This is a genomic window from Sorangiineae bacterium MSr11367, assembly GCA_037157805.1.
Lineage (GTDB): Bacteria > Myxococcota_A > Polyangia > Polyangiales > Polyangiaceae > Pendulispora > Pendulispora rubella.
Genome location: CP089983.1, coordinates 6397861 through 6513203, shown reverse-complemented (window position 1 = coordinate 6513203; position 115343 = coordinate 6397861). Strand labels below are relative to the sequence as shown.

Genomic DNA, 115343 nt, shown 5'->3' with positions numbered 1-115343 from the left:
GCGAAGATACCTCTCCGGCGCGTGCAAGATCCCGCTTCGCCACAGGGCGGTTCCCAGGCAGAACGCCATCCATACGGCGGGTGACCAGCGCAGCGAGCCCGTGCGCCATTGAATGAGCAATTCGCGGCAACGCTGCGCGTTCACCTCCGACCACGTACCACCGCCGTAGACGCGGAGGGCGTGCGCGACATCGTCGGGGCCCAACGACGGCGGCTGCGGATAAATAGGGAGGCAAAAGACGATCGCCATGAGAAACGCGACGGCGAGGAGAACACGCGGCGAGCACCGGAGGAAGGGCAGTATCGTCAATCCGATCAGGGCATAGAGGGTGAGGATGTCGCCACTCCATAGGAAGAAGCCATGCAACACTCCGATGACCAATAGGACGAGCTGCTTCTGAGCCAAGAACCGATACGCTGACGCGCCCGAGGCCAGGACGCGCTCGGACGAGATGGCCATGCCAAGGCCGAACACCATGGAAAACGTGAGCGTGATGGTGCCGCCCTGAAAGGCCGTGGCCATGATCGCATCGACCAAGTCATCGATGCGGCCGCTGCCAGGCACGTGGTACGAAGCGCGCCGCGGAACACGAAAGATTTCGACCAAATTGCTCAGCAGAACGCCGCAGAGGGCCATCCCACGCAGAACGTCGATGTCGTCGATCCGCTGGCGGTCCGTGACGGGGCCCGCCTTTGCCTCCGACTCACTCGATGCGGCACGGGGCCATCGTTCCTTGGTCATGTGAAGTTCTCGGCTCCACGCGAACTTCACGAATGTGTCCCATATCGACATAGGTCGCCCAGCATATATGGGCTACCACGTGAGGAGCCATTTTTGCGATTGCGCTACATGCGCCAGGCCAATTCGTGTCCTAAAAAGGTTTTCCAGTTGTCCCGCTGGTCTGGGCCAAGGCCCAACGCGGCAAGTTGCGTGCGGTAGGCTCGAACGGCGCGCTCCTTTCTGGCACGTAGGTCTCCGTCGAGCGTCACGACGGAGGGCGTGAGGAGCGCAGGGTCGAGTCCCCGCCTCGTGAGCTCACCATTCAGCCAGGCATCGGGGGCGAGGAACCGTGGTGCAGCGGTCCGGATAGCCCAGGATGGCCACCCATACCGCACGGCGTACGGAAGATCCGCATAGAACACCACCTCTCCATCGCCACCTGCGTGCGCCGCGAGTACGGCATCCCGCGTGGCGACATGATCCGGATGCCCCCCGATGGCGGCGGGCACCCAAATTTCGCGCGCGCTCGCGACGAAAGGACGCAAGCGGTCACACAAATCGCCGATATCGCGCTCGCGATGCTCTTTTTCCGGCAGATCGAGGTACACGGCGCAACAACTCAGGAGTGTCATCGCCTCCCGATCCTCGGCCAACCGTTCCCGATGCCGCTCGGCCGAAGAATGCGCTCGCGTGAGTCGCTCCCACGCCATCATCTCGACCCGCGGTGGCGGCGCGCCGGCGAACACGTTCACCACCTGCGCGGACCCGCGCATCAATCGCGTGGCGGCGGACAACACGGCGTCGTCGAGATGCGGAGAAAAGACGATGGCCATCTTACGAGAGTGCCCTTTTCGCAGCCATGGACGGGCGCAGCGCCGCCCGCTCCCACCGTGCGAACAGCACCGTGCCCGCGACCAACACGAGACCCGCGGAGACGAACATCGCAGAATAGCCCGTCGCCCGAACCATGAAGCCGAACAGCGGACTTCCCACCAATGTGCCGGCATCGAAGAACGACGTGAACACGGCAAGTGCCGAACCACGTTGATCGCTTTTGGCGCGTCCGACGACCAACCCAATGAAAATGGGAAACGCATAACCTTGCCCGATTCCGTAGAGCAATCCCGATAGCGCGACGCCCCATGTGCTGGAGGTGCTCGCGAGCACGAGGAAGCCGAGCGCGATGCACCCTAGTGCAGGATACAGTACCCGCTTGGGACCGACGCGTTCGGGCACTTTTCCGAACGCCATTCGCACGGCGATGTTGCCTGCGCTGTACACCGAAAAGAAAAGCCCCACCGATCCGGCCCCCGTGCTCTGGACGTACGTCTTCAAAAACGTCGAATACGTTGCCACCATCGATGCCAGCAGCACCCCGGCGAACCACAGGGGCAGCATGTCTCGTTGGAGCACGGCCACGGTGAATTGGCCTTTCGTGTCCACACGGGCCTGGTGCGCCACACGCAGCGGTATGGAAAGGGCGAATCCGAGGCTCGATGCGACGGCGGCGGCGATGAAGAGCACCTGATAATCGCCGCCACGCAGCAACACATCACCGAGTATGCCGCCGAGACCGATGGATAGAGTGCCCGATATCCCGAAAATGCCGAGCCCCTCGATGCGTCGCGACGCCGGTACAATCTCGGCCGTATGGGCATACAAGGCGGTGAAGAGGGAGGCCATCGATGCACCTTGAACGGCGCGCAAGAAGCATATCCACGGAACCGGTGTCGCGCTCCGCGCGAGCGCCACGTAGCCGCAGCAGCCGAGTGCCGCCAACGCACCCGATGCCAGAATGACCGAGCGCGGCCCCGTCCGATCGATCTCTCGCCCGACGAGGGGCTTGACCACGATGCCCGCGACGGCACCGATTCCGAAGATCAGACCGATCTCGAACTCGGTGGCACCGCGGTCGCGCAACAATCCCGGTAAATGCAAAAAGGAATTGAACGAAATTCCGTGCATCAGATGTGCAATCCAAGCAAACACGAATGCACGCGTTCGAAGGGTTTCCGCCGAGCTCACGCGACTCACGTCCTTCGCATGCGAATGGTACGAACGAACGCGGGATCCAACTCCGCGCGCGCACCGCGACGGGGAACACGCGTTGCGGTGGCCGGGACCATCATCCAGGGCTGCTCGTTGCCCAGGAGGGGCGAGTACACGGGCACGAACCCTTGATCGAGCAGCGCAATCGCGAACTCCGTTGATACGTAGCCACGCGGATCGATGGCCCCGGTTCCGTGCCAAGGGAGCAGCGTCGAGCCACCCAGGGACGAATATCCGCAGCAATGCAGCCTGGGGACGGCGGCCAGCCGAACGCGCGGTGTCACGGGCTCGCCGTATTCCGGCATCGTCCGATTGACGCGAACGGCGGCCATGTACCGCACGGTGTGTCGCCATGCCGTGAGCAACAACGTCCCGCGGCCGGCGCGCACGTCGTCCGAAGCATCGGGATCGTCGGGGTGGTACACGTTCGCGTAAAGCGCTTTGGACCAGGCGACCAGCTGCATACCGGACGGAGGCGGTGGCATCGGAATCGAGTGAATCAGTGAACGAAAAAGCTCGTCGAACGAAAGCGTCGATGTGCCGCTATGGCGTGCGGCCGCCGCACGAAGTGCCCCCAACGGATCCCGTTCGATGGCGAGTCCATCCAACACCTCGCGCAGGCGCTCTTCCTCCTCACGGATCCGTTCTTCCCGCCGTGCGCGCGTGCCCGGTGCAAGCCGCTGTTCGGCGAATTCGTCGATGTCACGAAACGTCATGCCATCCATACCGACGACGTCGCGGTAGTCGCGAAGCTTCTGGTGGTACCTATTCGTGACGTCCGCGGGATGCGGACGGAAATGTCCGGAATCCATGAGCACGGTCAACTCGACCCCGGGCTCGTAAACCCTTCGAAGGGTCCCCACCAATTCGCGCAGACGAACCAGCGCGGCCATCTCCGCGAAATCAGGGAGCGGGCCGAATGCCTTGAGTCCACTGTCGCCATGCTTGATGGGAAATCCCAGCATGACCACGCGCAACGGTGCGCGGGCCGCGACGTAGGGGCCGACGTCGAGCGCGGCGGTCTCCAAGGGGTAATGGGAGCGCCGTCCTTTGAAGAACTGTCCGCGCGTGAGGACCTGATGAAGGGCGAACACGTCGCGCTCCGTTTGGTCCGCACCGGGCACCGAGGCGCGGGCGCGGGACAGGGCCGCTCGAGCGGCTCGCTCGGAATCTTCCTCCGCCCGTGCGACCAGGTGTCCGATGATGCCGCGCGATTGTTCCGTCGTCAGACACACCGCGTGCTCTGCGGCCCACGGCGGCGCGTACAGCTCCGCAATCGCGAGTTTGCCAATCGACTGCGCGGCCAGCGGCGCCGGCACCTCTCCGCGTGCTGGCACCTGAACGCGCGGCCGCATTTCGAACGTTGCGACCGTCGGCACCGAGGTGCCCGTGGATTCGCCGGCAAACCCAGGGATCCGGACGGCCACACCCATCGCCGTCGGATAGGTGTGCGCCAACGCGGTTCGGTTGTCGGCCAGGTCGTCGAAGATGGCGACGACGTCCAGCGGCGGAAGGCATCGCATGTTCTCGACTTTGAGGTCGGCCACGGGGCGAACGCGATCATCGGGCATGGTGAGCAGCGGGGTCGATGGGAGACCGGCACGGGTGAGCACGTACTCGGTGTGGCATCGCACGCGATGGCGACGACCGGAGTTGAAGACGACTTCGCCTCCGGCGTGAAGAATGTCCCGCACGAAACGTGCGAGCCCCGGCGTGACGCGATCGGTCCGTAAATTCTCCCAAGGTCGGTGATACGCACGCTCGAACCGCACACGCAATTCCGCCCAATCGACGCCGGGGTACGCCTCGTCGAGGCCATGGGCCGCCACGAAGTGACGCCACCCGAGCTCGTGATGCACGGGCAGCACCGTCAACCCCTCGGGCTCCAGCAGCGCGCGAATGCCATGCGGCGCACCGGGTTGCGGCCCACCGACCTGCCGCACGGCTGCCAGCGTCCGGTCGCGCGGCATGAACCCGCAGAGGTCGACATCGATCACCACGGCGGGCGGCAGACGGGTAGGGTCGGCGACCCGTTCACGCGCACGCGTCTCGACCCGCCGCAAAACCTCGCGCAAGATCGCTTCCTGCTCGATGGGCGGTGCATGCACGAGCTCGTTGGGCAAGGCTCGGGCGATCTCGGGGGGCACGAACCGCAACTCCTCGGCCACGGCCGCGAACACGGCACCTTCGACGTTGTCCGCCGGGCTGGAGGGGCTCTGCGCATGACGAAACGCCGCGACCAACTTGGCCAGACAGTCTCGCAACGTGTGCAAGGTCTCGGCGGTCTCGTGCGGGGTGGCCGGTGCGCGCGCATCGAAGTCTCGAAGCACGATTCTTCCCGTCGCGCGGAAGTCGGCCGACAACTCGAAGGCGACGCGTGTCTCGTCGTGATGCCGCAGAAGCGCGACATGATGGCGCTCCAAGGCAATGCGCACCGACTTGACCAAAGGTCGCACGAAGTACGCGACGAAATGCGCCAGCGCATCCCCTCGATGAGCAACGTGTCGCGCGAACACGCGCGCGCGCAGTCCACCGTCCGCCGCCAGCGCACTCAGCGAAACGCTCCGTGTGCCCTCCGGGTGGAACGGATGCCATGGATACACTTGCCATTCGCTGGGATGTGATATTGCACAATGCAAGCGCAGCAACGGGTCACGCGCGATGAGCGCGTCGATGGATGCCCCTCGCTCGCCGTCACCCCGCGCGACACGGCGTGACGTGGCCCGCGCGCCAGTTTGGCGCTCCTGGTCTTTTCGTAGGTCCATCGCTGTTTACGTCATCTACGAAATGTGACCAGAGCGAATTTGAGGAGTTTTGCTCGATGATCCGTGATGGGATTTTCGTAGATGACTGGGCGCGATGCTTCGCAGGCGTGGCGTGTTCCTCGATCATCGGTGACGAAAGGTGCGTTTCGTGAAATCTTCGGATCGTCATGTGTTGGCGGCTGCCGCGGCGGATAGTCTCGTCATTGCGTCGGACCCCGATGCCGAGATATCGAATCGGACGTATTGGAAACGCGGACGCCCATGGATCGATGCGGTCGTGGCCTCCGTCGCCCAGGCCCCCGACGAAACGATCCGCACCCTGGGGGCAAGTCTGCAGGCCGATCCGCAGGATGCAGGCCGTTATTTCGAGCTTCGCACGGCGCTGGCCGAGCGTGCCGAGCCGATATCGACGGAGGCCATCTTCGAGGCGGCCTGGGAGGCCGCATGCCATTCGCGATTGGGGTTTCACGTGGGTCCTCGTTACGAAAGGACGAGCGCGCCCGTCGGCGTTCACGACGTGAGCGCACATCCACCGGGCCCACGAGGTTCCGTGGATGGGCCGATCGATGTGCTCGTCATCGTGCCTTTCCAAGGGCGCGAGGCTAGGGAAGCCCGCTTGCGGAATCTCGTGAGCTGCCTGCTCGCATTGCGCGATCAATCCTTTCCGCGCGAGCGCTACGCGGTCGCCTTGGTGGAGTCCGACGAGGTGCCGCGTGTGAGGTCGGTCGCGGCTCCCTTCGTCGATCACTATGCATTTGCATTCAAAGAGGGCATCTTCAACAAGTCGTGGGCTGCAAACGTCGGGGCGGTCCACTCACCCGGAAATGCGCCGCTACTTTGTTTTCTCGATGCCGACATGCTCGTCGATCGCGACTACATCGCACGAAACGCGGCGCGATTCCAGCGCCCGGGTACGGGGGCGCACGTAACCTACCGCGATGTCTTGTGCCTCGATCCAGCGTCGTCGTCCGCGGCAATTCGTCAGCGCATCCACCGCCGGGCTCCCGCCGCGGACACGAGCTCGTTACGCGGATTCCTTGGACGGCGCCCGCGTGGAGGCTCGTTTTGGATCCGTCGACCCATCTTCGAGCGAATCGGTGGCTTCGACGAGCGCTACCAAGGTTGGGGTGGCGAAGACGTCGACTTCTTCTTCCGCGTGGAACTCGCGACGCCGCTGGACAGCTACGACGACACCCTCCTGCACTTGCACCATCCGCCCGGACCGATCCCGCGCCACGACGGCAAGAAGGTCAATGCGCGCATTCCCTGGCTGAGTTGGCAACCCGAAGAGCCCATTGGGCGACTGGACCGATTCGCAAAGAGCGATGCTCCGTAGGGGGCCTTTTCGGATACGAACCAAGCGCTCAACGGCGCAGTGTGCGTTTGTCGAGGAGGCCGAAGTTCCAATGACGGGACGCGTCGGGGTGGCCGTAGTACACCGTCACCGGGTTACGGTCGCGCAATTGCGCGAAGTCCGAGTTGGCGAGGATGAACGTGATGCGATGCATGTCGTCGTCCGGCCGGTAACTTCGGTCGAACGTGCGGTCTCCTATTCGAAGCGTGGGAAACTCGTCGCCGATGGGAAAGCTCTCATCGCTCCGTAGCTCGATTTCGACCGCTTCCTTCCCATCGTCCCCCGGTGCCGTCGATCGCTTGCCCAGAATGTGGGCAATGGCATTGCCTCCGGTGGAATCGGCGCGGGCGATGGCGTCTTGGGCGCCGTCGAGATTCGAATCGGTCGCGCCGTCCACGTCGGCGTCGTTTTGCACATCGAGCTGCGGGACCGTGCGGAGAGAAAGGGTTTCGCTCGAAACGCTGCGGCTTGCAACCGCGACGGGGGCCGATCGTGCGAACCCGCGGGTCGACAAGCGGATGTTTGCGACGTAGATCGCACCTTGCCTGGTCCCGTTGAAGACGAGACGCGCGCCTCGAACTTTGGTCAGGTCGACGCCGAAGTCGCCCAGCGGAATACGGACCGATCGAAGAATGGAGTGATACACGGTGCGCACATTTCCGGAGGCGTCTCGGTACTTGCCGCCGGCGGGGCCGGTCAGCTTGTCGAGGTACTTGCTGAGCGGCACGCCGGTCCCGCGCCGTCCATCGGCCTGCACGAGCTCGATGGTGAAGTCGGTCACGTCGCTCGCATTGAGCGCGCTGCGCTGGCGCGAAACCCGAAGATCGAGCGTCACGTAACGACTGATGTCGTCACCTTGGCCCGCAGCCGACCAATTCGTCTGGAAATAGGTGTTCTCGGATGCGGCCGTCCAGGAGATGCGGCCGGCACGCAAGCTGGGGTCGTGCTCGGGGACGGAGCCGTAAGTGAGGACGACCCCGCTCTTGTCGTTCGCAACCCCCTCGCTGCTGAGTCCTTCGGCTTCGTTGAAGTCCTCGCGAATGCTGGTGACGTCGGCATTGGGCGAGTCCGTGTATCCGCGTTCCACGCGCGTGATATCGGAGACGACCTTGGGAAGAGCGTAAAGCGGATTGAAGAGCTGGCCGTAAATCGGATTCGCGCCGGCTCCGAGATGGGCCCGAAAGAAAGCCACGATGCTCGCCACCCCGGTGGTCCGCTGCGCGGGCGAGCCATTCCCCTGTTGCGAGAGCGCCGTATGGCCGACGCACCCGGCGGAGTCGTTCCTCTGCCATTCCGTATTGTAGAAATTGTGATTGGCACCAAATACGGTAAAAACGGCTTTCGGCGAGGGCGGCGACTCTATTTGCTTGCTCATCATGCGATCGAACGGCCGAATTCCGGAGAGAGGGCTCACGTCTCCGTCGCACATTGGGAGAAGTACCGCCCACGCGGTTCCTTCGGCGTTGAGCGTGCGGCTGGTCGTCTGACCATCGACGGGGGCCAGCTCGAAGATTCCCCGAAAGGTGACGGGATCGGCGATTTTCGATGGCCATTGGCCGCGCGGTTCACGATACAGGTCGTACGCGGCACGCACGCCTTCGCCGCCTCGTGAGTGGCCGACGAGGCCCACCTGGGCGAAATCGAGCTTACCCCGCAAATCGACACCGAGCGCCGCCTGCGAGCCGCCGTTCGTATTCCACTCGCTCAGGAGCTGCAGGTGCCTCAAGATGAGCCGCCCGCGCGCGAGATTCAGATGCTTGTCCGCGTTGGGCCCCGTGTCCGGGCCATCGTCGAACCCGGCGATGCCGCGGTTCGCGTTGATGGAGACGACGACATACCCCAACGATGCAAGCTGCTTGGCGACGTACTCGTATCCGCGGTGACTCGGTGCCACGACGTAACCGGCCGGGCATGTGCCCGAACTGGCGTAATCGTTGCGGTCATCGATGCGAGGATTCTGCCCCGTGCCGCACGAAGAGTGGTTGCCGTGGAGGAAAATCACCACCGGATGTGGCGTATCGCCCATATCCACGGGGCGATAGACTTGCGCCCAGAGCTCCGTTTTTCGCCGCGTTATTTCGGAATCGATACTCGCGGCAAATCGATATTCGCCTTCGGTCGTCCGATGCGTCCCCATCGTGGTAGGGTCCGGCGTTTCTGCGGGCGTGCGGCTCCTCCGCGCATCGACGGACGTCGGCCCGAGTGCCTCCGTTTCCCGCGCCCGAGAGCTTGCTTCGCCCTCGGGTGGATCGGACGGCGCCCCAGCGCTGCACCCTGCCGTGGCCATGACGGACGCTGCGGCCAGATAGGTGGCCGATTGGAGCGCCGTGCGCAAAGCCTTTGATCGAAAAACGTGCCCGAGACCATTCATCATAAGTGTGCCCTCGCAGGGGAGACGCCGGTCGAAAGCGAAAGGCGCACGAAAAATTTCGAAAGCGAACGAAACTTCTGGTCTGGGCCCACCCTCTACAGGGGTCGGCCGCGAAGGCACTCCACGACGAACTCGCGGAAGGCGGTCACCTTGCGGGGAAGGTGGCGCGCGCTCGGACACAGGCACCAGAGTTGTCCTTGCGGCACGGTCCACTGTGGGAGCGCATAGACCAACTCTCCGGCGGTCACATCCGGTCCCGCGACGAAGGTGGGAAGCAATCCGATGCCCGCACCTTGCCGGAGGACTTCGCGCATGAAGAACATGTCATCGCACCGGATCGGGCCGCGGCCGTCGACCGTGGCGGTGCCGCTTGGCCCGACGAGTTTCAACCGCTCGGCGTCACGGAAGGTGACCCACGCATGCTTGGCGAGGTCGTCGGGCGATCGTGGCTTTCCTTTGCGCGCGAAGTAGCCCGGAGATGCAAATAGTTGCAGATTGACCGGCCCGATCTTCTGCGCGGTCAGCGTCGAGTCCTTGAGCGGCCGGCGCGCGATGCGGAACGCGATGTCGACCCCTTCGGCAACCAAGTCGACGACCGCATTGGTGAGCCGGAGATCGATCTCCAGGCCGACGTGCAGCGCCGAGAAGCGGGCCACGATCGCGGCGAGTACCGTGGAGCCGAAGTCGATCGGAGCGGTGATGCGGAGTCGTCCCGACACCGATTCTTGGAGCTCGGGAAGGTCCAAGACCGATCGCTGAAGCGATGCGAGCGGCGCCGAGGCCCGCTCCAGCAGCGCTGCACCTGCCGTCGTCAGTGACACCTGTCGGGTGGTCCGATGGAAGAGCCGAACGTTCATCGCGCCTTCGAGTGCCGCAATGCCGCGGCTAACGGACGACTTCCGGACGTTCAACTTCACGGCGGCGCGGGAGAAGCTCGATGCCTCCGCGACGGCTACGAAGAGCGGGAGGAGGTTGAAATCGATTGTTCCCATTTTGGGGACACAGTAACGCCGTTCGGACATCTAGTGCATTTCGCGCAACGATGCACAATGCCGTCGGAAGCGCTGACCATGGCCGCGCATTGCCCGCTCAGCGCCCGCGCCATCCCCGCTGTTTCATCGACAAGAACAAGGAAACTTCACATGAAGAACGTCAAGGCAAGTGCACGTGTTGCGTCCATCCTGCTGACGGTTGGCACCGCGGCCTGCGCCACGACCGCACCCGCGGGTTCAGCACCGGCCACCTCGGGCGAAGCGAGCGAGGCGCTCGAGGCCAAGCAGCTCGCCCTCTTCGACGATCTCGACTTCAACGTCTACACGAACCAAAAGTGGGGAGAGCTCGGTCGCACGCATTCGAAAGACATCGTGGTGCATTGGCCCGACGGACACACGACGACGGGCATCGAGAAACACATCGAGGACTTGAAAGGCATGTTCGTCTGGGCCCCGGACACGCGCATTCAAGAGCACCCGGTCAAGATCGCGAAGAAGGATTGGACGGCCGTGATCGGCGTGATGGAAGGCACGTTCACGAAGCCCATGCCGATCGGTGACGGCAAAATGATTCCGCCGACGGGCAAGGCGTTCAAGATTCAGATGGTGACCGTCGGGCATTGGTGGCCGGACGGTCTCATGCACGAGGAGTATCTCTTCTGGGACAATCAGGAGTTCATGAAGGAGATCGGGCTGGGCAAATAACGCCGAGACGAGGCGTTCGAGCGCACTACAGCGTCTTTTCGTCGGTCTTCTTCTCGATGGACGCGCACTGCACCGCGCGCACCTCTTCGATGCTGCGCTCGAGACGCTCTTCGGACTGCACACCGGTGAGGCGCGAGACCTCGCTGCCCGAAGCGTCGACATTCACGTACGTGGGAAGCAGCGAGATGTCGTACGTCGCGGCGAGCGCTTCGCCTGCGTCATCGTCGATATTGACGCGGGTGACGTCCGCCTCTCCGTGACACGCCTTGATCGCTTCCGCGAGTCGCGGCTTCATCCGCTCGCACGCCGGACACGCCGTGCTGGAAAACGCGATCATCCTCGGACGGCCCTCGAGCCGAGCGGCGGCCTTTGCCGCGTTGGGTCGATGTGTGTCACACGCTTCCGTATTGCGATCGCAGGACGTTGTGCCCTCGACGGCAACCGGCGTCGCCGACGCGGCCGACGCGACTGCCGCCAAAACGACAGGCTTTTCACGCCGAAGAACAATGGTTGCGCTCGCAAGGACCCCGATCAAGGCAGCGGCTCCGGCCGCTTTCGTAAGATAGTGCATCCGTCCGCAGGATCTTAGACGTTCTCAGGTGCGCGCGCCACTCGGCTCAGGTGCTAAAATTTTGCCCCTTTTCTTTTTCGCGCCTCGTCTAATCTCGATGGCCGGGGGCGGGAGCTGCGATGACCGATCCGAGGCAGTCGCATCGACCGTTGTTGCGTTGTCGTGATGTGCGTGTGCGCTTCGGCGGGATCATGGCGCTCGATGGTGTGGGCTTCGATGTGCCCGAAGGCCAGATCGTCGGCATCATCGGGCCGAATGGCGCGGGCAAGACGACGTTGTTCAATTGTATTAGTCGCCTCTATCCCGTTCACGGCGGGGACATCTTGCTGGACGGTGTCTCGCTGCTTTCGCAACCGCAGCACCGAATCGCCGGCCTCGGAATCGCGCGAACCTTCCAGAACGTGGCGCTCTTCGACACGCTGAGCGTTGCGGAGAACATCGCGCTCGGGGCGCATCGCCGGCTCGGGCGCGGCTTCCTCGCCGATGCCCTTCGGTTTCCATCGGCCGTGCGCGCCCAACGCGCGCTCGCGGCCGAGGCGGCGCGATGGCTCGATATGCTGGGCCTCGAGAATGTGGCCCATCGCCGGGTGAGCGATCTGCCATTCGGTACGCGAAAGCGCGTCGAGCTGGCGCGTGCGCTGGCATGCAAGCCGCGATTGCTCATGCTGGACGAGCCCGTGGCGGGCCTCAATCATGCCGAGGTCGAGGAGCTGACGGCGCTCGTCCGTTCGCTCAAGGAACGGCTCGGACTGACCGTGCTGCTGGTCGAGCATCACATGCACGTCGTCATGAGCCTCTCCGATATCGTCGTGGCGCTCGACTTCGGGCGACGCATCGCCGCCGGGACGCCGGAGCAGGTGCAGCGCGATCCCGAGGTCATTCGCGCGTACCTCGGGGATCAGCGCAGCGGTCCGCCGCGCGACCTTGAACGGAAGGCGGCGTCATGAGCCTCCTCGCGGTGCGCGGCTTGAATGCCGGCTACGGACAAGGCCGCGTGCTCCACGGCATCGACCTCGAGGTCTCCTTGGGTGGCGTCACCGCGGTGCTTGGCGCGAACGGGGCGGGGAAGACCACGTTGCTCCGCGCCTTGTGCGGCATGATCGCACGCGACGGCGAGATCCGTTTCGAGGGGGCGCGCATCGATCGCATGCGCGCCGAGGACATCGCGCGCCTCGGCATGGCCCACGTGCCCGAAGGTCGGGGGACGTTCACGAGCCTCACCACGGAGGAGAATCTCCGCCTTGGCGGCTACACCCGCCGCGACAAGGCGGAGGTGGGGCGCGATCTGGAACGCGTGTACCGCTATTTCCCGCGCCTCCAGGAGCGACGCACGCAGCAAGCGGGCACGCTCTCGGGCGGCGAGCAGCAGATGCTCGCACTCGGGCGCGCGCTCATGCTGCGCCCGAAGCTCATGCTCCTCGACGAGCCCTCCTTCGGCCTGGCGCCGCGGATCGTGCAGGAGATGTACGGCATTCTGCGGCAGATCAACGGCGAGGAACGGGTGAGCGTCCTCGTCGTGGAGCAAAATGCCGCCCTCGCGCTCGACTTCGCCGATCATGTTTGCCTCTTCGAGACCGGGCGCGTCGTGATGACGGGCCCGCCCGACACGCTGCACGGCGACGAATCGCTTCGCCGCGCCTACTTGGGATATTGAACATGGAAGCGCTCTTGCACCAAGTTCTGGGGGGCCTGGCCAATGGCGGCATTTACGCCAGCCTCGCGCTCGCCCTGGTCATGATTTACCAGGCGACCCACCTGGTGAACTTTGCACAGGGCGAAATGGCGATGTGCTCGACGTACCTCGCCTCCGCGATGATTCAAGCAGGATTGCCCTACTGGGTCGCCTTCATCGCCACGGTCGCGTTGTCGTTCGTCATGGGAGCGCTCATCCAGCGCGTCATTTTGCGCCGGGCCGAGCGGGCGCCGGTACTCTCGGTGGTGATCATCTTCATTGGGCTGTTGCTGACCCTCAACAGCCTCGCGGGTTGGGTTTTTACCTACACGATTCGAACGTTCCCAAGCCCCTTTCCGGCGGAGCCCCTCTTCGGCAATCCGTACATCGGCACGCACGATGTCGGCGCCATCGGCACGACCTTGGTCGTGCTTCTGCTCCTCTACGGATTCTTTCGCTTTACGTCCCTCGGCCTCGCGCTGCGGGCGGTGGCCGAGAATCCCGAATCGAGTCGGCTGGTGGGCATTCGCGTCGGCTCGATGCTCGCCCTCGGGTGGGGGCTCGCGGCCGGGATTGGCGCGGTGGCGGGGATGATGATTGCCCCCGTCGTGTTTCTCGACCCCAACATGATGTCCGGCGTCATGCTTTATGCCTTTGCCGCCGCATTGCTGGGGGGCATCGACAATCCGACGGGCGCGGTGTTCGGCGGATTTGCGGTCGGCGTTCTGGAAAATGTCATTGGCAGTTACGTCGTTGGAACGGAGCTCAAACTAACGGTCGCCCTCGTTCTGATCCTCGGAGTTCTGGTCGTCCGCCCCACCGGCCTATTCGGCAAAACCTTGGTGACGAGGGTCTAATGAGCCGCCGACACATTCGGGGATTCATCCTATTCGTGCTCGCGGTCGTTCTTCCCTTCGTGTTGAGCGATTACCGGGTCTTTCAGGTCACCCTCGTGATGGTCTCGGCGATCGCGCTCCTCGGTCTCAACCTGCTCACCGGGTACAGCGGTCAAATCTCGCTCGGCCATGGCGCATTCTATGGAATCGGCGCCTACACGACGGCCATTCTCATCCACAAGCTCGGCATGCCCTACGGGCTCGCCATCCCGTGCGCGGCCGGCGTTTGCGCGATCCTCGGTTTTCTCTTCGGCTTGCCCGCCCTGCGCCTCGAGGGCGTATACCTTGCCCTAGCGACATTTGCCCTTGGGGTCGTGCTCCCGCAGATTCTCAAATACCGAGGAATCGAGCATTGGACTGGCGGTGTACAAGGGATCACCCTGGTCAAACCGGAAGCCCCCTTCGGCCTCCCGCTCGCGGCCGATCAGTGGCTGTATTTCCTGTGCCTCGCCGTGGCGACCGGCGCGTTCGCGTGCGCGCGAAACCTCGTGCGCGGGCCCACCGGGCGCGCCATCATCGCCATCCGCGATCGCCAAGTCGCCGCGTCCGCGGCGGGCATCGACGCGTCGATGTACAAGTCGATCACCTTTGGGATCAGCGCCATGTATGCCGGCATTGCCGGAGCGCTGGCCGCGCTCACCGTGCAGTTCGTGGGGCCGGACAGCTTCTCCATCTTTCTATCCATCGGCTTGTTGGTCGGAATCGTCGTCGGGGGAATCGCCACCATTTCCGGCGCCATCTACGGCGCGCTGTTCATTCAATTCGTGCCGAACATGGCCGATGAAGTCTCGAAGGCGGCGCCGTGGGCCATTTACGGCATCGTCCTCATCGGCTGTGCGCTCGTCATGCCCCGCGGCATCGCCGGCCTGATCGAACGCCTCACTGCGCGCGCGTTTCAATTCTCACGTCCCCATCGGGCCATACCACCTCAGGAGGAACCGTGAAACAATCTACGGCATTTGGAATCGTCGCAGCGACCTCCTTCCTCGCGCTTACCTGCCTTGCCTGTAAGAAGGGGGGCGAAGAACGCTCGGAAACGAAGGCCGCGGTTCGGAGCGAGGCCGAGATCAAGATCGGCCAGACGATGCCCTACAGCGGGCCCGCCTCCTCGTATGGAACCGTCGGCAAGCTGCAGGCCGCGTACTTCAAAAAGCTCAACGCCAAAGGCGGCGTGGGCGGTCACAAAATCAACTTCATCACGGTCGATGACGGCTACAGCCCTCCCAAGACCGTCGAGCAGACACGCAAGCTGGTCGAGCAAGAGCAGGTCCTTCTCGTCTTTCAGCCACTGGGTACGGCCCCGAATGCCGCCATTCAGGATTACCTGCAGACGAAGAAAGTGCCCCAATTGTTCGTGGCCACCGGCGCCACCCGGTGGGGCGACCCCGAGCATCATCCGTGGACCATGGGGTTCAATCCCAGTTATCAGCTCGAAGGCAGCACGATCGCGAAGCACCTGATGTCCGCGCAATCGGGCTCGAAAATCGCCGTCCTCTACCAGAACGACGACTACGGGAAGGACTACCTCAAGGGCCTGAAAGCTGGGCTGGCCGACAAAGCGAAGATGATCGTTGCTGAGGCAACGTACGAAGTCTCCGACGCGACGGTCGACTCGCAGATCGCAACCCTCAAGGGCTCCGGCGCCGACACGTTCGTGAACATCACCACGCCCAAATTCGGGGCCCAAGCCATACGCAAGGCGTACGACATCGGATGGAAGCCTACGCATTATCTGAGCAACGTCTCCGCGTCGGTCGGTACCGTTCTCACGCCCGCGGGCTTGGACAAATCGGTCGGTCTCGTCACCGTCGCGTATTACAAAGACCCGACGGACAAGCAGTGGAACGACGATCCGGCCATGAAGGAATTCATCACCTTCATGAAAGAGGATTATCCCGAGGGAAGTTTGTCCGACAGCTTCCACATCTATGCCTACATTGCCGCGCAGACCATGGTGCAGGTGCTTACGCAGTGTGGCGCCGATCTGAGTCGCGAGAACATTATGAAGCAGGCTGCCAATCTGGACTTCGCGCCAGGTTTGCTCTTGCCCGGAATCCGCATCAAGACGAGCCCGACGGATTTCTTTCCCGTGGAACAGCTACGCCTCGTGCGGTTCGACGGCAAAGATTGGGTCCTCTTCGGGGACGTGCTCAGCGCCAACTGAGCTTCTCGCGTATCGTCCGTTAGGCGGGCTTGGTTGCTCGCTTTCACAAAAAAACAGACCGACGATTCTTCTGACGGAAACGCCGACGGTGCGCCAAACACCGTCAAGGGCCAAACTGGCCTGGCCACCGTACGGAGGATCGAATGAATCGCCCAGCGTCATGGATCTTGGGTCTCGTGCTCGTACCCTTTGCCGCCTGCACTGCATCGCAAGATCCCGGCGTTTCGGGCCGCTCCGACACGACGACCGCCGACGCGACGACCGCCGACGCGACGACCGGGGATGCCGCGAGCCCCGACGCCGGCGGTCCCGATGCCACGAACCCTGACGGGGGCGAGCCCCCGGCCCAGGGCGAGATCGCGATGGACGCGCCCGTCCCCCGTGCCCAGATCAACCTGGGCCGGGTGGTCGCGACGAACGACGGGGAGCAGGCCATGTTCGTGGCGAGTCGGCGGGCCATCCGTGTGCGGCCCGATGGAACCGTCGTCGACACCGTCCCGATCCGGCTCCCCGGCGGAGAGGCCGTTGCCTACGACGGTGCAAAGTTCGTCGTGGCCTGGGGCTACTTCGGTGGCGTCCCATCGGACAGCGAAGTACGCGTGGCGCGCTTGACCCGCGAAGGGATCGTCTTGGACCCCGAGGGGATCCGCGTTGCGCCGGCGAGCGGGGCCGTCACGAGCATGGTCGCGGGCCGAGATGGTGAGCGAGCCCTCGTGGGGTGGGTGGGACCCTCGTCGGGCCCCGGGGGATGGAGCTTCAAATCGGTCCCGGTGTTCGATGATGGAACGTCGGGGCCGGTCACCGATTATGGAGGCGGGTCCCCGCCGCAATTCAATATCGAAACTTCGAATCCGGCATTGGCAGCTGGAAGTGCCACTTGCCAATTCAATGGCGTATCGAATGGCGGCCAGCTTATCAACGGAATTAGCGACTGCGGCTTTCCACTCGGACCCATCAATGGCTCGCCGAGCGATGCGAAACGACCCGCCATGGCCGAAAACGGCTCGTTCCTCTCGTGGCTCAGGGCGTCGGACAATACGGTTCACGCGGGTGGACTCGCCTTGGCAGGGAAGGGAACCTCCCTCGCCGTCGGATTCGATGGAAGCGTGTACCACGTGGTATGGGCTACGGATTCCTCGCCGAAGGTGCTGGTAGAGCAACGTCTGACACCGAACAAAACGCTGATCGACCCGACGCCGATTCCTATAGCATCTGGCATCTACGATGGATTCGCGGTGACCTGCCCGGGGACGACCTGCATGGTCGGATTTGCCGACGAGAATGGCGTCGCCGCCGCGCGGCTGGCCTCCGGCGACACCGGCGTCGGTCCTCGCATACCGCTGTATTCGGCGCCGAACAACGAAACGATGCCGCGTGCGGCGGCCGGTCCCAATGGCGGGCATATCGTGGTTTGGCAAGACGACCGACTCCCGGATTATCCGCTCTATGCGGTGCGCGTGGGGGCGAATGGTCGCGTGCTCGATGCGAACGCGATCCACGTGGCGGACAAGGTCGAAGCGTTCAACGTTTCGGCCACGAGTACGCAGTATGTCATTGCCGTGCCGCCCCCGCGGTACGTACCAAACGATCCGCTCCGCATCATTCGCATCGATGCGGCCACGGGTACGGTTCTCGATACTCCGCCGGCGCCGTCACAGGGGTCGTCGAACGATGTCCCCGGAGTGGCCTGCGGCCCCAGCGAGTGCCTCGTGACCTGGGCCGGTTGGGCACACGACACCGACGGCGGCCCGGACCAGCCCGTGATCCTCGGACGGCGCATCGATGCGCAGGGCAGCCCCGTGGGTCCTTCGTCCTTCGTCGTTGGCGCGGGCTTCAGCCATTCGACCATTGCGCGCAATGACGCGGGCATCTACCTCGTGGGGTGGCGAAAGTCCGCCGCCCGCGTCGATGGCGCAACGGGAAGCGTGCTCGATCCCGTGCCGCTCTCCTTCACCTTCGACGACGGGGAGGTGAACGCGAGCGCATCGAACGGTACCGACTTTCTCGTGACCTTCAACGCCGGAAAGCGTGCTGCTCGCGTCACCGCCGACGGGCGCGTCCTGGACCCGACGGGTTTTCCCGTGCAGAACACCCCCGCCTTTTCGAGTTTGTCCACGCTCACGGGCGATGCCTATTTCATGACGTGGGAAGAATCCCGGGACGGCACCTGCGGCATTTACGGTGCGATCATCGGCACGGACGGAAGTATCACGCCGCCGAACGGAGCGGCCTACGCCACCGAGGCATGCCAGCCGGTTCCTTTGGGGGCTTCCCGGCCGTGGCCCACGCGACCTTCGCTGGCAAGTCATCGCGATGGGAAGGCTTTTCTCGCCTTCCAGCGGCGTGACGGAAGCGATCGCGTTCGCGCCCTTTCACTCGCGCCCGGGAGAAAAGCGGATGTCGAGTGAACGTAGATAGGTGTGGAGCCCGGCGTCTTGAATGGGAATCAAATGCGCCGGCTGCGCCGATTCGTTGTAGTGGGCGTGCCAGGCGCCCGGCGGGGTGACGAAGGCCATGCCAGGCTTCCAATCCACGCGGGTGGGCCGGACGATGCGGTGTCGAGCATCGAGCTCCCGGCCCACGAGCGAGTAGCAACCCGGCTCGCACGCGGCGATGAAGTCGAGCGCGATCGATTGATGGCGATGCGGCTTCTGCTCCGAATGGGCCGGGAGGATGCCGAACATGGCCCACATCACATGGCTGACGGTGCGCGTCTGGGGGAAGCGGGCGTTGCCCAGGAGTACGCTGATGCGATTGCGCTTCGACGCGAGAGGCTCGGTCGCGACCTTGTGGAGCTCTGCGCGGGCGCGGGCTGCTGGATAACGCGTCGGCGCAAAGCGCGGACCGATCGGGGTGACGCCGAGGTAGGAAAGGAGCGGTGCGTCGTTCACGTAATAGAGAGACACCGTCTCCTTCGCGATCACCGTCACGTCGGCGTTGCCTGGCATGGCGATGAAGTCTCCCTCGCCGAAGGCCATACGCACGTCGCCTTGATGCATCTCCCCGCGGCCGCCGATCACGTAGAAGACTCGAGATGTCATCGTCCCGTCGAGACGAAGCCTCTCGCCGGTGAGAACACGGACGAAATGTGCGCACAGGCTCGGCCCCGTTGCCGGGTAGTCGGTGCCGAGCTCACGGGAGAGATCCAGTGTCACGATGCGCGTCGGTCCGTCGGCATACGACGAAGCGGGGAACTCGTGGTAGGGCACCCTGCGGATGAGACCGATGCCCACCGGATTGGCCGACGATGTGTATTCGAAGTATTGCGAATCGGCTTCGTCCGAGTCGACGCGGACGAAGGGCACGTTGGCTTGCGGCATGGCAGACATGACGACTCCTCTGGAGTAGAGCGGGTAGAGCGGATAGAGCGGTTGGAGCGGCCCGGACCGAGCATCCGGCTTCCGAAGGTCAAGTTGGTGCCGGTCGGTGGGGAGAAGTAGTCCGCGGCTTCGAAAGCAGTTTTGCGCGTTGGGGGGTACTCTCCGCGCATGGATCATTTCGGGGCCGCCCGCGCGTTCGTCCGCGCTGCGGAGCTAAAGAGCTTCAGCAAAGCTGCTCGAGATCTGGGGGTGAAGGTGTCGACGGTCTCGCGTCAGATCGCTGAGCTGGAGCGTGACATGCGCATCGCGCTCTTCAATCGCTCCACGCGCGGGCTCGTCCTCACCGAAGGCGGCAAGACATTTCTTGCCCATGCTCGGCTGGCCCTGTCTGCGATGGACGAGGCCCGCGCGGTCACCATGGCGCTCAATCAGACGCCGAAGGGCTTGTTGCGCGTGACGTTACCGCCGGCCTTCGCCCGAGGTCACGTGCTGCCGCACCTGCCTGCTTTCTTGCAGCGCTACCCCGAGATTGACCTCGAGGCCGTGGTTTCGGAGGAGCGGCTCAATATGATCGAGGCGGGCATCGACCTCGCCATTCGCATCGGCGAACCGAAAGACTCGGGCCTCATGGGCCGGCGTCTTGCCCCCCATCGTGTCCACGCGTACGCTCACCGCGACTATCTGGAACGCGAAGGCTCGCCGGCGCATCCCGACGAACTCGCCAAGCACGTCGGCCTCCTTCGAACCGGCTCGGCGCAGCCCACGTGGCGCTTTCGCAAGGGTCGTCGGACGATCACACTGGAGCCCAGCGGGCGCATTCGCACCAACGACCTGCAGAGTCTCTTCGAGCTGGCCTTGGCCGGCGCCGGCGTTGCCCTGCTGCCAGATTGGTTGGCCGACGCGCATGCCGAAGGGCAGGGCCTTCGCCGCATCCTTACGGACTGGGTCGCCGTCGACGGCGAGAACGACGCGGAAATCTGGGCCGTGTATCCGCCGAAGAAGACCGTTTCGTCCAAGGTCCGTGCGTTCGTCGACTTCTACACCGAGCGAATCGCCCGCGTCGTGTCCTGATCCCTCACTGCCTTGACAGACGATGACGGTCTGGCATCCTCGCGGCTTCTAGCATGTCGTCGTCGCTTTATGACGATTCAATCGCGCGTCGGGCACTGCAGCGGATCGGAATGAATCTCTGCGGGCGCTATCGCATCACGCGATTGCTCGGCATCGGGGGAATGGCCGCCGTGTATGCAGGCATCCACCGAAACGGCCACGCGGTCGCCATCAAAGTGCTCCACGAACGGCTCTCGACGGATCCCGAGCTCGAGCGGCTGTTCCGGCGCGAAGCGCATCTTGCGAACAAGATACAGCACCCCGGCATCGTCCCCGTCATCGACGACGACGTCGCGGAAGATGGTTGCATTTTCCTGGTCATGCCGCTTCTCACGGGCGAGACGCTTCGCGCGCGCGCCGAACGAACGGGCAGCAAGCTTCCGGCGGAAGAAGTGGCGCTGGTGGCGCACCAGGTGCTGAACATCTTGAGCGCGGCCCACGATGCGAAGATCGTTCACCGAGACATCAAGCCGGAGAATCTTTATGTCACGCAAACGGGTGACCTTCGCGTTCTCGATTTCGGCATCGCTCGTTTTTTCGAGACCAACGAGATGGCCTCGGTCACACGCTCCGGGCGCGCCGTGGGAACGCCGGCCTTCATGGCGCCCGAGCAGGCGTTGGGGCGCATTCGCGAGATCGATGGCCGGACGGATCTTTGGTCTCTCGGGGCAACGATGTTCAAGCTCCTTTCGGGAAAGTACGTCCATCAGGCCGAGTCCGGCAGCGAATTGCTCATTTGGGCGGCGACGAAGAAGGCGCCTCGTCTCCAAGACATCGACTCATCGATTCCGGGCGCCATCTGTGACGTGATCGATCGGGCCCTCGAGTTCGATCGAGCAGACCGGTGGCCAGATGCCGAGGGCATGAATCAAGCATTGGCACAGGCATGCGCGTCGGTATTCCAGATGGATCCCTCGAAGCTGGCGCGCATGGTGCCGGAACTTCCGCCATCCGAGGGCATTGGCGCGGCCACCACGCTCCGTCCCCTGAACCGGGATATGCTATCGGCGGCGCATCCATCCGGGCGCTCGTCACCTCGTGAGGCATCGTTCACGGCGGCGCGTACCGAGGAGGCGGAGCGGCCAACGCGCTCTCGCGCGAGGTGGTTGGCGCTCGGCGCCGCGGTGCTCGCCCTCGTGGTCGGCGTCCTGGGCGCGGACCGGCTCCGCCAATCGGCGACGCTGAAAAGGCGAGCCGACGAGCAGTCGGCGCAGCTTTCCGCGCATCTCGCCGCATCACGGAACGCGTGGCTCGATGGCAATTTCGAGAAGGCGCGGCAGGAGGCCAAAGAGGCGCTGCGCATCGACGACTCGTCGGGAGGCGCGCACCTCGCCATGGCGCGTACGAGCCTGCTCTGGCCGCGTCACGCGGATCGCGCGCAGTTCATCGCTGCACAGGAGACACGGCGTGGACTGACCGCCGAGCAGCGAAGCTATTTGGAAGCTCTCGCACCCGGGATGGCGCTCCCTGCCGACTTCGCCCTGTCGATCACCCGGCTCGAGGCGCTTCATCGACGCGAGCCGGAAAATCGCGAGGTGATGATTGCCCTCGCGCAAAATCTCATTCGCACGCAACGATTCGATGAAGTATTCGCCCTTTTGCAACCGCTCGCGGACCTTCCGGATGCGGACGGCGTGGTCTTCGCATTTCTGGGCATCGCACGGAGCATGCACGACGATGTCGAGGTATCGCGCCAGACGTTTCAACGATGCCTGGCCAATTTTCCCGCGGCGTCGGTCTGCGCGTCGTTTCTCGCGGACCTCGAGAGCCTCGAGGGCAACTGCGCGGTCGCCGAGCGTGTCGCACGTCAAGACGTCGAGATGAACCCGACGTACGCCGACGCGCGCTACCAGCTTGCCGATGCCCTCGATGGTCTGGGCGCAGACCGCGCCGAGGTTCGTGCGCTCATGGCGGAACGCGCCCGATTGAAGAATGAAGGCGTCGATGATCCGAACAAGCTTTGGGAGGACCTTCGTTTTGCGCTGTACGAAGGCCACCTCCGCGAAGCGCTGGACATCGATGCCAAGCTGGCCGGCAAGATTTCGCAGATCCGTGACGAATACGGTGAGGACAGCGGCTCGGCGTATTTCGTCATGAGCATCATGCTGAGGGCGGAGCTCGGGCTGCTTCCCGAGGCGCGCGAGGCTCTGGCCAATTATGCGCAGGAGAGGCACGGCATGCAGCACAGCGCGTACTTCGGCGACGACCTTTTGTACGTCGCCGCGCACGCGACGACGATGGGGGTCATACCGTGGGCCGAATGGACGCAAATGCGCGATGCGCACCTCGCCAAAGGCGCCGATCGGGACACCCTGTTGGATGGCCGTCAACGAATCTGGAGCGAATATTTTGCGATACCGGTCTACGAGGCGGAGGGCGCGAAAGAGGCCTATCGCGCATTGCCGGGCTATATGCCATTCATCCATCGCAGTGAGCGATGGCCCGATCACGATCGAGCCATCGGGAACGTATTTCGACTGTCGGGGCACCCGAAGGAAGCGATTCCCTACTACGAGCGAGCCACCGCGAGCTGCACCTGGCTCGCGGAGCCCATCCCCCACGTTCACGCGCTGCTCGAGTTTGGCGATTTGCTGGCGAGCATGGGCGATCGCAAACGCGCCTGTGTGATGTACGAAAAAGTGCTCGAGCGCTGGCCACTCCATACCGGGAGCCGCTCCTCGGCGCTCGCCGATCGAGGCAAAATGGCGGTATGCGGAGCCGAGTCGCGGCGATGAATCGTCCCTGGAACGTCCTGAAACGCCTCGCGCGCTCCGCGGGGGCGGGCGCGTTCGCGACGTTGGCGGACCTCGGGGTGCTTGCGTTGTTGACGAGCGGCGTGGGACTCGGGCCGCGCGCGGCGAGCATTCCGGCCTTTACGGTCGGCGCCATCGTCATGTATTTCGGTCAGAAATATTTTGCATTCGGCGAGCGGGGGAAGGTGCGCCGGGCGCAGGCCATGCTCTTCGCCGTGGTGCAGCTCGTGGGCCTCGCCCTGAACGCGGCCCTGTTCGAAGGCGTGATGCGATTCATCCCGGGCACGCGACCTTTCTACCTGCCGGTGCGCCTCGTGACGACGAACCTCGTGTGGCTCGCGTACAGCTTCCCCGTCTGGCACCTCGTTTTTCGCGAGCGTCCCCGATGAGCGGCATTCACTGGAGCGTAATCTGCCCCTCGGCAAAGACGGATGGGGATATGGTCTCTCCCATCAGGTAGTATTCCCGGGTCGAGGCGCCCGCTCGGGCTCGCAGGGTTCCGAATGGTAGCTTCGGTAGACGGGCCCCGTGTACACCTTGGCGGAAAACAGGTGACCATCGTAGGTCGTCCGGTAATACGCCTCGGGACGGTCGAATCGTTGCCAGAAACCCCGCGGGCCGCAGCCAGCAAGGACCAGTCAACAGGTCAATACGAATAACCAGCGGTTTAGGGACCTCGTGGGTCGTCTTCGAAGAACTGCCATCTCGGCCCTTAAGACGGGGGCCGCCCGGCCTTGCGTTCTTTCTTCGGGGTAGGAAGTCGATTTATCCGTCCAAGGCAATGCCGCGGGGGAGACTGAGTTGGCCATCCAGCAAGCGCAGGATGCTTTCCAAGGTGGCGGCCGAGATTTTCAATCGTTCGGTCAAGGTGCGCCGCAAGTGCTTGCGCACCAGCGAGGCCGCCTTCATCAGGGTACGGCTCACCGTCGAGGGATCGAGGCGATGAAGCCGTGCGATTTGGTCCAGCGTCAATCCATCGAAGTAGTACTGGCGCAGGTAGAGCACGTACCGCCCGGAGAGCGAGCGCATCGCATCCGCCAGCGCCAGTTCGAATTCCGCACGATAGATCCGCTTGAAATGCAGCAGCTCGGGGTTGTCGATGAGCGTTCCCAGCTGCCGTAGGAGATCGCGATCGGGGGTGGCGGGGGCGCACGCCCGTTCGCAGTCAATCCGCAGGCGGACGGCCACCACCTTGAGCCAATGTCGAAATTCACCCCGGCCGCTGTAATTGGAAATCTTGGGACCCGTGCCCGCCGTCCCCACGAACAAGCGCTCGCGGAGCCGCTGTTTGAATTCGTCGTCGTCCATCGCCTGCCGGCGCGTGCGAATGGCGGCCGTGACCGCAGCGAGATGCGAGTCCATGGCCTCGAAGGCCATGGGAACTCGGGCTACACAGGCGCAACAGAGGTAAAGATCTTCAATCCAACCATGCGAAAGCGCTTCCTCGAGATGCGATGGCTCCGAAATGCGCTCGGTGAGATACCGCGCAAAAACGTCTTTCGGTACGCGCCATTCCGGGCTGGCTCGGGTTGCCGTTTCGATGGCACGATGAACGAGGTCGGGATAAGAGTGGGGAAAGGATGAATCGGGTGGCATCGTAGTGCGCTCGACATGAATCGCGCGTGATGGACTGTCCTGGAGAACAATCGGTACTCGATTATATAGGAGGAGCGCTTTCACCAGCACAAGCCTCTCGTTTCGTAGGGCACCTTGCGCATTGTGAAACTTGCCGCCTCACGGTGTCGGAGCTGGCGGGCGAAGCGGGGCACACGCCAGGTCGAGCGAGCGAACCCCTTGCCAGCGACCATCTGCCTCTCCGTCTTGGCGAGCGCGTGGGGCGATTCGTCATTCGTGAGCTCCTCGGCTCGGGCGGGATGGGCATCGTGTATTTGGCCTACGATCCCGAGTTGCATCGCCAGGTCGCGATCAAGGTGCTGCGAAACGCGGCACATCAGCGCATCGTTCGCGAGGCGCAGGCCATGGCGCGCCTTTCGCACCCGAATGTGGTCGCGGTCTACGACGTGGGCAAGTGGGAGGGGCAGGTGTTCATCGCCATGGAGCACGTGGACGGCAGCACCCTCCGAGAATGGCTGCTGAGCGGTGAACGCGCGTGGGCGGAGGTTGCGCGCGTCTACCTCGAGGCGGGCCGAGGCCTTTTCGCCGCGCACACCGCGCGACTGGTCCATCGTGATTTCAAGCCGGACAATGTCCTCATCGACCGCCAGGGGCGCGCACGCGTGACCGATTTCGGGCTCGTTCGCGCGCTCACCACGGAGGACGAGGGCGTTGCGGTTGGACATTCCATCGCCGACTCGGCAAGCACGGTGTCGGTGACGGGCACGCTGTTTGGCACGCCCGGGTACATCGCGCCAGAGGTTCTCGCGGGCCACTCGGCGGACGCACGCGCCGACCAATACAGCTTCAGTGTGTCCCTCGACGAAGCCTGCCGTGGACGCCAAGTGTCAGCCCGGCTTCGCCGTGCCATCGAAAGAGGCCTGTCCCCGGATCCCAGCGAGCGATACCCGTCGCTCGAGGGAATCCTTGACCTGCTGGCGCGGGAAAGCAAACCCCCGCTCGCTCGAAGAGCGCGCCTCGGGCTTGCCGCGCTGGCCATGGCCGCATTGGCTTCGTGCGCGATGGTGCTCGTGCGCGCTCGTGCGCATCCGCCGGTTTGCGCCGAAGACCCGGGCCTCGCGGCAAGTGTGTGGAGCGACACCGAACGCGAGGCGGTGCGCGGTTCCCTCCTCGCAACGGGGATGTCCTATGCGGACCGGACGTCGAGCCGCACGGTCGCGGGCATCGATCGATATGTCGGCGCGTGGGCGGCAGCACGAAAGCAAACCTGTGAAGCAACATGGGTGCACGGAACGCAGTCCGGCGAGCTCTTGGACCGCCGAATGCAATGCCTCGACCGCGCGATGGGCGGAGTCGGCTCGCTCGTCCGTGTTCTTGCGCGGGCCGATGGCACCGTGACCGAGATGGCCCAAAGCGCGGTCGAGAACCTGCCTTCGTTGGACGCTTGCTCCGCGCAGAGGGTCTTGCTCGCCGCGCACGCCGGCGACGCAACTCGAACCGACCTGCAAGCCTTCGCCGCACGTCTGTCCGAAGCCCGCGCGCTGCAGCTCGTCGGGAAATTCGCCGAGGGTGCCGAGCTTCTTGGCCCGGTGCTCCCGGAGATCCGGCGCGCCGGTTCTCCTTTGCTCGAAGCGGAGTCGCTGCTGCTCTTCGGGCATCTCCAGTTCGAGGCGGGCAAACCACGCGAGGCCGAGCCGACCTTGGACGCGGCGATTCGCGTCGCCGAAGCGGCCGCACTCGACGAAATCAAAGCGCGCATCTTGGCGATCCAGGTGGACCTGGTCGGCTTCGAGCTCGGACGCTACCAAGAAGGCGAGCGCCTCGGCGGGATTGCGACCGCGGTTCTCGAGCGCATCGGCGGTGATGACGCGGTGGAGGCCAATCTATGGACGAGCCTGGGCAAGGTTGCATTCCAACAAGGTAAATACGAGGATGCGCGCGCCTTGCACGCGAAGGCGCTTGCGACCCGTGAGCGCAAATTCGGCCCCGAGCACATGGACGTGGCCGTGTCGCTGCAAGCCATGGCCATTGCCTTGGGGTCACTCGGGCGGGCAGGGGAAGAGATCCCGCTCTACGAGCGCGCACTCGCCATTCGCGAGAACGTCTTCGGTCCCGAGCATCCTGCCGTTGCTGAAACGCTCAACACGCTCGCCATCCATCGCGAGGACCGAGGCGACTACGAGCAGGCCGTCACGCTGTACCAGCGCGCGCTCACGATTCGCTTGCGCGCGCACGGACCCGAGCACACGCGGGTTGCGTACATCTTGAACAATCTGGGGAGCGTGTACCGCTTGCTTCATCGCTATCGAGACGCGGAAGCATCGCTGAATCGAGCGAGGGCTATTTTCGAGAAGGTGTTCGGGCGCGACGACCCCAAGATGAGCGAGCTCCTGATCGAGATCGCCCGCATCATGACTGAGGAGGGACGCTACGATGAGTCGCAGCGCACGCTCGAGAACGCCTTTTCGATTCACCAAAAGAGCGGCGCCGTCGACCATCCCACGGAGGCCCGTTTGCAGATGACGCTCGGAGAGCTCCTCTTCGCGCAATCACGGTACGAGCGTGCGGCCACCGCCTACCAACGTGCGTTGGCGATCGGAGAAAAGCGATTCCCAGATTCGTTCCTGTTCGCCGACATTGCGACGGATCTGGCCGAGGCGCGCATCCGGCTGGGACGTACCTTGCAGGTGGTCGAGCTGCTCGAGCGCGCGGTGCGAAACTACGAAGCGACGCATGCGGATCCGCGCAAGCTCTCACGCGCGCGGGAGCTGCTAGGACGCGCTCGGAGGTAGCTTCGCAACGTCAAATGAATATCGACGACGCTCTTGCGTCTTCCGGAGCCAACGAAATGGACGTATGGCTCGGAGGGCTCTCGATGAAAACGAACCACGCTTGCCGTTCCTTGGTGCTGTCGATCTCCGTATTCGCGGGCTGCTCTTCCGGTGGGGGCGAACCGCGCCAAACCGGAGCGCTCCCTCTGCAAAACGCCGATCCCATGGAACTCGCCCTTCTTGCAGGGGCCATCGGGGGCCACGGCACCGCCGATGGCGTCGGTGAGGCGACTCGGTTTCATGATCCCATGGGGATCGCGGTCGATTCGCAGGGGAACGCTTACGTCGCCGATGAATTCAACAACGCCATCCGGAAGATCGTCCTCGCCACGGGCGAAGTTTCTACCCTCGCCGGCTCGTCCCGCGACGATCCCGGTTCCGCCGACGGCACCGGAACGGATGCGCGCTTCTTTCGCCCTCATGGCGTCGTCGCGGATGGCGCCGGACATCTGTACGTCGCGGACAGCTTCAATGACACCATTCGCAAAATCGATCTCGCCACCGGCGAGGTCTCGACCTTTGCGGGCACGGCGCGGGAATCCGGTTCCACCGACGGAATCGGCGCCGCGGCGCGCTTCGACCTCCCCGAGGGACTCGCGCTCGACAGCGCCGGACATCTGTTCGTCTCCGACTACCTTGGAGAGACCATCCGCCAGATCGTCCTTGCCACCGGCGAGGTCTCGACCGTCGCAGGTTCTCCAAGAGCCGAGGGATCGACCGACGGCGTTGGCGTCGCCGCGCGCTTTCGTAGCCCGACAGGGCTCGCGGCGGACGACACCGGCAGCGTTTACGTCGTGGATGGGGGCAATAGTACGATCCGGAAAATCGTCGTCGCCACCCGCCAGGTCTCGACGTTCGCCGGTTCCGCGAGGCAAACCGGTTCGACCGACGGCGCCGGCAAAGCGGCACGTTTCTCCTACCCAAGGGGGATCGTACGGGATGCTGCCGGCGACCTTTACGTGGCCGACAGTTGGAACTACCAAGTGCGCAAGATCTCCGTGGCCACGGCCAAGGTATCGACCGTCGCGGGGCTAGGGACCTCGGATGTCGTCGACGGCATCGGGCGACACGCCAAATTTGGAGAGCCTTATGGCATCGCCGCGGATGGCTCGGGCAATCTCTACGTGACGGAAAAGAGCTATCACGTGGTGCGCAAGGTCGCGCTCGCGAATTCGCAGGTGACCACATTCGCGGGCGTTCCCAAACACGAGGATACGGTCGATGGAGTCGGACCCGCCGCGCGCTTCATGGATCACGAAGGCATGGCCGCCGACGGCAACGGCAACGTTTTCATCGCCGACCGATTCGGCAAGGTGATCCGGAAAATGGTCTTGGCGACGGGTGAGGTCACCGCCATTGCGGGCTTTCCGGGCCGCTCCGGTTCCTCCGACGGCATCGGAGAGAACGCTCTTTTCAATTTTCCGGAAGGGATCACCAGCGACGGCGACGGCCATCTGTACGTGACCGACGCGTGGAACAACACCATCCGCAGGATCGATATCGCCACCCGTGAGGTGGTGACCATCGCCGGCACGGCCGGTGGTGGCGGCTCCACGGACGGCGTCGGCCCGCAGGCACGCTTCTTCTCGCCGCAAGGCATCACCTGCGATCGCGCAGGGCATCTCTACGTGGCCGACTGGTTCAATGGAACGATCCGAGCCATTGACCTTGCAACCCGCAACGTCACCACACTCGCAGGCACGGCCTCGCAATACGGTAGCGAAGATGGCATTGGCCCCACGGCGCGATTTAGCTGGCCCTACGGAATTGCCTCCGACTTTGCAGGCCACCTTTATGTCAGCGATTACGACCTGCATACCATCCGCAAGATCGATGTCGCCACAGCGCAGGTATCGACCTTTGCGGGATCGCCCGGCGAGCACACACACGCCGATGGCGTGGGAGCGGCTGCCCGCTTCGATCGACCGGCGGAGCTCACCATCGACACCAGCGGACGCCTGATCGTCGCGGACGAAGGGAACAGCGCAATTCGTAGCATCGATGCCGCCACCGCCGAAGTTTCGACGGTGGCAGGTACCCGAGGATTGCGCCGCGTTTCGCTGGGGCAACTCCCCACGACGCTCAACTACCCGCGCGCCGTGGTCGCGCTCGACGATGGGCAGCTCCTCGTCACCGACGAGAATGCCATCCTGACCTTGCGCAAGGTTCCGCAATGACGTCTGCCGTCGTGCGCCTTAGCGCGATGGCGGATCGAGCGGCGTACACGAGGGCCGGATGGGCCAGAGGTCGCCGCCCGGCGGGGCGGGTACCTTGGAGAGTGCCGCTTTGGCCTTCGTGTCGTTCGCTTGCTCGGCGGCGGCGTGCAGAATGTCGACCGCGATGAATTGTTGAAAGCCGTTGATCTGCTGGTACGGCCATGCGCTGGCGCCTTTTTCGGCGGCGGGGATGAGAAAGTCCACCGCCTTGAGCAGATTGGCACCGTTGGGGGCCGTGTAGTGCCACAAATCGACGCCCACGTGCGTTCCGATTTCGGCGAGGCGGCCCAGTGCGGTCAGGTTGAAGTTGGCATAGTGCCACGACATCGTCCGCGAGAGCTCCTCGGGTTGGCTCCCATCCGACTTGATTTGGGCGGCAATCCGCTTCGACTTCGCAGCCTCCACGATGCTCTTGGCGTTGCTGGTTTGCCCGACGTAGAGCGCGATGGCCGCGTTTTGCATGTCGATGAAGCTACCGTGGTTGTTCTTGGCGCCCAATTCGGCCTTGGCCTGGGGGCTGGTTTGCATCCATTTGAGGAACTTCGTGAACCAGTCCTTCATGCCGGAGCGATCCGCCGCCGTCCAACCCGGCGCGCCCGAATCGAGGATCGCGAGTGCGTCCACCAGGTGGGTGATGTTCTGCGACGTATCGATGATGCCCGTGCCGCGGACGTCCGTTCGACAGGGGATTAGCTGAGCATAGGGGAGACTCGGGTTCATACGGGTCGCGGGGTCGAGAAACCACGTGCGCACATCGAGCACTGCACGCGCCGCGTAGTTGGCATTTCCGGTGTAAAACCACGCTAGGGACAAATCGGTGATCGCGTCCCATGCCACCATGCGCTCGTAGTGGTCGGTGATTGCATCGGCTTCCGGGTTGCGCTGCCCGTCGCGCGACACGTAAGGGCACCCTTTCGGGTTGTCCGGCGTCGGCGTTTTCGATGCCCACCAATAGGGCCCCTGACTCAGGTAATCGTGTTTGTCTCCGCTCGGCGGCACTTCGTTCTTGTCGGTCACCGCCCAAGGCCCGGCGGTCAACGCGTCGTCGGCGCGATGCAGCAAGGCCGTGAGTGCCGCGCGCTGTGCGGCCGTGCCTCCGCCATTGGCGAGTGCTTGCCGTGTCGCCACCAACTGCGCACCGTCGAAGACCACCGTGCTGGGCGTCGCAGCGGCGAGGGCCTCGTGCCGTTCTTCGATATCGGCAGGCGCACCGTCGCTGCCGTCACCACTGCACCCCGCCACCACACTAATGCCCACGATCATCATCGCAAATCGAACTGACATGTCGCACCCCTTACCTCGAGCAAGGTACAGTTGGTTTTGAGCCCGAATCATCGGTTGAATTTCAACCCAGGTAGGTCGTGTGTTCGTTTCTCGTAGCGTGTTTGGTTAACTTCGCCCATGCTGAATGAAGAATTCATCCGATGTATTGTGGGCGGAGGACAAGCATGCGAGGGATCACTCGAAGGCCGATCGCGTTGTTCATGGGCGCAGCATTCATTCACTCGTCCAGCCTCGCGGGGTGCGATTCTTCTGAATTTGACACCGGTGTCAACACTGCAGATTTGGACGCTGCCGATTCGGACGTCCCCGAAGGCGTGGCCGCCGTCCGGTCGATCTACGTGTCGCCGTCGGGCGATGACGCAAACCCTGGCACGGAGAGCCGCCCGGTCAAAGGCCTTACCCGCGCGCGCGACTTGGTCCGCGCGCGGAATGCGAGCATGTCTGCAGATATCGCCGTCGTTTTGATGGACGGCGTCCATCGGTTGAGCGAGCCGCTCCGCCTCGAGGCGAAGGACTCCGGCAACCATGGCCACAAGGTAATCTACCGCGCTGCGTCAGGCGCGCACCCGGTGATCAGCGGTGGAGCACGAGTCACCGGTTGGAAGAAGATCGATGCAGGGAAGAACCTGTGGTCCGCGCCCGCGCCCGCGGGACTCGACAACACCCGCCAGCTCTACGTCGATGGAGTGCGCGCGCACAGGACGCATGCCCGCCCGCCGGTCGCCTTGACCATCACCGACACGGGGTACACCGCGAGCTCTGACGCGATGGCGCATTGGCGCAACCCCACGGACATCGAATTCGTCTGGACCGGCGGCGACTCCCTTTGGTCCGAGCGCAATTCGTCCAACCCGGGGCCGTGGACCGAGCCACGCTGTCCTGTGGCGAGCATCTCCGGCACGGCCATCACCATGGCCCAACCCTGTTGGGACAACGATACGAAGCGGGTGACCTTTCCGCCGGATCAATACAAAGGACGCACCGTCAACCTCGTGGGCGGTGGCAACGTGGCAACCAAACCCGAATACATCGAAAATGCGTACGAGCTGCTCGGCCCAGCCGGCGAGTGGTACTTCGATCGCACGGCGCGAACGATCTTCTACGTTCCGCGCCCCGGCGAAGACCTGACGGCGGCCGACGTCGAGGCGCCCGTCCTCGAAGTGTTGGTCGCAGGGAAGGGGACTGCCGAGCGGCCCATTCACGACATCGTCTTCTCGGGGCTTCAGTTCTCCTATGCCACGTGGCTCTTCCCCAGCTCGCCCGAAGGCTTTTCCGAGGTGCAGGCGAACTACACGGTCACGGGCCAACGAGGTTATGCAACGCAGGCACTCTGCGATCTGGTGACGCCGAGGGGCACCTGCCCGTACGCGGCGTGGACCAAAATCCCGGCGAACGTGCAATTTGCTTTCGGCTCGAAGATTCAATTCCTCGACGACGCCTTCGTGCACCTCGGTGCAGCCGGGCTCGATCTCGGTACCGGTTCCCAAGGAAACGTGGTTCAAGGCTCGGTGTTCACGGACATTTCCGGCAACGCCCTCGAAGTGGGCGGGGTGGAACTCCTCGCGCCCGAGCCCGGTGAGCTGACCAAGGACAATCGGATCGTCAACAATCATATTTATGACGTGCCCGTCGAGTTTCACGGCGGCATTGCCATCATCAACGGCTATTCGCAAAATCAGCTCATCGAGCACAATCAGATCGATCATACCGCGTATGCGGCCATATCCATGGGTTGGGGCGGCTGGCCCGACAAGATTCAAATGGCTGCGACGCCCAATCCGTCGAAGAACAACCGCGTGGCCAACAACCTCATTTTCAACCATATGCAGCTCTTGGCCGACGGCGGGGCCATTTACACGCAGGGGATCACGGGCACCTCGCTCGACGACGGCGAAAAGGTGACCGGAAACGTGACCTACGATCCGTGGGGTTCAGGCCACATGATCTACACGGACAACGGGGCCACGTTCGTGTCCCTCGTGGGCAACGTGATGTTCAAGCCGAATTTCGACAACTGGGGCTCTCGGCACAAAGACTATCGGCCGGGTTCGGACCCGAAGAACAACGATCCCACGTTGGTGGCCGACAATTATTGGCAACAGGGCGATGCCGACTCCTCTTCGCTGGGGGTCATGGTGCGCGGCAACAAACTCTTTACGTCGTTCGATCAGGTGCCGGCGGCGATTCGCGACAACGCCGGCTTGGAGCCCGCGTTCGAAGGGATCCTCGCGAAGCACTTCTTCGACGGCCCGCCGCCGGCGCCGGAGCCGCCGCAGCGCGTGGCGGCGTTCGGAGGCAATGGCTTCGCGTATGTGTCATGGAACCCGCCCGTTTTCGAAGGCGCCTCCAAGGTGACGTCGTACACGGTTCGTGCTTCCAGCGGGCAAAGCCTCGCGGTTTCGCCCGACGAGTTTGCGGCGACCGGTTACGTCAAGCTCTCCGGACTGACCAACGGCGTGGCCACGACATTTCAGGTCTCGGCCACCAACGCGGCGGGCAGTAGTACGGAGTCACTGCCTTCGCTGCCGGTGACCCCATCGACGGCGAGCGTGCGAACGCCCGACGCGCCGCAATCGGTCTCGGTGAAGGCGGGCAAGGGCATGGCGAGCGTGCATTTTCAGGCACCCACCGTTTTGGTCAACAACAAGCCCGCGGGAAGCGACGGGGGCAGTCCGGTGGTGTCTTATACGATTACCGCATCGCCGGGCGGCAAGAAGCTCGTGGTCACCGGGCGCAATGTGCTGGTGCTGAACAACCACACCACGTTCGCCGTGATGGACGGGCTCGCGAGCGGTACGTACACCTTTACGATCACCGCTGACAACGTGGCCGGTTCGGGAACCCCCACAACGTCGGCCCCTGTGACGGTGAATTGAGCCGTTTCTAGTTGGCGAGCTTTGCTTGTCGTCACTGATTCGATGCGGGAATAGAATCGAATAGGAACGTTCGGGCCAACGCCACGACGTCATCGGCTTTCTCGAAGAAGATGCCGTGCCCACTCTCGACGGATGCGTAGCGGCTTCCGTCGATGGACTCTCGCAGTGCACGGCTCTGGTATTCCGGTACCAGGTAGTCGTCCGTCCCCTGGATGATCAACGTCGGTGCAACGATCTTCTTCGCTTCGTCGCGAATATCGACGCGCAAGCCAAGCTCAATCCGGCGCAGCGTGTTGGGCGGCGTTTTCTGCATCAATGCGCGCGCGATGTTCTCGTGCCCAAGGGCCGTGAGGAACTCGGGCCGAAGAGCCATGGCCATGCCAAATCGATTGCCCAATTCGGAGTCGAGCCCCTCGAGGCGCGCCCATGTACCGAACATCAATTGATGGCGAGGGTCTCCGCTGTACGCCCACCCAGCGACCAAAACCAGACGACGAACGAGCGCCGGGTGGCGCGCGGCCGTGGCGGCGGCCACGACGGCACCCAAGGAATCTCCGAGCAGATCCACGGGGCCGTCCGACGCATGGCGAATGGCACCCGCGACCTGATCGACCAGCAAATCCAGCGTCAAATCGCCTTCCGGGATCGTCGATGCACCGGCGCCCGCGTAATCCAGAGCCACGACCGTGCGCGCGTCCGAGAAGCGCGGAACGATGTGGGCGAAGTTCGATGTTCCATCGAGGCTCGTCCCGTGAACGAGAACGAGGCCAGGGCCTTTTCCTACTTTCGTATAACTGACCGTGGTGCCCGAAATCGTAATTGCCGTCATGTCACATCTCCCTGGATCGAGGAGATGCTACACACGATCGCCCTACTACGATGCACGCAAGGATAAAGAATTCCGCTGTGACATGATGAAGTACGATCTCCGCAGCCCTTTCATGAGGGACACGGTGACGTGCACGCCATCGCTCAGTGAGTGGATGAACAAAGAGCCCTGCCCAGGCGGCGAGCGGGCCGCATCGTGCGCCAGCGTTGCATCTGCGAGGTAGCCGACCTCGTGCATTGTGACGGTCACGTAGCCTCAATAAGGCGTACGGCCGATGCAAACGCAGGGCGAGGACGTTGCGTAAGCAACGGGCCGTGTTGCAGGTTGCAACGTTGGCGACCTGGAATCGCGAGGTTTTCCGAAGCTCGAGGGTGGCGCGGAAGTTGAACAAGAGAGGCTCACGTTCGAGCAACCGCGAGACGAGGAGAAAACCATGGCGGTGAGTGTCAGTTATCCCGGAGTGTACGTTCAGGAGATTTCGAGCGGCGTTCGCACGATCACCGGTGTGGCAACCTCGATTGCCGCTTTCGCTGGCTGGGCGCCCACCGGGCCGAATGTTGCGACGCTGGTCACCAGCTGGAACGACTTCGTCGAGCAATTCGGAGGACTCGATTCACGTTCGTACTTGGGGTACGCGGTGAGTCACTTCTTTAGCAATGGTGGCCAACTCGCGTACATCGTGCGGCTCGTCTCCACCGTCGCCGCCGACGCGGGGCAGGTAGGGGATCTCCAACTCGAGGTCGGTGAAACAAACGGCGAAAAGCGCTTCATCGAGCTGCGAACCAGGCGTGAGGGTACTTGGTCGAGTGAATACGGTGCAGCGCTCACGGTGACGGACGATCGATTTCAAATCGTCGTGTCACAGAAAGGGGCCAAGAAGGACGAGCTGGTTCCCGTCGAGTCGTTCGTGGGGCTATCGACGAAGCAAGACGACGAGCGCTACGTCCTGAATGTGCTGAACGCTCAATCGAAGCTCCTTCAGATGGATGAACCCGATCCGAAGAAAGACCCGCTGCCCGTGCCGACGAAGCCCGTGGCGTTTACGCCGTTTGCACACGGGCGGGACGCCAAGGTTCTCGACCCCGATCCCAACGGTGCCGACAAGGGAAAGGCCTTCGTCGACGCATTGAACGCCAATCGTACGCAAGGTGGCGGAGGCTTGGTTTTGCTCGACGACGTCGACCTTTTCAACCTGCTGTCCGTTCCTGGTCTTCAGGACACGGCGGCGATTCAGCTGCTCAGCGCTTATTGCCATCAACGGCGTGCCCTGCTCCTCGTCGATGCCAAGAAGGCCGCGACCATCACGACCGTCCCCACCGACGCGGGGGACCTTCACACGAGCGACAGCTCGTACGCGGCACTCTACTTCCCATGGATTACCGCACCCGATCCCGCTGCCGACAATCGCCTGCGGGCCTTCCCGCCGTCGGGCTTCGTCGCAGGGATCTACGCGCGAACGGACGCCGGTCGCGGTGTTTGGAAGGCCCCGGCTGGAACGGAGGCAACGCTGGTCGGTGCATCGCGCGTCACGACGACCATGACCGATGTCGAGAATGGTCTTTTGAATCCCAAGGGCGTCAACTGCATCCGCGACTTTTCGGGTTATGGCACGGTGGTCTGGGGCGCGCGCACGCTGGATGGAAACGACGAAATCGGCTCGGAGTGGAAATACGTTCCCGTCCGCCGGACGGCGCTCTTCATCGAAGAGACGCTGTACCGTGCGCTGAAATGGGTCGTGTTCGAGCCGAATGACGAACCGCTGTGGGCGCAGATACGGCTCAACGTGGGCGCGTTCATGAACGATCTGTTCCGTCAGGGCGCTTTCCAAGGCACGACGCCCAAGGACGCGTACTTCGTCAAATGCGACAAAGAGACGACGACCCAGAGTGATATCAACAAGGGAATCGTCAACGTGGTCGTCGGGTTTGCACCGCTGAAACCCGCCGAATTCGTCATCGTGCGAATCCAGCAAATCGCCGGTCCGATCGCGACGGCGTAGGAGACGAAGAATGGCCCAGTTCAGTGTGAATGCGCAACGTTTCGATCCGTACAAGAACTTCAAATTTCGGATCAAATGGGACGGCCACTACGTTGCCGGAGTGAGCAAGGTGAGCGCGTTGAAGCGCACCACCGAGGTCGTGAAGCACCGCGAAGGCGGCGACCCGAGCAGCAGCCGGAAATCACCCGGGCGCACGGAGTACGACGCGATCACGCTCGAGCGTGGGGTGACCCACGATCCCGACTTCGAGCAGTGGGCGAACAAGGTTTGGGCGCTTCGCGCCGGAGACGGAAACGAAGTGTCGCTCAAGGATTTTCGCAAGGATCTGATCCTCGAGGTTTACAACGAGGCGGGGCAGCTGGCGATCTCGTATCAGATCTTCCGCTGCTGGGTGTCGGAGTTCCAAGCGATACCGGATCTGGACGCGAACGCGAATGCCGTCGCCATTCAGCACATCAAACTGGAGCACGAGGGGTGGAGCCGTGACCCGAGCGTCCGCGAACCCACGGAAAAGGCGATCACGCCGTAGTGCGATGAATCGAAGATAGTCAGAGCGCGGGCGATGGAAAGTCCGACGTGAGTAAAAAAACGAGGAGAAGAACATGCCGGTGCAGCCGACTTATCCGGGAGTGTACATCGAAGAGATCTCGAGTGGGGTGCGTACGATCACCGGCGTCTCCACATCCATTGCTGCATTCATCGGGTGGGCACCCAAGGGGCCAACCGATCGCGCGGTCTTGGTAACGAGTTTTGCCGAATACGTGGCCGCGTTCGATGGGCTCCACGCGGATTCGTATTTGGGATACGCGGTTCAAAGCTTCTTCGTGAACGGAGGGCAGCAGGCGTACATCGTGCGGCTCGTCTCCTCCGGTACGGCGAAGAAGGGGGAGGTCGCCCTGCCGGGCGAGGAGGGGAAATCACTTTCGCTCGAAGCACGATCCGAGGGAGAGTGGTCGAAGCAGTACGGCGTGACGAGCAAGAAGACCGCGAGCAGCCGGTTTCAGCTTGCCGTGCACGTCAAGCCGAAGGACGGCAAGCCCGTCACCAGGGTCGAGGTTTTCGACAATCTGTCCCTCGATAAGAACGATCCCCGCTACGTGGTCTCGGTTTTGGAAGGCCAATCGGAGTTCGTTCGGGTGAAGGCGACGTCGACGCCGGCGATACCCAACGATAAGGAAGAGCCGGCGTTTCTCGCGGGCGGAGCCGATGGCGACGTTCTCTCTCCCGATGGGGCGACATCGGGCGCGTTCATGACAGCGCTCAACGTCCGCCGCGAAGATGGCAAAGGCGGTCTGGCACTGCTCGACGCCGTGGACCTGTTCAATCTCTTGTGTGTGCCCGGTCTCAGCGCACAAGAGGGGACAGCACCGCTGGAAGCGTATTGCGTCGTGAGGCGCGCATTCTTGATTGTCGACGCCGGAAAGGACGCCTCGAGGACCGACATTGGGGGCCAGGTCGAGGCCTTCGGTAAGGTCAATAACCACGCGGCCGTGTACTTCCCATGGATCAGTGCGCCCGATCCTCTGGGTACGGTACCTAAGGACTTGCCACCGTCCGGATTCGTGGCGGGGATTTTCGCGCGGACGGATGGCAGCCGCGGGGTGTGGAAGGCGCCGGCTGGAACGGAGGCGTCGCTGGTCGGTGCGCTGGGCGTGAAGTCGAAGCTCACGGACTTCCAAAACGGCCTTCTCAACCCCAAAGCCGTAAACTGCATTCGGAACTTTCCCGTCTACGGTACGGTGCTCTGGGGAGCGCGCACGGTGGGGGGAGCCGACAATAGCGGCGATTCCGACTGGAAGTACGTTCCCGTTCGGCGCACGGCGCTCTTCATCGAGGAGACGTTGTTTCGAGCGCTGAAATGGGTGGTCTTCGAGCCCAACGACGAGCCGCTGTGGGCGCAAATTCGGCTCAACGTCGGGGCGTTCATGCACGATCTCTTTCGACAGGGGGCCTTCCAAGGATCTTCGCCGCAGGAAGCGTACTTCGTCAAATGCGACAAGGAAACGACGACCCAGAGCGACATCAACAAAGGGATCGTCAACGTGGTCGTGGGCTTCGCCGCGCTGAAGCCCGCGGAGTTCGTGGTCGTCACGATTCAGCAGCTCGCTGGACAAATCGCGACATAGGGAGAGGACGAAAATGGCTCAGTTCAGCGTGAATGCACAACGGTTCGACCCGTACAAGAACTTCAAATTCCGAATCAAGTGGGATGGCCGCTTCGTGGCCGGCATCAGCAAGGTCAGCGCGTTGAAGCGCACGACCGAGGTGGTGAAGCATCGCGAGGGCGGCGACCCGAGCACGACGCGTAAATCGGCAGGTCGCACGGAGTACGAAGCCATCACGCTCGAGCGTGGGGTGACGCACGATCCGGACTTCGAGCAGTGGGCGAACAAGGTTTGGGCGCTTCGGGCCGGTGACGGGAACGAAGTGTCGCTCAAAGATTTTCGCAAGGATTTGATCCTCGAAGTCTACAACGAGGCTGGGCAGCTCGCGATCGCGTATCAAATCTTCCGCTGCTGGGTCTCGGAGTACCAGGCCGTTCCCGACTTGGACGCGAATGCCAATGCGGTAGCGATTCAGCACATCAAACTGGAGAACGAAGGCTGGATTCGCGATCCGAGCGTTCGTGAGCCCACGGAAAAAGCGATTACGCCCTAAACCATCATGAGAGCGCTGTCGAGCAACGACGTGTTACGAATATGGGAGGCGGCGGAGGGGCGCGGTCACGTCGAACGCGGCCTCGTCATGCTGCGTGAAGCGCGTCCCGATCTGGCGGAAGACGCGTGCTGCGATCTGACGATAGGCCAGCGGGACGCCCACTTGCTCGATTTGCACATGACGACGTTCGGGCGCCCTTTCAGCTGCGTGGCCATCTGCCCCGAGTGCTCCGAACGCCTCGAGGTGGAGTTCACGGCCGACGACGTGCATGCAAGCGCATCGGGGGGCGCGGACCGTGACGGCGCGAATTCCAACGAAGGTGTCGTGAGGTGGGAGGACTACGAAGTGGCGTTCCGTGTTCCAACGAGTCGCGATCTTCTTCATGCACGCACCAGGCGGAGCGTGCCCGAGGCGCGGGGAGTCCTTCTTTCGCGATGCGTTTCTGCGGCGCGAGCCGGGGTTGCCTGCGATCCGGCAACCCTGCCCGAGGAGTTGACCACGCGGGTCGCTGACCGCATGCGCGTGGCGGATCCGCAAGCCGATGTTCGGGTGGAGCTCTCGTGCCCCGATTGCTCGCACGCGTGGACCGCTGACTTCGACGTGGTGTCGTACCTATGGACGGAGATACGGGCCACCGCGTCTCGCTTGATTCGCGAAGTTCACGAGCTCGCGAGCCGCTATGGATGGAGCGAGGACGCGATCCTCGCGCTGAGCCACGTGCGCCGGCAGATGTATCTCGATTGGGGGGGCGCATGAGCGACTTCCTGTCGCGTGTGGCCGCACGTGCCCTCGGTGCTGCGCCGGGCCTCGCGCCGCGTGCGCCGTCGATGTTCGAGGGGCCCGGGGTGTTTTCCACGGAGGCCCCAGCCCCGGGGCCGTCGATGCCGGAGCTCGAGGTCGCGTGGGAGGTCGAGCCGGGTCGATTGCCGCGTGAAACGGAGACGAGGCCCTTTTCTGCGCGACATCCGGACGCACCCATGCCTGGGCAAGTGGACCTGCCCGCGCCGACGGAGTACGAGGCGGCGCCCGTGGACCGGACGGCGTCGATGGCCGCACGGCCGCGGCTCGCGGTGCAGCCGAATACTGCATTTTCACTGCGCGAGCCGGCAGCGTTGCGCAGAGACAGGACGCCGCTCATGGGGCACGAGCCCGTGGAATCGTATGTCCATGCTGCCGCAGCGCTTCCGGAGCGGGACGCCGAGCAGGCTATCTCGAGCAGCGCACCGCGCTCTGTCGAGCGAGGCACCCCATTGGGCCCGTCGGACCGCGAACGTACGCGTTCCACCGCGGTGGCGGCGCGTGTTCAGCGAGAGACGGTGGCGGCGGCGCCGCGTGTTTCGACGCGAGCGGCCCACGCCGCGGCGGTGCACGCGGAATCCGCGCGTGACGCGGCCGGTGCCGGAGCGCGCAACCCCGGTTCGACATCGAAAAGCGCGAGTGCGTTCGCGACGCGCGGAGTGGACGTCGAACCGACGGTGAACATCTCCATCGGACGCATCGAGGTTCGAGCGACCACGCCGGCTGCGGCCCCGGCGCCACGGGCCAATGGCACTCACGTCATGCCGCTCGAGATGTACCTTCGCCAGCGCAGTCCGAGGAGGGAGCCATGAGCGACGCACAAGCCATCTACGCGGTGACCGCGACGCTGAAGCGCATGCTCGAGAAGGACGAGGAACTCAAGGAGCTGCTCGGCAGTCAGGTCGTCACCGTGCGACCACCGGACAAAGCACGCGACAGCGAGCCTACGAAAAACCAGATCAACCTGTTCCTCTACGGTGTGACCTTCAACGCGGCGTATCGAAACATGGATATGCCCGACCGCGGACGCTCGGGTGAGGCGGCGACGCCGCCGCTCGCCCTCGATCTGCACTACTTGTTGACGGCCTACGGCGAGGAAGACGATCGCGGCGAGCCAAAGAGTCACGCCATGCTCTCGCGCGCGATGCTGGTCTTTCACGAGACTCCCGTACTCGCGCGCGAAGCGATTCAAAATAATTCCGACAGCAACCTGAATCGCCAAATCGAACGAGTCCGCATTACGCCTCAGACGCTGACCATCGAAGACCTTTATAAATTGTGGACGACGTTTCAAGCGCCGTATCGTGTATCGACCGCCTACCAAGTGTCGGTCGTACTCATCGAGGGCGAGGCCACCGGCCGCAGGCCTCTCCCGGTATTGCGGCGCGGGAAGCTCGATCGCGGCTGGCCGGCCACCGCCGCGGCGCCGCCGGTCCTCTCCGGTGTCCGCTTGCCGCTGGGGCAGCCCGGGGCTCGATTGCGTGACCGCGTTTTCCTGCTCGGAACGGCGCTCGAGGGCGTGAATCGCGAGGTCCGCTTCACGCATGGACGCTTCGGTGAGCGGCCGACGCTGAAGGTCGGCGCGGACGCGACGGCGACGACGCTTCCCGTCACCCTCGACGAGACACCCGGACCGTGGTGGACGGGAATCTATTCGGTCTCGGTGCGGTATCCGCCTCCGATCGAGAACGACATTGCGCGCACGACCAACGAGGTTGCGCTCGTGGTTATCCCGACGGTCACCAACATTGCGAAGGTGACCGGCCCGAATGGCCCGGCGCTGCGCGTCGAGTGCAGTCCGCCCATCGCGCCGAACCAGCGCGCCATTGTCTTGCTGGATGACCACGAGTTTCCCGCCACCGGATCGAACTCGGTGCAAAATCGCGTCCAGATCGATCTCGGTGAGCTCGCAGCTGGCACGTACGTGGTTCGCCTGCGCGTGGACGGCGTGGACTCGAGCCCGGTCGACATCGACGCCGTCACTGGCCTACCCGAGTTTTCCCCCAAGCAAACGGTGACCCTACCATGACGCCGTCCCATCCTCCGCCGGCGGGACCCGCTGCCAATCGCCTCGGATCGGGGATGGAATGGGTCCGTCTGCGTCTCGAACGGGCCGTTTCCGGGGCCACCGAGGAGAGCGAGCAGGCCCTTGCGGACGCCGAGGCCGCGATGATCGCGAGCGCGTGGGGCTCGCCGTCGCGGCTCGAGGTGCTCATCGAGCGCTTCGCCCTGTCGAAGTTCGAATACGAAGTACTGCTCCTCTGCCTGGCCATGGAAATCGATACGAGCGTGGCCCCACTATGTGCCCGTGCGCAGCAGGATCCGCGAAAGGCGTATCCGACGTTCGCCCTCGCCATGTCGTTGTTCGACGAGCCGACGTGGGACGCCCTGTCGCCCGAGCGCCCGCTTCGACTCTGGCACTTGATCGAACTCGATGCGATCGACACGCTGAGCTTGACCGCGCGGGCACTCCGCATCGACGAGCGCGTGCTGAGCTTCGTCAAAGGCGTTCACCACGTCGACGCGCGCTGGATGCCGCTGCTCGAACCGCTCGAGGGCGCCCGCGATCTCGCGCTGCCGCCATCGCATCGAGCGATCGCGGACGCGGTCGTGCGTCGCATCGGTGCCGGCTCACGGGAGACGGGATTCCCCGCCGTGCAGCTCGTCGGGCGCGACGCGCAGAGCGTGCAGCTCATTGCCGCCCACGTGGAAGACGCGCTCGGGTTCCGTCCGTATCGACTGCATGCCGACTTGCTTCCCAGCGGCACGAACGAGCTCGACTTGCTCGTCCGACTTTGGCGCCGCGAGGCGATGCTCGGTCCGGTCGCACTCTACGTCGATGCGCACAACGTCGGCGAGTCCAGTGCTTCCACACTCGAGCGCTTCATCGCGCGCGTGCCAGGCGTCGTGCTCGTGGGGACACGGGAGCCACGAGCGACGGGAGACCGCAGCTCCGCGATCTTCGAGGTGAGCAAGCCGACCGCGGCCGAGCGCTCCGCGATTTGGCTCGAGCACCTTGGCCCCGAAGCCGAGGACCTCGCCGGGCGCCTGTCGGGCCAATTCGAGCTCGACACAGTGGCCATCCAGGGCCTCGCCGCCACCGTCTCACGGGATCCCGACGGCGCGCTCGACGGCGCCGGCCTTTGGCATGCGTGCGTCGATGCAACTGCGCCACGGGTCGAAGGGCTCGCGCGTCGGATCACCCCGCATGCCCAATGGGACGATCTCGTTCTGCCCGAGAAAGAGCTCTCGCAGCTTCGCGAGATGGCGGCGCAGGTCGAGCACCGCACGACCGTCTACGACACGTGGGGGTTCGGCGCTCGGTCCCAGCGCGGTCTGGCGCTCACCGCGCTGTTCTCGGGCGAGAGCGGCACGGGCAAGACCTTCGCGGCAGAGGTGCTGGCCTCCGAGCTGAAGCTGCAGCTTCTCTTCATCGATTTGAGTGCGGTCGTCAGCAAGTACATCGGTGAGACGGAAAAGAACTTGCGCCGCGTATTCGATGGAGCGGAGGACAGCGGTGCGATTCTGTTCTTCGACGAGGCCGACGCCTGCTTCGGCAAACGCAGCGACGTCAAAGATAGCCACGACCGCTATGCGAATCTCGAGGTGAGTTACCTGCTGCAGCGCATGGAGGCCTATCGCGGGCTCGCCATTCTAGCGACCAACATGAAAAGCGCCCTCGACCCGGCGTTCATGCGGCGTTTGCGCTTCTCCGTCCGATTCGCCTTTCCCGGCGAGCGGGAACGGCGCGCGATCTGGCGTCGTGCGTTTCCCGCGGAAGCGCCGCTCGGCCGGCTCGACTACGAGCGCCTCGCCAAGTTCGCGCTCACCGGCGGCTCGATCCGCAACGTATCGATGAACGCCGCATTCGCGGCGGCACAGGCCCGCACTGTGATCACCATGCCGGCCGTGCTCGGGGCCATTCGCTCCGAGCTGCAGAAGCTCGAACGACGCTCGAACGAATCCGAATTTCGTTGGCAGGAGAGCGAATTGGACGACGAGAGCGACAGGATAACCGAGGACGCGGTCGCGCAATGAAATTGAACTTGCATATTGAACACATCGTACTGGACGGCGTGGAGCTCTCCCCCGCGGAGACGCGCCGGATGGCGCACGCGCTGGAGCGCGAGCTACTCTCCAGAATGAACGGCGAGGCGGCGCGCGGCGAGGCGAGTCCGCCGTGGAGTGGCGCCGCAGTCGCCTCGCTCGCGGCCGCACCCATCACCGTGGATCCTGGGGCAGGCGGCACGCGGATCGGCCGCGAGCTCGCGCGTTCCGTGCACCGCGGTCTAGGACCCGTGCTCCCTGAAGCGGCGAGCGTCGCGCCGAGAGGTGGTGATCGCTCGTGAGCGCATTTCCCGGTTCGCCGCGACTGCTCAAAGGTGGCCTCGTTTTGGTCGACCCCGACAACGGAACGGTGCAGAAGACCATCGTTCTGCAGTACAACCCCGACACGCTGACCCGCTCGTTGCAGGTGCAGGGCGTGGGCGAAAATGCCGACCGCAGCGAGGCGTTGCGTTTGCGCGCGCCGCCAGTGGAGACCATCAAGCTGGAGGCCGAGATTGACGCGGCCGACCAGCTGGAGGTCGACGACAACTTGGTCAAACTCTACGGCATTGCTCCAATCCTGTCGGCGCTCGAGACGACGATTTATCCTACCGTGACGCAGATCAAGAGCAATCATGCGGACGCGGAAAAGGGCACGTTGGAAATCGCGCCCATGGAGACGGCGCTCATGCTCTTCGTGTGGAGCCGGCAGCGCACGGTGCCGGTGCGGATCACCGAGCTGTCGGTGACGGAAGAAGCCTTCGACCCTGCTCTCAACCCGCTGCGCGCGAAGGTAAATCTCGGTTTGCGTGTGCTCACCGTTTACGACCTGGGATTCACCACCAGCGGGAACATCTATCTCGCCTATCAGCAAAACAAAGAAGACCTCGCCATCAAAGCGACCGCGGGGGCCAGCCCGTCGTCCCTTGGCTTCACGAGGACCCCCCAATGAGCGTCGATACGTTGTCCCCGACCAGCCGCTACTTCACCGCTGGCACCGCGGAGCTCACGCTGCCCGATGGGACCAAGGTCATCTACTTGGCACGGCGGCTGATCGCGCCGCCCGAAAGCTTCGCCTTTCTGCGCGAGCACACCGTACGTGAAGGCGAGCGGCTCGATCACATTGCGGCCGAGCATCTCGGCGATCCCGAGCAATTCTGGCGAATCTGCGACGCCAACGCGGCCTTGAACCCGGACGACCTTTTGCGCATTGGCGGCATCATTCGGATTACATTGCCCGAAGGGCTTCCGGGGCCTCGCCGTGCTTAAGGGCCTTTACCTCACGCTCATGGTGGGACCCTCCATCCCAGCTCCCGTGCCGGAGCCGGTGACGGACGCGCTCAGGTCCGTCAAGGTGACGTCGAGCACGGAGTCCCGAAGTGGTTTCGAGCTGAGCTTCGGTGTGACCAATCGATCGCCGCTCATGACCACGTTTCTTCTCGCCGGCGGTGTGCTTCCAGCGAATTTGCGCGTCGTCCTCATTGCGACGATCAACGGCACGCCCGAGGTGCTGGTCGATGGGGTCGTGACGAAGACGCGCATTTCCTCGGGGAGCGGCGGGTCGACATCGACGTTCACGGTGACCGGCGAAGATTTGACCGCGCTGATGGACTTCGTCGACACGAGCGGTATCCCGTACCCGGCCATGCCGCCGGAGGCGCGGGTGGAGCTCATTCTCGCGAAGTATGCGCTCTTCGGGGTGGTCCCTCGGGTCATTCCGAGCCTCAATGGGGTGCCGCCGAATCCGCTCGACATCATTCCACGCCATCAAGGGAGCGACCATTGGTACATCTCCAAATTGGCGAGCGATGCCGGATACGTCTTTTACCTCGAGCCCGGACCCCCACTGACGAGCATTGCCTACTGGGGACCGGAGATCCGGGCCGGTGTGCCCCAGCCGGCGCTCAACGTGGATATGGACGCGGAGACCAACGTCGAGTCGTTGAATTTCGATTTTCAGAACGACGCAAGGGTATTGCCGATCGTCATGATTCAAGATCCCATTTTCAAACTCCCGATTCCGGTACCGCTGCCGGACATCAATCCACTGAGCCCTCCGCTCGGCCTGATTGAGCCCATTCCACAGCGGATCGAGAAGATCCCTTCGACCGCCAAGTTGACCATGGGTGAGGCGATCCTGCGCGGGCTGTCGAAGACGACACACCACGCCGATGCGGTGTCCGGGACCGGCTCGCTCGACGTGCTTCGCTACGGCCGAACCCTGAAAGCGCGCCGGCTGGTGGGCGTGCGAGGCGCGGGTGAGGCATTCGACGGGCTCTATTTCGTCAAAAGCGTGACCCACAACATCAAGCGCGGCGAGTACAAGCAAGACTTTACGCTCGTCCGCAATGGGCTCGTATCCACCGTACCGCGGGTGCCGTCATGAGCGGGATGAATGGCCGAGAAGGCAGCGCCGACCAAGGTCAAAGGTATTACGGAAAGTACCGTGGGACGGTCATCAACAACGTCGACCCGCTGCAGATAGGCCGAATTCAGGCCATCGTGACGGACGTTTCGGCCCTTCTACCGACGACGTACGCCATGCCGTGCGTTCCACTCGCCGGCAAGGAGATGGGAACGTACATGGTGCCGCAGGTGGGGGCCGGCGTATGGATCGAATTCGAACAAGGCAACCCGGATTATCCTATTTGGGTGGGCACCTACTGGGGCACCGCGGCCGAAGTGCCGAAGTTGGCGCTCGCCGGCATCCCCGCCAGCCCGAACATCGTGTTTCAAACGGCGGGGCAGAACACCTTGATGCTCAGCGACACGCCCGGCGTCGGCATCGTCCTCAAGACCTTGACCGGGGCCTTCATCATGGTGAACGACGTGGGCATCACGATCTCGAACGGCAAGGGCGCGATCATCACGATGACCGGCAATATCACCGATATCAACGGGGCCGGACTCACGGTCATATGACGCAGGAGACGCGATGCCTGGAACGATTCTTCACTTGGGTGCCACGGTCTTTTGCATGCACGGCGGACAGGCGCAGCCGACGGCCACGACGCCCCGTGTACTGGTGAGCGGGCAACCGGTGGTCACGCGTGCGCCGCCGTACACCGTGGCCGGCTGCGCGCTACCGCCGCCCGCCTTGGGCGGCAATGGCCCGTGCGTGACGGCGATGTGGACGACGTCGGCCGTGCGCGTCACCAGTGGCGGGATCCCGCTCCTGCTCTTGGACAGCCAGTCCGTCTGCGTTCCCCCCGGGACACCTTTGATCATCGCGCAAACACAAATTCGAGCGATTGGAACGTAACCTCATGAACATCGCCTTTCCTTTACGATTCGACGTGCGAAAACGTACGGCCACTGCCGACGACGTTCAGCACGTGCGCGACATGATCGAGCAACTGCTCTTCACCTCGGCGGGCGAGCGGGTGAACCGGCCGGACTTCGGCAGCGGATTGAAGCAATTGATCTTCGCGCCCAACAGCGTCGAGCTGGCTTCCGCATTGGAGTACACGCTTCGCGCTGCGCTCCAGCGCTGGTTGGGTGACGTGATCGACGTGAAATCGCTGGTCGTCACCGCCGAGGGGCCGACGCTTCGCATCGTGATTCGCTATGTCATCTTGCGCACCGGCGCGCTCCACGAAGACGTTATCGAAGGGCAAGGGCGACCATGAGCACCGTGCGAGGCTCGGACTTGACGTGTGCGGTGGATGAGCGCCGGCAGCTCGTGCGCGACAAGAAATGGAACGGTCTCGACTACGTGGACGTGGTGGAGGACGATCCGTCGCAGCGAACGCTCTGCGTTCACTTTTTCGCCGAGGTACCCCGGGATCTCGCGATCGCGAACGTGGTCATCGAGGGAGGGCGCCGCATTCGCAACATCCGCGTGGTGTCCATCACGCCGGGCTACGACGACGATCCCGAGCACGAGGAGTGCTTGCGCGTCGTGGTGGACCAGGCGGGCGATTTTTCGCCGTACAAGCTGCGCCTGGTGGCCGTCGACGAAAATGGGCGCCCGACGGGAAAGCCGCTGCCGGGATTCGATGTTCGGTATTCGAGCGTCACCTTCAGCTTCAAGATCCATTGTCCGAGCGATCTCGATTGTGCGCCGGCGCCAGAGGGGTGCTGTGACGAGACGCGCGAGGAGCCGGCGATCGATTACCTCGCGAAAGATTATTCGTCCTTTCGACGGCTGATCCTCGACCGGCTCGCGCTGGTGATGCCCGAATGGACCGAGCGGCACGTGCCCGACGTGGGCATCGCCCTGGTCGAACTGCTGGCGTACGTGGGAGACCATCTCAGCTATTACCAGGATTCCGTGGGGACCGAGTCGTACCTGGACACGGCGCGAAAGCGTATTTCGGTTCGGCGCCACGCGCGCCTCGTCGATTATCGAATTCACGAAGGTTGCAATGCGCGCGTGTGGCTCGTGCTCACGACCGACCGCGACAGAACTGGCGACGACGCGCTCGATCTCGACGACACGTATTTCGTCACCGCGACGGAAGAAATGAGCTCGTTCGGCCCGGACATCGTGAAAGAGTCCGCGTTGGCCCGCATCACGCCCAATCGCTATCAATGCTTCGAATCGCTGCGCGAGCGCGCGGAGAAGACCCTTTCGCTGTGGGCGGGGCAGAACGAGATCCTGTTTTATACCTGGGGCGACAGTGACTGCGCGCTTCCACGCGGCGCGACGCGCGCCACGTTGCTCGACGAATGGTCGACGCCCGAGCCGGCGGAAGATGGAACGCGCGCGCGTCCGTTGAGCAGCCTGCGGCCTGGCGATGTGTTGCTCTTCGAAGAGGTTCTAGGCCCTTCGACGGGCACGCCGGCGGATGCCGATCCGCTGCACCGCTGGTTCGTGCGGCTCACCAAGGTCGCGCCGGGGCTCGACGAGCTGACGCAGCGGCACGTGGTCGAGATCGAGTGGGCCACGGAGGACGCGCTTCCATTCGACCTTTGCGTCACCACGGTACTTCCTGCCCCGGAATGCCGCCGGATCGAGAACCTCACGGTGGCCCGTGGCAACGTGCTGCTCGCCGACCACGGCTGCCGCGCCACCGACCCGCCCGTGGTCGTGGGAGCGCGCGAGGTGATGGGGACGTGCGCCTGCGAAGGAAGCCTGGTGGACGTCGAAGCGGTTCCCGAGAGGGTCCGTCCCCTGTTGAACAAGGCGGAGCCCGTGTTTCGCCAGAGGCTCCCCGCGCAGCCGACGAGCGTCGGGGCTTCGAAGATGGTGCGCCAGGATCCATGGGCCGCGCTCCCCGTGGCGTACATCGAAGCGACGGGACCGAAGCCCCCGAATGGTCCGGCGGTGACGTCGATTTGGGAGCCGCGGCGGGATCTCCTCGCGAGCGGGCGATACGACCGTCACTTCGTGCTGGAGGTCGACGAGGCGCGCCTCGGTCACGTGCGTTTTGGCGACGGGGAGCTCGGTGCGCAGCCGGAGGTCGATATGTCGCTGCGCGCGGTTTATCGATTCGGGAATCCATTGGCCGGAAACGTCGAGGCCGAGACGATCACCCGCATCGTGTCGCGCACGAAGCTCGACGGTGTGAAGATCACCGTGCGCAATCCGCGTCCCGCGATCGGTGGAACGGCGCCCGAAACGCTGGCCCACGTGAAGCTCGCTGCACCGCACGCGTTTCGCGCGGACCTGCGCCGTGCCATTACCGGCGATGACTACGCGGTGCTCGCGCAAGAGGATCCGCGCATTCAGCGGGCGTCAGGGACGCTCCAGTGGACGGGGAGCTGGTACGAGGCGAAGGTGGCCATCGATCCGCTGGGGACCGACGAGGTCGATCCTGCGCTTCTGAAGAGCATCGAAGAACGCCTCGAGGTCTATCGCCGGCTCGGACACGACTTGCGCGTCGTGCCCGCGCGCTACGTGCCCATCGATTTGAAGCTGGAGGTGTGCGTCAAGCCCGGTTACTTGCGTGCGCACGTGAAGGCCGACGTGGCCGCGCGCCTCGGCACCGGGGTCTTGCCCGGTGGGAAGCTCGGATTCTTCCACGCCGACGCACTCACGTTCGGTACTGCGATATGCCCGAGCGACATTCTCTCCGCCGTGCAATCGGTCGTCGGTGTGGAGAGGGTCTCGCTGATATGGCTGCGACGGCTCTTCGAGCCGAAGGTGCCCCTCGACGACAAGACGGGCGAGCTGGAGCTGCGCCCCGACGAGATCGCACAATTGGACAGTGATCCCGATTACCCCGAGCACGGAAAGCTTACGCTCATCATGGGAGGAGGACGATGACGCAGCCCTGCGGTTGTTCGGCATGCGCCGCGAGCGGTGCGACGTTGGTCCCGGTTGCGAATCGGCCGGGACTCCCGTCGATCGAGTACCGCGTCGGCACGCACGCGACGTTTCTATCGACGATGAAAGCTCGCCTCTCGAGCGCGGAGCACCGGCAGGGTCTCGACGGGCTCATGGCGCGCGATTCGAGCGATCCGTCCATCGCGATGCTCGATGCATGGGCGACGGTGGCCGACGTGCTCTCGTTCTATCAAGAGCGCATCGCCAACGAGGCCTATCTGCGCACGGCCGTCGACAAGGCCTCGGTTACCCACCTGGCAAACCTGGTCGGCTATGAGCCGCGGCCCGGCGTTTCGGCGAGCGTCTACCTCGCATACACCGTGCAATCGAGCCCGAAAGTCGTGGTCATCCCCGCCGGCACTCGGGCGCAAAGCGTGCCCAATCCGGGTAAAAAGGAGAAGGCCCAGACCTTCGAGACGTCCGTCACGATCGAGGCGCGCGCAGAGTGGAACAATCTGCAAGTGCGCAGGACGATGCCTCAAGATATCCGTTTCGACATCGGGAAACTTCTGGCGGATGGGGAGCGCCCTCCTCAGACCCATAACGAGAACGTCCTCGTCAACCGCCAAAAGGACGACACGAATGAGTTGAAGGACGTCCTGTACGTGGAAGGCAACTCCACGAACTTGAAGCCGAACGATTTTCTTCTCTTCGTACGGGGTGGCGTCGCCGGCATACGGCGGATTCGCTCCGTCACCGTGGACCAGAATAAGGGCCGCATCGCGTTCCTGCTATTTCCGCGCCTACTCGATCTCATCGACCTCGAAGGGATACCTCTCCCGACGACGCCGGCAAAGCTGGCGGCTCCGCGCCCCGAGCGTGAGGGCAACGGGATCAAGACGCTCGAGCTCTTTTCTGGGTTACTCAAATCGACCATCACGCCGGGAGATCAGCCCGAAAATCCGATTGGAACCGAAGCCGCGTTCAACGAGAACCGTGATGTCGTTCCACGCATTCTCGCCAGCTTTCACCCGGAGGCCGCCGCAGAGGCCTATCGCGCGCTTTCGACGGCGAAGGTGACGGAGGACCTCGGATTCGAGGTATTCCCGCTCACACGCGTATCGCTCTTCGGCGCGTCCTCACCAAAGGTGCGCTCCAAACAAGACGACCTCACCAAAGAGAAAGAGTGGCCCTTTGAGCCTTTGGCACCGCCCTCCTCGGGCGGCGGGGGAGGTGTCGACAATGCGAGGGCGATCGGCGAAACGGCACTCGCCCTGCCGGAGGCAGAACACGCCGATGCCGTACCGCTCGCCGATGACAGCAAGGGCGGCGAAGCCAACGTGCTTTACCTCGACAACGCCTACGAGGGGGTCCAAATCGGTGACCTGCTTCTCCTGGAGACGGTCCTCACCCCGTTGACCGCCCCGGCACGATCGGTGGTCCGCGCGGGGAAGGTCCGCACCCAGTCGAAGGCGGGATTCGGCCTCTCCGGGAAGACGACGCGCATCGAGCTCATTGAGGATGGCGGGTTGCCCCGCAATTGGCTCGGCTACTGGTCCGGGTCACCGCCCCAGGGTAACCTCGAGGATAACACCTTACCCCACAATTTTGACGCGATCCGCCGCACCGTCGTCTACCTGCCTGGCGCGCCATTGACGCTCGCCGGCATTCCGATCCCCGACCCCGTCGAAGGCCATTCGCTCGAGCTCGAGCAAGTTTATTCCGACTTGAGCGCCGGCCAATGGGTCGTCGTCTCCGGTGAGCGTGCGGACATTCGCGCGAAGCTGCCGCCGGTCACTCTCGCCGATGGCACATCGGATCCGTCGGAAGACGCCGAGGTCCAGGCGGCCGGCGTGCCATGGAGCGAGCTGGCCAGGGTCGCGGCGGTCACGCACTCCTTCGATGCCAAGCGCAAAGGCGATCGCGAGCACAGCACGTTGGAACTCGAGCGGGCGCTGGGGCACACGTACGTGCGCGAGACCGTGACGATCAACGCCAACGTCGTTCTTGCCACCCACGGCGAGAAGCGGGCGCAAATCTTGGGCAGCGGCGACGGGACCATCCCGCACCAGGCGTTCACCTTGGGCCAATCGCCGCTCACCTTCGTGTCGGCACCGACGCCATCGGGCGTCGCGAGCACGCTCGACGTACAGGTCAACGGTGTGCGCTGGCACGAACGCCCCAGCTTTTTCGACACCGGCCCGCGCGATCGCATGTTCATCACGCGTCAGGACGACGCCGGAAAAACGACGGTGACCTTCGGCGACGGCATCGAGGGTGCGCGGCTTCCGACGGGGCAGAACAATGTCAATTCGCGGTACCGAAATGGCATTGGCAAAGACGGAAACGTCGAAGCAGGGCAGATCAAGACGGTCACCGACAATCCGGGGGGCGTCTCCCAGGTGATCAATCCGAAGCGCGCCTCCGGTGGAGCGGATCGCGACTCGCGTTCGCTCATCCGCCAGAATGCACCGGCGTCGGTGACCGCGCTCGATCGATTGGTGTCGGTGTCGGACTACGCGGATTTTTCACGCACCTTCGCCGGCGTCGCCAAAGCGAGCGCGGTGGTCTTGTCCGACGGCTTCCGGAACGTGGTGCACGTCACGGTCGCCGGTGTCGACGACATTCCCATCGACGATACGTCGAATCTGCTGCGCAACCTTCGCACGGCGCTCCTTCGCTTTGGAGACCCGCAGCAGCCGGTCAAAGTGGATGCGCGCACGGCGAAATTCATCGTCATCGACGCCTCGGTGTCCGTCGATGAGGACCATCCGTGGGATACGGTTCGACCTCGAATCGAGGCGGCGCTGCGCGATACCTTCTCCTTCGACCGAAGGGAGCTCGGACAGCCGCTGCATCGAAGCGAAGTCCTCGCGTGCATCCACGCCATCGAGGGCGTCACCTGCGTGAACCTCAACGCCTTCGGCGTGGTGAGCGATGCCGGCAAGACGGAGTTCCCCGATGAGAAGGATCCGCCGGTGTACCTGGCGAGAATCGACCAGAAGCGTGAATTGCCGCATGAATTCTTGCCGGCCGAAATCGCCTACTTGTCGCCGAGCGTGACCGAGACTCTGAAACTCGCGGAGATGAAAGCGTGAGCCAATCGATCGACCGACTTTATGAACTGCTGCCCGCGATCTATCGCTCGCGCGACGCCGAGCTGGTGACGGAAGGGGACGTGGACGAAAGCACCGCGTCGCCTCCTCTTCGCGAGCTCCTCCGGGTGATCGCCGAACAGGTGAACCTGGTCGAGGACGATATCACCCAGCTCTACGAGAATCTCTTCATCGAGACCTGCGAGCCGTGGGTGGTTCCGTACATTGGTGACCTGATTGGATATCGTCCCGTGTATCAGTATCGGGCCTCCGAGGATGTGCGTTCGCCGCGTGCCCAAGCGCGCGAGCGCATCGTGATCCCGCGGCGCGACGTGGCCGACACCATCGCGTACCGCCGGCGCAAAGGGACCGCGTCGCTGCTCCCCGATCTCGCGCGAAGCGTGAGCGGCTGGCCGGCGATTTCCGTGGAAACGTACCGCCTGCTCGCCGCGACGCAGTCCATGCAGCACGTGCGTCTCGATCGCGGCCGCACGCGCGACCTCCGCGACGGCCGCAGCATGAACCGGGTCGACGGGCCGTTCGACGATTCTGCCTACACGGTGGACGTGCGCCGCTCGGTTTCGACCCGCACGCGCGGCCGGCACAATATTCCCGACGTTGCCGTCTTCGTGTGGCGCCTGCGCACGGACTCGGTCACCTACAAAGCGGCGTGCTGCGTCGAAGGCGTCGGGCCGCAGAGCTTCACCTTCGACGTCTTGGGCCACGACACGCCGCTTTTCACCTTGGCGCAGCCTGCGGGCCCGGGTGTCGCGCCCGAGCTCACCGTTCCGGACCGCATCACGCGCCGCGCGTTCGAAGAGCGGGTCATGAAAAATGGGCGCCTCGAGCGCACGCAAGCGTCCGCGGACTATTACGGTGAGGGCAAGAGCATCACCATTTGGGCTCACGATTGGCCCAAAAAGGGTGATCGCGGTCCGATCCCGCGTGAGGCCATCATTCCCGCGGACCTCTCCGAGTGGGGGCCGCCACCTCCCAGGAACCGCGTAGCGGTGGATCCCGTGCTCGGCCGCATCGTCTTTCCGGCAAATCAATGGCCCAAATCGGGAGTGCGCGTCACGTACCACGATGCATTCAGCGCGGACATCGGAGGCGGCGAGTACCAGCGGCCTCTTTCCGAGCCTCGAGGCAGCCATATTTACCAGGTGGGGGCCGATCGGCCGCTGAAAACGATTCGCGCGGCACTCGAAGCGTGGGCGAAGGACAAGGAAGCGCGGAAAGCCCAAAGCGAGCCATTCGTTCTCTCCGCGGTCATCGAGATCGTCGACAATGGCGTTTACACCGAGCCCTTGAACATCACGGTGGAGGCCGGCGAAACGCTGCAATTGCGCGCGGCGAATCGGAAGTTCCCAGTCATTCGGCTGCTCGATTACATGGCCGATCGCCCCGACGCGTTCAGCATCACGGCCACCGGAAAGGGCGCGCGCGTGGTGCTCGACGGTCTCCTGATCGCCGGGCGAGGCCTGCAGATCTATGGCCCGGATCGCGACGGCGAATGCGAGACGAATGCGGACCTGTGCGAGGTCATGGTGCGGCACTCCACGCTCGTTCCCGGCTGGATGCTCGAGTGCGACTGCGAGCCGAAGCGCCCGAACGAGCCCAGCGTCGAATTGATCAATACGCGCACGACCCTGCGCATCGAGCACTCCATCGTCGGAACTCTGTTGGTCGTGGCCGACGAAGTCCGCGAAGAGCCGGGGCGCATCGTGGTCACCGATAGCATCGTGGACGCGACGAGTTGCGATCGCGTGGCCGTCGGTTCCGCCAATGGTCCGGCGGCCCACATCGTGTTTCACGTCGAGCGGAGCACAGTTTTGGGCCGCACGTGCGTCCACGTCATCGAGCTCGCCGAGAACACGATTTTCCAGGGTGAGACTTTCGTGGCACACCGGCAGATCGGGTGCATGCGCTTTTGCTACGTGCCGCCGGGATCGCGCACGCCAAAACGGTTCCACTGCGAGCCCGACACGGCGATTGCCGCGGCGCTCGACGAGCAAAAGCGGCGCGCCGAAGAGGCGAACCCACCGGTGGCGGTGACGCTCGAGGAGAAAGCCGCGCTCACCGAGAGAACGGCGCATCGGGTAGAACCGGAATTCAACGGCAGCCGTTATGGTTCACCGCGTTATTGCCAATTGGCCATCACGTGTGATCCGGCCGTCACCGCCGGCGCCGACGACGAATCGGAAATGGGAGTGTTTCACGATCTCTATCAACCCCAGCGCGCGGCCAATCTACGCGCGCGCCTCGACGAGTACACGCCGGCGCACATGGAGGCCGGCGTATTTTTCGCAACCTAAAGGAGCAGGCCCGTGAAAGGCGATTTTACCCGCAATACGTTCGACTCCAAGAAACACTACAGCCGGGTCCTGCTGCAACAGGGGCGCGTGGCGATCGACGCGGATTGGAACGAGCAGGCGTCCATTTTGCTTCATCACCTGCGAACCCTGACCGAGGATCTGCTCGGGCGGCATGCCGGCCCGGCGATGGACGGCGGTTTCGACATTCGCAAGCCGGACGCGACGTCGTCTGGCAATGACTTCCCCATTACGCGCGGCCACTACTACGTCGAGGGGATTCTGATCGAAAACGAGCACGGCGCCCCTCCGCAGCCGCCGGCCACGCCACCGCCCAATGGGACGGAACCCTTCACGACGTACCAGCGCCAACCCGACTGGTGGCCGAAAGCCTTGGACCAAGATGGCAATTACTTCGTTTATGCCGACGTGTGGGAGCGACTGATAACGTCCGTCGAGGATCCCACCATCCGCGAGAAAGCGCTGGGCGGCCCCGACACCGCTGCGCGCGCCAAGGTCGTTTGGCAAGTCAAAGCCCGCAAGCTGCGTCCAGCCACCGGCACGTCCGGAGAGACCCCGGACGACGCCTTGAAAGCGCTACGAACGCGTTCGCGCGGCAGGATGCGGGCGTTCGTGCAGGAGACGGCGGTCGCCACGGACCCGTGCGTGATCCCGCCGACTTCGCAATACCGCGGTGAAAACCAATTGTGGCGGATCGAAGTGCACCGGGGTGGCCCGATCGAGCAGGCCACCTTCAAGGTATCGCTCGACAACGGCTCGGTGATCTTTCCGGTCGTCGGGCTTCCGCATGCGCCCGTGAAGCGCAAGGCGGATGAAGCGGCGAAGCAATTCAGCGTCCGAGTGGCCCACCTCGGCCGGGACGAACGAACGACGCTCGTGGAAGACGATTGGGTGGAACTGGTCGACGATCGCTACGCCCTGCAGTCGCCGCAGGACGGCGAGTGGCACCCCGACGCTCTGCTTCGCGTGGTGAAGGTCGACGCGGAAGAGATGACCGTCACGTTGGAAGGGGAGTCCACCGTGTGCACGCGGGCGCAGAAGGAGCAAACGAACGTCCTCCTTCGTCGCTGGGATCATCGCGGAACGGAAATCGAGGTGGTGAAGGACGACTTCGCCACGGGCACGTTCAAAATGAGCGAGGCCGAGTTCCACCTCGCCGACGGTATTCACATCGCCTTCGAGAAAGCCACCGGTACCACGCAGCACGATTATCGTCCGGGCGATTACTGGCTCATTCCCGCGCGCGAGGCCGCGGGCGAGACCGCGGCGAACATCGAATGGCCGGAAGAGGGCTTCGTACCGCCGCGCGGTATCGCGCATCACTATGCACCGCTCGCAGAGCTGACGTTGAGTGCTGGCAAGATCTCGGACGTCAAGTCGTTGCGTACGACGTTCGCACTGCCCACGACGACGCCGCCGACCACTCCCGGGACGGAGACGGACCCTGCCGTCGACGAGGAGTTGTAAAAGGATACGCTGGTCGTGAAAGCCGTTTTCTCGTTTTGGTCGAAGCCTTTTCCGGCCCACCGTCGCACGGTGTGGATGACTGAAGCGCACCATCTGTATTCGTGGGCGCTCGCCGTTCATGCGGCGGGCGTCCACTATCCAACATCGTTGGTGACCGATGACGAGGGAAAACGACTTTTGGTCGACGACCTCGGTCTCCAGTTCGGCGAATACTCGGTCGCGTTGAACGGGCTATCCGATATGGACCCGGATTGGTGGACCCTGAGCAAGCTGTACACGTACACCTTGCAAAAAGAGCCCTTCTTTCACATCGACAGCGACGCGTACCTCTGGAAACGGCTGCCCGAACACGTCGAGCAGTCTCCCGTTCTTGGTCAAAATCCGGACCCCTTCGGATTCGGCGCATGGGCATCGGTTCTCTCGGACATTCGAAGCGCCTTTGCACGCTCGAAGCGCGCCTGGCTCCCCGACGAATGGACATGGTACGAAGCCGCGCGCGGCGGACTTTCCGTCGCCGCCGGCCTCGTCGGAGGCCAGCGCTTCGACTTTCTGGCCCACTACGGCCAATCGGTGATGACCATGCTGAAGCACCGAGGCAACACGCGCCCACTGGCCGCCCTGCGCGAAAAGGCACGTTGCATGGTCGCCGTCGAAGAGTGGTTCCTCCAAGCTTGCGTGGAGTACCACCGAGGCCGCGCCGACTCCCCGTTTCGCGACATCCGCATCGAGTACCTCTTCCCGAGCCACGCCGCAGCCTGGAGCGAGCGCGAAGCGCTGCGTATGGGCTTCACGCATCTGATTGGGCAAGCGAAGCGAAACCCGCGCATCGCGGGGTACTTGGAAAACCGGGTGCAGCGCGATTTGCCCGCGTTGTACGAGAGATGCCGCGAAGTCGCGGCCGCGCGGGTTCGTGGCGGATCGGGGTGAACGCGAGGAGGAGCGGCATGTCCGGTAAGCATATGTTAAGCCAAAAAGGGCTCGCTTTGAGCGGGACGACGAGCGTTGTCTCGGCGCGCGAGCCAACGATGGGTATCGAGGTTCGCTTCTTTTGGCCGGAGCACTCGCCAGGATGCGCCGGACGGAGGAAGCCCGAGAACGATTTCAGCTCGCTGTCGAAGCAGCCAAAAAGCTCGGCGGCGACCACGCTGAAGCCATTCGTAGCATGGCTGCGAATGCATATGGGATCCAAGTCGACGCGTGATCGTTCGACCAAATCATGAAGGATTGGTGAATCGTGCGCGTTCTCGATCGCAAACCGATACCGAATGAAACGAGCGCGGTCGTCCCGTCGCGAAAGCCCGGGCTCGTGCGTTCGGGGCCGAGCGCTGCGTGGAACTCGCCGAGCGTTCCTCTACTCGACACGACCGACGGCGGCCGCACCGGCCACGCGCTTGCGGGAGATCTTTCCGCCGTTCCCGCCCACGGAGTTCCGCTCGTCCAACGGCAGGCAAATGCCAATCAACCCGCGCAAGCCGGTGGGAACGACAAGCGCCGTTTCGTCCAAGATGCCATTGAATTCCTGCGCAGTGCCGCCGATTACTTTCGCGCCGTTCATGGGGTGGCGGGTGCGCCGGGTGGCGGTGCGGGGGCGGCTCGGTTCAGCGATGCCACGGTACGTCGAACGCTGACCGGGTGGCACACCACCGTTGATACGCACGAGAAGATCATCCTCGACGAGCTCGCGGGCGACCGGACGCTCTTTCAAGCATTGCGGACGGCGTACACCGAGGCGGTGGGATCTCTTTTGGGGGGAGCGGCTGACGTTGCCTATCGGCCGGTGAACGAGGTGTTCCAGACGTACCGCGCACTCGTTTTCGAGTGGGCCATGCCTGTTCAGAATTTTCCCGGGATTACGACCCCGCTTCCACCCTCGGCGCAGCAGGACCCTGCAACCAAGATCGCGAGCCTGCGGGAGGGTCAGATTCGGATCGAGGTGCTCCCCGACGCGGTGATGACGCAACAAGAGGTGGCGAAGACGAAGGGGGCGGCGGTTACAGAGTACAAAGTAGTCCGCGGCGGGATTCACTTCCGGCATCAAAACGGGCATGTCGCCACCTTCTCCGGCCCTGGAGATCTGGTCGCACGCATTCAAACACGCTATCCACCTACCATGAATCGACAGGGGCCTTCAGGATACGGGCGGGGCACCACAGCCGAGGACATCGCAGCAGGGGATACGTCCGTTCAATTTCACGAAGGGCGCCACGGTGCGGATTACCTGCGCTTTTTTCGCGAGCATCCGGCGCCACAATTCACGGGCCGTATCGGGATGACCGTGCAGGACTTCAACGCAGCCATTGAAACTTATATTCAAGCTGTCCGTACATATTCCGACGACATCAAGAAGGACACGTCTCACAGGACGCACTGCGTCGGGGTCACGATCGATCAGTACCACGCAGCGCAAGGCAATCCCACCATCGAGTGTCCACCCTAACGGGTCGCGATGCGCGGTATCGTTCGAAACCATCCGATACGAGTGCTCGGTGCGGCGATCCTGTCGGGCTTGGTCGTCGCATCCGGGCTCGGGTGTGAAAATCCCAGTCGCAGGTCGACGTCCGCCTCGGCGAAAGGTCCCTCGGCCATGACATGGCGTCCGAGTCCAACGGTCGTTTCCACGGATGCCTCCGGGTGCGAGCACCTGCGGGATGGCTACGAACGGAGGTCTCCGAATAGGACGTTCGTCCAGCACTATGGGGAGGCCAGACTTGCACTGGACGGTGCCCCGCTTGCCGGCGAAGGGCGCGCCACTCTGGCCTCCGAGTACGTTGTCGTCGAGAACGGCGATTCACCACGCATCGTGGCCGAGCAAAACGGGTTGCGCTTCATGCTGCACGTCGCGGCCCGCGATTTGATGCCGACGGCAACGAAGCGCGTCACCCTTTTGGGCGCACCGAAGGCGGCGGCGTCGCTCGATGCCGATGCAGGCCGAATCGTCGTGGCACCCGGCGCGTCCGTTCGGGTCCTCGAGCGCGCAGCCGAGTGGGTTCGCGTCAAGCTTGCCGACGAAACCGTCGACGCGGAAGGTTGGTTGCCGGCGAGCGCGATGGGGGTCGTCTATGCACCTTTACCGTGGCATCCGCCCGTGTCGCCGACGACCTTCGTGCAGCCCGACACCACGATGCGGGAACGGTCGGGTGGCCGCGTGTTGGCGACGTTCACGCGTCTGGCGCCTGCGCAAATCGAGTCGCGGCGCGGGGACGTCGTGCGGATCCAGGTGAAGCTGCGCGTCCAGTTGGAGAAACACAGCAACGACCAAGCGCGTTTGCACTACGAGATTCACGGATGGGTTCGCGCGAAGGATCTGACGAACAACGGATTCATCGAGGACTCCGCGCCCGGTGAATCCATCGAAGGATCCGCCGCCGACGTATCGCTGACGCCAAATACATGCCTTCACCTTGCGCCCCGGGGCCCCGTGGTCGGCATGACACTCGCGCATGCAAGCGCGAGTGTCACCGAGAGACGCGAAGACTGGGTGCAACTGATGGTGCAAACCGCATGGGGATACCTCGCCGTCTGGGCCCCCGCGACGCTCATCGCGAAAGCCGCGCCCGGAGCGAAGTAAATGGGTGAGCCCATGCACCCTCGCTGCGCCTATTTGCAACTTGTGGCGTCGATGAACTTGCAGACTCCGTTCGCGCAGATCGCAGGGACCGCGCAGTATGCGCCGCCGTTGGCGTCGCATTTCGCGCCTTCGGGCAGATCCGCAAGGCACGTGTGTGGGGCGTCATCGCTGCACGCGCCGGTCCTGCAGTCCGTATCCACCTTCGTTTGCTCGTTGAGCCCGCAGGCTTGCCCCGCGCCGACATACTCGAGGCGCGTGCAAACGAGGGTGTTCTGGTTGCAATAGAGCCCCGCGGCACCGTTGCACTTCTTCTCCTTGGAGCACGCCTGCCCCTCGCCGAGCTTCGGAACGCACTTGTGCGTGGCGACGTCGGGCACGAGCTGAAGCCCGCAGATCTGGCCGGACTCACAAGTTGCGTCCTTGGGACAAATTTTCGTGCACCTGTCGTTGCTGCAACCGAAGCCATTGTCGCACTCAGAGTCCGAATCGCAGGCGGCCCCGCTCTGACCCAGGGTGGCGCAGACGCCGCAGGTCGAGCCTTCGGCCCTCTTGCAGTACCTTCCTTTGCACTGGGCCGCATCGCCGCATGGTGCGCCGTCTTCGAGTGTTCCCGCGGGCTTGCACGCCTCGAGCGGCTGGTTGTACTTGATGTTGTCACAATGGTCTAGCTTGAGCGCTTTTGCACACTCGTCGACCCGGGCGGGCGTTTTCCCGGTCCCAGGAGCCGTGAGCGAACGGTTGCATATGGCCTGAAAGCGCGTGACGCAGTCGTTCATGTCGACATAGCTCGTGTTGAACGCGTACGCCTGGCACTCGTTTAGCTCGGCGCAGCGGCTTTGTGCGTAATTCGCACAGGCACGTTCTGCGGTGATCTCGGAGTTCGGGTCACCTCCACCGTCTCCGCCATTCGGCCCTTTGTCCGTGTTGTCATCGCCGCCCGAGCAAGCCAGAAAACCAAGTGCCGCGAAGGCGGTCCCCAAAACGAATCGAACCCACATGTGCCTATACCTCCAAACGGGGTAAGAGATTTGTCGATAACGGACGCCAACTGGTCGGTGGAGCGCCAAGACAGAGTAAAGCATGTATCGAAGGTGGGTAATACCTAATAATGCCGAGAAGGGATGGTCGCATGGATCCATTCCGCCAATCTGCTCGAGTAGGCGTGTACCATGGAAGCGTGCATGTCGATTCGCGCGCAGTTGCTTCTACTGCACCGAACATTCGAAATGAATGTTGCCCATCGGTACAATTGAATCAGCCGTGTAGATATCCAAGGCAACATTCGCTCACCAGGCGACGTTATGAACGTTTCGCAATACGCACAGCGGCGCCGATGGCCCCGCGGGTCGTGCACGCGGTACTGCAATCGCCCCGCGAGTCATTCGGATGGATGCGTGGACTTCCGATGAGGTCCAGCGGGGTGAGCATTTGGATGTAAAAGAGGGCAAGAAGTGATTGGCTCCTTACTCGGTCTTTCGTGACGGAAACCCGAGACCATTGACGGCGTACTCTCCTCGCTCCATTTCATCTGCAATATTCGACAACCACGCCCGGAAGTTGTCGCTTACGACCGTCCGAATGCCATGGTCGTGCACGAATTCGGGCCTCCGCCCGAACCTCGGGCCCCGAGCATCGTCACCGGGGTTGGGGGACTACGAAGCGTTCCTGCACGCGCGGCTCCCGAAGGGGATGCAATCCCTTCCGCATTTCGCCGCGAAGAGCATCCTCGCCCCACACGCTAAGCAGTTGCTCGCGGCCATCGCAAGCCGCGAGGAGTAAGATCTCGTCGCGGGCTTGTTCCCATCGCCCATCGCGCGGTCCGGCGCCATGCTCGATCGCCTTCCCACGTGGGGCGTCGAGGCGCTCGCCGCGGTTCGCGACGACGAGCTTACGGCGTTGGGCGAAGTGCCTGCCGAACGAGAAACATCTTCGGGGGTGCGAGCCCGCGGGACGAACTCGCTCGCGCAGGCGGCAGGCTATTGAACTTGGATCACGATGGCAGCGGCATACGGTTTTGCGTTCGCCGAGTTCACGAGAGCGTTGGCCGCCTCCTCCACGGTGCCTGTCGTGGCATGCCTGACGATATCCTGGGCGGACAATTCACGAATGAGAAATTGATTGAGCACGAGCAGCCTCTGTCCCTGGCACAAAGGCCACGGCGCGTCGAGGCTTTCGGGTTCGGTGCCCAGGTATTCTCCGCCGACCCCGCGAGCGAGCCACTCCTGCGTCTTCAGTCCAGGGCGTTCGCGACGGTCCAGATGCCCGTACGTACGTTGAATGAGGCCTCCATCGGAGACCAGCCAGACCTCGTCCGCCCCGAGCCAGGTCACCCGAACGAGACCATCGCGAATCTCGACCTGGGTCAACCAGCCGACGGGTTGTTTGGAATCCGACGAGAGGGCGCGAATTCGTTCCGCGAAGCCGGTGACGATGCGCGCGAAGGTTTCGGCAGGGTCTTCGACGTCGCCCTGATTGGCCCATACATTCTCGGCGATATCCAGCAATCCCGAGGAGAGGTCCGCGGACGACAGTTCGAAACCGCTCCAGGATGCATTGGCCATCAGCATGACGGAATGCTGGTCGTTGACGATCGCGCGGATGAAGGACTTCGCAGAACCAGAAAAACGCTCGGTGCAACGGACGGCTCGCGAAGTTTCCAGGGAGAGGCGCATGTTCATTTCCGCTTTTTCCATTTCGAATAATCGATCGTCGTCAGGGCCGTTCTATCGATCGTCGTGTTTTCGCGGATGTTGTCCGTCGACCATACTTGACCCTCGTTGTCGATGGCTAGGCCGAAGGGGCGCCCCTCGCCCGTGAAGAGAGCGACGCCGTTCGCGGGCTTCTGATACTCCGCCATCCAGGTCGAATCGACCTGGTGGATCTTGTCGACGATCTGCTTGAAAGCCTCGCCCTTCTGCGCGGGGGTGAGCTTGACCTGTCTCCAGCCGCGCAATCTGCACCGGTCCTTGCCCGATCGCGGGAGCGGATTCCCCGCGTTGGTATTGGCCGGCGCCAAAGACGATGTCGTGACCAACGGTGTATGCACGCGCGCGGATGGCGTTCGCAGCCTGGTGTGCCCTGGCATCGTCGTGAACTCGAACGTCACGGAAGTCGTGGCCAAAGTGTGATTCCATGAAGTCGCGCGCCGTTGCGCCCAGGGGTAGACCCGGTGACCGAGGCATGCGCTCCACCTCGGGTGGCGCCTCGACGCTGGCCTCGTCGACAGCTACAGCCCCCACCTGCAACTTGGCCTGCAGTCTGGGGTGTGTGGTTTGGTCGATCGCCTGCTTCCGCCCTCTCACGTGCACCAAGGCATGCCCACGTGGTCCTTCGGGACCGTACGCTGGCACGCGCGCCAGATTTATGCCGCGACCGGGAATAGGTTCGGGAACCTGCTCGGGCGCCTCGCGCACGGGGGAGCGCCGAGCGGGCTTGGATGTTGTACCGCCGAGGGTACTTGTTTTCGGTGCGGGTCGCTCGATGAAGATTCGGCCACCGCTCATTGCACCCTCCGTCGTACCGTCCGGACGCCCATGCGCCTCCGTGATCCCGCACGAGAATCTTCGGTCCAACGAGATGAGCGCCGAGACTGGGCAGTCGCTCGCTACGGCATGTTGCATCTGCGACGTGCAACGTTGCGCGTGCAACGGCGCCCACGGTGATCACGGATGGCGCGGAGTTTGGTGCGTACCTGCACCAAAACCAATGACGAGCCCGCTCTATCCCCCCGAGCCTCCGGGACAACCGCGAGCGCCCCCGACAAGAGTCGAACTTGTGACCTTCGGTTTAGGAAACCGCTGCTCTATCCTCTGAGCTACGGGGGCGGGCCGGGAATCTCTTCCCGGTGACATCAAATACCCGTGGGGATGAGCCCCGTCCAGTCCGTACGATGCGAAAAATGGACGCTTCTTGGGAGCAACTGATTCGTGACGTCTGCCTTGCCGAAGGGGACGAAGACGAGGTGGCGCGCGGATTGGGCGTGCCGCAGGCGGGTCGGCTGCTCCTTTACCGCAGGCTCGTACGGGGAAACCTGGAGTCGGTGGCGCGCAAGCTTCTGCCGCGTACCGCTGCTTGCCTCGACCGGGCCGAGGGCGGCTTCGAGCGCGAGTTCGGCGCGTTTCTCGCGGAGGCGGGGACGCGCACGCACTTCGTCCGCGACATCGGTGGCGAGCTCGTACGATGGGCGGCGGCGGGCCGTTGGGCGGGGGAGGGGTATCCGCCACACCTGGCGGACCTCGCACGCTACGAGGTGCTCGAGTTCGACGTCGGCATCGCAGAAGTGGGCGAGCTGCCCCCGGCGCGTGCCGAGTTGGCGTTGGATCGCGGGATCGTCTTTCATCCCACGGCGCGTCTCGGGCGATTTTCCCACGCCGTGCACGACGAGGAAACCGATCCGCCCGCCGCGCGGGACATCGCGCTCCTCGTGTTCCGCGATGCCGAGCACGCGGTCCACACGCGCGAGCTCGACGCGGGCGTCGCCCCGGTGATCGAGCGCCTTCTCGCCGGGGATGCCCTCGCCCAGGCCGTGCGCGCCGCATCGGGCCACGGCGAAGGGCCCATCGACGATGCCCTCCTCGCGCGGGTGGCCGAGCTGCTCGCGGTCCTCGCCGACGACGGCGTCCTCCTCGGCGCCGCCTAACTGCTCGGGTGCGCGTGCGCGAGCGCGTGTTCTGCGACGGCGCGCACCTTGCGCACTTCGTCCAGCAGCGCGTCGAGCGGCGGAATGGTGAAATCGCGCTCGACGACGATGGGCACGGGACCGGTGCGCGGCAGGGCATGCGCGAGAAGCGCGAACACCGGATCGGGGATGTCCGCACCGTGCGTGTCGACGAGTAGGCGTTCGTCGCCGGGGACGCTCATCCACTCGCCACCGGCCACGTGAATCTGCACCGTGCGCTCGAGCGGTGCGCGATCGAGCCAGTTGGCCGCGTCGAAGCCGAAGTTGGTCGCGTTGACGAACGCGTTGTTCACGTCGAGAAGGAGCCCGCAGTCGGCGCGCTCGCATAGCTCGGAGAGGAACTCCGGTTCCTCCATCGCCGCATCGCCTTCCAGCGTCAGGTAGTAGCTGATGTTCTCCACGGCGACCGGCATCCCCAGCGCATCGGCCGCGTGCCGCACACGGTCGGCCACGCGAACCGCGGATGCGCGCGAAAAGGGAATGGGCAACAGCTCATGGAGCACACGCCCGCCGCTGGAACCAAAGCACAGGTGATCCGAATGAAACGGCGCGCGCACCTCCTCGAGGAACGCGCGCAGCTCGCGCAGGAAGGCCGCATCGAGCGGCTCCGTCCCGCCGAGCGACAAGCTCAGTCCGTGGGCCAGCAGAGGATAACGCCCCGCGAGCCGTGCGAGCGCCTCGCGATGGTCGCCGCCCCGGCGGATGTAATTCTCGGGGGCGATCTCGAGGAAATCGAGCTCCTCGGGCATGCGCTCGAGAAGCTCGCCCATGAATTCCCATCGCAGTCCGAGGCCGACCCTCACGCGGTCTCCGTTACTTCTTCTTGGGATCCGCACCGCACGTGCCGGCGCCGCAGCTCGCCTGTCCGGCGGCGGGCTTCTTTCCGGTCTTCTTCGCCGGCGTCGTCTCCTTCGCGGCCGGTGCGGGCGCGGAGGTGACCGCCGGTGCGGGCGCGGCGGCGGCAGGGGCCGGCGAGGCCGCGGCCGGTTGCGGCGCCGTCGTCTCCGTCGTGGCGGCGGCGGGGGCCGGCGCGGGGGCGGCGGCTGCGGGAGCCGGCGCAGGCTCGGCGGGCGCCGTCGTCGTGGTCGTCGGGCTGCTCGACTCGGGCGGCGGCGAACCACCACACGCCACGATGAGCGCACCGGTTCCCAAGGTGGCGAGGACGCCGGCGATGCTCGACAGGTTCAACTTGTTCATGACGAAACTCTCTCTTTCTTCTTTCGGTTCCTGCGGTTTTCCTGCGAATCGCGCACCATACTATTGCTGTTGTGGTGTGGCGCGCAGCTCAAACGTGACGTCGAGCACGTCGGCGACCTTGGTGCCGAGCAGTCCAAACGCCCGTTTGGCGAGCTTACCCAGATTGTCGCGCGGTTTGACGTCGTGCTCGGCAATGGTGATCTTCAGCGGCGACTTCGTCACGATTTCGACCGACGAGGGCCGTGCGTCGGCCGCCGCGCCCGAAGCAAAGTGAAAGCGCGCTTCGAGGGGTACCACCTTGTCGGCCTTGTGGCCGTGCAGGAGCAGCTCACCGTGTGACGTGAGCGTCACCACGCGAACGTCGTCCGCACCTTGCTTGACCGACGGCACCTTGGTCACGTCCGTCGCGCTCAATCCATCGATGGACCGAATCGAATACACCGCCCAGCGGTTCGCTTCGCGCACGTCGGCGGAGACGGCATCGCCCACCTCGAGCCAACCGGCGGCGTCCTTCGTCTGCTTCGAATCTTGCGGATCGGCGTCGAACGTGTGCGTCTTCAGCGAGGCCAGATCGATTTTCACCTCACCGCGCGTGTTGGCGAGGTTCATCAGATCCACATCGAGCGAGCCGGCGGAGGCGGACGTATCGCCCTTCAAATGCTCGGCCGGCGCCGGCCCGTCGATGTGCGTCTTGCCATCGGTCGCAATCGCGAACTTCGTCACCATCGCCGTGGGCGGTGGCTTCTCCACGGCCAGCGAGCTTGCACTCGCGGCCAGTTTGGGGGCGTCCTCGCTCTTGCTACAGCCCAGGGCTGCGAGCGGGATACCAACGAGACAGCCAACGAACGCGAGGTGAAAAAGGCTTCCTTGCATGGTCACGCCGTAGATTACGGCCATGACCCCGTGCGGTTTCGCACTTCTCTGTCATTTGCGCAATTTTCACGGCGGAGGCGGGCCGCCACCGTCCCTGGGGCCGCCACCGCCACCGTTGCCTCCGATCGAGCACAACGCTGTGCCGGTCGACGAGCGAATCACGATGGCCTTCCACGCGAGCATCGCCCCGTCGGACATGCGCGAGGTCTCGAACGTGTAGTTGGCCAGGTCGGCGCCGCCGACGACGTTGTCGTTCGTATTCGACGTATCGCGCGAACCTCGCGTGCCGTAGAGCGGCTGTGTGCTCACGATCTCGTCGTCGAGTGCATCGTCGAAGACCAACTGCGACGTCACGTACTCCGTGCCGTTCACGCGAATCGTAAAGTGGATATGAATGGTGCGTCCGCTGTACCAGCCGGGAAAGCACGTGTCGAAGTCCACGCGCCCGTTCGCATCGGCGGTCTGCACGCCGCGGAACCATCGTGCGGCGCGGGCGGTGGCGTCGCCGCTCGTACAAAAATCGCTGGCATCGCTGCCCGAGTAGAGACCTTCGGGGGCGCAATGCCAGATGTCCACGCTGGCGTTGGGCACGGGCGTGCACGATTCATCGACCACGAGGAACGCGAGCCGAACGGGTAGGCCATCGTGGCCTTCGCTGATGTCTTTGCGCTCGACGGTCTCCGCGTAGCACGGCCCCAAGGTCGCGGCGCACGTCAGCGTGCACGCTGCGCCCAGGCCGGACGTGAACGGATCGGGGTAATTGCCCGCCATGACCGCCGTGCCGCCGGTGGCCCATGCGCCTGCCTCGCCGGTGCCGGTCGCATCGGCGTCCGTTCCGCTGTCGGTTCCCGTCCCGCTGCTGGTGCTCGAATCGCCATCGGACGAGCACCCGAAGAGGACCTTGGCAAACGGTGCTGTCACGAGCGCGGCACCCATACCGCGCAAAGCTCTGCGTCGCGAGATGACCCGCAACTCTTCGTCCAACCTGCCTGAAGGATATTTCATGCGCATGATCTCTTGCGCACTCAGTCTGCTATCCGAGATCTTACGAATCTCTTACAGTACGAAATTTCCCTTTCGCCCCGACCTCTAACCCCTTATCCCTAATCCCTATGTCGAGGCGTGTGCTCCTCGTCGAGGACGATAGCGAGCTCGGTGCACAGATCGTTCACCGGCTTCAAGACCATGGTTTCGAAGCGGTGTGGTGGCGCGAAGGCCGCCGCGTCGCGCAGGAAGACCTTCGCGGCTTCGATCTGGTCATCGTCGATCTGATGCTGCCGGGCGTCTACGGCATGGACATGCTGAAGGACGTGCGCACATGTTCGGAGGTGCCGGTCCTCGTTCTCAGCGCGCGCGATGCCACGGCCGACAAAGTGCGCGCGCTGAAGCTCGGCGCCGACGACTACATGACCAAGCCGTTCTGGCCCGAGGAGCTCATGGAGCGCGTGCGCGCGCGCTTGCGCCGGCCGGCGCTCGGCCGCGGCGACGTGCTCGAGGCTGGGGCACTGCGCATCGACCGCGCACGGCGCGAGGCGCAGTGGAAGGGGGAACGCCTCGAGCTCACGCGCGTCGAGTTCGAGTTCCTCTCCGCGCTGGCCGAGCGCCCAGGGGAGGCGATGACCCGGCGCGCGCTGGCCGAGCGGGCGCTGGATCCGGAGCGCGATGGCGGCGAGCGCACGTTGGACGTGCACGTCTCGCGGTTGCGCAAGAAGCTCGCGCAGATGGGCGAGACCTCGCTCATCGAGACCGTGTGGGGCATCGGCTACCGGCTCGCACCATGACGAGCCTGCGCGTTCGGCTGGCCGCGGCCACCATTCTCGTGACCATCCCCGTGGGGCTGCTCCTCCTCTGGTACGACGGCGTCCGCCAGCACGAGGTCGCCGAGCGGCTGCTCGCGTGGCACATCGAATCGCGCATGTCGAACGAGCGCGATCGCTGCGAGGCGGCGCCCGAGTCGTTCGGCGGAGAATTCCCAGGAGGCCCGCCACGCCATTCCGGACCTCCACCTGGACCTCCGCCCGGACCGCCATTGGGGCCGCCGCCGGGCCCACCACCACCGCCCGGGCCGCCGCCGCCCCGTTCATCGCGCCCGCATGCGCGCCCGGCCGCCATCTTCGCCTACGACACCGAGCTGCACTCGAGCAATCCCACGGCGCCGCCCATTCCCGCGTCGCTCGTGCGTGCCATCCGCGAGGCCTCGGTGGCGTCGGCGCCGGTGCGCTTTCGCAGCACGGACGTCGAAGTCCTCGTGGCCATGCCCTGGCGCACAGGTCCTTGTGCCTACATCTTCGGGCGCGGAACCACCGATCCCGAATGGGGCGTGCTTCCCGACTCGAACCTGTGGCTACTCCCCACCGTGGCCGTATTCGCCGCGATGCTCCTCGCGCTCGGCCCCGTCGTCCGGCGCATTCAAAAGCTCACCGACGCCGTCCAGCTCTCCGCCAAGAGCGCCTACGCCAGCGCCATCACCGAGGACGGCCGCGACGAAATCGGCGAGCTCGCGCGCGCCTTCAATGCCGCCGGCCGCGAAATTCGCTCCCAGTTGGCCGAGAAGGATCGACGCGAACGCGCCTTACGCGACTTCCTTGCGAACACCACCCACGACGTGATGATCCCGCTCACCGTTCTGCAGGGCCATCTGGCGGCCCTGCGCGAGAATGGCGCACGCGACGAGTCGCTCGATGCGCGCGTGCTCGTTTCGGCGATGGCCGAGGCGCACTACATGGCGTCGCTGGTGCACAACCTGAGCGCCGTCGCACGCCTGGACGCCGCGGAGGCGCCGGCCGTGAAAGATCCCGTCGATCTCAACGCCCTCGTGCAGCGCGTAGTGGCGCGGCATCGCCCCATCGCGCGCGAACTCGGCGTATCCCTGGAGAGCTCGGTCCCCGGCGACGCCGTGCACGTCCTGGGCGACGTCACCCTGCTCGAGCAGGCCGCGAGCAACGTCACGTACAACGCCATCCGCTACAACCGCAAAGATGGCCACGTGGCCGTCATCTTGGAGCGCACGCCCGGCGAGCGCTTCTCCCTTCGCGTGATCGACGACGGCCCGGGCATTCCAGAGCAGCAGCGATCACGCTTCGCCGAGCGCGGTGTGCGCGGCGACGAAGCTCGCACCCGCGCCCCCGATGGCCAAGGCCTCGGCCTTCCCATCGCGTACCGCGCCGTGCGCCTTCACGGCTTCGAACTGACCCTCGAGGACTCCGAATACGGTGGCCTGGAGGTCAAGATGCAGGGCCCGACCGCCTGATCCGCCTTCGGGCGAGCAGCATGCCCAGCCCGAGCACGCCGCCGAACAGTGACCACGGCGCGTCGGACGAACCGCCCATCGCGCAGCCGCTCTTGCTGCCCGCGAAGATGTCCTCGTCGCTGTTCGGGTTGCCTTGGCTTCCTCCGTCCTTGCCGACGGTAGGCAGTCCGCCGTCGCCCGCGGCGGTGGCCTCCGCCGTAATGGTCTTGCATGTCGCGGGGGCGCTGATGACGCCCACGGCGATCCACGCACACTCGATGATGTTCTTCTGGTTCTGCGAATACTTCAAATCGGTCGCCGCCGACAAAGTCCCATTGGCCAAGTCGATGAACTTGGCACTCGACGTCAGGTACTTCGTTTGGGTGCGGTACCAAAGGTCTGCAGCCTTGTCCCAGCCGATGCCATAGGCGACGTTGACCGTGGATACGTCGTTGGTTCCACCCTTGGTCATCAAGTAAAACGCGTTGTTCGGAATGCCCGAATTGGTGTGGACCCCACCATTGTCCTGGGTCGTATTGAGGAACTTGGAAATGTGCGCCGGCTGCGGCTGGTCGAGGGTGGGATCGCCCGGGTGCACCAGATCCCGAAAGGGCTTGCCGCTGAGGAAGACGTCTTCGCCCAACAAATAATTGTTCTTCTCGTCCGGCTTGACGTAGTGCTCGATGATCGAGCCGAAAATGTCGGAGATGGACTCGTTGATGGCCCCTGGTTGCTTTTGATAAACGAGCTTCGAGGTGTTTTCGGTCACGCCGTGGGTAAGCTCGTGGCCGACCACGTCGAGGCTCCCAGAGAGGGCGCGCGACGTGCTGTCGCCGTCGCCGTAAACCATTTCGGCGCCATCCCAGAATGCGTTGAGGATATTCTGGGAGTAGTGCACCACCGAAATGAGTGAGCCGTCGTTGCCGTCGATGCCTTTGCGATCGTGCTTCGTCTTGTAATAGTCGTACACCTTGCCCGCGTAGTAGTGCGCATCCACCGCCGCGCCAGGGCCGCTCTCCGGCGCCTGGTCCCACGTCGATGCGCTGGGGGAGGTCAGGATCGTCCCCGGGAGACTCTCCGTGTTGTTCGCCGTGAAGGTGCGGATGCCATTGGGCGTGCGCGTCCTGTCGTCGAGCGTGTACGAGCCACCTGATGCCGCGACCTGTATTTTCTTCGCGTCGCCGAGGACGCCTTTGCCGCTGCCCTCCACCGTCTCGATGTCGTCGAACGCGCGAAGCACGTCGCCTGTGTGCGCGTCGAACAGGTAATCCATGCGATGCAACGCCGGCAAATCCGTGCGCAGCACGACGTGGTACGCCAGCGTCGGGGTGGCCCCATCCATCGCATGAATGACCAGCTCCGGCGCGGTCCAGATGCGCGCCTCCTGGCCCGCGGCCACGCTGCGCAGCTCTTCGCGCGCGCGGAGGAGCGCACGCGCCGCGTCGAAGGCCGGCACGATGTCCACGGCATCCAGGCCGGCGACGAAGTTCGAGTCGATGCTCCGCAGCGCGCCCGAATCGTCGTAGTGCGCCATCATCTCCGCGTTTTGCACCGGGATTCCGCGCTCCACCTGCTGCAGGCGCACGTGGGTCATTCCCAGCTCGTCGCGGTGCTCGCGCGTGACGCTGAATTGGCCCGCGGGATCGCGCATGTTGTAGCGCTCACGGAACCGGCTCAAGAATGCGAACGTGGCCTCCTTCGCCGAGATGCTGCCCGTGAGGAGCGGCGCAGAATGCCCGGCGACGTGCGCCGGCGTCCCCAACTCCGAATCCGAAGCCCACTCCCAGGCATTCGCGTTTTCGAGCGACAGGGTCTCGACGAGACTCGCCGTCTGCGCGCGCGCCTCGGTCGTGTCGCCCGGGCCAGCATTGCTGCCGCACCCCACGATCGCGAGTCCGAGTAGCCCGATTCGTTTGCCCATCGTGACCTCCACGCGGGCTTATGGCAAGGCTCGGGCCATGCCGTTCTTCGATGTTGTTTACGCGGCCAACACGCGACAACTGCGGGAAACCACGCCGATTTCGATCCTGGGTCTCGGCGCGCAAGGACACTGGCCGCGGGGACCAGTGTCCGGAAAGGGCGGGGGTGGTGGTTCGATGATCCCGGGGCTTTTCCCGATCCATCTTCCCACTCTCCTCACCGCCCCAACCCCTAGCCCCTACTTCGGCAGGAACGCGGCGCCGAACACGCCGGCGCTGTCGCCGACGGCGTGCTTGACGACCTTCGTGCGGAGCTTGTCGGTGAAGGCCCAGCGGCGAAGCGCTTCGGTGCCAGCGTCGTAGAGCACGTCGATGTTGGAGACGCCGCCGCCGAGCACGATGACGTCGGGATCGAGCACGTTGACAACGGTGGCCATGGCGCGACCGAAGGTTTCGACCAGGTGATCCAAGGTCGACTGCGCGGCGGGATCGGTCTCGCGGCGGGCGACGACGTCGACGAGCTTGCGGCGTTCGCCGGAGCGCGCAGCGTAGGCCTTCTCGAGGAACGGCCCGCTGAGAAGGGTCTCGATGCAGCCGCGCCGGCCGCAGTAACACGCGAGTCCGCGCTCGGGCTCGAGCGACACGTGGCCCCATTCGCCGGCGATGCCCTGGGCGCCGTCCCAAACGCGCGGCGTTCCTTCGTCGGCAATGACGATGCCGCCGCCGACGCCCGTACCCATGATCACGCCGAACGTGACCCGCGACCCGCGGGCGGCACCGAGCACGGTCTCGGCGAGTGCGAAGCAATTGGCGTCGTTCGCGAACACGATGGGCCGGCCGACGCGCGCCACGAGATCGGCCCGGAAGGGGCGACCGTTGAGTGCCGTGGTGTTGGCGTTCTTGACGAGGCCCTCCTGCGTTTCACTACCGGGCATGCCGATGCCGACGCGCGCGATGTCCTTCAGCCCCGCCTGTTGCTCCGTTTCGGCGAGCACCTGGGCGGTGATTTCGAGGATGTGCTCATAACCGCGGTCCCGTTCCGTAGGGCGACGTACTTTGGCGAGTGTTTCGATGTCATCGCCGCGACGGCGAATGACGATTCCTTCGACTTTGGTGCCGCCGAGGTCAATTCCCAGGCGCAATTCTTCGGACATCAGGCGGCTCCTATCGGGGACGTGCGGTGGATGCCTCCACACACACCACTCGGGGGAGTGGGGCGGTGGGGCCCCCCACACTCGAACGACGCACTCGTGCGTTTGTGACGGGACGGGTTTTTTGAAGTAGGGAGATGAGGAGACATATCGGTGTAGTTATCGATGGCGGGGGGCGTCGAGATCCGCACCAACGCCTGGGGAGCATGCTACCCTGAGCTTTAGTGCAGGCCGAGGCAAACCTCGATCAGACTGTGCTCGATATCGTCGATGCGCGGGTCGGCACAGTCATACGGAACAAATGGCACGTCGACGCCCTGCTGGGCACCGGCGGGATGGCTGCCGTCTATGCTGCGACGCATCGGAATGGAAACCGGGTCGCGCTCAAGGTCCTGCACCTGCAGCTGTCGGTCGACCAAGCCCTGAGCAAGCGCTTCAAGAGGGAAGGGTACGCAGCCAATGCCGTGCAGCACCCGGGTGTGGTGCGCGTGCTCGACGACGACGTGACGGAAGACGGCGCGGCCTTCCTGGTGATGGAGCTGCTCGACGGTGAGACGGCGCACCATCGCGCGGAGCGTCTCGGCGGGCGGTTGCCGATGCAGGACGCGCTCACCATCGTCGATGGCGTGCTGGACATTCTCGATACCGCGCATGGCGGCGGCATTGTGCATCGTGACATCAAGCCGGAAAACATCTTCTTCACACGCGACCGGGCGGTGAAGCTGTTCGACTTCGGCATCGCCCGTCTCCGAAACGGCGGCGGGCCCGCTTCGCACACGGCGGCGGCCATGGGAACGCCGGCCTTCATGCCGCCCGAGCAGGCGCTGGGGCACATGGACAAGGTCGATGCGCTCTCCGACGTATGGGCGACCGGTGCCACGATGTACACCTTGTTGTCCGGTCGGCTGGTGCACGAATACGAGACGGCCAACGAGGTGCTCATTGCGGCGGCCACACGCTCCGCCCTGTCGCTGGCGGAGGTAGCGCCGGACGTCGCGCCCGAGATCGTCGAGGTCGTGGACCGAGCGCTTGCGTACGACAAGGGCCGACGGTGGTCGAGCGCCAAGGCGATGCAGCATGCGCTGCGCGCGGCCGAGGAGTCGTTGTCGTCGTCGTGGGGACGGATTTCGCTGGTCGCCGCGGAGGCGAGTGGGAGCCATCCGCGCATCTCGCGGGTGTCCGTTCCCGAGGTCGCCTGGCGCGACACCTTGTCGCGTGTGTCGCGCCCGTTGCTCGGGCAGATCGAGGCCCAGCTGGCCGACACCACCGGCGCCGAGCTTTCGGTCAGCGTGGCGAAGCCGGGACCGAAGCGTCGGGGATGGCTGGTCGCGGCAACCTCGGGGGTGCTGCTGGCCTTGGCGTTGGTGGGGACCTTCGTGGCGATGGGCAGGATGCGGCCTCCGCCCCAACCCAATGTCGCCGTGGAGAGTCCGTCGGCGCCGCCGCCGGCCCCCGTCATTCCGAGCGAGCCTCCGGTGGCCAGGGCGACGTCCGTGGACCTCGAGCTCGTCAATCCATCGCCGCCGGCCACGGGGAAGGGCGCAGCCAAGCCGCGCAAGCCGCCGCCACCGCGCGAGCCTCCCCGCGAGAAAACCTGGCTCGATCGCCGCAAGTGATCCCCTCCATTCTCCGTCCCCTCGCAGCCTGTGCGCTGGCCATCGTGCTCGCCGCGCCCGCGCCTCTGCATGCCGAGCCGCCACGCCCGGTCACCGAAGCCGATCGCCTTTTCGAGGCCGGGCGCGATGCGTCGGTCAAAGGCGACTTTGCCCGCGCCTGCCTGCACTTCCGCGAGAGCCTCCGCCTCGACCCCACCGCGGTCGGCACGTTGATCAACCTTGGCGACTGCGAAGAGAACCAAGGTCACCCCGACGTCGCCCTCGCGTACTACGAGCAGGCGTTCGCGCGTCTCTCCGTCAAGGACGACCGGCTTCCCTTGGTCCACGACCGCATCTCGTTCCTCGAAAAGCGCTCCGCGCGGCTCGAGTTGCGGCTTGGGGGCGGCGCGCCGGCCGAGACGACGGTGACCCTCGACGGGCGCGTTCTCGAGCGCAAAGAGCTCGGCGTCAGCTTGCTCCTTCCCGCCGGCAACCATCTCGTCGTGGTCACCGCCGTGGGCTACCGCGGCTCCCGCCAGGGCGTCAGCCTTGGCTCGGGCGAGGCGCGCAAGCTCTCCGTGTGGCCCGGCCCCCCGCTCGAGGAGGCGGTGCCCACCTTCGTCGAGCACTCGGCAGCGGCCCCGCACGATCGCGAGCGCCACGCCGGCGTGCTGCGTGCCCTCGGTATCGGTGCGCTCGGGCTCGGGGTCGCGAGCCTCTGGGTCGGCAGCATCACTGGCCTTTTCGCGCTCGATCGCGAGCACCTGCGCCGCGACAATTGCGACGCGAACAACGTGTGCAACGCGACCGGCTACGACGCCGCACGCTCCGGCGATACCTTTGCCACCGTGAGCACGATCACCTTCGCCGCCGGGGCGGTGGCCGTCGTGGGCGGCCTCTACCTCGTGCTGACCAACCGCCCCGCGCCGTCGCCGACCACGGCCATCGAGCCCCTCGTGTCGCCCCGCGGAGCGGGCCTTACGCTTCGGCACGCGTTCTAACGATGCTCTCGCCCCGCACCGCGGCCGCCGTCGTCGTCCTTCTCGCGGCCGGAGGCTGCGCGCAGATCCTCGGTGCCGAATTCGACGGCGCAACCCTCGACGGCGGTGCACCGCCCGTCGATGCGTCCCCCGTGGTCGACACGGGCACCGATGCACAGCCCGTCGATCCCCGCAGCCTCGACGGCCTCGCCCTCTGGCTCTCCGCCGACGTGGGCGTCTCGGATCTCGCCGACGCCGAGGGGGCCATCACCCTTTGGGAAGATCGCTCCGGAAAGGGCCACTCCGCGGCTGCCCTCGAGCCATCGCGCCGTCCACGCGTGCTGCGCGACGGGGTCGTCCCTGCGCCGGTGATCGTCTTCGATCGCGCCCAGAGGACGTGCCTTTCCGTCACGTGGTCCGCGGCCGGCGTGTCGCCCGGGCTCACGCTCTTCGTCGTGAGCCGCGGGGATGCCACGAACGTCGTCCGCTTCGGGCCCTCGGGGACCGTCGCCTTCCCGTGGAACGCGAACGCCAGCCACGCGCAGGGAGACGCCCCCGCGCTGAGCCTTCTCGTGGCCACGGCCTCTGGCGCCCGAGAAACACCGCGGCTCGGCTCCTCGGGCGCGGCGTGGGAAGTCCTCTCCGCGCGCCTGGTCGCGGGCGACGTCGGCGGCCTTCGCACCTACCGAAACGGGCAGCTCGCGGAGCAAGCTTCGCTCCTCGACGCCGGTCTACCCGCCATGGACGCACTCACCCTGGGCTGCGCACCCGGGATGGACGAATTCGCATCGGCCATGGTGGGCGAGATCCTCGTCTACACGGCGTCCCTTTCCGATGCGAACCGCCGCCTCGTCGAAGAGTACCTGCGTGGAAAGTGGCACATCCAGTAGCGCGCGTCAGCAGGGCGGCCCGCCGAATTGGCTCACGGAAACGCGCTTTTTGTCGGTGTAACAATCGTCGCCGTTGCAATTCTTCTCGTAGGCCCGCACGACCACGCGCCATTTCGTGCCCGCACCCGCGACCGGGAACGACGAGCCGGAGTCGAGCTGCATCGAGCATCCGCCGAAGGGACCCGTCGTCCACACGCCGTGCGTCCTGGCCGAGCCGCTCGACACCCACTTGGTGCCGTCGTACGCGTAAACCGTGTAGGATGCATGCAATCCCGTGCATTCGCCCTGCGAGTGAACGGCGTGGTCCAGGCCTGCGCGGAAGCCGCCGACGGGCTTGTTGGTGAAGTCCACGACGTAGCTGTCGCAAAAGAGTCCGTGGTTGTACTGGTCATTGGGGGACGAATACGAAAGAACGCCGCCGCAGTTCCCCGGTATATCCGTCACCGTTAAGTCCGGCGCGCCGACATCGGCACATGTCGGAAATTGGATATCCTGAAGCGCCTCGTTTCGATTCGGCGACTCATCCGTCGCTTGCGGCTCCTCCGCGGCACACGCGGCGACGAAAAGGCTGGAAAGAATCCCTGAAAAGAGCACGGCGAGCGCCGGCGTCCGTTTGCCCGAATGCATGATGACCTCCATGCAAACGAGGTATCCACTCCGGGCGCGTCCAACCATTCGTCCGAATGGAGGACAGACACGTCATTCGTCCATGAGGCGCAATCCGAGCGGGAGCCCTTCACCGTAGAACGCGGCGCGATCGGATTCTTCCACCGGCACGTGCTCGCGCACCGCCCGAATCCACTCGGGCTTGGCGGCGAGTTTGACCAGGCGCTTCTCCACCTCGCGGCGCACGCGCTCGGCTACATCCCGCGCACGGTCGCCGGTCATGCGCGCAAGCTCCACGGCGGCGCGCGTGGCGGTGGGGACCTGCTCCCACTTCTCGCGCAGCAGATGGTCGAGCCATCGCTCCGCCGTGATCGCGGAGACGACGTGGTGCACGCTGGCATACGCCGGCACGCGCGCGCCGAGGCGCCCGAGCGCGGCCCAGAGGCGCGGATCGCGATCGGTCCACGTGCGCTCGAGGATGTAGCTGCCGAGCTCCGAACGCCGCTGGGGCGCAAGCCGCTCGAGGGTCGAGAGCATTTCGAGCAGATCGTCCAGTGCCTCGGGCTTCAGCTTTTTGGGCTTCTTGACGCCGCGATCGGCGGGGGCGACGAAGGCCTCGAAGGTGTCCACGATCTGCGTCTGCGCCGCCTCGTCCATCCCTGCCGCGACCCTTCGCCAGGCGATGAAGAACTGTTGCCAGCCGCGGGGGCCTTCGACGAACGCGAGCTTCTCGGGAAAGAGTGCCGCGAGGCGGGAAACGCGCGCGGTGTCGTTCGGATCGCCGAAGCCGGGGCGCAAACAGTAGCCGGCGAGCAGCCAGAAGACGCGCTCGTGGTCGGCGGTGCGGCGGCGGCTGCGCGCGAGCGGGATGAGCGCGTCGTAGAGCGTGCGCGCGTCGAGCATCGTCCAACTCGAGCGCTCGCCGAGGAGGCGCTCGAGCTCGCGCACCAGGTCCTTCACGTCGCGCGGCGATGCGTCCGGGCGCGGCTTGCCGAAGGCGCGGTCGATGAGATCGTGGGCTGCGTCGAACTTCTTGCCGCGCAGCGAGGTCGCCGGCGGGATCGACGTGGTGCGCTCGCGTTCCACCGCCGGGGCGCGCAGCTGGAAGGCGAGACGAAAGCGCCGTGCGGCTTTGCCCTCGGGCGGATCGGACTCGACGCACGCGAGATCCAAGGTGCCAATGGCGCTGAGCTTTCCCTCGAGCACGACGGCGATCTCGCGTTTCTCGTCTTTGCGCTCGTCGGCGCGGAACGTCACCGCGGCCGGGGGCAGGGGACGAAAGTGCTCTTCATCGAGCGCCACGACGGTGCCCGCGGGATCGATGCGCGCATCGTCGGCCGCGAACAGGTCGAAGCGCACCGGGCGCCCGACGGTCAGGGCGAGGGGAACGCCCTCCGCGACGGCGGTGACGTCTTCCTTGGTGCCGCGCGGGACCACCGACACGGCCTTGGTGCCATCGCCGAGGGCCACGTAGTAGCCGTGCGCCGCGCCACCCTGGATGCGCACGCCGTGTCCGCGCAGCGCGAGGCCGTACGCCACGGCGCCGCGGGCCACGCCGAAGTCGGGATCGGGATGCGGAAGCACCTGCAGCGCGCTGCGCTCCTGGTGAGCGCGCCACGAGCTCACCACCTCCGCCACGCGCTCGGCGATGCGTGCGGCGCGGAAGACGCCGCCGTTGAGCAAGATCGCATCGATGCGCGTGCCGTCCGTGACGTGCCGCGCGACGAACCACGCGATGTGCCGCGTGATGGCCACGTCGCGCTCGTAGGGCAGCCCAAAGGCCACCAAGGCGCCGCGCGTGCGCTGCGGCCGGGCGTCGCGCTCCACCCGCGGAAAGAAGCCCTCCAGGACGATGCGCTCCACTTCGTCCCGCGCGAGGCGGGTGGTGAGCGAGCCGCCTACGAGCTTGGCGCCGTGCCCGAGCACCGTGACCGCGGCCTCCTCGGGCGCCTGCTCACCGTGCCCGCCGAGGAGCCGCTCTTTGGCCGCGCGGCAGACCGCGGTGAGCTGGGCGAAGCGCCCCGGATCGAACTTCGTCTCGAGCCGCTCCTCGCAGAGGTGCGCCAAGGTGAGATCCATGTTGTCGCCGCCAAGCAGCAGGTGATGCCCGGTGGCGATGCGCGAAACCACGGGACCGCTGTCGCCGCGTTCCACGCGAATGAGCGAGAGATCCGTGGTGCCGCCGCCGACGTCGCACACCAGCACGTGGGCCGCCGGCGTTTCCGCGATGAGCGCCTCGAGCCCCGCGGCGCCGATGCGCTGCATGCAGTCGTAGAACGCCGCCTGCGGCTCCTCGAGCAAGCGCACGTTCAACCCCGCGCGGGCGGCCGCCTCCAAGGTGAGCTCGCGCGCGCCCTCGTCGAACGAGGCCGGCACCGTGAGAACCACCTCGGCCGCACCGAGTGGCGTCTCGGGGTGGGCGGCGTCGTAGGTCGTCTTCAGGTGCGCCAAGTAGCGGGTGCTCGCCTCCAGCGGCGAGACTTTGGGCACGGATTCGTCGTCCGAGCCCCAAGGCAGAATGGCCGCCGTGCGATCGACCCCCGCGTGGCATAGCCAGCTTTTCGCCGAGGCAATCAGCCGCCCCGGGACCTGCGCACCGCGCTGCCGTGCGAACTCGCCGGTGACGTACGGTGCATCGTGGAAGGGATCGCCCTCGATTTCACCGGGCGAAGGCGCGAACAGGCACGAGGGCAAAAGGTCACGCGGCTCGATCTCGGTGCGCGTGACCAACTGCGGAACGGCGAAGATGCGCGGGGCGCGGTCCGGTGTCTCCGCGTCCGCCCACGCCAGCAGCGTGTTCGTCGTCCCGAGATCGATCCCAACGACCCGCGCGCTCATGCTCATTTCCTAGGTCGAACCCGCGTCTCCGCGCACGGTCAGCTCGATGCCCCAGCGCTCGTTCGGCTTGCGCGGCTGCGTGGCCACGGCCTCGAGCATCAAGGTGCCCACCTCCGTCACCGAGGCATGCAACCGCACCGGGACGACGTCGCCTTCGGCGCGTCCTTCAGCGGGCAAGGTGACCTCGATGGGGGCGAGCTCCTCGAGCTCTCCGTCCTTCCATCGCTCCAGCTCCGTGCCGGCGGCGTCGTCGCGGCGCACCGTCGAGCCGAAGAACCGGAAGCGCACCGGCTCGCCCACCACGACGCCCAGTTCGTTCGGCGGGAGGCTCGCTTCGGTGCCTTCCTCCATGCCGAACGGCGCCACGCACAGCGCGGTGATCGGCGGCTCCATCCCCGGCACCGCGGGCATGGCGCTCTCGATGCCAACGTAGTACGCGCGCGCCGTACCGCCGCGGATGCGTAGGCCGCGCCCGTGCCGCGAAAGCCCGTAGGCCGCCGCCCCGCGCGCGACCGCCAAATCGTAGTCTGCTTCGGCGAGCATCCGCACCGGCGCCGCACCATCCTCCGCGAGCCACCCATTGAGGGTCGCGAGCAACCGCTCCCGGAGCGCATCGCTCTTCATCACTCCGCCGTTGAACAGCACCGCCGTGGGATGGAGCAATGTTGTTTTGGCTCCCGGGGTGGCGGGGTCAGAAGAGGCGGGAGGGCTGGGGTGGGGGAGCCCCAACGTCGCCAGCGCCCCGGCCTGCTTGCCCAAGAACGCCGCCAGATGCTTCGTCACCGCCGCATCCGACGCATAGGGAAGCCCCAATTGCGTCAGACCGCCGCGCGCGCGCACCGCAGGCCGGGCCGCCCCCGGCACCACCGGGAAGAATCCCTCCACGAGCACCCGCGTCACCTCGTCGCGCGTGAGCTCACTGCGCACGCCACCGCCCACCAGTTTCGACCCGCGCGCCGCCAGCACGATGGGCACCGACTCCAGCGCCGCATCGCTCAAGAGCCGCTCCTTCGCACTGCGGGACGCATGCGTGAGCGCGCCCATCTGCCAGCGATCCAGCTCCGTCCCGTTCTGCGCGACCTTCTGCCGCACCACGTGCGCGAGCGCCAGGTCCATGTTGTCGCCGCCGAGCAGAATGTGATCACCCACGGCCACGCGCACCAGCTCGAGCGAACCCTCTTTTTCGACGGCGGCAATCGCCGAGAAGTCCGTCGTCCCGCCGCCGATGTCCACCACCAGGATGACGTCGCCGACCTTCAGCTCCTTGCGCCACGCCTCGCCCATCGCATCGATCCACGCGTACAGCGCGGCCTGCGGCTCCTCGAGCAAGGTGATGTTCTCCAGCCCCGCCGCCAGCGCAGCCTCGGCCGTGAGCTCGCGCGCACCCGCATCGAACGACGCCGGCACCGTGATCACGATCTCCTGCGCCCCCAGCGGCGCCGCGTCACCGCCGCGGTGCTTCTGCAGGGCGTCCCACGCCTCGGTGAGGTGCTCCAAGTAGCGCCACGACACCTCCACCGGGGAAATCTTCTCGATGTCCTCGGGGGCGCCCTGCGGCAAAATCTGCCCGCGCCGGTCCACGCCGGTATGACAGAGCCAGCTCTTCGCGCTCGAAATCGTGCGCAGCGGTGCATCGGCGCCCCGCGCCCGCGCCAGCTCGCCCACCGCAAACCGACGCTCCGCGTCCCACGGAAGCGCCTGCGGGCCCTCGGCCTCCGCGGCGAAATACAAGAACGATGGCAACAAGGTCCGCGAGTCCACCGTTCCCGCGGCCACGAGCTGCTCGATGGGCGTCACCTCGGGCCGAGCCTTTTCATCCCCGAGCGGTGCGCTCGCCAGGGCCGTGTGCGTGGTGCCCAGATCGATCCCGACGACGAAGCGTTTTTGGTCGCTCACAGTTCGACCTCCGCCGGGCAAAGGATGCTCGCGTCGTGCCCCGACACCGCCGCCGGCAGCGTGATCTCCTTGGCGCGCCAGCCGCGGTGGCGCAAAACCCCGCGGTAGGGGCCGCTGCCCTTCACATTGCCGGTCAGCTTCACCTCGGCCGGGTCGAAGCCCGTGTTCAACGTCACCGTCGTGTCCTCGTCCTCCGAGCGAAGGGGGACGATGGTCGCGTGCGACAGCAGCGCCTTGCGGCATCCCTCGTGGATCACCCGCGCGGTCGCGCCGATTTCGGCGTCGGCGAAGGGCGCGATCTCCTGTGTCAGAAAGTCCACCAGGCGGCCCTCACGCTGGAAAAGCCCGAGCAGTTGCAGCGCCCCGTCCACGGATTTTTCAGCCGGCTCGGGCTCCTTCGCGGGCGGCGGAGCTATTTCCTTCGGCGGAGGAGGGGCAGGCGGCAGCGCGCGGGGCTCGCGGGCATCCCAGGCTCGGGCGGCGAACTCGCCGTCGAAGAGAACGCGGAAAAACGCAATCCACGCGAACCAAAGTCGCGTGAAGAAGGAGAGGGGGGCAAGATCCGTACTTTCGCTCACGCGCGGAGGCTACTTCCGCACGGAACCCGAAGCAAAAAGATTAGAGTACGCCGGACATGTCCGACGGAACGTACGTACCCCCGCCGAACCCTGGTCGTTTCGTGGTGCAGAGCATGCTCGCGCTGCGCGCAGCCGTTCTCAAGGTGCTCGACGCCATCACCCCGCCCGAGCTCACCGTGTTCGAGCACACCCTCGCGGTGATGCGCACGCAAATGGTCCACGTTGCCGCCAAGCTGAAAATCGCGGACATCCTGGAAAATGGCCCACTGGATGCGCCCGAGCTCGCTCTGCGGACGGGCGCCAACCCCGACGCGCTGGAGCGCATGATGCGGGCGCTGGTTCAGATCGGCGTCTTCCGGCGCGAGCGCGACGGGCGCTTCGGCAACAACCGCGTCTCGCGCGTGCTCCGCCGAGATGCGCTGGGGGGGCCGGCCTTCCCGGAATATTTCGGTGCGGCCTACCACGCCCACGCGTGGGCCGAGTTGGAGCACACGGTGATGACCGGCAAGAGCGCCTTCGAGCGGGTGCACGGTACGTCGTTTTGGGGCTACTTCGAGAAGCACCCCGAGCACGGGGCCACCTTCAACGAGGCCATGTCGCGCCTCACCGAACTGGACGCGCCCGGCGTCGCCGCGCTGCCCGTCTTTCGCGACGTGAAAAAGCTTTGCGACGTCGCCGGCGGCAGCGGGATGCTTCTCGCGGGCATTCTGGACAAGCATCCACACCTCTCGGGCATGCTGTTCGACCAGCCCGCCCGCCTCGAAGAAGCGCGCGCCCGTCTTCGCCAGCGCAACGTTCTCTCGCGCTGCGAGTTCGTCTCGGGCGACTTCTTCGAGGCCATTCCCGCGGGAGCCGATGCCTACCTGCTCAAGGACATTCTGCACGATTGGGACGATGCGCACAGCCTCTCGATCTTGAGGAATTGCCGCCGCGCGATGAATCCGAATCAGCGGATCCTCATCGTCGAACTGCTGGTGACGGACCAACCCGTCTACCCCATGGTTCATTTCCTCGACATGGAAATGATGACCGTCTTGTCGCAGGGCAGGCAACGCACGGAAGCCCAGCTCCGCGAGCTCCTCGACGGTGCGGGCTTCGACCTGCGCACCGTGCATCCGCTTCCGGGGCTTTCCACGCTTCTCGAGGGCATTGCACGGTGAGGGGGGCACGGTGAGGGGGGCACGGTGAGTTGCTGATGCAGTGACGTATCTATTGCAATTGTGTTGCATGTGAATTGGGGGTGTGCAACCTTCCGAGAGGAAGGCGAGGCACATGTCAGGAACCGATTCACCGGCGATCGCCGCGCGCGCTCTCTCGAAGCAATTCGGGGGTGTGCGCGCGTTGGACGACGTCTCCTTCGAGGTGCAGTCCGGCGCCATTTTGGCGCTTCTGGGGGCGAATGGCGCGGGCAAGAGCACCACCGTGCACCTGCTCCTGGGGCTTCTCACGCCCAGCTCGGGAAGCGCCGCCATCGCGGGGCACGATGTGCAGATCGAGCTGGCGGCGGCCCGTCGGGCGGCGGCGTACGTGCCCGACCGGCTTTCGCTGTACCCGCACCTCACGGGGCTCGAGAACCTCGGCTACTTCCACCGCGTGAGCGGCCAGGGCGAGCGCACGACCGCGGAGCTCGCGGCCATTCTCGCGCAGGTGGGGCTCGGTGCCGCCGAGGCACGGCGGCGCACGGAGACGTATTCCAAGGGCATGTGCCAGAAGGTCGGCCTGGCCATAGCGCTGGCCAAGAACGCCAAGGCGCTCCTTCTGGACGAACCGCTCTCGGGGCTCGACCCCAAGGCGGCCAACGAGTTCTGCGCGATTTTGCGCGAGCTCACCCGAGGCAAGGGCATCGCCGTGCTCATGGCCACGCACGACCTTTTCCGCGCGCACGAGCTGGCCGACGACATCGGCATCATGCGCGGTGGGCGCCTCGTCTCGAAGTTGCGCGCGCGTGACGTTGCCGCGGGGCGCCTCGAGGCGATCTACCTGGAGCAAATGCAATGAGCGCGGCCAGCGTGACCCGCGTGACCGGTGCCGTCGCGCGGCACGAGCTTCGCGCGTTTCTGCGCGATGGCCGCATTCTCGGAGCCGTCGCGCTCTTCGTCGTTCTCTTGGGCCTCGCCCTCTCGTCCGGTGCGCGCGTGGCGCGTGACTACGAGCGGGTGCGGGCCCACGCGCAGGCCGAATCGCACGAGCAGTGGCTCACGCAGGGCGAAAAGAACCCGCACTCCGCCGCGCACTTCGGCGTGTACGCCTTTCGGCCGCTGGGCGCGCTGGGCCTTTTCGAGCCGGGGGTTCACGCCTTCGAGGGCACCTCGGTGTACCTCGAGGCGCACAAGGCCAACGATTTGCGCGACGCACCTGCAGCCGATGCGTCGAGCCTCGCGCGTCTCGGAGGCTCCTCCGCGGCGGCGCTGCTGCGCACCTTGTTGCCGCTGGTTCTCTTCATGCTCGCGGCGCCCGCCATCGCCGGGGAGCGCGAGCGAGGGACCCTCAAGTTGCTGCTGGCGCAAGGCGTCTCCCTGCGCACGCTCTTCTGGGGCAAGGCGCTGGCGCTCGGGGTGCTGCTGGCCGGGTTTCTCGGGGTCATCGTCGTGCTCGTGCGCTTCTTTGCGTCGTTCGAGAGCTTCGCGCTCGATCCGGTGCGCACGGCGTGGGTCCTGCTCGGTTACGGCCTCTATGGGCTGGTGCTCTTGGGCATCGGCCTCTCGGTGTCGGCTTCGGCCAAGGGCACGCGCAGCGCCTTGGTCTCGCTCTTGGCCATCTGGAGTCTGCTTTTTCTGGCCGCCCCGCGGCTGGCGGCGTACCTGACCGACGCAGCGGCTCCGCTCCCCCTCGCATCGACGGCCCACGCCGCCCTCGAGCGCGATCTCGACGAAGAAGGGTACAGCGGTCGCATGGCCGAGCTGCGGGCGAAGACGCTCGCGCGTTACAGCGTGGCCCGCGAGGAGGATCTGCCCATCGACCTTCGAGGCTTGAGCCTTCAGACCGACGAGGAGCGCGATCAGGTCATCTACCAGCGCCACCGCGACGACCTTCGCGCGCAGTTCGCGGCGCAGGACGCGTGGCTCGATCGCGCGAGCGTGGCGGTGGTCTGGCTCGCCCTCGAGCGCTGGTCGGCGGCGCTCGCGGGGACGGATCGGCGGCACGTCGATGACTTCGCCGACGCCGCGGAACGGCATCGTCAGGAGCTCGTGCGGCGGATGAACACGTTCCTCATGGAGCACAAAGGCCAGAAGACCGCCGATCGCGCACTCTGGGGCGAGGTGCCACCGTTTGGCTATGCGCCGCCGCCGCCCGCGTTCGCGCTTTCCTATGCCTGGGGGGCTCTCGTGATTCTTCTCGTCTGGTGCGCCGGCACGGTGGCATGCGCGGAGCTCGTCGTGCGCCGTCGTTCCCGCATGGAGCTCGAAACATGAACACCATGAACCTATGCCGGGGCGAATGGCTTCTCCTACGACGCGATCGCACGGCCTGGATCGCGTACCTGTTTTTCACCGTGGTGTGCCTCGCGGCCCTCGCGCAAGGCGTCTCCACCGCCCGCCGCGAGGCCGCATTTCGCAGCGAGCTCGCGGGCGAGGAGGCTTCCCGCATCGCTGCGTTGCAAGGCGAGATGGGCGCCCTCGGTCGCGGCGGCAAATCTCCCGAGGCGTGGCAGGATCCGCGAAACGCCGGCGCCATGGGGCGCGGGCGCGGGGCCACGTACGCGATGCTTCCCGCGGAGCCGTTCGACGCATTGCGCGTGGCGCGCACGCAGGTCGTATCCGTCACCACCGCCGCGGGCCCGCTCGAAGGTGCCACGGGCAACCTGGAGAATCCGCGGCTTCAGGGCATTGGCCCCTTCGACTTGGCCTTCGTCCTCGTCGTCCTCTTGCCGCTCTTCGTCCTCGGGTTGACCTTCGACGTGGTGGCGCGCGATCGCGAGTCCTTCGTTCTGCGCCTTCTGCTTTCGCAGGGCATCCACGCGCGCCGCGCCTACGCGATGCGCGCCGCCGTGCGCACGCTCCCCTTGGTGCTCGTGGCGGTGGCTTCGGTGCTGCTCGGCCTCGCGTTCTCCCCCACGGGGCATGCGCCGTATTCCGACGTGGGCCTCGTCACCGTGGCCATCGCCGTCTATGCGCTCTTTTGGGCCTGCGTGGCCGTGGCCCTCCAGGGCATCTTCCACGCCGCGGCGGCCAGCGGCCTCGCCTCGCTTGCCGCGTGGTTCTTTCTCGTGGTGGCGGCACCGGTACTGCTCGAGGCGCACGTCGAAGCGCGTGTTCCCATTCCGTCGCGGACCGAGCGCACCATGCTCGTGCGCGAGGCGACGCGCCAGGCTTCCCTGGAGGGCAGCAAGCTTCTCGCCCGCTACTATGAGGATCATCCCGATCTCGCGCAGTCCGGCGCCCGCCCCGATCCGGACGACTATTACGCGCGGCAGATCGCCAGCAGGGCCCGCGTGCGCACTGCGGCTGCACCCGTCGAGGCGAGCTACCACGATGCCCTCACGGCGCAGCGCGCACTGGTGCGCCGGTACTCGGCCGCTTCACCGGTGGTCGTGCTGGATCGACTCCTCGACGATCTCGCCGGCACCAGCCGTGAGCGTCACGATGCCTTCTCGGAGCAAGTGACGACCTTCCAGCGGTACTTCTCCGCGTGGTTCGATCGCAAGGTGCTCGTTCACGAACCGCTCACCGCCGCATCGCTCACCGAGCGCCCCGCGTTCACCTTCGTGCCCGCTGCCCGCGCGGACGGCGGATGGACCTTGGGGGCACTCGGCCTTTGGGCGGCGCTCGCCCTTTTCGCGGCAAGCGGCGGGCTCACGTCGGCCACGCGCCTCGGAACCTCGTCAGGCGAGCGAATCGCGCGCGGTCCACATGGACTCGAAGAAGGCACATAGCTCGTCGTGGCGCCCTTTGGCGTCGAGCCACCCGAGGTCGATCAGCTCCGAGGCAAATTCCCCGTCGAAGAGCACGTACGACAGCAGATCCGACTCCGAATCGCCGCCTGCCTCCGCCAGGCGCCGCATCACCCGCGCCAGCGGCCCGCCCACGCGCCCCTGGAACTTCGGCGAGCGCACGAACTCGACGCTCATCTTGCCGATGTCCTCCGAGGCGCGCACCAGAATCGTCGACAGGGGACGGATCTTGGGCGGCGCGTGGCGTCCGAGCTCCTCGTTGATCGCATCGACGAAGCCCGGACCGAAGCGCCGCGTGCCCGCCGACAGGAGGCGATTGATGCCCTCCAGGCGCGCCAAGTCGGTATCGAGCCGGTCGAGCAACAGCGAATTGAGCGCCTTGCCGAACAGCATCAACGGCCCCGGGCGCGGTTCATCCTCGGCCGTGGCATCGCGCCCATTCTGCCGGATGTAGCGCGGATTCACGATGAGCAATCCGTCGGCACCGAGACGCCGTGCCGGTGAGAGCGGCACGTTCTGCCGCAGCCCGCCGTCGCAGTAGTACTGCCCATCGATGAGCACCGGCCGGAACAAGATGGGAATCGCCGCCGAGGCCAGCGCATGGTGCTCGGTGAGGATCGCTGCGCGCGGCTCGAGGGTGGGCTCGTGGCCCCAGGCCAGCAGCCCCGGCTCCGCGCGCTGCACGAACACGATGGTCTTGCCGCTCGCCACGTGCGTCGTCGAAATGGTCACCGCCGTGAGCATTCCCCGGGCGAGGTTGTCGGCGATGCGCGCAAACGGAATCTTGTCCGCGACCAGTTTTTCCAGCCCACTGGTGTCGAGCAGCGCACGCGAGCCCGCTAGGAGCCCGCGCAAATCCGACTTGACCAGATCGCCCACCCGAAGCTCGCGCCACACGTCCACGAGGCGCTGCGCGCGCTCGCGCGGCTCGTCGGCGAAGGCCGCCAACCCCGCCGCGTTGAGCGCGCCCACCGACGTGCCGCACAGAATGTCGAGCGGCACGTCGCGGCCCAGTGCACGGGACACCTCCTGAAGAAGGTACGCAACCACCCCCACCTCGTACGCACCCCGCGCAGCCCCTCCGGCCAGGATGAGGGCGACTCGCTTCATGGTTGCGGGGGCGGGTGACGTCATGCGGCGCGTACGTCGATCAACTGGAACGCATCGACATCCATGAGACCTCGATCGGTGAGCTTGAGCGACGGAATGACCGGGAGGCTGAGAAACGCTAGCTGAAGAAACGGCTCGGGAAGCTCGCAGCCGATCTCCTTGCTCGCATGATGCAATTTCCCCAAGGCCCGCTCGATGAAAATCGGCTCCTCCGGGGACATGAGTCCGCCAATGGGTAATCCGAGGTGCGCGTGCACGGAGCCGGCGCCCACGACGCAGAACCCGCCGCCGCTGTCGATCAACGTTGCGAGCGCCGTGCGCATGTCGGCGGTGTTGCTCCCGACGACGATGAGGTTGTGGCTATCGTGCCCCACGCTGGATGCAATGGCCCCGCGGAAGTTGCGCCCGAAGCCGCGCACGTAGCCGTTGGCCGGCCTCGAGCCGTGACCGTAGCGCTCGAGCACCGTGAGGCGTGCCACGCCCTCCGCATCGTGGGCCATGACCGCGCGATCGGTGAGGATGCGCCCCTCGCGCACGCCGATGACGTGCACGCGGCCCGAAGGTCCTTCGAGATCGCGCGCATCGGGAACGTGCGCCTTCATCGTCCCGCGCGCCGCAGCGCCTTCCCGCGCGTCGGCATCACCCGAAAGATCGAGCTCGCCCACCGGTGTGCCGGCGACGAGCACGTCGGAGATGGCACACGTCGCCACGTCGTCGAGCAGGATCAAATCGGCCACGTGCCCCGGCGCAATGGCGCCCCGCCGCATGAGCCCATAGTGCCGCGCCACGCTGAACGATGCCGCACGGTAGGCCACCTCGGCCGGCACGCCGTACCCGATGGCCCCGCGCACCAAGTGATCGATGTGCCCTTCGCGCGCGATGTCCAGCGGATTGCGATCGTCGGTGCAGAAGCCGATGCTCGTCGACGTCGCCATGGTGAGCAGCGGCGCCAGCGCGCGCAGATCTTTGGCCACGCTGCCCTCGCGGATCCACACCGCGATGCCCTTGGTGAGCTTTTCCTTTGCCTCGTCGTACTCCGAGCTCTCGTGGCAGCTCGAGATGCCCGCCGCCGCGTACGCCGAAAGATCGCGCCCGCGCACCAGCGGGCAGTGCCCGTCGATGCGCCGCCCCACGAAGGTCTCCAGCTTCGCCAGTACCGCCGGATCGGCGTGAAGCACGCCGGGCACGTTCATCATTTCGGCCAGGCCCAAGGTCTTCGGGTGGTCCAGCAACGTGGCCAGGGCCGCGGCGTCGATGGTTCCTCCGCCGTTGGTCTCGAAATCGGTCGCGGGCACGCAGGAGCTGAGCATCACGCGCAGGTTCAGGGCCATGCCGCGCGCCGCATCGAGGAAGTAGCGAATGCCGCCGAGGCCGATCACATTGGCCAGCTCGTGCGGATCGCAGATGGCCGAGGTCGTCCCGCGCGGGAGCACCGCGCGCTGGAAATGATGGGGCGTGAGGAGGGAGCTCTCCAGGTGCACGTGCGCATCGCAAAATCCCGGCACGACGGAGCGGCCGCGCCCCTCGATCGTGCGCTCGGCCGAGAGCCCCGGCTCCAGCCCCACCAGGAACCCATCTTTGACGGCCAAGTCCCCCTGGTGCCACGTGCACGTGAACACATCGAGGTACCGCACGTCCTTGACCACCACGTCGCACGGCACGCGCCCTTGCGCTGCATCGATCAGCCGAGCCAATTTCACCGCATCCATCTTCGTAGTGTACCAAGAAACCGGCTCCACTAAGATGCGCGCATGGCCCGTCTTCCGAAGTACCTCGTCCGCGTGGTTGGCTTGGTGGCGCCTGCGCCTGCCCTGGTTTTCTTGGCCGCGTTTTCCGCATGCGGCGGCAGTTCGAACGCGGCGCAATCCCCTTCGTCGTCTTCCACCTCGGTGGAAGTTTCGTCGAACGGGGCGAGCGTGCGCTCCTTGCAGATTTCGCCGGATTCCCTCCGGGTCGACAAAGTAGGCGGCCGCGATGCGTACCTCTACCCCGATGGCCTGCTCGATATCTCGTTCGTCGTGGACGTGACGGGGCCGCTCTCCGCGCTCTTTCTCATGTCGACGGACGAACGCGGCGAGCCAGACAACTTTTTTCGCGTGAACACCCTGATCGGAATCGAGGAGGCACCGCAGCAGTTCGGCGGCACCCTGGAGCTCGGCCGCATGTCCTCCGGCCTCGGCGTTCTCGAGGACGGCAAATGGATCAACAAAGGGGATGGCTCCGTGTCGATCCCCGCAGGCCCGCACCACCTGACGCTCTACACGTCGAACATGGGCGGGCTGCAGTCAGGTCGTCATCTTCGCGTTTTCGGCGTCCTGTCCGACAAGTCCGTCATCAAGGGACCGATCCTGACGCTCCCGTAACGTGCCCGCCCCCTGACCGAGGCGCAGCCGCGGGAAGAAAAAGGCGAGGGCGAGGGCCGATGCCGCCATCGCCGAGATGATGCGGAAGATGGTCACCAGCGACGCCTCCAACTGCGCGGAGATGCGGCCCATCAAGGCCGGATCGAGGTGGTGCCCGTGCTCGGGGCCCATGATCTCGGAGAGCACGCGTGGGTCGGCCAGGCCTGCGAGGCCGCCGGCCAGGATGGCTCCGAGTGCACCCACGGCGATGGAGCCACCGATGGTGCGGAAGAACGCGCTCGCCGCGGTGGCTGCGCCGCGCTGCTGCCACGTGACGCTTTCCTGAAGCACGAGGATGACGGGCGTGTTGGCGAAGCCGAGGCCCAAGCCCAGGAAGAACATGATGGCGTAGAGCACACCCGGCGACGCCACATTCTGGATTTCCATCGCGAGCACGACCAGCGATGCCGTCGCCAGGGTCCACCCGAAGATCATCATCGTGCGGTACGAGAAGCGCGACAGGAGCCGCCCGGTGAAGGTGGCCGCCAGCGGCCAGCCGATGAGCAGCGGCGAAAGCATCGAGCCCGCGGTGGTGGCGCTCGTGCCCACGATCCCTTGCAGGTACAAGGGAAGGTACGTCACCACGGACATCATGCTCGCGCCGACGACGCCGCCCAAGAGGCACGACAGGCCGATGACCCTCTTCCGCAGCAGATCCAGCGGAATCACCGGCTCCTCGGCGCGGCGCTCGACCAGGATCATGATCACGCCGAGCACGATGGCCAGCGGAATGGTGATGGCCGGCGCCACGCGGCTCGTGCCCAGGAGAAGCGACACCACGGCGCCGGTCACGAAGATGGCGCCGGGGATATCCAGCTTGGCCTCCCGTTTCTCCACCGATTCGTGGAAGGCGATCACGTAGAGAAATGCGGCCAAAATACCGACGGGCACGTTGACGTAGAAGACCCAGTGCCAGGAGAGGAACTTCACCAGAAGCCCGCCCAAGAATGGCCCGCTCATGCCGGCGATGGCCCAGACGGCGCCGAAGATGCCCTGGATGCGGGCGCGCTCCTTCACCTCGTAGATGTCGCCCGCCACGGTGAACGCGAGCGTCTGCAACCCGCCGGCCCCCAGCGCCTGCAACGCGCGGAAGGCGATCAACTGAACCATCGACTGCGAGAGGCCGCTGGCCATCGAGCCAATCAGGAAGAGCGTGATGCCCACCAACATGAGCGCCTTGCGCCCGTACAGGTCCGACAGCTTGCCGTAAATCGGCATCGCCACCGTATTGCCCAGCAGGTACACCGCGCCGACCCACCCGTACAACTCGAGCGCCCCGAGATCCGCCACCACCGTCGGCATCGCCGTCGCGACGACCGTGGTTTCCATCGCTGCCATGAACAACGAGAGCAGGATCGCGATCGTGGTTACCGCACGATTCGTACGTTTTGGAGAAGACATTGCCGATGCAGATAGGTTCCTGCGCGCCCCAGGCAACCCGGACCGCCCAAAGAATAGCTTTTGTCTACTCGCCTGGCATGGGCAGCGATTGCGCGGGGACCTGTCGCTCTGCCTCCGATGACGACGTTTCCGCCACCGCCACGTCGAACTCGCTCGGCCCTTTCAGCCGGAAAACCTTGCGCAACCACCTGGACGCATCATCGAAGAGCGAATACGCAACGGGCGTCGCAAGCAACGTCAGCAGCAGCGAGAGAATCTGTCCACCCACGACCACGCCGGCCGTGGCTCGGTTGTACCCCGCGCCGACCCCCTTGGAGAGGATGAGCGGGATCATGCCGGCCACGAAGGCCAACGTGGTCATCAAGATGGGCCGCAAACGATCGCGGTTACCTTGCAGAATCGCCTCGAGCCGCGGCATGCCCGCGCGCCGCAGTTGGTTCGTGTGGTCGATCTGCAAGATGGCATTCTTCTTCACCACGCCGAAGAGCACCAGGATGCCCAACATCGAATAGATGTCGATCGCCTGCTTGAACAGAATGACCGACATGAACGCGAAGGGGAGGGTGAGCGGCAGGCTCAGAAGAATGGTGAAGGGGTGCAGCCACGACTCGAACTGGGCCGCCAGCACCAGGTACATGAAGACGAAGGAGAGTCCGATGGCGAGGCCGAAGTTCACCATCACGCGCCCCATCTCGCGTGTCTGCCCGGTGGGCGCGGCGACGTAGTCGGCGGGGAGCTTTTCCTCGTCGATGATCTTCTTCAACTCGGAGGCCACGGAGCCTTCGCCCACGCCGGGAATGACGTTCGCGAGCATGGTCACCACGCGCTGCCGATTCAGGTGGCGGATCTCCGCCGGCCCCGTGCCCCGCCGCAACTCGACGACGTCGCTCAGCGGGACGAACCCGAGCCGCTGCGAAGGTACGGTCAGCAGCCGCAGCCCGTTCATGTCGGCGCGGTATTTCGGTTCGGCGCGGACGCGCACGTCGTATTGCTCGCCGTGCTCTTCGTAGTTCGACACCTCGTCGCCCTCGACGAGGAGCCGCAGCGCGTTCGCGATGTCCGAGACTTGCACGCCCAGATCGGCCGCGCGCCCGCGGTGGATGTACACGCCCATTTCGGGCTTGCCCAGGATGAGGGAGGAGTCGACGTCCACTGCGCCGGGCACCTTGCGGAGCTTGGGCAGCACGTGCGAGGTCACTTCTTCGAGCTTGCGCAGATCGGGCCCGCGCACGGTGTACTGGATCTTCGCGGTGGAGAAGCCGCCGCCCGAGAACGCGCCGATTTCGGAAATGGTGATGCGCAGGTCCTTGGGCTGCCTGGGAACCACCTCCTTACGGAACTGGTTCATGATCTGTTCTTGCGACTGCTCCGGCCGGAACGCAGGATCGACCAGGCGCACGTAGATGCGCGCGGCGTTCTGCGTCTTGCTCGAGTCACCGCCGACGGTGACCAAGGTGGCGTGCACCGTGGAGTAGGCGCGGATGTCGCGTGCCATGCGCTCGCCGATGAGTTCCGTCTGCGCCAGGCTGGTGCCCTCGGGCGCGCGCACCACGACCTCGAAGTGTGCGTCGTCGTTGCGCGGGAGAAATCCCTTGTTGGCCTTGCCGGCGAGCGGCCCGCACGAGCCGAGTGTGGCCAACGAGAGCACCACGACGACCCACCGCCGGCGCATCACGAAGCGCAGCATGGCCATGTAGATGCGCTCGATCGGCCGATAGAAGAAGTTGACGATGCGCTCGCCCAGGGGCTCCTTCCCCTTGTGCGCGGTCTTGTCATGCGGCTTGAGCCAGCGCGAGGCCATCATCGGCGTGAGCGTGAAGCTCACCAGCAGCGACACGGCAATGGCGAAGGCCATGGTCACGCCGAAGCTCTTGAGAAAGCGCCCCGGGATGCCGCCCATGAAGGCCACGGGAAGGAAGACCGCGATGAGCGAGAGCGTCGTGGCGAGCACCGCGAGGCCGATTTCCTGCGTGCCCGTGCGCGCGGCTTCCTCGGGCGATTCGCCTTTTTCTTCGACGTGGCGGTAGATGTTCTCCAACACGACGATGGCGTCGTCGATGACGATGCCCACGGCCAGCGCCAGGGCCAAGAGGGTGATCGTGTTGAGCGTGAAATTCTGAATCCACATCAGGGCGAAGGTGCCGATGATGCTCGTGGGGATCGCGACGGCCGCGATGATCGTGCTTCGCAGGTTGCCCAGGAACAGGAGCACCACCAGCGCGGCGAGGATGGCGCCGATGATCAAGTGCTCGTGCACGGCATCGACGCTGGTGCGGATGACGCCCGAGTCATCGCGCACGACGTCGAGCTGGTAGCCCGCGGGGAGCGTCTTTTTCAGATCTCCGATGCGCGTCTTGACGGCGTCGACCACCTTCACGGTGTTCGATCCCGATTGCTTGCGCACCTGCATGGTGACCGTGCGCCGTCCATTGAGCTGCGCGGCGGTCTCGCGTTCCTCCGCGCCATCTTCGACCTTGGCCACGTCTTTCACGCGGATCGAGTGCCCCGCCACCTGGCGCACCACCAGCTCGCCAATCTCCTGCGGACGCTCCACGCGCCCGTGGATGCGCAAGGTGAGTTGCTCCGGTCCGGTGTCCACGCGGCCGCCCGGCGTCGTCAGGTTCTGCGACGAGATGGCCCGCTGCACGTCCAGCGCGGTGATCCCCGCACCGCGCAGCGCAATGGGATCGAGCCACACGTTCACCTGGCGTTCCTGCCCGCCGATGATTTGCACCTGGCCCACGCCGTCGATGGTCTCGATCAGGCGCCGAATGCGCTTGTCGGCGAACTCGGTGACCTCTTGAATGGGCTTCTCTGGCGCGTTGAGCGCCAGATAGAGGACCGGCTGCGAGTCGGGATCGAGCTTTTGCACCGTGGGCTGCTCGATGTCCTTCGGCAGATCGGGCAAGATCAGATTGAGGCGGTCGCGGATCTCCTGCGCGCCGATGTCCGGATCTTTCTCGAGGATGAACGTGATGGTCACCAGCGAGACGCCCTCGGAGGTGACCGAGTTCAACTCGTCGATGCCGCTGACGGTGTTGACGGCTTCTTCGATCTTCTCGGTGATTTCGGTCTCGACGTCTTCCGGCGCCGCGCCGGGAAGGCGCGTGGTGACCGTGACGATGGGAAGATCGACCTTGGGGAAGCGGTCGACGCCCAATTGGACGTAGCCGAAGGCACCCACCACGCAGATGACCAGGATGAGGACGGTCGCAAAAATGGGGCGCTTGATGCAGATCGCCGCAAGCCACTGCATGAAAGGTTGCCTCTCCTACGGAATTTACTGGATGCGGACGCCGTCGCGGACGTCGGGACCGGGTTGGGCGACGACACCGTCCCCGCGGTTGATGCCGCTCACGACGGCGATGACGCCGCCCTTTTCCTCCCCGACCTGAACGAGTCGCTCGTTGGCGCGACCATCGACCACCGCGAAGAGCCGCGCCGTGATGCCCTCGCGCCGGAGCGCGGTCACGGGAACGGTGGGAACGGGGTGCTCGCTGAGCAGGAGCTTGGCCGTGGCGAACATGCCCGGGCGGAGCTTTCCCGCGCCCGCCGGCTTGCCATCTTTCGCGCCTTTCCCGTTGGGGCCGGGGTTCGGCACGATGGCCTCGACGACGAGATCGCGGCTGGACTCGCGAATGTGCGGGCTCACGTAACGCACGGTGCCCGAGAATTTTTCGTCGCCGAATGCGGTCACGCTGAAGGTGAGCGTCATGTTGGGCTGGATCATCCCGGCCTGCGCCTCGGGCACGGTGAGCTCGAGGCGGAGGGGATCCGGTGCGTAGATGGACGCGACCTTGGTCTCGGGCTTCACGTACTGCCCGACGTTGACGTAGCGCTCTCCGATGACGCCGTCGAACGGCGCGCGCAGGTTGCTATCGCCCAGCAATTTGCGGGCATTTTCGCTCTGCGCCTCGGCGGCGGCGAGCGACCACTGCGTCGACGAACATTGCGACGTCGTTCGATCGTACTCGGCCTGCGAGATGGCGCTGGTCTCGAGCAAATGCTTCACGCGCTCGCACTCACGCTGGGCTTGCTCCAAGTTGGACTTCACCTGGTTCGATTGAGCCTCGGTGGCGCTGACGCTGATGACCGCGGCGCGTGAATCCAGCCGGGCGAGCGACTCGCCCTTGCGCACCGCCTGACCACGCTCCACGAACGTGGCCAGCACTTTTCCGCTGGCGTCGGCCGCGATGTCCGACTCCTGGTTCGCGCGGAGCGTGCCGATGAGGGTAAGATACTCCGGCATCGCCTGCTCGGTGACTTGCACCACGCTGGCATGCACCGTCGGATCTTCCTTGCTGACAGGCTCGGTCTTCGCTTCCGAGCGCTTGCACCCGGTCATGCAGGGGGCCGCAGCAAGAGCCACGGCGCAGAGCATCACCGCAGAAAATGGGCTAAAGGAGGGCGGAATGCGCATGGGGTGTTGTGGGTTAACTAACCAGGTGGTTACATAGCGTCGCGCGTGAGCAAGGCCAAGCTGACAACGGTTAAGAAGTATGAAGGGTCCGCTGCGCGTGAGGCTCGGGAGCCGCGTGCGCGCGATCCGGAACGCTCACAGGCGCGCATCCTGTCGGCGGCGATGAAGGAATTCGCGGCGCGGGGATTTGCCGGGGCCCGTGTGGATGCGATCGCCAAACGGGCGCGCATCAACAAGCGCATGCTGTACCACTACTTCGGGAACAAGAAGGAGCTCTTCGAGGCCACCATGTTGGCCATCCAGGCCGACAAGGAGCAGATCATCGAGGCCGGTCCGCAAAGTGTGCAGGACATGCTGCCCTACATCTACGACAACTTCGGCAGCAAGCGCGACTGGATGCGGATGATGCAGTGGGAGGCGCTCACCTACGGCAGCCGGGAGGTCCCCTCGGAAAAGATGCGGGCGAAGCTCTTCAAGCCGGGCCTGGAGCGGGTGGCCAAGGCCCAACGCGACCATGGCCTGCTCCGGGACGAAAAGAGCGAGTTGGCCATGATCGTCCTCATGGGGCTGGCCAGCTACCCCTGGCTCATGCCCCAGGCCGCTCGGATGCTCACGGGCTACGGTCCCGAGGAGCCACAGTTTCGCCGGAGCTACGCCGCGTTGCTGCGCAGGATCATCGGTTACCTTACGCGCCCGTGATATAGCGCATTGCCCACCCCCGTTTGGCGATACTCTGGGTGGGCCGCCGCTGTCGAGCTAGGTTCCCGATGTCCGACCGTCCCCCCCCTGATCCCGAGTCACCGTTTTCGCGGTTCGTCGCCCTTGTGCGGCGTGAGCTCGGCGCCGAGGACGTGCGCGTCCTCACCAAAGACCCCGAGCCGGAAAGTCCCGCCGCCAACGTGCTTTATGCGCGCTTGTTGGACGGGACGCGGATCGCGGTAACCTTCAACACCGCCCCCGGAAACCCCGCCGCGCTGCGGCGCCGACTGGGGATGCTGATGAACACCTTCGCGGCGTTGATCGAGGCGCACTCCAAGCCGCCTGCGCGTCTGTCCATCTCGCGCTCGCTTCGGGAGGAGCTGCGGGCGCTGGCCACGCGCACCCAGGCGGTGGAGGCACTGGTCTTGGACGCCCACTCGCCGGTCGTCTGGGGCGCCACCCACCAACGCGGCCCGCTGGAAGAGCCCCCGGAGCTCAGCGCGGTCCTCCACGTCGTGGATCCGCTGGAGCCTTACGCGTCGGTGACGCCCCTCTACCGCGACAAATCCGAGCGGCCCCCGCCCCCCGAGGATCTGGACGCCGACGAAGATCTGGCCGAGCTGGTGACCTTCCCCCCGCCCGCGCCGTTGCCGGGACCGCGCCTGGCCGATCTGCCCGCCCCGGTTCCCCCGGAGCCGAGCCAAACGCAGATCTCCGAGCCCAAAGGGGTGGAATCCTTGCCCCCGCCGGATCTTCGCGACTTGGTGCCCAGCGCCCAGCGCGCGCTGCGCGAGGTGCGCAGCCTCCCGGGGATCGACAGCCTTCGCAAGGGGAGGCCCATCCGAGAAACCGTGCGCCTGGCCGATTTCGGCTACGTGGCCCAGTCGTTCGCGACGATCTACATCATCGTGCTCGTCTTCGAGGCCCCCTTCGACGAACTCCGCGCCGAGCGCGCCCTCAACGACGCCCTCCCGCGCATCGAGCGCCTCGTGCTGGCGTTGCCACCCTTGGATCCCACGCCGGAACCCAGGGCCAACGCCGTCGCCCTCCGCCGCCCTCGCCGCCGGTAGGCATGGAGCGCCGGCATCCTGCCGGCGGTCCGCCACCTTCCAGGTGGCTCGCCGATTGCGGCGCCGGATTCGGGATCCGGTTTCGGGATCGGATCCGGATTCGGGGCCGGATCCGATTCCGGATTCCGGATCCGGATCCGAATCCGGGACCGATTCAGACGCAGATTCAGATTCAGATTCAGATTCAGACGCAGACGCAGACGCAGATTCAGACGCAGATTCAGACGCAGACGCAGACGCAGACGCAGATTCGGCACCCGGAATTGGGTCGGAGGTGAGTCGGTGGGGGGAGCTGGACGGTGTTGCCCAGCTCCCGCGCTGTGCGCTAGCGCACTGCGCCGAGGTGGTGGAGGATGGCGGCGACTTCGTCGAGCAATCGCTCGCCGGCTTCGATTTCGCGGGGGTGGACGTAGCCCCAGGCGACCGCGACGCGTAGGGCGGCACGTGATTCGCTGTCGGATCCGGCGGCGGTGGAGAAGCGTGCGATGCGATGGCCGCCTTGGCTGCGATTGCCTTCGGCGATGTTCAATGCAACGGAGCTGAGAGCTCGTCGAAGCTGCTCGCCCAGGTCGCGATCGCAGCGTCGGATATGCCCAACTGTGGGGCGAAGGAGCTCGATGGCTTGGAGCGCGAGCTCGAGGACATGAAATTTGGAGGGGCGGTGGGGTGTTCTTGCTTGCATGCCCCACCCAGCGAAAGAAGCGTGACAGCGCCCTCGCGCTCGAATGCCGATCAGGACGGGGCGCTGGCGCGCTTCTTTCGCGCCCGGGCAGGCAAGCAAGAACACCCCGCCGCACCGAGATTCAGTTGGCGGATTCCGCATCAGCGTCGGCGTTCCGCATCGGAGTCGCATCGGCCATGGTGCATCGGAGCCGCGTCCGTGACCGGCATCGGAGCTGCGCCGGCGATCGGCATCGATCAAATCTCGCATCGAACTGAATCCCGATGCGGTGTGCCGGTTTTGCTTGCCTGCCCGAACGCGAAAGAAGCGCGCCAGCGCCCGCAGGCGGCAGCATGCGAGAGGCTGGGCGCTGTCACGCTTCTTTCGCTTGGGGGGGGCATGCAAGCAAACCCGACCCACCGCCCCTCTGGTTTTCATGTCCTCGAGCTCGCGATTCAAGCCATCGAGCTCCTTCGCCCCACGGTCGCACATATCCGCCGCTGCGATCGCGATCTTGGCGAGCAGCTCCGACGAGCCCTCAGCTCCGTCGCGCTAAACATCGCCGAAGGCGACCGCAGCCAAGGCGGTCATCGCATCGCACGCTTCTCCACCGCCGCCGGCTCCAACGGCGAATCGCGCGCCGCGTTGCGCGTTGCAGTCGCCTGGGGCTACGTCCACACCCACGAAATCGAAGCCGGCGAGGCATTGCTCAATCGCGTCGCCGCCATGCTTCACCGCCTCGGCGCGCTGCGGTAACCCGCCCCCGCGGGAGCTGGACGGCACCGTCCAGCTCCCACATCTGAAATCTGAATCTGAATCTGAATCTGAATCTGAGTCTGAGTCTGAGTCTGAGTCTGAGTCTGAGTCTGAGTCTGAGTCTGAGTCTGAGTCTGAGTCTGAGTCTGAGTCTGAGTCCGAAACCGAAACCGGAACCGGAACCGGAACCGGAACCGGAACCGGAACCGGAACCGGAACCGGAACCGGAACCGAAACCGAAACCGAAACCGAAACCGAAACCGGACTCGAGCCTCGCCCTCGATCCCTCTCTCTACGCCGCCCGCACGGCGCCGGTTCGCCAGCGCCGCACGTGCGGCAAATCATCATCCAACCAAAACGCGTCACCCTCCGTGACGACCAAGAGCTCCTCGAACTTGGCCCCCACGCCGCCGTGCCCCAGGTGCGGCTCCACCGCCCACAGCCCCGGGGCGGGCGCGTGATCCGAAAAGCGACTCGGCCCCCAAAACGGCGACCACCCCGCCCGCGCCCCCACCATCACGTCCCCCACCATCGTCCGCAAACTACGAATCCCGAACCCCGCCACCGTCCACCGCGGCGCAGTGTTGCGCACGACGTCGACCCGGTGGGCGAGCACCCCGAAGGGGTAACGTCGGTGTCGGTTGGCGTGACCCTGTTGCGCGAGGAGGCCGTCCACGTCGCGGTAAATCGCACGCAGCGATTTGCGCGCGCGCACGCCCTGGAGAATCAGAGAACGGTACGCTTCCAAGTCGGCGAGCAACCGCGAATGCACTGCGTTTTCGCCGAGGCATCCCGCGTAGCCGATATCCGCGGCGTAGCCGTCGACGACGGGGGCGACGTCGAGGATGTACGGCATGCCTCGTTCGAGCTTGCGGTCCGTCGGGAAAAACTGGTGCGGAAAGCGGAAGCCCTTGAACGCGGTCCGGTCTCCAAACCATGCGAAGGGCCGGTGCAGCCAGTCGTCGACGCCCCGACCCACGAGCCACGTGCGCATCGCGGCCGTCGCATCGCGCTCCGTGATGCCCGGTTGCAGGCTCGCGCCGATGGCTTCCGCGCAATCGTACGCGAGCCGCTGCACCGTTCGAAATCGCCCGAGATCGCTGTCCGAGACGTCGCTCACGTCCCGGATGTTACGCCTTTGCGGATTTGTCCACGAGCGAAAGCGCCGAATCGATGATGGCGAAGCCCTCGGCGAGCTCCTCCTCCGACACCGTCAACGGCGGGTTCGTCATGATGCCGTTCCACCGCACGAACGTGTAGAGCCCCTTCTCCTTCAGGTGCGCATGCACCGCCTTCATCTCGTCGCTCGTCCCGTTGTACGGGGCCATTGGCTCGAAGGTCTTGCGGTCGCGCACGAGCTCCACCATGCCGAATAGACCGATGGATCGCGTTGCGCCCACACACGGGTGCTTCTCGTACAAAGCCTGATGGTGCCGTTTCAGGCTTTCACCCATCTTCGCCGCGCGCTCGATGAGACCGTCCGCTTCGTACACACCGATGGTGGCCAGCGCCGTGGCACAGCCCATTGGATGGCTGTTGTACGTGAGGCCCGCGAAGAACACGTTCTTGTCGAAGTGATCCGCAATGCTGCGCCGCAGTCCCACCGCGCCGAGCGGCACGTAGCTGCTCGTGAGGCCCTTGGCCATCGTGATGATGTCGGGTGTCACCTTCCAGTGATCCACCGCGAACCACTTGCCCGTGCGCCCGAAGCCGGCCATGACCTCGTCGCAGATCAGCAAAATACCGTGCTTGTCGCAGATGGCGCGAAGCCCCTGCATGTATCCATCCGGCGGAATCAAGATGCCGTTGGTGCCGACCACCGTCTCCACCAAAATGGCGGCGATGTTCTTGGCCCCCTCGAACATGATGACTTCTTCCACGTCGCGGAGCGACTCGCTCACCGGCTCGGGGTCTCTGCGCCCCCACTTGTGAAAGTCGGGAAAGCGGACCACGCCCGGGATGCTCGGTTCCGCCGCCCAGCGGCGCGGATCGCCCGTCAGCGCCATCGCCGCGGCGGTACCCCCGTGGTACGAGCGGTAACGCGCGAGGATCTTCGAGCGGCCCGTGTACATGCGCGCGATCTTGATGGCGTTCTCGTTCGCCTCGGCCCCGCCGTTGGTGAAGAAAAACGCATCGATGTCGCCGGGACAGAGCTCCGCCAGCTTCTTCCCCAGTCGCGCGCGCGGTTCGTGCGCCATGAACGGGTTGGCGTACGCCAGCTTGGCCGCCTGATCCTGAATCGCTTTGATGATGCGCGGATCGCCGTGGCCGGTGTTCACGCTCATCAATTGGCTATTGAAGTCGAGGTACCGCTTTCCATCGGGCGTATAAAAATACGAGCCCTTGGCGTGGGAAACGGGGATGGGGTCCACCGCGGATTGCGCGGACCACTCGAACATCGTGTGCTTCTTGGACAACGCGACGATTTCATCTGCGCTGAGGGGTTGGTCGCTCATAGCGTCCGACGATGTACCCCTCCGCGCGCTTTAGCAAGCGGGTGTCACAACATGGCGCAACGCATTGGAAGTGCGCCGAATCGGGCTCACGGGGAGGTGGCGCCCGTGGCGTCACTCGTTCGACATGTGCACGCGGAACGTGATGCGCGGGGAGCCTTCGGTCGGCTTTTTGAACTGCGCAGCTTCGATGCGTTTCATCAAGCAGGGCACCGCGCCTTGCGCGAACGAGGTCCCGCCGACCTTGTCACTCTTGAGCACCGTGCCCTTGGGACCGATCTTCGCGGTGATCTCGATGCGCGCGTTCGGCGTGGCCTTGCCATCGACGCATGCCTTCAAGGTCGAGCGCATGCCGGCGATGGCCTCGTCGAAGCCCGGAATCTTCCCTCCGCTCAAGGTGGCATCCACGCGGGGCACCAGGCCGGCGGAGTCTTTGTTCTCATTCGAGCCGGCGGCGTCGAACCCAGGGGAGGGCGACGCACCGAGGTCGCTCGCATCGCCCGAGGTGAGCGCTGTCTTGCCGCTGCCGCCATCGGGGGGCAACACCACCGCCGGGGGCGGGGCGGATGCCTGGGCCAGGGGCGGACCTTTCGGGCCGCCCCAGTCTTCTTGGACGCACGCGACCCCTGAAAGCGCCGAAAACGCCAGAACCGCAACCGAGCACAGAATGCCAGCGTACGCCATAGCCCCTCCGTTCGATGACCTCGCCGCTGCAGCCGTCGCTTGCTTACCCTGTTCGCATGCCAACCGCGCGTGCGAAGATGGGGACGCCATGCCAACGCTACGTCTCTACACTTATTGGCGTTCCTCGTCCTCCTACCGTGTCCGCTTTGCGCTCGAATTGAAAAAACTCGCCTACGAATCGGTTGCGGTGAACCTGCGGGAGGGCGAGCAGCATGGCGAGGAACACCGCGAGCGCAGCCCCACGGGCTACGTTCCCTGTCTGTTCATCGACGGACGGCCCGTGGTCGAATCGGTGGCCATCATCGAGCTGCTGGACGAGCTGTTCCCCCATCCACCGCTGTATCCTCGTGAGCCATGGGCCCGCGCGCGGGTGCGCTCGCTCGTCGAGGTCATCAACGCGGGAACGCAGCCCCTGCAGAATCTGGCCGTTCTCGATCGGCTGGGCTCGGATGCGAAGGTGCGCACGGAGTGGGCGAAGCACTTCAATACGCGCGGCCTCGCCAGCGTCGAACGCCTTATGACGCTTCATGAGAAGGAGGGGGTCGAAGGGCGATTCGCCTATGGCGATACGCTCACCGCCGCAGACCTTTTCCTCGTGCCGCAGATGTACAGCGCCCAGCGCTTCGGTGTGGATCTCTCGGCCTTTCCCCGCGCCGTGGCCGCGGCCGAGGCAGCCCTTTCCAGCGAAGCCGCCCAGGCGGCCATGCCTGAGCGCCAGCCCGACGCACGTCCGTGATCTTCGTTCGTCGGCAACTGCGTAAGCTCGCGGTGGCGCTCGCGCTGGCGGCGGCGACGACCGCGCACGCGCAGCCCGTCCGCACATGGGGCGGCGAGCGCACGCCGCCCGAGCCGTCCGATGCGCCGCCCGCGCCCACGGCTCCGCCGGCGCCACCGCCGCCGCCGCCGCCGACCACCGTGGGGACGCCGGTCGAAGGCTCCTCCCGGTCCGATCCGCCGAAACCGCCCGCGCCGGCCAAAGACCCCGACGCACGCGATTCGGAACCCGTGCCCCCCAACCCGACGTCGGAGGAAGAGGAGGAAGCTCGTTCGCAGGCCATCGTCCATATGCCCGGACACGTGGGCCTGCGCTATCGGCTCGAGGGCGTCGAAGTGCAAGGAAACACGACCACGCTTTCCCGCGTGGTGCTCCGTTACGTCCGGTTCAAAGCCGGCGATACGCTCGACGTCGACGACAAGGACCTCTCCGTCACGCGCTTTCGCCTGCTCGGGACCGGCTTTTTCCGCGACGTGCAGCTCTCGCTCCGCCGGGGTTCGCGGCGCGGCTACGCCGTGCTCGTGGTGAGCGTCGTCGAGCGCAACACCATCGTGGTGAACGACCTGTGGCTCGGCTTGTCCGCCGACGCGGAACCGGATGGCCGCGCTCGCCCGCTCACCGCGTACGGCGGGCTCGATGTGTCGGAGCGCAACCTCGCCGGCACCGGCGTCACCTTGGGCGGGGCCATCGCGCTGGCCGATCGCCAGCTGGCGCTGCGCACGCGCTTCTCCGATCCGCAATTCCGCGGCACCCCGTGGATGGCCAACGTCGAGCTGCTCTACAACAACGCCAAGGACTTCTTCGGAAACCGCGACGCGTTGGTCGACGATCCCACCGCCGAGGTCCGGCAGGACTTCGCCGTGGCCTCCTACCGCCGCTTCGGCGGCTCGGTGGGCGTGGGCCATGATCTGGGCTCCTCCACGCAGCTCTTTCTCGACTACCGATTCGAGAAGATCGACGCCAACCTGCCCCGGGCGGCCAGCCACGTGCGCGGCCGGGACGTGGAGCCCATCGATTTTCACATCCACGGCGGTAGCTCGCTCATTTCGACCTTGCGCGCCACCATGGTGCACGACACGCGCGACGAGCCGTTCTTGCCCACGCGCGGCACGTTCATGTCGCTGCTCTCCGAGCTGTCGCTGTCGCCGCTGGGGACCGATTATCCCTATGCGAAGTTGCAAGTGCGCGCCTCGCATTGGTTTCCGCTGTCGTGGGGCCACGTGCTGCGGCTCGAGGGCTTCGCGGGCAGCATCTTCGGCGATGCGCCCTTGTTCGAGCGGTTTTACGTGGGCGACTTCACCGACCTGCTGCCCGACCGCGTTCTCGATTTGAATTTCGACCGCCGCGCCGCGCCCAATTTTCTGGACACCAGCATTCAGGAAATTCGATATGGCACTTACGCGGCCAAGGTGAGCGTCGAATACCGAATACCGCTTTACCGCGGTACGCGGTCCATTTACGGCATCGACCTTTTTGGCTCCGTCGGCCTCTACGGCCTGACCGACGATCTCAACCTGCGGCAGCCGCCGAGTGGCTATTCGGGATTCTCCAAAGTTCCCATCGATTTGACCTTCAACGCCGGCCTGCGCATCGAGACGAACGTCGGCGGCTTCGCGTTCGGCATCGCGAATTTGGTCGGGTTCATCCCCGTGCGATCGGAGGGCAATTGAACGCGCCCCTTCGATTCGCGCCCTTCCGATTCATGGGGGTGGCCATCTTGGCCCTCGTTATGGGCGTCATGCTTCCGGGGCGCGCCGCGGCCCAGGAGGCCCCGGCGACGTCGGCGTCGCTGCCGGCGCGTCAGGCCAACTTCGCCTGGGACAAGACGCGCCTCATCGCCAGCTTTTCCTACCGCGATGCCATCGATGCGCCGCTCACGCAAAAGCTCTCCAGCGGGCTACCCACCATCATCGCCATGCGCGCCTACGTGATGCGCCAGGGCGAGGACACGCCGGTGGCCCTGGCGGTGCAGAGCTGCCGCGTCGTGTTCGACCTCTGGGAGGAAGTGTACCGCGTGACCATCACGAGCCGCGGCGGCGTGCGCGATCAGCCCGTGCTCAACGTGGAAGGCGTGCTGCGCCAGTGCGCCGAGGCGCGCGATCTGCCCATCGCGGACAAATCGTACCTGCGCGCGGGAACGCCCCATTTTCTCGCGGTGAGGGTGGACATCAACCCTTTCAGCCAGGAGATGCTCGACCAGATGCGCACCTGGGTCCAGCGCCCCACCGGCTCCACGGGCATCGGCCCCAGCGACGCCCTCTTCGGGTCGTTCGTCAGCCTCTTCGTCAAGTCCATGCGCGGCACGAGCGACCGCACGCTCAACTTCCGCACGCAGACCGTGGTGCCGTGAGATTCAGGAGAAAGGCGTTATAAGAAACTCGTGCTTCCCGAGGTCGTACAGGAAAAGCTTCGCGCGCTTCCGGCCGAGTCCGGCGTATATCTTTTCAAGGATCAAAAGAGCGAGGTCGTCTACGTCGGCAAGGCCAAGAGCCTGCGCAGCCGCGTCCGCAGCTATTTTCAGAGCGGGGGCAGCGATTCGCGGCTGTTCATTCCGCACTTGCTCGAGACCATCGGCGACCTCGACACGATCGTCACCGCCAACGAGAAAGAGGCGACGATCCTCGAGAACACGCTCATCAAGGAGCTTCGCCCTCGCTACAACGTCAAACTCCGCGACGACAAGGAATACCTGTCCTTGCGGCTCAACGTGAACCACGCCTGGCCGCGCCTCGACGTGGTGCGACGCCCGTCGGCCGACGGTGCGCGTTACTTCGGTCCGTACCATTCGGCCACGGCCGCTCGGCGCACGCTGCATTTGATCAACAAGCATTTCCAATTGCGCACGTGCAGCGATCTGGAGCTCACCAGCCGGCGGCGGCCTTGTTTGCAATATCAAATCAAGCGCTGCCCCGCTCCCTGCGTCTACGAAGTCGATCCGGCCTGGTACAAGGATCAAACGCGTGCGGTGGCCATGTTCATCGAGGGCCGCCACGACGAGCTCACGCGCGAGCTGCACGATCGCATGCACCGCTCCGCGCAGGAAATGCGCTTCGAGCTGGCCGCCGTCTACCGCGACCAGCTTCGGGCCATCGAGCAGGTGCGCGCGTCGCAACGCGTGGTGGTGGCCGACGACGAAGTCGAGAAAGACGTCATTGGCCTTTATCGGGAAGGCGATTTGGTCGAGGTGGTGATCCTCCACGTGCGCGGTGGTCGTCTCGGCGACGTGGGAACGTATGCGATCAAGCACGCGGAGATCCCGGAAGAGGAGATCGTCGCCGCGTTCATTGCGCAGCACTATGGCCGCGAGCAGCGGGTGCGCGGGGAAGAGCGGGAAGAGGACGAAGAGGGGGCAGGGGAGGAGGTCCGCGAAGAGATCCTCGTGCCGCGCGAGATCGTGGTGCCATGTCTGCCCGAAGGCCACGCGGGCATCGCCGAGTGGCTCGCCGAGCGGGCGGGCCACAAGGTGGCCATCGTTCATCCCAAGCGAGGTGCACGCGTCGACCTGCTGACCATGGCCAACGACAACGCGCGCCATTCCTTTCTGGAGAAGCGCCGCGTCTCCGACAGCGTGGACGAGCGGCTCGCGCAGCTGCAGGAGCGACTGCGCCTGCCCACACTGCCGCGCCGGATCGAGTGCTGCGACATTTCGCACTTGGGCGGCGGCGATACTGTGGGTGCCGTGGTGGCCATGACGGACGGTGTGCTGGACAAGAAGCGTTACCGCACCTTCCATGTGCGCGGCACCGGCAGCGCCGAGCGAGGCGCGGGGGAGCTGCACGCGGGCGACGACTACGCCGCCATGTACGAAGTCCTGGCACGCCGCTTCCGGCGCGGCGTCGCCGCCGCCTCCCCCTACCCCAACCCTCTCCCGGAGGGGGAGGGAGCCGAAACTCCATTGTCGCGTGACGTCTCGGCTCCCTCCCCCGAAGGGGGAGGGTCGGGGTGGGGGAGCGCCACCGAGGAGTCCGATCCTTGGGAATTGCCAGATCTGTTCGTGGTCGACGGAGGCCGTGGACAGCTTGGTGTCGCATTGGCCGCCGCGCGCGATCTGGGCCTTCACCAACTACCCATCGTGGGCCTGGCCAAGGAGAAGGAGAACGTCATGGGCGAGACCTTGGTCGACCGCGTGTACCTTCCCGGACAGAAGAATCCCATCCCGCTGAAGACACACTCCGCCTCACTCTTCTTTTTGGCGCGCCTTCGCGACGAGGCCCACCGCTTCTCCAACCGGGGCCGCGAGAAGCGCGGCAAGGCCCGTCGCTTTCACTCCGCGCTCGACGATGTGCGAGGCATTGGGCCCACGACGAAGAAGGCATTGCTCAAAGCCTTGGGGTCGGCCATTGGGGTTCAGCGCGCAGACGACGCGACCTTGCTGGCCATCCCTGGAGTTAATAAGCGCCATGTGGCTGCGCTCCGAAAGGCATTTCCCGCGGCGGCGCCTGCGCCCATCGCGTTGGACGCGTCGGGCACATCGGACACTGCGCCCGCCGAGACCGCCCCCGACGAGGCAACGACGTGAGCATCTGCCAACCGCGTTGACAGCTCCGCGCATGCCCCACCGTGTGCGGCAAGCTCGTTTTCACAAGGAGATTTAGCCTCGAACGCGCACGCGAAGTCCTTCACACGTTGGTGCGCGGTATGCTTTACTCTGCAGCCGAGCCCTCACCTCGAGGGCAAGCAGCTACGCACGACCACGAGGGAGTAGCGGACAATGGAAAACACCGGAGGCGGGCAACGACGCACGCCGATGCATACTGCAGCTCGCGTCTTGACGGCCGCAGGTCTCCTGGCGAGCCTTGGCGCCCTGGGCAGCGGGTGTCTGACCCGCAAAGTCAGCGGTGAACCGCCGAGCACGAAGATCAACTACAACACCGTCATCCGGCAGTCGGCCATCGACAAGATCGACCTCTTGTTCGCCATCGACAATTCGTCCTCGATGGGTGACAAGCAAGCGCTCTTCGCCGACGCGGTTCCGGACCTCATCAACCGCCTGCTCACGCCGAACTGCGTGAGGGACGCCGATGGCTCGGTCGTCCCGCCGCAGAATGGCCAGTGCGCGCCCGGTAGCAAACCCGAGTTCACGCCGGTTCAGGACATCCACATCGGCATCGTTAGCTCGTCGATCGGCAGCTATGGCACCAACCAGTGCAATCCGACCGCGGCGGGTAACGCGGGCAAGCAGCTGGACGACAAGGGTCAACTTCTGACCCGCGCGGATAGTAGCGGCACCCCCAAGACGCAGCCGTTCAACTTCCTCTCCTGGTTGCCCGACAATGTCGAGGCGAACAAGGACAAGAAGCCCATCGCGGGGACGACGGCGTACGGTCGGGCCGGACTCACCTCCGACCAGCTGGAAACCGACTTCAAGGCGATGGTGAAAGGCGTTGCCGACCACGGATGCGGCTACGAGGGCCAACTCGAAAGCGTGTACCGCTTCCTGGTCCAGCCCGACCCGTGGGAGAGCTACACCCTTCCAGGCAACGAGGCCGACAGCAATGCAAGGGTCAAGCTCAACGGCGTCGACAAGAAGATCCTGCAGCAGCGTGCGAACTTCCTCCGCGAAGACTCGCTCGTCGCGATCATCATGCTGACGGACGAAAACGAGAACACGATCGACCCGTTGGCGTTGGGCGCCCATGCATGGCTCTACGAGAGCGGTTACCGTGTGGCGGGCGGCACCCCGGCATGCTCGGATCCTTCCAAGGGCCCGAACAGCGCCGAGTGCTTCTCTTGCTACCAGGACAACGCCAAGGATCTTCCGTGCTACCAGAAGGGACTGCCGCTCGAGCAAGACGGCGCCAACGTCCGCTTCTTCGAGCCGAAACGGCGTTTCGGCTACGACGCGCGTTTCCCGCTCGAGCGTTACACCACGGGCTTTAGCCAGACGAAGGTTCCGGACCGCCGCGGCGAACACACGGAAACCGACAATCCCGACGTGCGGTCGTTCAACTACGTGGGCAACCCCAACTGCACCAATCCGCTGTTTGCGAAGGGGTCGTCCCTGGCCGAGGCGGCCGAGAAGACCGACAACCCCGACGCGCTGTGCAACCTGGCTCGTGGGCCGCGGTCGAGTGATCTCATCTTCTACGCGATCATCGGCGGTGTTCCCTGGCAGATGCTGACGGACCAACCGACCAACCTGGAAGACAGCAACCCGGGCAAGTTCAAGGACAAATTGGTCGAAGACGATTGGCGGCGCATCCTCGGTGCAGATCCGGCCCGCTACGACTTCACGGGCATCAACGCGCGCATGCGCGAATCCGTTGCCAAGCGTGATGGCGTAGCCGACACCGGGAGTTTTCGTGACTGGGATACGAAGAACGACGACCTGCAGTACGCGTGCGTTTTCAATCTGGCAAAGGAGAGGGATTGCTCGCTGCCCGAGAACAAGGACGCCTGCGATTGCGCCCGAGCGACGGACTCACCGCTCTGCGATCGGACAGTTCCAACCAAGCAGCTCAAAGGCAAGGCGTATCCGACCGTCAGCCAGTTGTCCGTGGCGAGGACCCTGCGCGACCAGGGCATCGTGGCGTCGCTTTGTCCGAAGTTCTCCGCGGACTCGGACAAGGACAAAGAGGACTACGGTTATCGTCCGGCTGTTCGCACCATCGTCAACCGCCTCAAGGACGCGCTCTCCGAGCGTTGCATCCCGCAGCCGCTCGAAGAGCAAGATGATGGCACCGTGCCGTGCTTGATCACCGAGCTCTTGCCGTCGGGTGACCAAGCCACCGCGTGCGATCCGGCCAAAGGGCTGAAGCAGCCGGAGGCGGGTGTTCTCGAGCGTTACCGCAAGCAGCAGGTGGCGGGCAATGCCACGCCGGAGGAATTGGCACGTCCCTTGTGCGTCATCTCGCAGCTCAAAGGCCCCGAGCTCGTGAACAACTCCTGCGTCAAGTCGACGAAGGGCGGCTGGTGCTACGTGAGCCGCGAGAAGGTGGCGACCGAGAAGTGCGCACAGTCGATCAAGTTCCCGGAGGCGTTCCCTCCGCCGAACGGCGCCCTCGTCAACTTGCAGTGCATCGAGCAGCCGCCCACCGCGGGCGGGGACGCGGGCCCCTGAGCGTCGTCCGTACGCGGTAGAGAAGAAGGCGGCCAGGGATAGGCATTGTCTCCCAAGAAGACGATTCTCATCATCGAGGACGAGCCCCACATCGTCCTCGGACTACGCGACTCACTCGAGTTCGAAGGGTTTCGCGTAGTCTCGGCCGCCCGCGGTGGGGAGGGAGTCCAGCTTGCACGCAACGAGACTCCAGACGCCATCATCCTCGACCTGATGCTCCCGGACATGAACGGGTACGCCGTCTGCGAGGAACTCCGGCGCTGGAGTCCTTTCGTGCCGATTATCATGCTTACGGCGCGCTCGCAGGAGACGGACAAGATCCGAGGCCTCGACGCCGGCGCCGATGATTACGTGACGAAGCCCTTCAGTGTCGGCGAGTTGATCGCACGCATCCGGGCCATCTTTCGCCGCGCCGCCCGTGTCGTCGGCACCGCCCCCGAGACCTTCGAAATCGGCGAGGCCAGCGTGAACTTCGCCGCGCATACCCTCACGCGCAGCGGCGAGGTGTTGCAACTCTCCTTCTACGAGGTCGAGCTTCTGCGCCTCTTGAACGAGCGCGCCGGCCAACCCGTGAGCCGCGACGAGATTTTGCACAAGATTTGGGGCCTCGACGCCTCCCCGTCGAACCGCACCGTCGACAACTTCATCGTGAAGCTTCGCAAGAAGATCGAGATCTCCCCCGACAAGCCGAAGCACATTCTGACCGTGTACGGCTACGGGTACAAACTGGCTTTGTGACCACGTTCGTGACCGGCGCTCACGTCGCGACGGAATGAATCGACTGATCTTCTTCGCAACTTGAGCGCTGCCGCGGCCGAACGATCCCGTGACATGGCTAGCTCGGACTATCCTCGAAAGCGGCAAGCGTTTCTGCAGGCGTTCGAGGACTTGCGCATCAAGAACGGTCTCGATCAGCTGCCTCCCTGGTTTCACGTCCAGTTTCCGGACGACAAGATCATGGCAACGTGGTGCTCGTCCATGCAACAACGGGTGATGACCATCCAAGAGGCCGACGCGGATCGCCTTTTTGGTTTCGACGCCTTCGTGGCCAAGACAGGCCTGGATGACGAGCTGCTCTGTCTCACGCTCGACGTCGAGAATACACCGGCGAAGGTGACGCTCATTTTCGAGGTCTACCGACTATGGTTCGTAGACAAGATGCCGTGGGAACGACTCGAGCCACTCGTCGATGAATTCATTCGAGCCTACGCCAAAGAGGGTGCATGCCTCGGTTCGCTCGACGAAGATGAAGACAGCGAGCCGCTCGAATGAAATCTTCGGACGCGAATATTTCGAGGCGAGGGCTATGAGCCGACGCAAAATCATCCCGAGCTTGGGCGACATTTTCGAGGTCCCATTGACGGATGGGCACGTGCTTATGGCCACATACTGCGTGAAATTCTATGCCGCACGACGCGATCGCAGGCTGCCGCTCGAGGAGATCGTTCGCAGTAACGTTGCATTTTGAGTCGGATGTACGATCGATGCCATTCAAAGTGGGAAATGGCCGATTGTCGGAAACGCGCCCCCTCCGGCATCGATGAATGAGCCTATTCGCTTTTGGAGGTCGCCGGCACCGGATTCATCTTCATGTACGAATGGCGGGCAATCGATAGCGACGAAGAACGGCGCGTTATGGAGGTCGATATCATAGGACTCGAAAAGTTCCTCATTTGGGGTTCGGTCGCGGTGATCGAGCGCCTCGAACATTTCTTGCGCAGGGAACCTGACCCGCGCGTGATCATTGGGTGATGTGACATGGGTGCATGGGGATACGGGCCGTTCGAGAACGATTCGGCACTCGATTGGGTGAGCTGGGCCGAGGAGGACACGAGCGCGGCGGTCGATTCGGCGCTGCAGCAGGCCACGAGCGCCGGTTACCTCGATGTGGACGATGGCTCGGCCGCGGTGGCGGCGGCCTCGCTCATTGCGGCGGCGCGCGATGGGGATACGGCGGGACTACCCGAGGAGGTCGCGGCCCTGGTGCATGATTGGCAGCCGGACGATAGCCACGCCGCGCGCGCGCTCGAAGCGTTGGCGGCCGTCGTGGGCGCGGAGTCCGAACTCGCGGCTCTTTGGCGCGAAGGCGCGACCGCCGCCGCGTGGGAGCGCACGATCGAGGTCCTTCGCGAGCGGCTGCTGCGTGCCTCCGCCGGATGAGGAGCCGCGTCACCGTAACGCAATCGGATGTGGCTCACTGTGCCACAAATCGGCGCTCGGTCGAGCAAAGTGACACCAATTGCGCCATTTTTGGCCATGGAGAGAGCGGAGGTCTTGTCCGATGCGCTCCCATTCCACTTTGCTTGTCACTCTCGTCTTCATGGCCACCGGGCTCGTGGCCCTCGGGCCCGGTTGCGGAAGCTCCAATGGATCCGAGTTCCCCGGAAATCAGGACCCCGATGGCTCATCGCCCGACGGGGACCCTCGTTTTGGCGAAGCGGGCCCCGGCGATGCCAAACCTTGCACCGGGTTGTGCTTGCAACAGGTGAACTGCCCCAACGGTGGTGACACAACCGTGAGCGGCGTGGTGTACGACCCCGCCGGCAAGGTGCCGCTCTACAATGTGGCCGTATATGTGCCAAATGCGCCGGTTAGTGCCATCACCACCGGGGCGTCGTGCGATCGCTGCGATCCGTCCCTCTATTCCGGCGAGCCCCTGACCGGGACGCTCACCAACGCGAAGGGCGAGTTCAAGATACCGCGCGTGCCCGTCGGGGCGGACATCCCGCTGGTGATCCAAGTGGGGAAGTGGCGGCGCGCGATCAAAATTCCGACGGTAGGGAAGTGCGTGAACACGCCGCTCACCGACAAGAATCAGACGCGCCTTCCGAAGAACAGCAAGGAGGGCAACATCCCCCTCATCGCCATCACCACCGGCGGCGCCGACTCCATCGAGTGCCTGCCGCGGCGCATGGGCATCGACGATAGCGAGTTCTCGACCAAGGGCGGCCAAGGTCGCATTCACCTCTACAAAGGTGAAAACAATGGCGACAGCAAGGCGCGCGACCGATTCGACAGCGGCACGGAATTCAAGCCTTCGACGGATCTCTGGAGCACGACGAATCAACTGAAGGCGTACGACATGGTGATCCTCTCGTGCGAGGGGACCATCAATGCAGAGAGCAAGCCGCTATCGGCACGCAATGCGCTCTACGAATACGAGACCATCGGCGGGCGCGTGTTCGCGTCGCACTGGCATCGCTACTGGTTCAGCGATGGCCCCGATTCGGTTCGGTCCATTGCGGGCAACGACGGCTGGATGGACAACATTCAGGGTGAACAAGAGCAGACCGCCATCGTGA

Annotated in this window: 95 protein-coding genes and 1 tRNA gene (2 of these 96 only partly in view); 60 read left to right on the top strand and 36 right to left on the bottom strand. The window is 64.9% G+C overall.

The genetic code is table 11. From position 1 onward, the window contains the following. The 4 genes from LVJ94_24955 to LVJ94_24940 all read right to left on the bottom strand — a co-directional run. Positions 1-741 carry the 5' portion of a DUF418 domain-containing protein gene (locus tag LVJ94_24955; GenBank protein ID WXB10465.1) on the bottom strand. The gene continues 465 nt to the left of window position 1, outside the view, so 741 of the gene's 1206 nt are visible here — the first part of the coding sequence; the start codon lies at positions 739-741; its stop codon lies beyond the left edge, outside the window. 104 nt (positions 742-845) lie between these two features. Then, a complete protein-coding gene (locus tag LVJ94_24950; protein ID WXB10464.1) occupies positions 846-1553 on the bottom strand; it encodes a PIG-L family deacetylase in 708 nt (235 codons plus the stop codon). A 1-nt stretch (position 1554) separates the two neighbouring features. Next, positions 1555-2685 (bottom strand): MFS transporter, encoded by a 1131-nt coding sequence (locus LVJ94_24945; protein ID WXB10463.1) that lies wholly within the window; start codon positions 2683-2685, stop codon positions 1555-1557. 65 nt (positions 2686-2750) lie between these two features. Beyond that, a complete protein-coding gene (locus LVJ94_24940) occupies positions 2751-5534 on the bottom strand; it encodes an isocyanide synthase family protein (protein ID WXB10462.1) in 2784 nt (927 codons plus the stop codon). 148 nt (positions 5535-5682) lie between these two features. On the opposite strand from LVJ94_24940, the gene LVJ94_24935 reads away from it, so the two are divergent. Next, the gene (locus LVJ94_24935) at positions 5683-6870 is read left to right on the top strand and encodes a hypothetical protein (GenBank protein ID WXB10461.1); all 1188 of its coding nucleotides are present in this window, start codon (positions 5683-5685) and stop codon (positions 6868-6870) included. A 28-nt stretch (positions 6871-6898) separates the two neighbouring features. Here LVJ94_24935 and LVJ94_24930 read toward each other — a convergent pair whose 3' ends face one another. Both LVJ94_24930 and LVJ94_24925 read right to left on the bottom strand, forming a co-directional pair. Next, on the bottom strand, positions 6899-9262 hold the full coding sequence (locus LVJ94_24930) for a hypothetical protein (GenBank protein WXB10460.1): 2364 nt from the start codon (positions 9260-9262) through the stop codon (positions 6899-6901). A gap of 92 nt (positions 9263-9354) precedes the next feature. Next, positions 9355-10251 (bottom strand): LysR family transcriptional regulator, encoded by an 897-nt coding sequence (locus LVJ94_24925; protein ID WXB10459.1) that lies wholly within the window; start codon positions 10249-10251, stop codon positions 9355-9357. Positions 10252-10401: 150 nt separating this feature from the next. On the opposite strand from LVJ94_24925, the gene LVJ94_24920 reads away from it, so the two are divergent. Further along, entirely contained in the window at positions 10402-10956 is a 555-nt protein-coding gene (locus tag LVJ94_24920) for an ester cyclase (protein WXB10458.1), read from the top strand. Positions 10957-10981: 25 nt separating this feature from the next. Here the strand turns inward: LVJ94_24920 and LVJ94_24915 are convergent, their stop codons facing one another. Next, the gene (locus LVJ94_24915) at positions 10982-11293 is read right to left on the bottom strand and encodes a thioredoxin family protein (protein ID WXB10457.1); all 312 of its coding nucleotides are present in this window, start codon (positions 11291-11293) and stop codon (positions 10982-10984) included. 425 nt (positions 11294-11718) lie between these two features. Between LVJ94_24915 and LVJ94_24910 the strand changes: the two genes are divergently transcribed. The 6 genes from LVJ94_24910 to LVJ94_24885 all read left to right on the top strand — a co-directional run bounded on the left by LVJ94_24910 (position 11719) and on the right by LVJ94_24885 (position 18667). Further along, positions 11719-12474 (top strand): ABC transporter ATP-binding protein, encoded by a 756-nt coding sequence (locus tag LVJ94_24910; GenBank protein WXB10456.1) that lies wholly within the window; start codon positions 11719-11721, stop codon positions 12472-12474. Continuing rightward, positions 12471-13181: an ABC transporter ATP-binding protein gene (locus tag LVJ94_24905; GenBank protein WXB10455.1), complete on the top strand. Its 711-nt coding sequence runs from the start codon at positions 12471-12473 to the stop codon at positions 13179-13181. The genes LVJ94_24910 and LVJ94_24905 overlap by 4 nt, the downstream gene beginning before the upstream one ends. 2 nt (positions 13182-13183) lie before the next feature. Beyond that, entirely contained in the window at positions 13184-14056 is an 873-nt protein-coding gene (locus LVJ94_24900; protein ID WXB10454.1) for a branched-chain amino acid ABC transporter permease, read from the top strand. Next, entirely contained in the window at positions 14056-15039 is a 984-nt protein-coding gene (locus LVJ94_24895; GenBank protein ID WXB10453.1) for a branched-chain amino acid ABC transporter permease, read from the top strand. The genes LVJ94_24900 and LVJ94_24895 overlap by 1 nt, the downstream gene beginning before the upstream one ends. After that, complete coding sequence (locus LVJ94_24890) at positions 15036-16259, top strand: ABC transporter substrate-binding protein (GenBank protein ID WXB10452.1); 1224 nt, start codon at positions 15036-15038, stop codon at positions 16257-16259. The genes LVJ94_24895 and LVJ94_24890 overlap by 4 nt, the downstream gene beginning before the upstream one ends. Before the next feature lie 143 nt (positions 16260-16402). Beyond that, entirely contained in the window at positions 16403-18667 is a 2265-nt protein-coding gene (locus LVJ94_24885; protein ID WXB10451.1) for a hypothetical protein, read from the top strand. On the opposite strand, the gene LVJ94_24880 is transcribed toward LVJ94_24885, so the two are convergent. Further along, positions 18632-19588 carry a cupin domain-containing protein gene (locus tag LVJ94_24880; GenBank protein WXB10450.1) on the bottom strand — a complete coding sequence of 319 codons (957 nt, stop codon included), beginning with the start codon at positions 19586-19588 and terminating at the stop codon, positions 18632-18634. The two genes, LVJ94_24885 and LVJ94_24880, sit on opposite strands and share 36 nt — an antisense overlap. 159 nt (positions 19589-19747) lie before the next feature. Here LVJ94_24880 and LVJ94_24875 point away from each other — a divergent pair, with 159 nt between their 5' ends. The 3 genes from LVJ94_24875 (at position 19748) to LVJ94_24865 (ending at position 23831) form a co-directional block, all read left to right on the top strand. Beyond that, entirely contained in the window at positions 19748-20650 is a 903-nt protein-coding gene (locus tag LVJ94_24875; GenBank protein WXB10449.1) for a LysR family transcriptional regulator, read from the top strand. A gap of 110 nt (positions 20651-20760) precedes the next feature. Continuing rightward, complete coding sequence (locus tag LVJ94_24870; GenBank protein ID WXB10448.1) at positions 20761-23424, top strand: protein kinase; 2664 nt, start codon at positions 20761-20763, stop codon at positions 23422-23424. Beyond that, positions 23421-23831: a GtrA family protein gene (locus tag LVJ94_24865; GenBank protein ID WXB10447.1), complete on the top strand. Its 411-nt coding sequence runs from the start codon at positions 23421-23423 to the stop codon at positions 23829-23831. The genes LVJ94_24870 and LVJ94_24865 overlap by 4 nt, the downstream gene beginning before the upstream one ends. Before the next feature lie 376 nt (positions 23832-24207). Here LVJ94_24865 and LVJ94_24860 read toward each other — a convergent pair whose 3' ends face one another. After that, positions 24208-25038 carry a hypothetical protein gene (locus LVJ94_24860; GenBank protein WXB10446.1) on the bottom strand — a complete coding sequence of 277 codons (831 nt, stop codon included), beginning with the start codon at positions 25036-25038 and terminating at the stop codon, positions 24208-24210. A 143-nt stretch (positions 25039-25181) separates the two neighbouring features. Between LVJ94_24860 and LVJ94_24855 the strand changes: the two genes are divergently transcribed. Next, positions 25182-27809, top strand: a complete 2628-nt coding sequence (locus tag LVJ94_24855; protein WXB10445.1) for a serine/threonine-protein kinase — start codon at positions 25182-25184, stop codon at positions 27807-27809. Between the two features lie 83 nt (positions 27810-27892). Continuing rightward, positions 27893-30025: a hypothetical protein gene (locus LVJ94_24850; protein WXB10444.1), complete on the top strand. Its 2133-nt coding sequence runs from the start codon at positions 27893-27895 to the stop codon at positions 30023-30025. Positions 30026-30043: 18 nt separating this feature from the next. On the opposite strand, the gene LVJ94_24845 is transcribed toward LVJ94_24850, so the two are convergent. Next, entirely contained in the window at positions 30044-31348 is a 1305-nt protein-coding gene (locus LVJ94_24845) for an alginate lyase family protein (protein ID WXB10443.1), read from the bottom strand. A gap of 281 nt (positions 31349-31629) precedes the next feature. Here LVJ94_24845 and LVJ94_24840 point away from each other — a divergent pair, with 281 nt between their 5' ends. After that, on the top strand, positions 31630-34224 hold the full coding sequence (locus LVJ94_24840) for a right-handed parallel beta-helix repeat-containing protein (protein WXB10442.1): 2595 nt from the start codon (positions 31630-31632) through the stop codon (positions 34222-34224). A 31-nt stretch (positions 34225-34255) separates the two neighbouring features. Here LVJ94_24840 and LVJ94_24835 read toward each other — a convergent pair whose 3' ends face one another. Beyond that, positions 34256-35053, bottom strand: coding sequence for an alpha/beta hydrolase (locus LVJ94_24835; protein ID WXB10441.1), 798 nt, complete (start codon positions 35051-35053; stop codon positions 34256-34258). 433 nt (positions 35054-35486) lie between these two features. Here LVJ94_24835 and LVJ94_24830 point away from each other — a divergent pair, with 433 nt between their 5' ends. From LVJ94_24830 to LVJ94_24780, 11 genes are all read left to right on the top strand, one after another. After that, on the top strand, positions 35487-37052 hold the full coding sequence (locus LVJ94_24830; protein ID WXB10440.1) for a phage tail sheath subtilisin-like domain-containing protein: 1566 nt from the start codon (positions 35487-35489) through the stop codon (positions 37050-37052). Positions 37053-37062: 10 nt separating this feature from the next. After that, entirely contained in the window at positions 37063-37581 is a 519-nt protein-coding gene (locus LVJ94_24825) for a phage tail protein (GenBank protein ID WXB10439.1), read from the top strand. A 73-nt stretch (positions 37582-37654) separates the two neighbouring features. Next, on the top strand, positions 37655-39178 hold the full coding sequence (locus LVJ94_24820) for a phage tail sheath subtilisin-like domain-containing protein (GenBank protein ID WXB10438.1): 1524 nt from the start codon (positions 37655-37657) through the stop codon (positions 39176-39178). A gap of 13 nt (positions 39179-39191) precedes the next feature. Further along, positions 39192-39710, top strand: coding sequence for a phage tail protein (locus LVJ94_24815; GenBank protein WXB10437.1), 519 nt, complete (start codon positions 39192-39194; stop codon positions 39708-39710). A 6-nt stretch (positions 39711-39716) separates the two neighbouring features. Continuing rightward, positions 39717-40466 (top strand): hypothetical protein, encoded by a 750-nt coding sequence (locus LVJ94_24810; protein ID WXB10436.1) that lies wholly within the window; start codon positions 39717-39719, stop codon positions 40464-40466. Next, entirely contained in the window at positions 40463-41320 is an 858-nt protein-coding gene (locus LVJ94_24805) for a hypothetical protein (protein ID WXB10435.1), read from the top strand. Before LVJ94_24810 ends, LVJ94_24805 begins: the two co-directional genes overlap by 4 nt. Further along, positions 41317-42537 carry a DUF4255 domain-containing protein gene (locus LVJ94_24800; GenBank protein WXB10434.1) on the top strand — a complete coding sequence of 407 codons (1221 nt, stop codon included), beginning with the start codon at positions 41317-41319 and terminating at the stop codon, positions 42535-42537. Before LVJ94_24805 ends, LVJ94_24800 begins: the two co-directional genes overlap by 4 nt. A gap of 53 nt (positions 42538-42590) precedes the next feature. After that, positions 42591-44546 carry an ATP-binding protein gene (locus tag LVJ94_24795; protein WXB10433.1) on the top strand — a complete coding sequence of 652 codons (1956 nt, stop codon included), beginning with the start codon at positions 42591-42593 and terminating at the stop codon, positions 44544-44546. Beyond that, positions 44543-44857, top strand: coding sequence for a hypothetical protein (locus LVJ94_24790; GenBank protein ID WXB10432.1), 315 nt, complete (start codon positions 44543-44545; stop codon positions 44855-44857). The genes LVJ94_24795 and LVJ94_24790 overlap by 4 nt, the downstream gene beginning before the upstream one ends. After that, on the top strand, positions 44854-45507 hold the full coding sequence (locus LVJ94_24785) for a hypothetical protein (protein WXB10431.1): 654 nt from the start codon (positions 44854-44856) through the stop codon (positions 45505-45507). Before LVJ94_24790 ends, LVJ94_24785 begins: the two co-directional genes overlap by 4 nt. Continuing rightward, positions 45504-45824 carry a LysM peptidoglycan-binding domain-containing protein gene (locus LVJ94_24780; GenBank protein ID WXB10430.1) on the top strand — a complete coding sequence of 107 codons (321 nt, stop codon included), beginning with the start codon at positions 45504-45506 and terminating at the stop codon, positions 45822-45824. Before LVJ94_24785 ends, LVJ94_24780 begins: the two co-directional genes overlap by 4 nt. 6 nt (positions 45825-45830) lie before the next feature. On the opposite strand, the gene LVJ94_24775 is transcribed toward LVJ94_24780, so the two are convergent. Further along, complete coding sequence (locus LVJ94_24775) at positions 45831-45980, bottom strand: hypothetical protein (GenBank protein WXB10429.1); 150 nt, start codon at positions 45978-45980, stop codon at positions 45831-45833. Here LVJ94_24775 and LVJ94_24770 point away from each other — a divergent pair. Beyond that, positions 45979-46941 carry a hypothetical protein gene (locus tag LVJ94_24770; protein ID WXB10428.1) on the top strand — a complete coding sequence of 321 codons (963 nt, stop codon included), beginning with the start codon at positions 45979-45981 and terminating at the stop codon, positions 46939-46941. The genes LVJ94_24775 and LVJ94_24770 overlap by 2 nt on opposite strands. Further along, a complete protein-coding gene (locus LVJ94_24765) occupies positions 46938-47477 on the top strand; it encodes a phage baseplate assembly protein V (GenBank protein WXB10427.1) in 540 nt (179 codons plus the stop codon). The genes LVJ94_24770 and LVJ94_24765 overlap by 4 nt, the downstream gene beginning before the upstream one ends. Before the next feature lie 30 nt (positions 47478-47507). Here LVJ94_24765 and LVJ94_24760 read toward each other — a convergent pair whose 3' ends face one another. After that, positions 47508-47783 (bottom strand): hypothetical protein, encoded by a 276-nt coding sequence (locus tag LVJ94_24760; GenBank protein ID WXB10426.1) that lies wholly within the window; start codon positions 47781-47783, stop codon positions 47508-47510. Positions 47784-47851: 68 nt separating this feature from the next. Between LVJ94_24760 and LVJ94_24755 the strand changes: the two genes are divergently transcribed. From LVJ94_24755 to LVJ94_24720, 8 genes are all read left to right on the top strand, one after another. After that, positions 47852-48184 (top strand): GPW/gp25 family protein, encoded by a 333-nt coding sequence (locus LVJ94_24755; protein WXB10425.1) that lies wholly within the window; start codon positions 47852-47854, stop codon positions 48182-48184. Continuing rightward, positions 48181-50766 (top strand): putative baseplate assembly protein, encoded by a 2586-nt coding sequence (locus LVJ94_24750; GenBank protein ID WXB10424.1) that lies wholly within the window; start codon positions 48181-48183, stop codon positions 50764-50766. The genes LVJ94_24755 and LVJ94_24750 overlap by 4 nt, the downstream gene beginning before the upstream one ends. Then, positions 50763-53864, top strand: coding sequence for a putative baseplate assembly protein (locus LVJ94_24745; protein WXB10423.1), 3102 nt, complete (start codon positions 50763-50765; stop codon positions 53862-53864). Before LVJ94_24750 ends, LVJ94_24745 begins: the two co-directional genes overlap by 4 nt. Further along, the gene (locus tag LVJ94_24740) at positions 53861-56176 is read left to right on the top strand and encodes a hypothetical protein (protein ID WXB10422.1); all 2316 of its coding nucleotides are present in this window, start codon (positions 53861-53863) and stop codon (positions 56174-56176) included. The genes LVJ94_24745 and LVJ94_24740 overlap by 4 nt, the downstream gene beginning before the upstream one ends. Positions 56177-56188: 12 nt before the next feature. Next, on the top strand, positions 56189-57661 hold the full coding sequence (locus tag LVJ94_24735) for a DUF6519 domain-containing protein (GenBank protein ID WXB10421.1): 1473 nt from the start codon (positions 56189-56191) through the stop codon (positions 57659-57661). A gap of 15 nt (positions 57662-57676) precedes the next feature. Continuing rightward, a complete protein-coding gene (locus LVJ94_24730; GenBank protein WXB10420.1) occupies positions 57677-58588 on the top strand; it encodes a hypothetical protein in 912 nt (303 codons plus the stop codon). Between the two features lie 307 nt (positions 58589-58895). After that, a complete protein-coding gene (locus tag LVJ94_24725) occupies positions 58896-60098 on the top strand; it encodes a hypothetical protein (protein ID WXB10419.1) in 1203 nt (400 codons plus the stop codon). Between the two features lie 147 nt (positions 60099-60245). After that, positions 60246-61229, top strand: coding sequence for a hypothetical protein (locus tag LVJ94_24720; protein WXB10418.1), 984 nt, complete (start codon positions 60246-60248; stop codon positions 61227-61229). Positions 61230-61258: 29 nt separating this feature from the next. Here the strand turns inward: LVJ94_24720 and LVJ94_24715 are convergent, their stop codons facing one another. Beyond that, positions 61259-62227, bottom strand: a complete 969-nt coding sequence (locus LVJ94_24715) for a hypothetical protein (protein ID WXB10417.1) — start codon at positions 62225-62227, stop codon at positions 61259-61261. Positions 62228-63056: 829 nt separating this feature from the next. Between LVJ94_24715 and LVJ94_24710 the strand changes: the two genes are divergently transcribed. Beyond that, entirely contained in the window at positions 63057-63212 is a 156-nt protein-coding gene (locus tag LVJ94_24710) for a hypothetical protein (GenBank protein WXB10416.1), read from the top strand. Here the strand turns inward: LVJ94_24710 and LVJ94_24705 are convergent. Both LVJ94_24705 and LVJ94_24700 read right to left on the bottom strand, forming a co-directional pair. Continuing rightward, positions 63206-63907, bottom strand: a complete 702-nt coding sequence (locus tag LVJ94_24705) for a hypothetical protein (protein WXB10415.1) — start codon at positions 63905-63907, stop codon at positions 63206-63208. The genes LVJ94_24710 and LVJ94_24705 overlap by 7 nt on opposite strands. Beyond that, positions 63904-64182, bottom strand: a complete 279-nt coding sequence (locus LVJ94_24700) for a hypothetical protein (GenBank protein WXB10414.1) — start codon at positions 64180-64182, stop codon at positions 63904-63906. Before LVJ94_24700 ends, LVJ94_24705 begins: the two co-directional genes overlap by 4 nt. A 13-nt stretch (positions 64183-64195) precedes the next feature. Here LVJ94_24700 and LVJ94_24695 point away from each other — a divergent pair, with 13 nt between their 5' ends. Beyond that, positions 64196-64357: a hypothetical protein gene (locus LVJ94_24695; protein WXB10413.1), complete on the top strand. Its 162-nt coding sequence runs from the start codon at positions 64196-64198 to the stop codon at positions 64355-64357. 623 nt (positions 64358-64980) lie between these two features. Here LVJ94_24695 and LVJ94_24690 read toward each other — a convergent pair. Next, a tRNA-Arg gene (locus LVJ94_24690) sits at positions 64981-65053 on the bottom strand. A 74-nt stretch (positions 65054-65127) separates the two neighbouring features. Here LVJ94_24690 and LVJ94_24685 point away from each other — a divergent pair. Continuing rightward, positions 65128-65868: a hypothetical protein gene (locus LVJ94_24685; protein WXB10412.1), complete on the top strand. Its 741-nt coding sequence runs from the start codon at positions 65128-65130 to the stop codon at positions 65866-65868. Here the strand turns inward: LVJ94_24685 and LVJ94_24680 are convergent. The 4 genes from LVJ94_24680 to LVJ94_24665 are packed head-to-tail and all read right to left on the bottom strand — an operon-like array spanning position 65865 to position 68982. Further along, on the bottom strand, positions 65865-66710 hold the full coding sequence (locus LVJ94_24680; protein ID WXB10411.1) for a DUF692 domain-containing protein: 846 nt from the start codon (positions 66708-66710) through the stop codon (positions 65865-65867). The genes LVJ94_24685 and LVJ94_24680 overlap by 4 nt on opposite strands. Before the next feature lie 10 nt (positions 66711-66720). Continuing rightward, entirely contained in the window at positions 66721-67104 is a 384-nt protein-coding gene (locus LVJ94_24675; protein WXB10410.1) for a hypothetical protein, read from the bottom strand. Between the two features lie 60 nt (positions 67105-67164). Beyond that, positions 67165-68001 (bottom strand): hypothetical protein, encoded by an 837-nt coding sequence (locus tag LVJ94_24670; GenBank protein ID WXB10409.1) that lies wholly within the window; start codon positions 67999-68001, stop codon positions 67165-67167. Between the two features lie 42 nt (positions 68002-68043). Continuing rightward, positions 68044-68982, bottom strand: a complete 939-nt coding sequence (locus LVJ94_24665) for a protocatechuate 3,4-dioxygenase (protein WXB10408.1) — start codon at positions 68980-68982, stop codon at positions 68044-68046. Between the two features lie 107 nt (positions 68983-69089). Here LVJ94_24665 and LVJ94_24660 point away from each other — a divergent pair, with 107 nt between their 5' ends. Next, on the top strand, positions 69090-69758 hold the full coding sequence (locus LVJ94_24660; protein WXB10407.1) for a response regulator transcription factor: 669 nt from the start codon (positions 69090-69092) through the stop codon (positions 69756-69758). Beyond that, the gene (locus tag LVJ94_24655) at positions 69755-71227 is read left to right on the top strand and encodes an ATP-binding protein (protein WXB10406.1); all 1473 of its coding nucleotides are present in this window, start codon (positions 69755-69757) and stop codon (positions 71225-71227) included. The genes LVJ94_24660 and LVJ94_24655 overlap by 4 nt, the downstream gene beginning before the upstream one ends. On the opposite strand, the gene LVJ94_24650 is transcribed toward LVJ94_24655, so the two are convergent. Further along, on the bottom strand, positions 71202-73127 hold the full coding sequence (locus tag LVJ94_24650; protein WXB10405.1) for a M4 family metallopeptidase: 1926 nt from the start codon (positions 73125-73127) through the stop codon (positions 71202-71204). The genes LVJ94_24655 and LVJ94_24650 overlap by 26 nt on opposite strands. A 237-nt stretch (positions 73128-73364) precedes the next feature. After that, complete coding sequence (locus tag LVJ94_24645; protein ID WXB10404.1) at positions 73365-74279, bottom strand: ROK family protein; 915 nt, start codon at positions 74277-74279, stop codon at positions 73365-73367. Positions 74280-74500: 221 nt separating this feature from the next. On the opposite strand from LVJ94_24645, the gene LVJ94_24640 reads away from it, so the two are divergent. From LVJ94_24640 to LVJ94_24630, 3 genes are read left to right on the top strand one after another with little or no spacing between them, the layout of a single operon-like run. Further along, the gene (locus LVJ94_24640) at positions 74501-75892 is read left to right on the top strand and encodes a protein kinase (protein ID WXB10403.1); all 1392 of its coding nucleotides are present in this window, start codon (positions 74501-74503) and stop codon (positions 75890-75892) included. Next, positions 75889-76872, top strand: coding sequence for a hypothetical protein (locus tag LVJ94_24635; GenBank protein ID WXB10402.1), 984 nt, complete (start codon positions 75889-75891; stop codon positions 76870-76872). The genes LVJ94_24640 and LVJ94_24635 overlap by 4 nt, the downstream gene beginning before the upstream one ends. Positions 76873-76874: 2 nt before the next feature. Continuing rightward, complete coding sequence (locus tag LVJ94_24630) at positions 76875-77741, top strand: hypothetical protein (protein WXB10401.1); 867 nt, start codon at positions 76875-76877, stop codon at positions 77739-77741. Between the two features lie 6 nt (positions 77742-77747). Here the strand turns inward: LVJ94_24630 and LVJ94_24625 are convergent, their stop codons facing one another. The 4 genes from LVJ94_24625 to LVJ94_24610 all read right to left on the bottom strand — a co-directional run bounded on the left by LVJ94_24625 (position 77748) and on the right by LVJ94_24610 (position 83659). After that, positions 77748-78368 carry a hypothetical protein gene (locus LVJ94_24625; protein WXB10400.1) on the bottom strand — a complete coding sequence of 207 codons (621 nt, stop codon included), beginning with the start codon at positions 78366-78368 and terminating at the stop codon, positions 77748-77750. 72 nt (positions 78369-78440) lie between these two features. Then, entirely contained in the window at positions 78441-81185 is a 2745-nt protein-coding gene (locus tag LVJ94_24620; protein WXB10399.1) for a hsp70 family protein, read from the bottom strand. Positions 81186-81194: 9 nt separating this feature from the next. After that, positions 81195-83081, bottom strand: coding sequence for an Hsp70 family protein (locus tag LVJ94_24615; GenBank protein WXB10398.1), 1887 nt, complete (start codon positions 83079-83081; stop codon positions 81195-81197). Further along, a complete protein-coding gene (locus tag LVJ94_24610; GenBank protein WXB10397.1) occupies positions 83078-83659 on the bottom strand; it encodes a DUF2760 domain-containing protein in 582 nt (193 codons plus the stop codon). The genes LVJ94_24615 and LVJ94_24610 overlap by 4 nt, the downstream gene beginning before the upstream one ends. Positions 83660-83715: 56 nt before the next feature. Between LVJ94_24610 and LVJ94_24605 the strand changes: the two genes are divergently transcribed. The 4 genes from LVJ94_24605 (at position 83716) to LVJ94_24590 (ending at position 88532) form a co-directional block, all read left to right on the top strand. Then, positions 83716-84819, top strand: coding sequence for an acetylserotonin O-methyltransferase (locus tag LVJ94_24605; GenBank protein WXB10396.1), 1104 nt, complete (start codon positions 83716-83718; stop codon positions 84817-84819). Between the two features lie 112 nt (positions 84820-84931). Further along, entirely contained in the window at positions 84932-85657 is a 726-nt protein-coding gene (locus LVJ94_24600; protein ID WXB10395.1) for an ABC transporter ATP-binding protein, read from the top strand. Further along, a complete protein-coding gene (locus tag LVJ94_24595; protein ID WXB10394.1) occupies positions 85654-87072 on the top strand; it encodes an ABC transporter permease in 1419 nt (472 codons plus the stop codon). The genes LVJ94_24600 and LVJ94_24595 overlap by 4 nt, the downstream gene beginning before the upstream one ends. Further along, positions 87069-88532, top strand: a complete 1464-nt coding sequence (locus tag LVJ94_24590; protein ID WXB10393.1) for a DUF3526 domain-containing protein — start codon at positions 87069-87071, stop codon at positions 88530-88532. The genes LVJ94_24595 and LVJ94_24590 overlap by 4 nt, the downstream gene beginning before the upstream one ends. Here the strand turns inward: LVJ94_24590 and LVJ94_24585 are convergent. Then, positions 88482-89660, bottom strand: coding sequence for a patatin-like phospholipase family protein (locus LVJ94_24585; protein WXB10392.1), 1179 nt, complete (start codon positions 89658-89660; stop codon positions 88482-88484). The two genes, LVJ94_24590 and LVJ94_24585, sit on opposite strands and share 51 nt — an antisense overlap. Positions 89661-89680: 20 nt before the next feature. Next, complete coding sequence (gene ade, locus LVJ94_24580) at positions 89681-91369, bottom strand: adenine deaminase (GenBank protein ID WXB10391.1); 1689 nt, start codon at positions 91367-91369, stop codon at positions 89681-89683. Positions 91370-91411: 42 nt separating this feature from the next. Between ade and LVJ94_24575 the strand changes: the two genes are divergently transcribed. Beyond that, entirely contained in the window at positions 91412-92023 is a 612-nt protein-coding gene (locus tag LVJ94_24575; protein ID WXB10390.1) for a hypothetical protein, read from the top strand. Here the strand turns inward: LVJ94_24575 and LVJ94_24570 are convergent. From LVJ94_24570 to LVJ94_24560, 3 genes are all read right to left on the bottom strand, one after another. Beyond that, complete coding sequence (locus LVJ94_24570) at positions 91946-93463, bottom strand: MFS transporter (protein WXB10389.1); 1518 nt, start codon at positions 93461-93463, stop codon at positions 91946-91948. The two genes, LVJ94_24575 and LVJ94_24570, sit on opposite strands and share 78 nt — an antisense overlap. Positions 93464-93527: 64 nt before the next feature. After that, positions 93528-96719, bottom strand: a complete 3192-nt coding sequence (locus LVJ94_24565) for an efflux RND transporter permease subunit (protein ID WXB10388.1) — start codon at positions 96717-96719, stop codon at positions 93528-93530. Between the two features lie 24 nt (positions 96720-96743). Continuing rightward, a complete protein-coding gene (locus LVJ94_24560; protein WXB10387.1) occupies positions 96744-97808 on the bottom strand; it encodes an efflux RND transporter periplasmic adaptor subunit in 1065 nt (354 codons plus the stop codon). A gap of 120 nt (positions 97809-97928) precedes the next feature. Between LVJ94_24560 and LVJ94_24555 the strand changes: the two genes are divergently transcribed. Beyond that, positions 97929-98582, top strand: coding sequence for a TetR/AcrR family transcriptional regulator (locus tag LVJ94_24555; protein WXB10386.1), 654 nt, complete (start codon positions 97929-97931; stop codon positions 98580-98582). A 68-nt stretch (positions 98583-98650) separates the two neighbouring features. After that, positions 98651-99652, top strand: a complete 1002-nt coding sequence (locus tag LVJ94_24550; protein ID WXB10385.1) for a hypothetical protein — start codon at positions 98651-98653, stop codon at positions 99650-99652. Between the two features lie 325 nt (positions 99653-99977). Here the strand turns inward: LVJ94_24550 and LVJ94_24545 are convergent, their stop codons facing one another. Further along, positions 99978-100334, bottom strand: a complete 357-nt coding sequence (locus tag LVJ94_24545; GenBank protein ID WXB10384.1) for a four helix bundle protein — start codon at positions 100332-100334, stop codon at positions 99978-99980. 378 nt (positions 100335-100712) lie between these two features. Here LVJ94_24545 and LVJ94_24540 point away from each other — a divergent pair, with 378 nt between their 5' ends. Then, complete coding sequence (locus LVJ94_24540; GenBank protein ID WXB10383.1) at positions 100713-101069, top strand: four helix bundle protein; 357 nt, start codon at positions 100713-100715, stop codon at positions 101067-101069. Between the two features lie 292 nt (positions 101070-101361). Here LVJ94_24540 and LVJ94_24535 read toward each other — a convergent pair whose 3' ends face one another. The 3 genes from LVJ94_24535 to LVJ94_24525 form a co-directional block, all read right to left on the bottom strand. Continuing rightward, the gene (locus LVJ94_24535; GenBank protein ID WXB10382.1) at positions 101362-102189 is read right to left on the bottom strand and encodes a M24 family metallopeptidase; all 828 of its coding nucleotides are present in this window, start codon (positions 102187-102189) and stop codon (positions 101362-101364) included. 10 nt (positions 102190-102199) lie between these two features. Next, a complete protein-coding gene (locus LVJ94_24530; protein WXB10381.1) occupies positions 102200-103525 on the bottom strand; it encodes an aminotransferase class III-fold pyridoxal phosphate-dependent enzyme in 1326 nt (441 codons plus the stop codon). Between the two features lie 111 nt (positions 103526-103636). Further along, a complete protein-coding gene (locus tag LVJ94_24525; protein WXB10380.1) occupies positions 103637-104206 on the bottom strand; it encodes a hypothetical protein in 570 nt (189 codons plus the stop codon). An 88-nt stretch (positions 104207-104294) separates the two neighbouring features. On the opposite strand from LVJ94_24525, the gene maiA reads away from it, so the two are divergent. The 9 genes from maiA to LVJ94_24480 all read left to right on the top strand — a co-directional run. Then, positions 104295-104942: a maleylacetoacetate isomerase gene (maiA, locus tag LVJ94_24520; protein WXB10379.1), complete on the top strand. Its 648-nt coding sequence runs from the start codon at positions 104295-104297 to the stop codon at positions 104940-104942. After that, the gene (locus LVJ94_24515; GenBank protein ID WXB10378.1) at positions 104939-106651 is read left to right on the top strand and encodes a BamA/TamA family outer membrane protein; all 1713 of its coding nucleotides are present in this window, start codon (positions 104939-104941) and stop codon (positions 106649-106651) included. The genes maiA and LVJ94_24515 overlap by 4 nt, the downstream gene beginning before the upstream one ends. Further along, complete coding sequence (locus LVJ94_24510) at positions 106648-107331, top strand: hypothetical protein (GenBank protein ID WXB10377.1); 684 nt, start codon at positions 106648-106650, stop codon at positions 107329-107331. The genes LVJ94_24515 and LVJ94_24510 overlap by 4 nt, the downstream gene beginning before the upstream one ends. A gap of 30 nt (positions 107332-107361) precedes the next feature. After that, positions 107362-109500, top strand: coding sequence for an excinuclease ABC subunit UvrC (gene uvrC / locus LVJ94_24505; protein WXB10376.1), 2139 nt, complete (start codon positions 107362-107364; stop codon positions 109498-109500). 228 nt (positions 109501-109728) lie between these two features. Continuing rightward, on the top strand, positions 109729-112041 hold the full coding sequence (locus LVJ94_24500; protein ID WXB10375.1) for a hypothetical protein: 2313 nt from the start codon (positions 109729-109731) through the stop codon (positions 112039-112041). Positions 112042-112086: 45 nt separating this feature from the next. Then, entirely contained in the window at positions 112087-112779 is a 693-nt protein-coding gene (locus LVJ94_24495) for a response regulator transcription factor (protein WXB10374.1), read from the top strand. Positions 112780-112872: 93 nt separating this feature from the next. Then, on the top strand, positions 112873-113313 hold the full coding sequence (locus LVJ94_24490) for a hypothetical protein (protein WXB10373.1): 441 nt from the start codon (positions 112873-112875) through the stop codon (positions 113311-113313). A 486-nt stretch (positions 113314-113799) separates the two neighbouring features. Next, positions 113800-114201: a DUF4259 domain-containing protein gene (locus tag LVJ94_24485; protein ID WXB10372.1), complete on the top strand. Its 402-nt coding sequence runs from the start codon at positions 113800-113802 to the stop codon at positions 114199-114201. Positions 114202-114361: 160 nt separating this feature from the next. Then, a protein-coding gene (locus LVJ94_24480; protein ID WXB10371.1) for a carboxypeptidase-like regulatory domain-containing protein crosses the window boundary here: on the top strand, positions 114362-115343 show its 5' portion. 461 nt of this gene lie beyond the right edge of the window; 982 of the gene's 1443 nt are visible here — the first part of the coding sequence; its start codon is at positions 114362-114364; the stop codon falls past the right edge of the window.

Excerpts from the sequence above, each read along its gene's own strand:
- LVJ94_24910 (WXB10456.1), top strand. The coding sequence starts at position 11,719 with ATGGCGCTCGATGGTGTGGGCTTCGATGTGCCCGAAGGCCAGATCGTC.
- LVJ94_24550 (WXB10385.1), top strand. The coding sequence starts at position 98,651 with ATGTCCGACCGTCCCCCCCCTGATCCCGAGTCACCGTTTTCGCGGTTC.
- LVJ94_24810 (WXB10436.1), top strand. The coding sequence starts at position 39,717 with ATGAGAGCGCTGTCGAGCAACGACGTGTTACGAATATGGGAGGCGGCG.
- LVJ94_24525 (WXB10380.1), bottom strand. The coding sequence starts at position 104,206 with ATGGCGTACGCTGGCATTCTGTGCTCGGTTGCGGTTCTGGCGTTTTCG.
- LVJ94_24585 (WXB10392.1), bottom strand. The coding sequence starts at position 89,660 with ATGAAGCGAGTCGCCCTCATCCTGGCCGGAGGGGCTGCGCGGGGTGCG.
- LVJ94_24770 (WXB10428.1), top strand. The coding sequence starts at position 45,979 with ATGACCACGTTTCTTCTCGCCGGCGGTGTGCTTCCAGCGAATTTGCGC.
- LVJ94_24875 (WXB10449.1), top strand. The coding sequence starts at position 19,748 with ATGGATCATTTCGGGGCCGCCCGCGCGTTCGTCCGCGCTGCGGAGCTA.
- LVJ94_24705 (WXB10415.1), bottom strand. The coding sequence starts at position 63,907 with ATGAACATGCGCCTCTCCCTGGAAACTTCGCGAGCCGTCCGTTGCACC.
- LVJ94_24685 (WXB10412.1), top strand. The coding sequence starts at position 65,128 with ATGGACGCTTCTTGGGAGCAACTGATTCGTGACGTCTGCCTTGCCGAA.
- LVJ94_24790 (WXB10432.1), top strand. The coding sequence starts at position 44,543 with ATGAAATTGAACTTGCATATTGAACACATCGTACTGGACGGCGTGGAG.
- LVJ94_24715 (WXB10417.1), bottom strand. The coding sequence starts at position 62,227 with ATGTGGGTTCGATTCGTTTTGGGGACCGCCTTCGCGGCACTTGGTTTT.
- maiA (WXB10379.1), top strand. The coding sequence starts at position 104,295 with ATGCCAACGCTACGTCTCTACACTTATTGGCGTTCCTCGTCCTCCTAC.
- LVJ94_24775 (WXB10429.1), bottom strand. The coding sequence starts at position 45,980 with ATGAGCGGCGATCGATTGGTCACACCGAAGCTCAGCTCGAAACCACTT.
- LVJ94_24860 (WXB10446.1), bottom strand. The coding sequence starts at position 25,038 with ATGCCACCCGATTCATCCTTTCCCCACTCTTATCCCGACCTCGTTCAT.
- LVJ94_24590 (WXB10393.1), top strand. The coding sequence starts at position 87,069 with ATGAACACCATGAACCTATGCCGGGGCGAATGGCTTCTCCTACGACGC.
- LVJ94_24870 (WXB10448.1), top strand. The coding sequence starts at position 20,761 with ATGAATCTCTGCGGGCGCTATCGCATCACGCGATTGCTCGGCATCGGG.
- LVJ94_24545 (WXB10384.1), bottom strand. The coding sequence starts at position 100,334 with ATGCAAGCAAGAACACCCCACCGCCCCTCCAAATTTCATGTCCTCGAG.
- LVJ94_24895 (WXB10453.1), top strand. The coding sequence starts at position 14,056 with ATGAGCCGCCGACACATTCGGGGATTCATCCTATTCGTGCTCGCGGTC.
- LVJ94_24940 (WXB10462.1), bottom strand. The coding sequence starts at position 5,534 with ATGGACCTACGAAAAGACCAGGAGCGCCAAACTGGCGCGCGGGCCACG.
- LVJ94_24900 (WXB10454.1), top strand. The coding sequence starts at position 13,184 with ATGGAAGCGCTCTTGCACCAAGTTCTGGGGGGCCTGGCCAATGGCGGC.
- LVJ94_24865 (WXB10447.1), top strand. The coding sequence starts at position 23,421 with ATGAATCGTCCCTGGAACGTCCTGAAACGCCTCGCGCGCTCCGCGGGG.
- LVJ94_24575 (WXB10390.1), top strand. The coding sequence starts at position 91,412 with ATGGCCCGTCTTCCGAAGTACCTCGTCCGCGTGGTTGGCTTGGTGGCG.
- LVJ94_24845 (WXB10443.1), bottom strand. The coding sequence starts at position 31,348 with ATGTCAGTTCGATTTGCGATGATGATCGTGGGCATTAGTGTGGTGGCG.
- LVJ94_24765 (WXB10427.1), top strand. The coding sequence starts at position 46,938 with ATGAGCGGGATGAATGGCCGAGAAGGCAGCGCCGACCAAGGTCAAAGG.
- LVJ94_24570 (WXB10389.1), bottom strand. The coding sequence starts at position 93,463 with ATGTCTTCTCCAAAACGTACGAATCGTGCGGTAACCACGATCGCGATC.
- LVJ94_24825 (WXB10439.1), top strand. The coding sequence starts at position 37,063 with ATGGCCCAGTTCAGTGTGAATGCGCAACGTTTCGATCCGTACAAGAAC.
- LVJ94_24485 (WXB10372.1), top strand. The coding sequence starts at position 113,800 with ATGGGTGCATGGGGATACGGGCCGTTCGAGAACGATTCGGCACTCGAT.
- LVJ94_24820 (WXB10438.1), top strand. The coding sequence starts at position 37,655 with ATGCCGGTGCAGCCGACTTATCCGGGAGTGTACATCGAAGAGATCTCG.
- LVJ94_24950 (WXB10464.1), bottom strand. The coding sequence starts at position 1,553 with ATGGCCATCGTCTTTTCTCCGCATCTCGACGACGCCGTGTTGTCCGCC.
- LVJ94_24645 (WXB10404.1), bottom strand. The coding sequence starts at position 74,279 with ATGTCCGAAGAATTGCGCCTGGGAATTGACCTCGGCGGCACCAAAGTC.
- LVJ94_24650 (WXB10405.1), bottom strand. The coding sequence starts at position 73,127 with ATGGGCAAACGAATCGGGCTACTCGGACTCGCGATCGTGGGGTGCGGC.
- LVJ94_24675 (WXB10410.1), bottom strand. The coding sequence starts at position 67,104 with ATGAACAAGTTGAACCTGTCGAGCATCGCCGGCGTCCTCGCCACCTTG.
- LVJ94_24565 (WXB10388.1), bottom strand. The coding sequence starts at position 96,719 with ATGCAGTGGCTTGCGGCGATCTGCATCAAGCGCCCCATTTTTGCGACC.
- LVJ94_24710 (WXB10416.1), top strand. The coding sequence starts at position 63,057 with ATGCTCGATCGCCTTCCCACGTGGGGCGTCGAGGCGCTCGCCGCGGTT.
- LVJ94_24850 (WXB10444.1), top strand. The coding sequence starts at position 27,893 with ATGAAAACGAACCACGCTTGCCGTTCCTTGGTGCTGTCGATCTCCGTA.
- LVJ94_24945 (WXB10463.1), bottom strand. The coding sequence starts at position 2,685 with ATGCACGGAATTTCGTTCAATTCCTTTTTGCATTTACCGGGATTGTTG.
- LVJ94_24930 (WXB10460.1), bottom strand. The coding sequence starts at position 9,262 with ATGATGAATGGTCTCGGGCACGTTTTTCGATCAAAGGCTTTGCGCACG.
- LVJ94_24620 (WXB10399.1), bottom strand. The coding sequence starts at position 81,185 with ATGAGCGCGCGGGTCGTTGGGATCGATCTCGGGACGACGAACACGCTG.
- LVJ94_24560 (WXB10387.1), bottom strand. The coding sequence starts at position 97,808 with ATGACCGGGTGCAAGCGCTCGGAAGCGAAGACCGAGCCTGTCAGCAAG.
- LVJ94_24630 (WXB10401.1), top strand. The coding sequence starts at position 76,875 with ATGCTCTCGCCCCGCACCGCGGCCGCCGTCGTCGTCCTTCTCGCGGCC.
- LVJ94_24750 (WXB10424.1), top strand. The coding sequence starts at position 48,181 with ATGAGCACCGTGCGAGGCTCGGACTTGACGTGTGCGGTGGATGAGCGC.
- ade (WXB10391.1), bottom strand. The coding sequence starts at position 91,369 with ATGGATGCGGTGAAATTGGCTCGGCTGATCGATGCAGCGCAAGGGCGC.
- LVJ94_24665 (WXB10408.1), bottom strand. The coding sequence starts at position 68,982 with ATGAAATATCCTTCAGGCAGGTTGGACGAAGAGTTGCGGGTCATCTCG.
- LVJ94_24925 (WXB10459.1), bottom strand. The coding sequence starts at position 10,251 with ATGGGAACAATCGATTTCAACCTCCTCCCGCTCTTCGTAGCCGTCGCG.
- LVJ94_24915 (WXB10457.1), bottom strand. The coding sequence starts at position 11,293 with ATGATCGCGTTTTCCAGCACGGCGTGTCCGGCGTGCGAGCGGATGAAG.
- LVJ94_24760 (WXB10426.1), bottom strand. The coding sequence starts at position 47,783 with ATGATCAAAGGTGTCCCGGGGGGAACGCAGACGGACTGGCTGTCCAAG.
- LVJ94_24835 (WXB10441.1), bottom strand. The coding sequence starts at position 35,053 with ATGACGGCAATTACGATTTCGGGCACCACGGTCAGTTATACGAAAGTA.
- LVJ94_24795 (WXB10433.1), top strand. The coding sequence starts at position 42,591 with ATGGAATGGGTCCGTCTGCGTCTCGAACGGGCCGTTTCCGGGGCCACC.
- LVJ94_24805 (WXB10435.1), top strand. The coding sequence starts at position 40,463 with ATGAGCGACTTCCTGTCGCGTGTGGCCGCACGTGCCCTCGGTGCTGCG.
- LVJ94_24540 (WXB10383.1), top strand. The coding sequence starts at position 100,713 with ATGCAAGCAAACCCGACCCACCGCCCCTCTGGTTTTCATGTCCTCGAG.
- LVJ94_24500 (WXB10375.1), top strand. The coding sequence starts at position 109,729 with ATGCATACTGCAGCTCGCGTCTTGACGGCCGCAGGTCTCCTGGCGAGC.
- LVJ94_24600 (WXB10395.1), top strand. The coding sequence starts at position 84,932 with ATGTCAGGAACCGATTCACCGGCGATCGCCGCGCGCGCTCTCTCGAAG.
- LVJ94_24605 (WXB10396.1), top strand. The coding sequence starts at position 83,716 with ATGTCCGACGGAACGTACGTACCCCCGCCGAACCCTGGTCGTTTCGTG.
- LVJ94_24720 (WXB10418.1), top strand. The coding sequence starts at position 60,246 with ATGACATGGCGTCCGAGTCCAACGGTCGTTTCCACGGATGCCTCCGGG.
- LVJ94_24655 (WXB10406.1), top strand. The coding sequence starts at position 69,755 with ATGACGAGCCTGCGCGTTCGGCTGGCCGCGGCCACCATTCTCGTGACC.
- LVJ94_24530 (WXB10381.1), bottom strand. The coding sequence starts at position 103,525 with ATGAGCGACCAACCCCTCAGCGCAGATGAAATCGTCGCGTTGTCCAAG.
- LVJ94_24830 (WXB10440.1), top strand. The coding sequence starts at position 35,487 with ATGGCGGTGAGTGTCAGTTATCCCGGAGTGTACGTTCAGGAGATTTCG.
- LVJ94_24670 (WXB10409.1), bottom strand. The coding sequence starts at position 68,001 with ATGGCCGTAATCTACGGCGTGACCATGCAAGGAAGCCTTTTTCACCTC.
- LVJ94_24815 (WXB10437.1), top strand. The coding sequence starts at position 39,192 with ATGGCTCAGTTCAGCGTGAATGCACAACGGTTCGACCCGTACAAGAAC.
- LVJ94_24745 (WXB10423.1), top strand. The coding sequence starts at position 50,763 with ATGACGCAGCCCTGCGGTTGTTCGGCATGCGCCGCGAGCGGTGCGACG.
- LVJ94_24490 (WXB10373.1), top strand. The coding sequence starts at position 112,873 with ATGGCTAGCTCGGACTATCCTCGAAAGCGGCAAGCGTTTCTGCAGGCG.
- LVJ94_24885 (WXB10451.1), top strand. The coding sequence starts at position 16,403 with ATGAATCGCCCAGCGTCATGGATCTTGGGTCTCGTGCTCGTACCCTTT.
- LVJ94_24595 (WXB10394.1), top strand. The coding sequence starts at position 85,654 with ATGAGCGCGGCCAGCGTGACCCGCGTGACCGGTGCCGTCGCGCGGCAC.
- LVJ94_24880 (WXB10450.1), bottom strand. The coding sequence starts at position 19,588 with ATGTCTGCCATGCCGCAAGCCAACGTGCCCTTCGTCCGCGTCGACTCG.
- LVJ94_24780 (WXB10430.1), top strand. The coding sequence starts at position 45,504 with ATGAGCGTCGATACGTTGTCCCCGACCAGCCGCTACTTCACCGCTGGC.
- LVJ94_24920 (WXB10458.1), top strand. The coding sequence starts at position 10,402 with ATGAAGAACGTCAAGGCAAGTGCACGTGTTGCGTCCATCCTGCTGACG.
- LVJ94_24625 (WXB10400.1), bottom strand. The coding sequence starts at position 78,368 with ATGCATTCGGGCAAACGGACGCCGGCGCTCGCCGTGCTCTTTTCAGGG.
- LVJ94_24660 (WXB10407.1), top strand. The coding sequence starts at position 69,090 with ATGTCGAGGCGTGTGCTCCTCGTCGAGGACGATAGCGAGCTCGGTGCA.
- LVJ94_24800 (WXB10434.1), top strand. The coding sequence starts at position 41,317 with ATGAGCGACGCACAAGCCATCTACGCGGTGACCGCGACGCTGAAGCGC.
- LVJ94_24905 (WXB10455.1), top strand. The coding sequence starts at position 12,471 with ATGAGCCTCCTCGCGGTGCGCGGCTTGAATGCCGGCTACGGACAAGGC.